Raw genomic sequence first — 115,343 nt, 5'->3', positions numbered from 1 at the left:
TTCTAAGAAAAACTCCACCTTACTATTACCTGCACCTTCATAGTATTCTACGTCAATCCAGTGGACATCCTTTTCAGAAACATTAGCGCTTGTCCTGTCAGATATATTAATTTTGACAGCATCCTCTTGGAATGCAGCTGCACTCCAACGATCCAGCACTAACTCTCCGTCCACATAAACACGAACTCCATCATCCGCTTTTGTGCGTAGGATGTACTCTCCGGCTGTAATTCGCTTTGCTGTTGTATAACGAGCCGAGAAGTTATCAGCAGGAATTCCTACAGCAGGAGCCCCTAAACCATAATCCTGGGAAAGCTTTTTCAAATTACCTTCCGAATTAATCATTTTAGCAGCAACCGGCAGACCTGATAGATTGCTATTTGGATAGAAATAGGCAAGCCATGAATCAAATGGCACAACATCGGAAAATGCTGTAGCTCCGCCTGTACTTTCGTAATAATGGGTTTTTACGGTATGATTCCCTTCTGTTACACCGAGCCATAGGGCACGATTACGGTCGCCACCAGAATCACTCCAGCGATCGATTAACCAGTTACCGTCTGCTTCAACCTTGATTCCATCATCAGCAAGTGTCTGAACAAAATAGTCGCCTTTAGGGAAAAACTTTGACTGGTCAAATTTAGCGATAAAGTAATCTGCTGGTATCTTGCTATTTGGACTTCCAGTTCCCCAATTATAATGAACACCGTTTTCGGCCTTTTCTTGTAATTCCGCATACTTTTTATAATTGAAGGATAGCTTAGCACCGCCAGCATTTTCATAATACTCCACTTTAATCACATGCTTACCCTGCTCTAGATTCACCTTCGCGGTTTTTCTTTCGCTGTTTGAACTATTCCAATTATTGATAATCAACTGATCATCTATCCAAATTCGGACTCCATCATCAGAGATTGTTTCGAATTGGTACACCCCATCTTCAAGGATGAGCTCTTTAGTGAATCTTGCAGAATAGGAATCTACTGGAATAGAAGGGTGCGGTGATCCTACTCCCCAATTAAAATCAATCATAGAAAGCTTGGCTGTTGCATTTTTTCCACCTACAACAACGGCTTTTCCTGATAAATTCATGTTAGGATAATACTCGGCTAACCAAGAGTCATCTAATGCTTGCTTGTAGGCTTCTAAGAAAAACTCTACCTTGCTGTTACCCGCGCCTTCATAATATTCCACATCAATCCAATGTACATTTTCCTCGCCTGCTTTAGCGCCGGATTGGTCAGAAATGTTAATCTTAACTGAGTCCTCTTGGTACGCAGCTGCACTCCAGCGATCCAATACCAATTCTCCGTCCACAAATACACGAACGCCATCATCCGCTTTTGTGCGTAGAATGTATTCGCCAGCCGTAATACGTTTTGCAGTTGTAAAACGAGCAGAAAAATTATCAGCAGGAACACCAGCGATTGGTGAATTAACTCCATAATCCTGAGAGAGTTTTTTCAACTCTCCTTGCGGCTGAATGAGCTTGGCTGCACTTGGAAGACCAGAGAGATTGCGATTAGGATAATAATAAGCTAGCCAGGTATCGAATGGTACCACATCGGAAAATACTGCAGCACCACCAGTGTTCTCGTAATAGTGGGTTTTAACTGTGTGATTTCCTTCTGCAACATTGAGCCAAAGCGCCCGATTTTGCTCCCCACCAGAATCACTCCAACGGTTAATTAACCAATTTCCATCTGCCTCAACCTTAACTCCATCATCAGCAAGAGTTTGAACAAAATAATCTCCACTTGCAAAGCTTTTTGACTGATCAAATAAACCTTTAAAATAGTCCACTGGAATTCCACTTGCAGGACTTCCATTTCCCCAATTAAAGTGGACAGGAGTTCCAGCTGGAGGTGAATAAATATTTTCTTCAGCAAACACGGTCGATCCGAAAGGAATTATCGCAGACAAAAGACCGATTCCTACTTTAGATATTAAATTGTTATGAAACAAATCGTATTCTAACCTCCTAATATATCTTACTGTTATAATACTAAAATAGTATCTATAGGACATAATATCATATTTTTACCATAAAACCCTTTATACTCAACGTTTTTTCAAAAAACTTTAAACTAATCATTTTTTAGTAATAAGAAAATAGACAGAAAAAAACACCCTAGAAATTTACAAAAAATAAATTCCTTAAGATGTTTTCTTATTTAAGAATAGCATATTTTATTTCTTTTTTTTCATCCATATAACAAATACATGAAATTACCACAATCGATATGCCTGAAATTGTTAAACTCAAGTATTTGGTTTTAATGTTCTATTTAGAAAATATTGATATACCCTTTTTGTTCCGTTCAAAAATAAGGATATATGACACAAAAAGAAGTAACACAACCAAAGAGTACGCAATTGAAATATAAATTTCTTTCGGGGTGTATTGAAGCACCAATTCATGGTAACCCTTCGTTATAGGTACTCCGATAAACTCTCCTAATTGAATAGTGTCCACTTGTTTACCATCAACTTTTACATGCCAATTATGATCGTAAGGAATCGATAAAAATAAAACCTCACCATCATGCACCGTGATTTTTCCATTAATTACATGATTATTATATTTTGTTACAATAAGAGGATTTTGGTTTAATTCTTCTATACGTTTACCCATTAATGAATAATTTAAGGTATATAACTCAGGCTGACTAATTTTTGCTGTGCCTGTAGTAAATTCAATTTTTACAATTACATCTTCATTTTCAAACGTACCCAAATCAAAGCTATTTAATAAACCTACCTTGGCATTAGATAATTTTTTGCCGTTTACCGAAATTGTAAATAACTGATCTGCATTTAAATATTCCTCATCACCTAGTTGCAGATACAATTGCCTTAAATTAGTTACTTTCACCTGGTATTCCAGATAGGCTGACACTTGCTGGTTCTCCATATGATAAACCTTAGCATCGGAATCAAATCGAAGATTGTTTATAGAAATATTATCTGAATCAACTTTTTCGTAATAATTGGATTTTCCGTCAATGCTACCCAAAAAACCATTTTGCTTTTCTATCCAGTTTGATGTGTCATTGACTAAAGGAACTTGATTGTTGTTTACCATAAACCCTATTGGCATACTATACTTATTTTTATATGCAAGAATATTTCCTTCTTTATAAACCTCTTCATATATCCGACTATCTTTTGGACTTGTTGTAATTTTATATTTAAAACCAAACAGACTATCAGAAACAAAAATTCCGTTTTTCATATTAACATTTCTGGTGCTGGATGCATAACCAAGTGATCCTAAATAATTATTAAGATTTCCATTCCCAGTTGAACTGTAAATCGACATACCTTTATATTGATATTTTAATGACTCATTTTCAGTTGACAACAAATCGTTATCAGGACTAATTCGATATAATCCAGAATCAGTCTTCCCGATTTGTTCAATAACATTTCTATATGTTGAATTATATATCTTATCCAATGGACTTGAGGCAGGAATATAATTCCTGAAAATATAGTATGTATTGAAAAATAAATCAAACATCACAACAACAAGTAAAGTGAAATTAATAAGACTTGGAACCTTTAATCGCTGTTTATTCATTTTAATTCCAAGGATGATAAATATTGCAGTTAGGATAAAAAGATTGAGGTACATTTTGCTTAAACCAAAGAAATCCTGACTCAGCAATTTATTCAACAAACTAATCAAAACGCAATTAAAGACATATATTTTTATAAGCAAAGGAAGCATTTGTTTATCAAGAGCAATTATGGACTTTACTGACAGTAAAATTAAATAAAAGGAAATTAAAAAGGCAAAACGATAAAATGCACCATTAGGCATTTCGAAAACATGCCAAATATAAATAAGCAGATTGCTAGCAATACTAATAAGTAAAAAGCTCAATAATAGCAGGTCAGCTATTCTTTCCCTAAGCGGATACTTTTTATTAAAAAAGTAAAGCGGTACAAGTAATAAAACTATAAGGCCTACATATAAGCTTAGATTTTGAAGTTCCGTTGTACCTATAAAAAGCTTTTGATAAATATCCAAAGGATTTATACCAAACCCCATTAATGCATGATCAGAATTGGAGTAACTATTGCTCTTTAACTGAAGATAAGTTGGCAAAATCATGACCATCGAAAAACTTGCAGCTAAAAACACACTAGTAAAGAATATTTTACATTTCTGAAATACTTCTTTTTTTGAAAAGTCCCCTAAATACATTTCCTTTACAAAGTACAAAAAGATAAAGATACCCGTAATATAAGAAATGTAAAAATTGGAGAAAAACAGGATTGTTAATGTAATCAGAAATAATTTGTATTTATTTTCTTTAAGAATGAAATGTACAGACAAAATCAATAATGGTAATAAGTATATAGCATCAATCCACATCGGAAGAAAATAATATGTGATTGAAAAAGACATCAATGAATAACTAATCGAAAAAACAATTGCCTTCATATCATTGATATCATAAAGTTTCCTCAACATTACACTCATAAAAAGGGAGGCAAGCCCCAATTTTATTAGGTAAATCATAATCACAGCCTGTGGAATTAAATCTCGCGGAAAGAACACAATTAAAAAAGATAATGGGCTGGATAAATAATAACAAAAAGTTGCCCAAAAATTTATCCCCATCCCATAATTCCATGTGAATAGAATACTCTCCTGCCCACGGAATACATCATAAAGGTGACTGTAAAACAAGATAATCTGAGCAGGTAAATCGATGTACCAGATTGAACTAGGACCAAAAGGAGTTATTTTAAAAATAAAAAAAACAGCTAGGACGATAAAAATTGGAATTAGAAATATCAAAATAGGCTTAACCTTTTTCATTGAAAATTTGTCTCCCCCTTTTATTAACATTAGTTTCATCCAGTAATGCTACCTATGTCTACATTACTGATATTTGGCTTTACGAAAAATAATATACTTACTAGCCACGTAATTAATAATAACCACGACAACATTTGCTAAGATTTTCGCAATCATATCATTCATTTGAACCCATTCCACTAATGCAATCATCATTCCTAAATCAATCAGGTAAGATAGAATTCTAAAAAACATAAAAGACATAAACTCTCTTACCATTGTATTTAAATCAAAACCTTTGCTATTAAAAACAAACATCTTATTAGTTATGAAAGCAAAGATTACAGAGAACAACCATGCAATAGATGTTGAAACCCGATAATCCACATAAAACAATTCTGTAAAAATCCAGTAGCTTACGATATTCACTACAGTTGTTAATACTCCATAGACAAGATAACTTATCATTTCTTTTTTCATGATTGTTCTCCTCAATTACTTTTCTGAAAAGTGAACCAACAATCCTCAATAAAATAGGCATCGAATTTTCGATACCTATTTTTGAAAGGATATAGTAAATATTATTAATTGGAAATGCAATCCTATTATTGCCTTTATCCTTTTTTCACAATCCCAATTTTCCTCTTTTTATCACTTTCTGGCATAACATTAGCCGAAGCTTCTTTAATAATAAAATTCGGTCTTCCCTTAACCTCGATAAAAATTCTTCCGATGTATTCACCGATAATACCTAGGAATATTAACTGAATCCCACCAAAAAACAAAATGATTGAAACAATTGATGCATAACCACTTACAGAGTTACCGAATAGGATTTTCGAGAAAATAACATAAAACATATAGAAAAATGCCGAACTTGCAGTAAAAAATCCAAAATAAGTCGCCCAACGTAATGGCGAAATAGTAAAAGATACAATACCATCAATAGCATAATGCACAAGCTTCCAAAAGCTCCAACTAGTACTTCCAACAGCTCTTTCCACATTCTCAAATTCAAGACATTTGGAATTATATCCAACCCACATAAACAAGCCCTTAGCGAAACGATTGCGTTCTCTTAATCGCAAAAAGCTGTCAACCGCTTTCCGATCCATTAAACGATAATCTCGAGCACCGTCGACAATTTGGACATCACTCATATTATTAATTAGCTTATAAAATTGTTTTGCAAACCAACTGCGAATAGGAGGTTCTCCACTTCTGGTCGATCTTCTTGTGTACACAACATCATATCCGCCATTTATCCAGTCATCAATCATTTGTGGCAATAGGCTTGGCGGGTCTTGCAGGTCCACATCCATTAGAACTACTGCATCTCCATAAGCCGCTTCGATGCCCGCTAACATGGCTGCCTCTTTACCAAAATTTCTACTGAAGCTAACAAATCGAACTTTCGGCTCTCTGTCACTTAGCTCTTTCATAACTTGTTCAGTGTTATCTTTGCTACCATCATTTACATAAATAACTTCATAATCTATAGTACTTATTTCTTTTAAAATGGGGTCTACCACCGAGAAAAACAAGTCGATCGACTGTTCTTCGTTATAACAAGGAACAACTATTGAAACTAATTTCAATATGATACACCTACTTTTACAATTATGTTTGCAATAATAAACTTTCTACCAATTGGACAATAAATGAGTGATATTTAATATCGGATAACAACTAAGGATAATAATGTTTAGTTTATTTTCCATATAACCTTTTTCAATTAATAAATGACTTATAACGATTGCAATTAACACTGATGCTACCACCTGCGTTCTTTCTATCGATGCATAAATGGTTGGTGAAAAAAACATAACCATTAATGTTGCAACAGCAGCTGCTAGGCATAGAAATACAAATACAGGGTGTTTACTCATATTGATGATCAGGATAAGTAAACAAACGCTAAACAGCGTCCAAAAAACATAGGGGAATATCGCAATTAAAAATCCTAAATCGCTCTTCCAAAATTGAAAAATACTATGACTAATTCGATATGAATTAATTAGACCAAAATTATAAAATGATTGAATATTCAACAAAACAGAGCTAATGGCAAAAAATAGTTGAGTAGAAAAAATAACATAAACGGTTTTGTATTTATTAATTTCTTTGAATTTATCTTTATAGTAAATAAATACGAATAAAGCTAATAACAGAACTAGATGTCTCATTACAACAAAAAACCGTTCATATAGCCATATAATTCCCAAATGAAACTTGCTTTTTAATGTTAATTCGTCATAACCCGGGAACCATCTTCCTACTTCCTCTTCCCATCTAACTGCATTACCTGGGGCAAGGAGCAATATACATGAACCAATCAAAATTAGGCCAGCTAAACTAATTAGTTTTTTATCAATCGTTTTATGTCTTAAATAATCAACAACCAAGGAAATGATAGAAAAGGTGGACATACATAAAGCTACTTGTTCATTAGAAATGGACGCGATTATTCCTGAAAATGCTGCAATAACAATTAATTTATTTGATATAACTGTTTGTTTACCAAGAATCTTTTCAGCAAAAGGGATCATTGCAATGATTCCAAGTGCAATTGGCCATAGATAATTCACAGTACCTGTTATCCAAAAGAGACCATGTCTAAGTATCGCTTCGGCGAAAAAACCTATTACCAGCAAAGATGTTAGAAATTCTGATCTTTTTACTTCTTTCTTTATTAAACGTACAATCCCATACGCTAGGAGCATTAAAAAGGCTGCATTTAGAATTCTCCACAACCATAAATACTCATCTAACAAAACATACACCATCGTATCCGGAAAAAGCCTACCGGACCACGTGAAATATCGAGTTGAGATCCAATCAAAAAATGGAGTATCAGATGCGTTAGTAAATACCGTATCATCACTGCCCTTAATGATCGTAATTTTAAAATGGAGTAAGTAAACGATGATATAAACACTTATAAAAAATAAATAATTTACCGACTTTTTCATTAAATAACCTCTATCAAATTTTTTTCAGACTTATTTTATTGTATCTTATATTCAAAACAGGATTATTGTATCAATCAAGTTGTCTATTTTCAATAGATGGTTAAAAAACAGATTATTATGGATATTCAATCATATAAAAACATAACACCATCTACTACAATATTTTAGATAGATGGTGTTGTTTTTTAATTATTTAACTAATTGTTAATCCTTGTGTAACTTTGAATATTTTCTAAAATGACTCCACGTTTTCTTTAAAAAATCTTTGTATTCGCTAAAAGATAGTTTATATGCATGCTTTAGTTTCTTCATTAGTGGAGTTATGGCACGGTCTAAGTAGATTAATAGTAGTAATAGATAATTTAATTGATAAACTCGGGCCAAAAAATATATTTCACTTTTAAACATTTCTGTATCGACAAATAGATTTTCTTTACCAGTTGTCTGGCCATGGTGATGAACGATTTTCGCATCTGGCAGAAAAAAGGACTTTAAGCCGGCTTTATACATTTTATGACTTAAAATATCTTCTTCATAATATAAAAAGGTATGTTCATCGAATAATTCTACTTTCATAAAATCCACACTTCGAGCCATAAAGCAGCAACCAGAGAATTTATAAATTGGGATTGGGTCATCTTTAATGGAGATAGCAGAGAGATAATATTCCTGATCAAATCTTTGTTTACTTTTTGCAGATGTAAATTTATTCAGTTTCGTATTATGAAACAAATAATCGCTTTTGCTTAAAGGTTTCAAAGTTGGTAAATCCCTAATTCGCCCTTCTGATGATAAAATATATGGAGCAGTCACGGCTACATTTGGATTTATTTTTAGGAATGAATGCATTTCCGAAATGCTGTTATCTAGAAAGATAACATCATTATTTGTAACCGTTACAAACTCGTGACCGTCCTCTATTGCCTTTTTGATACCGATATTATTCCCAATTGCATATCCGTAATTTTCCGATTTAATCACTTTAACATTAGGATTGTTTCGATATTGTTTTGTAAGTTCCTCATATGACTTATTGTTTGAACCATTATCGACAATATAGATAGTATAATCCAGTTTACACGTCTTAAATATTGAATCGACGCATTGGATTGTCATTTCCCAGGTATTGTAATTCAATATAATAAATGCGACCATTTCTTCATCTCCAAAATAGAGTAAACATTAATTAATTTATAATTCCTTCTTCACTTTATCCCAATAATATCGATAAAATTTTACCAATAATGGTGAAGAAATCATTCCTAGCGCAAGAAGCAATTTCTTCTTTTTGCTATACTCTTTATTAAAAATTAATTCCTTTATTATTTTCCGATCTTTTTCTAATAAGTATTTATATTGCTTCTTCTCATCATGATAATACTTATCAATATTTACATATAACATTAAACCGGTTAAAAACCATTCAGCATATACCTCATCAGCATGTTCTGGATAATTTTCACGATAAAACAGGTATAAATTTTTTCTAACCTCAAATTCATCCAAGCGTTTTTTGGAAAAGGCTTTTCGCATTGTGCTTTTATCATTATACCGATAATTGTACAATGCTTCCCCTGTATAAAAAACTTTCTTACTCTGATGGATAATTCGATAAGCAAAATCTATATCTTCGAGAATATACCCCTCTTTAAATCTAATATTTTCAAATAAACTTCGTTTATATATTTTGTTACAAGGACTAAAGGTAAGCCTATGATTTAAATAAAGTTCACCCATCGCTGAATTCCGGTCAAACAGACATTCCGTTGAATCATTACAAAAATAGTATTTTGTATCGTCCTTGTTATACTGGATAATATTACATGCAGCAATATCTGCTTTTGCTTCAAGAGCTTTATTAAATAAGATGTTATACATATCATTATGAATCCAATCATCGCTATCAATAAAACCAAGATATTGTCCTTTCGCTACGTCAATTCCTTTATTTCTTGCCGATGACTGACCACCATTTTCTTTATGATGAACCTGGATTCGTTGGTCCTTTTTCGCATACTCATCACAAATAACCCCGCTGCGATCAGTTGACCCATCATTCACCAAAATTAGTTCAAACTCTTTAAATGACTGGGACAAAATACTCTTAACGCAATCGCCAAGAAACTTTTCAACATTATACACTGGGACGATAATACTTAATTTAGGATTCATAATCGTTCTCTCCAATTAGCTCTTTATAAACAAAAGAAATCAAAATAACATAAATTAATATACCTAAACTTTGGTAGTTCAGCAACCTTATCATCATACTGTAAATAATAATTAACAAAACAAACGATATTTTTCGTTGAGAATCATGAAGTTAAATGCTACTCTTAAATGATGTAAATAGAAGGAATAATTGATTCAACAAAATTTCAAAAAGATTGGAAAGTATTAAATGAGTAAACTGATTACGAATTACTTATATACAGTCATTTACCAATTACTATTATTAATCACACCATTTATTACAACGCCGTATGTATCCAGGGTTTTAAAACCTGAAGGTGTCGGTACGGATGCGTATGTACTATCAATTGTTCAGCTCTTTATGATTTTTGCCGTTTTAAGTATCCCTATGTATGGTAGCCGCGAAGTAGCAAAACAACAAAATAGAGATGAACGTTCGAAGGAATTTTGGTCCATCTATTCAGTCCAACTTTTCTTTTCTGTCATTACTATTATCTGTTACCTAACATTTATTCTTGTTTCACATGAATATACACCACTTTTTCTGATTCATTTTTTCACATTATTTGCATATACAGTTGATATCTCCTGGTATTTTATCGGCAAAGAACAAATAAAAAGCGTCACAACCAGAAATATCATTGTAAGACTTGTGAGCATTGTATTAATCTTTTCATTTGTAAAAAACGTTAACGATTTACACCTTTATATTTTAATAAATGCATTGACACTGTTTGTTGGACAATTAATCATGTGGATTCCGCTATTAAAGGAAATAACTTTCAAAAAAATAGCTTTCAGCGATATAAAAATTCATATTATTCCAATCCTTAGCCTGTTTATTCCGCAAATAATGGTTCAAGTTTATATCCTAGTAAATAAAATTGTATTAGGTCGTGTGTCTGGGGAAGTTGAAGTAGGTTTTTATAATCAAGCGGATAAAATTGTAAGAATAGCGCTTGGTTTTATAACATCACTTGGTTCTGTCTTGCTACCGAGGATGGCAAAGGAATTTTCGCAGGGGAACGTTGAATCTATGAAGAAATACATTAAGTATGCCCTGCAGTTTGTATTAATGATTACTTTACCAATGACATTAGGGTTAATGGGAATTGCCCCGAATTTCATCGAATGGTTTTTAGGCGAAGGATATAGCCCAGTCATTAACCTGCTAATTATTATGAGTCCCGTCGTTTTCTTTGTTGGATTGGCCAATATTTTTGGTATTCAAATTTTAGTATCAACAAACCAGCAAAACAAATATGCAATCTCTATAACCATTGGAGCCATCCTAAGCTTAATTACAAATATCCTTTTTGTTTCTCAGTTTGCTAGTACAGCCACAACGATCGCATTATTAGTAGCTGAGGCAACTGGGGCAATGATTCAAATGTACTTTGCGAGAAACTATTTTATCGTTAGAGATTTCTCGGGAATGTTTATTAAATACTTATTATTAAGTACATTAGTATATATTTCTGCTTTTGGTATTGACAGAATACTCCAGATAAACCCAATCATTGTAACTTTTATCCAGCTTATACTTGCTGCAAGCATTTATCTTGTAGGATTAATCATAGTCAAAGATACCATCGTCAATACAGGATTAAACGCACTTAAAGCTAAACTTAAGAAAACAACAAACTGATTGATCAAATAAAAATGCTAGAGGAATATTTTTCCCCTAGCATTTTTTATACGGCAATTATTGATTTTCACTAAGCTTTTCAGCCATAAATCTCAATAAATCCTCGCGAAGTTCTTTCTTTTCTAGTGCAAATTCAATAGTGGTTTCAATAAAGCCTAACTTTTCGCCAACATCATAGCGTTTACCTTCAAATTCATAAGCAAACACTCTTTGAATTTGGTTCAAATTCTCGATAGCATCAGTAAGTTGAATTTCTCCACCTGCTCCAACCTCTTGTTTATCAAGGAACATGAAGATTTCAGGAGAGAAAACATATCTTCCGATAATTGCCAAATTTGAAGGTGCCTTACCTAAGGCTGGTTTTTCAACAAAGTTGCGAACTTGGAACGAACGACCAATCTGCTCAATTGGATCAATGATTCCATATCGGTTCGTTTCATCATCTGGAACCCTTTTTACACCTATAACTGAAGAATGAGTTCGATTATATTCGTTCATTAATTGTTTTAAGCAAGGAGTTTCAGCTTGCACTATGTCATCACCAAGAAGTACCGCAAATGGCTCATTACCAATAAAATTTCGTGCACACCATACTGCGTGTCCAAGCCCTCTAGGCTCTTTTTGCCGTATGTAATGGATATCGACCATTTTTGAGGTTTCTTGTACTGCTTCTAATAATTCTAATTTCCCTTTATCAAGTAAGTTTTGTTCCAGTTCAAAAGCATGGTCAAAATGGTCTTCGATTGACCGTTTCCCTTTTCCAGTTACGATGATAATATCTTCTATTCCTGATTCTATTGCTTCTTCAACTATATACTGAATGGTGGGTTTGTCTACAATAGGTAACATCTCTTTTGGCATTGCCTTTGTTGCAGGTAAAAAGCGCGTGCCTAGACCTGCTGCAGGGATAATCGCTTTTCTTACTTTTTTCACAGTTGATTCTCCTTTTCTTAAAATTATGTAGTTTAACTTTATTTTGAATGCGTTTTCTCATTATTTCATAACAAAAATTATTTCATAAGTTGGGAAAATATTCAACTACATTAAGCGAACAAGCTTGTGTGCAGAGTCATCAAAATTTATGTCATAGCTCTATAAATCCTTAACTCTATTATTTCAAAAAAAAGTAAAAGATGTAATTTTCATATATTAATTTTTTTAGAAGAAATGTATGATAGGAGATGTGTCAGACTAAATGCCTTTAGAAAGGATGGAGAAATGAAGCACAACAATAAACTTGTAGCATTATTATTTGTAGTAATTGCATTGTTATTGTCTTTTAAACTACCATTTACAACTTCTGCACAAACGATTTCCAGTCAGACTACCTTTGGTTATTTAGATAACCCAGGATCTGGAGCCACATTAAAGGGCACTCATAATATACACGGTTGGTTTTTAGATGGAAGCGGTGTAGCATCCATTGAAGTGTTAATAGATGGGGTTGTTGCAGGTCAGGCCATTTATGGTGATGCTAGACAAGATGTACAAGCAGCATATCCACAATATAACAATGGAAATGCAGGTTTCCATTTTGCTCTTGACACCACAAAGTTTGCTGATGGCAATCACACAATTACAATTAAAGAAACTGGACAAAATGGGCAAGTTACTACATTGCCTAATTGTAATATTACGATTAAAAACGATAACGTATTTGGCTATTTAGATGGTCCTGTAGCTGGCACAACACTTAATGGTACCTATAATGTTCATGGGTGGTTTTTAGATGGAAATGGTATCTCGACAATTGAGGTATTAGTAGATGGAAAAGTGGTTGGGCAAGCAACTTACGGTGATGCAAGACCAGATATCAAAACAGCTTTTCCTCAATTTAACAATAGTAATGCCGGTTTTCATTTTCCTCTTGATACAACTAAATTTTCTGATGGCTCACATACAATTTCCATTAGAGAAAACGGGCTAAACGGACGGATTACAAATTTACCTACATTCTCAATCAATATTAAAAATGACAATGCATTTGGGTATTTAGATAATCCTATATCCGGGTCAACTCTTAAAGGCACTCATAATGTTCATGGGTGGTTTTTAGATGGAACTGGTGTATCTACTATTGAAGTTTTGGTGGATGGGGCAGTGGTTGGGCAAGCCACCTATGGTGATGCAAGATCTGATATCAAAAATGCTTTCCCACAATATAATAATGATAACGCAGGTTTTCATTATGCTCTAGACACAACCAAACTTTCAGATGGAAAACACACTATTAGCATTAGAGAAATTGGGCAAAATGGGCGAACCATCACTCTCCCGACTATCTCAATTAATATTAAAAATGACAATGCTTTTGGATATTTAGATAATCCAGTCTCTGGTTCAACTCTAAAGGGTACACATAATGTACATGGGTGGTTCTTAGATGAAAATGGCGTTGCTAACATTGATGTATTAATCGACGGAAAAGTGGTCGGTCAAGCTATATATGGTGATGCTAGGTCAGATATTAAGTCAGCATTTCCGCAATATAATAACAGCTATGCTGGATTTCACTTTGCCCTTGATACAAACAAATTTTCCGACGGGCAACATACTCTAACAATCAAGGCAACCGGATTAAATGGACGTACAACAACTTTGCCTAGTAGTACGATTTCAATTCAAAACGCAAGTGCAAAAAAGATAGGCTATATCGATAATCCTGCGTCTGGCACAACTTTAAAAGGCAACCATAACATTCATGGATGGTTTTTAGACGAAAGCGATGTAGCTAGCATTGAAGTATTAGTGGATGGAGCAGTTGTTGGTCAAGCAATTTATGGAGACGAGAGAACGGATGTCTATAAAGCTTACTCACAATATAATAACAAGAATGCTGGCTTCCACTTTTCTCTCGATACAACCAAATTTTCCGATGGTCAACATACAGTTTCCATCAGAGAAACTGGAAAAAATGGTCGTGTTGTAACATTACCGAATAATACCATCACAATCAAAAACGCTAATGCTTTTGGATATTTAGATAATCCTGTGTCTGGTTCAAAACTTAGAGGCATCCATAATATTAGTGGATGGTTTCTAGACGAAAATGGTGTAGCAAATATCGAAGTATTAGTGGATGGGAAGGTTGTCGGTCAAGCAACCTATGGTGATAATCGACCTGATATCCAAAATGCCTTTCCTCAATTCAACAATGCAAATGCAGGTTTTCATTATGAACTAGACACTACCTTGTTTACCGAAGGGCAACATACAATAACGATCCGGGAAACTGGTACAGGAGGACTTGTAACAACATTAGATACTATTACTGTAACGTTCAAGCAGAAAATCTCAGTATTTTTAGACCCCGGCCATGGTGGATCAGATCCTGGTGCTGGTGCTGGCGGTGTTCGAGAAGCAGATTTGAATTTTTCTGTTGCCCAAAAAGTACAAGCCCTGTTAGTAGAACGTGGTTATACAGTCTATATGTCTCGTTACGCAAATACCACCGTTGGCTTATTAGACCGCTCACAAATGGCAAACGATTTAAAGGCTGATATATTTGTTAGTATTCATACAAATTCTACATCTGGTGGCGGAGAAACTTCTGCCAATGGGATTGAATCGTATTATTACCAATACTTCCCTGAATATCCTTCAAAAATAAATGGTGATATGCACAATGATCCAGAAAGAGTTTCAAATAGCATTTCTCTAACAAAAATAATTCAAGAAAATTTGATAGAATACACTGGTGCAAATAACCGCGGAACACATGGAGAAACTTTTTCAGTGGTTCGTGAATCAGCTATGCCTGCCACTTTAATAGAAATGGGCTTTATAAATAACTCGGCTGAACGCCAAAAATTAGTTGCAAATGACTATCAAAATGCAATTGCTCGTGCAATTGCTGATGGCATTGTAGAATACACTAATTCTTTATAATTTCACCTTTCTATCACTTTACTATTAAGTAAATATCAGCTTTCAAGAAGAACCTGCCTTTACTGGAGGTTCTTCTTTTGTTTGAAGAGTAGTTTTTGGTCACCTATTTTGAGTTTCTCCAACAAAAATTAACAAAATGTACACAAGTTCGAGTAATTTCCAAGTAAATACCATATAATTATTCCCGCTTTCATGTTATTCTATTAAACGATTGTTTTTTTAAAAGGAGGGCCATACGATGAAAGCAACTTCCAAATCTAAAAAAAGAAGATGGCTTCGCATTACAGGAATCTTCTTCTTACTATTACTTATTGGAGCCGGTGCATACGGTTATTCAGTTTATAAATCATTAACGAGCGCAGTAGAAACGATGCATGAGCCAGTAAAACGGGAAAAGTCGGAAAAACGGACGGAAGACGTAACTTTGGAGAAAAAGGATCCATTCTCTGTTCTTATGTTAGGTGTTGATGAACGCGAAGGCGACAAAGGTCGTTCGGACACGTTGATTGTATTAACGGTTAATCCAAATAATAATACAGTCAAGATGCTTAGCATTCCTAGGGATACCCGTACTGAAATTGTTGGAAAAGGCAAAGAGGACAAAATCAATCATGCCTATGCTTACGGCGGGGTTGAAATGGCCATGAACACAGTTGAAAACTTCTTAGATATTCCGATAGATTACTATATTCAGATTAATATGGAAGGCTTTGAAGATATCGTCGATGCAGTTGGTGGAGTTACCGTAAATAACGATCTTGAGTTTACCTTAGACGGTGCTTACTTTCCAGTTGGACAGCTCCAACTAAATGGAGAAAAAGCATTGAAATTCTCAAGAATGCGCTATGAAGATCCACGCGGAGACTATGGTCGTCAAATTAGACAACGAGAAATTATTCAAGCAGTGGTCGATAGCGGTGTGAGCATGACTTCACTTGCCAAATACAATGAAATTTTCACAGCGTTAGGTAATAATATTAAAACAAACTTAACTTTTGATGAGATGATAGATATACAACAAAATTATCAAACTGCAGCATCAACAATTGAGCAAATGGATCCTCTTACCGGACAAGGAACAAAGATTAACTCGGTTTATTACATCCTTGTCTCAGATGAGGAACAACAACGAGTTCAAAACGAATTGAAAACACAGTTGGAGATTCCAGTTGGTACGCATACTGCGCAAGCCAATTAATAAATCTCTCATTGTAAAAAACCCTCCTGACACAAATGCATCAGGAGGGTTTTCTCGCTCTTTATACTATCTTAGTATTTATTTTTCATCCCTTCGCCTAAACACTAAACGGGTACCACCAATGATGACTAACGCTATGCCTGCGAATAATAGGTTGAAGTTGTTTGTCGCAGTGTCTGGTAATTTCTGACTTAAGGTAATGGTAAGATTCATTTTAGTAACCACAACACTGACTGCTTCACTAATATTTCCTGCTGCATCTGTCGCAGTAATTACAAGGGTTGTACCACCCGCTTGCTTAGGAATGAGAACCGCAAATTTTCCATCCTCACCTGCAGTACTTGAAGCAATCAAGAATCCATTTACTTTAACTTCTATTTTAGCTTTACTCTCAGCTTGCCCAGACACACTGGTATCCTGATCTGTTACTTTATTAACTGTAGGCTGAGCTGGAGCAGTCTTATCAACAACGGTAAGTGTAGTTGGTTCACTAGTATTTCCAGCTTCATCACGCGCATATACTTCTAAAATCGTTCCAGCATTTTGCTTTGGAATAGTTAAGGTGAATTTTCCTGCTGCATCAGCTTTGGTATTTCCAATTTCCATATCTCCGACCTTTACAATGACTGTCGCACCTGGTTCAGTCGTACCGGTCAAAGCTTGGTCATTATCGTCTACCTCTAGAACCTCAGGTTTGATTGGAGCTTTTGTATCGATAGATGAGAAGCTACCGGCTTCAATAAATACGTTAGAATCTACACTATCATCACTTGCGTCAGCAATAGCAAGTTTAATGTGGTTAACTTCTCCAATTTTCACAGTTGTTGTAGCTGTCATTACCACTGTTAATCCATCCATCTGAGTATTCAATGGCTCTGCAAGCAACGCATTCATCGCTAATGTAGGTTCAGTATCAGGTTCATCTATTTCATTATTAATAAAATATTGTGAATTAGCATCTAAATTAATATTATGAATGGAAACTGGGAGATTTGTGTCTGGAATAAGTGCAATATTTTGGCCGTTTACAAAAAATCCAAATACGTCGTTATATCCTTCGTTAACATATTCATTGTATTCTTCAGAAGAAAAAACATATCTGAATCTAAGCGTATCATGGATTGGGATAAAATCGAATTCCAAGACTGCGGCATCATTTAATTCAAAATCTGGAACAAGCTGATGTAAATCCTCATCCCCTCCGGTACCATTTGCTGTGGATACTCCACTATCATCATTAGGACCAATAACATCAACGATATTTCCATTACTCAAAATGATACCATCAGTAAATCCAATGATGCCAGCTCCTCCGCTAAAGGTTCCAGCAGCATGATTCGCTCCATTAAAAGTTACATTTGATATTTCTATATCATCACCAACTAGTTTTTCAACTAATTGCTCTTTAGTAACTGTATTAAGATCAGCTGTTGAAAGCCCGCCCTCTGCTGCTAGTAAAGAGAAGTATGATTGATAGGCATTTTCCCCTCTTTTTAATGGAACTTTGTCAGTGTTTTCATCCAGTTGCAAATCTATTGTTTGCTCGTCTGCTTTACTATTTAATTCAATTTTTACGTCTTGATTCTCGGCTATTGGTGTATCTTCTTGTTGCACAACGGGGACTTGTTGTTCACCTTCATTTGAAGGCAGCACTTCATCCTTTGGTGCTTCGGGAGCTGGTGGTGAAATATTCCCTCCGTTAGGTTGTTCACCGGTTTGTTCCTCTTCAATTGGTACGGTCTCCTCATCTACAACAGGATTAGTATCAGGATTTGTCATCACTGTATCAGCAACGATTTCATTTTCTTGTGTTGATACAGTTCCTTCAACTTGTCCATTATCAGAAACATATACATTTGCAAAAACATTGGCAGGTAGCACAATCATTAGAGACAAAAAGCAAAGTAAAACTGCTTTTCTGCGCTTTTTCAATTTTCTTCGCATTAAAAAATTCCCTCCTTATCAGTGATAAATCATGGTGGGAATTGCGATGTTAAACGATAGATGTTACACGACTTCTGATTATGGGGTTTCAATACATAGATGCAGAAACTTTGATTCCCGCCATCTGATTCTTCCAAATTAAATCTGCTTCACCCGCATTCTCCTTTCAAGTAAGAGAATTGATGTTGAAATAGATGTCATTTACCCACTCTTATTATAAATTTTTTTGAATTGTTAAGCAAAATAATAAAGACTGTCACGGATAAAATGACAGTCTTTAATCAATTTATTATTCAATTATTTCACCTTATCAAAATTCAATTCCCTAACACCATCACCAATCGTGGCGGTATAGAAGGAAGCATCCCGTCCAATTTTTGAAACATAATATTGATTAACTTCCTCGATAAAATGGTCAACCTGGCCCGCTTCAACGATGGCAATAGCACAGCCACCAAGACCTGCGCCGGTCATTTTTGCCCCGAGCACCCCCGGCTGCGACGAAGCACATTCAACTAGGGTATCAAGCTCCGTTCCAGTTGCTTCATAATTATTTTGTAAGGATAAATGTGACTGCGTCATTAACTCCCCAAACGCTTTTAAATTTCCGCGTCTGAGCTGTTTTACAGCGGCAAATGCCCGTTCATTTTCTGTAACGACATGTCGGGCGCGCTTTTTTAACAGTTCAGTTGGAATTAGATGCTTAAAGCTTTCAAACTGTTCGATGTTTAAATCTCCGAGCGAAAGAATATTAATCGCTCCCTGGAGATGTCTGAGCGCATGCTCACACTCATCCCGGCGTTTATCATAAAATTCCACAAGCTCTTCGCTTTGCTTGTTTGAATTCATAATGACCAGCTTATAGTCCTGTAAATGAAATGGAATATAGTCATAGCTTAATGTATGACAATCGAGCAGAATCGCATGATTTACTTTCCCGTTCGCGACAATAAATGGATCGCCAATCCCGCTTTTCATTCCAATAAAATACTGATCCGTTTCCTTGCAAGCCTTTATTAGCTCAATTTTTGAAAGATGAAGCTGATAAAGCTTATTAACGGTTTCCCCAATTAGCATCAAAAGCGATGCTGACGAGGATAAACCTGCACCAACCGGGATATTTCCGGATACGAGCAAATCAAAGCCTTCGGAAAGAATATGGCCTTCTTTATGTAGGTGCGAAAGCATCCCTTTAGGATAATTTGCCCAGCTATCGGAAGGTTTGAAGTTTAGTTCATCTAATGTGAATTGAATCATGCCTTGCTCTGAAAAATTTTTCGAAAAAAGACGTACCAATCGATCTGTTCGTTTACTAACAGCACCGTATATACCTAGTGAAATGGCACAAGGCAGGACATTGGCGCCATTATATTCTGTGTGCTCTCCAATTAAATTTACTCGGCCTGGAGAAAAGAAATAACGCTCAGCTTCTCGTGAAAATATGGTCTGAAAGTCAGATGCAAGGGCGCGAAAATCCACATGAACCACTCCTCATAAATGAGATTGTTAGTGCAGTAAACCCTTTCCAACTATTAGCGTATTATTTGTTAGGACTTCCGTCAATCAAAATATGCTGGAAATTTCCTATTAATGCCTATTTTCTGTTAAAGAGGCTTTTCACGGGTAATATTCCGATAGACAACGTAACCGAACTTTTGAATTAGTACAAACTTTATTTATTATTAATGTGAAATAGTGTTGTGCAATTTAGATTTGTGTTTTATTATTTAGTTAAATAACTAAATACTTAACTAAGAGAGGAGACGGGTCTTTTGAATTCGACCTTTAAAGCGTTATCAGATCCGACCCGGCGACAAATTCTTGATTTATTAAAGGAACGCGATTTAACCGCTGGGGAAATATCTGACCGCTTCCAAATGTCCAAACCCAGTATTTCGCAGCATCTAAAAATTTTGAAGCACGCTGACTTAATTCAAGATGAGAAAAAGGGGCAATTTATCATTTATTCCCTTAATACTACGGTTTTTCAGGATATTTTAAATTGGGCCTTTAGCTTTACGCACCCCTCACATCAGGACAAAAAGGAGGAGTAGTTTTATGAAGAAACATATATTACCGATTACCATTATTCTCTTGACGGTTATCGCCTGGGCGATTGCCTTTCCAAAGCTTCCGGCAGAGCTGCCAACCCATTGGGGCTTTAATGGTGAAGTGAATGGATACTCAACCAAGCTGAATGCGATGCTTACGCAAATTGGCATTATGATTTTGCTTTATTTTTCGGTTGCCTTTTTGCCAAAAATAGACCCAAGAAGGCAAAACTATAAGTATTTCTCTGGCAGTTATCAAACGATTTATCTTTCGCTGCTTGTACTGTTCTTTGGCTTAAATATATTTGTCATTTTATTTGGTTTAGGTTACAACATCCCGATGTCATCGATGGGTTCGGTGGTAATTGGTATTATCTTTATCGTGCTCGGCAATGTAATGCAGAGAGTCCGCTCCAATTTCTTCATTGGCATCCGCACGCCATGGGCATTAAGCAATGAAGAGGTCTGGCGAAAGACGCATCGTTTTGGTGGAAGGTTGTTTTTTGGCGGCGGTGTTCTTCTCGTGTTATCAACCTTTGTTTCTGCGGCTATCAGGGGTTATGTGATCATCGGAGTGATAGCTGTGATTGTGATTGCACCCTACGTTTATTCATATATGGTATTTAAAAAACTATCTAAATGAAAAACGCAGGGCAGCCACGGTTAGGTGGTGCCCTGCGTTTCTTTTAACATATGAATATTTCTTCCAACTTTCTAGATTTGCTTCCCCTTCTTTTTCGCGTCGCTGTCGAGCATGGCTCCAATTCCGATTCCGAGAAGGAGGCCAAGAGAGATGGCGTAAAGATTGAAATACGAAAATGCCGCTCCGAAAATCAACCCTAATGCTAGCCACTGATTCATGTACTGGCCCGCCTCAACCAGGCCGTGTCCTTTTTTCAAATGCGTCAATAGCTCCTTATATAATGCCTGATATTGCTTAACATCAATCGGTTTTCCGCGCATGATTGCCTCAAGTGAAGATGTAAGTTGGTCAGCTTTTTGCTGATTTTCCTTGCATTGCTCACAGTTTTGTTGAGCGAATTCGTCAATTCTGCCAGCAATCTTTTGGAGCTTGTCTACTTTAAATTTTCTGACGGCATCATTATTCATTTTTTCAAGGAATTGCTCTAGTTTCCCATTTATTTGATTAAACCATTTTGAACGTTTCATCCCGTACCCCCCGTTCGCTGTTACAGTTTCTTGCATAAACTGCCATCAACATTGTTTGATTTTCCAAAAATAAAATTCGCATTATTTCGACATTTACATTTTAGCATAAACACCGTCCATAATGTATTCTAAGGCTTTTTCGATGTTTGAGTCTTGATGGACATGGGTTTTTCCTTTTTACTACTATGTTTAAAATTGTTTCCCTTTCTATTAATCTTCTGAATTTTTTGGTATTGTATGTGTAATAGATTGTTGAATAGTTGGAGGTTTTTTGTAATAATGTCAAAAATTAAAAGAAACAAACCAAAATGGCTTAAAATCGTCACGATTGTATCCTTAGTGCTTTTGTTCGGGATAGCGATTTATGGCTTCACGTTTTACCGATCGTTGTCCACTGCTTTAGAGGATATCCATGAACCACTTGACCGAAAATCCGAAAAACGAGCTCAAGAAGTTACCCTTCAAAAACAGGAGCCCTTCTCGATTTTAATGCTTGGTGTTGACGAGCGTGCAGGTGACAAAGGCCGTTCCGATACAATGATTTTGGTTACGGTGAATCCGAATCAAAATTCCACGAAGATGCTGAGTATTCCTCGTGACACCTATACAGAAATTATCGGCAAAGGAACTGAGGATAAGATCAACCACGCTTATGCCTTTGGTGGCCCGGAGATGTCGATGGATACGGTAGAAAACTTCTTAGATATTCCTGTCGATTACTATATGAAAATCAATATGGAAGGTTTTAAGGAAATTGTTGACGCAGTCGGCGGAATCACTGTTAACAATAATCTCGATTTCGAGTATGGCGGTAATCATTTCCCACTGGGCGAAATCACCTTAACTGGTGAAGATGCACTCAATTATTCGCGCATGCGTAAAGAGGATCCGAACGGGGATTTTGGCCGTCAGCAACGACAACGGATGATTATCCAAGGTGTAATTAAAAAGGGTGCTAACCTTAATTCGATCACCAATTTCAGCTCGATTTTTGAAGCTTTAGGAAATAATGTGAAGACAAATTTAACGTTCAGTGAAATGGTCGATCTTCAGCAAAATTATAAAAATGCCAGTCAAAACATTGAGCACATTACGATTTCTGGTACTGGTACGATGATGGGCGGCATCTACTACCTGGTCGTGCCTGATCAAGAAAAGAATCGTGTTCAGTCGATTTTGAAAAGCCACTTAGAGCTTGAGAAGGCCGTTAAGCAGTAAGAACAACAAAACAAGCCTTTGGTCCTCGTGTTGAGTGGGACAAAGGCTTTTGTTTTTATTGAGGGGGTTTGTGCGATTTTGATGCCTTCACCTTCTATTAGTCCTGTTTATAATCCCAGAGCAGCTTCCATTCTCCTTTTTCCTTAACGACATAACAAGGATGCTCAATCGTAAAATGGCCAAATTTGCTATGAAAGGTTTGCAGAACGATTACCTCATGGACATTTTTTAACGGCTTGCCCCCGTCTGTTGCTTGCCACTCGTGATGTTTTTTTGTATCGCCGAGTTCAAAGGTAAAACTGTGAGCATCCATATCCTGCATAAATACGTGCGCCCGGCTTTGGATGTATTGGTCCTTATTGAAGCGCTCCTTCATTTGCGAATGAAATAAATCCCATGAGCTGCCGAAATCACCTTCTTGTTCGAGCTTGTAAAATTGTTCAACGAGATGCTCCGGCTTATTTTTCGATGAAGCGACTAAACTGGCGACCGCAATCCCAATCACCGTAATCGCAATAGCTATCAGCAATAACGGGCTTTTCCGTCTCCTCACATGGCATCACCTTGTACTATGTATATTTGCGGGTTTAGGAATTATGTTTTGAAGCTTAGTTCTCGGGGTTTATCCGTGGATCCTACGTTTTATCCGTGGATCCTGCATTTTATCCGTGGATTTCAGAATTTTCTCCGTTAATCCAGCTGTTTATCCGTGAATTCCACTCTCTTATCCGTACATTAAAATCATTTTTATTTTTACAAAAAAAAGAGACCCAGCACTACTCACTGCCGGGTCACAAATACTTTATGCGTTTTGTAATTGCTTTGCTTTCGTTACAGAGTAAGTCTTCCAGCCGCCATCTACGTTTTTGACGTTAAAGCCGTTCGCTAGCAAGATTCTTGTCGCCAGATAGCCTCTTAAGCCAACTTGGCACGACACGTAAATCGTTTGATCAGTAGGAAGTTCTGCTAAGCGGTCGCGCAGAGAATCGAGCGGGATGCAAACTGAACCGCTAATATAGCCGTTTTCACGCTCTTTAGGTTCACGGACATCAATTAGCAGACCACCTCCGGCGATAATATCGTCCACTTCATGCCATTGCACCGTTTCAATGCCTTCATCAATTATATTAGAAGCAACATAGCCAGCATAGTTAACTGGATCCTTAGCTGATGCGAATGGCGGTGCATAGGCCAATTCTAGCTCGGTTAAGTCATGAACTGTTAAGCCACCTTTAATTGCCGTAGCGATGACGTCGATGCGTTTGTCGGTACCTTCTTTACCTACAGCCTGAGCACCGAAAATTTTGCCGGTAACACCGTCAAAGAGGAGCTTTAATGCAATTTGGCTCGCACCAGGATAGTAAGTGGCATGGCACGCTGGATGAATATGCACAACCTTATACGGAATGCCTAACCGTCCAAGCGTTCTCTCATTGTTTCCAGTTGAAGCAACCGTTAGGTCGAAAATTTTAGCAATAGCTGTTCCAAGTGTTCCCGGATATTTCTCAACATTGCCGCGAATGATATTGTTGGCAACGATTCGACCTTGCCGATTCGCTGGTCCTGCAAGCGGAATCATGGCTGGATTTTCATTGATAAAATCAACCACTTCAATCGCATCACCAATCGCATAAATGCTTTCATCAGCAGTTTGCAAATATTCGTCTACCTTAATGGTACCGCGCTCTCCAACAGCTAAGCCTGCCTCAACAGCTAACGTGCTTTCTGGGCGAACACCCACTGATAGAAGAATCATGTCGGTGTTAAGGCGTTTGCCGCTTGCAAGCACGGCTACCTTACCGCTATTTTCTAAGGATTGCAGACGATCTTCATAAATAAGCTCAACACCTTTTTCAATTAGATGCTGCTCAATAATTGCTGCCATTTCATAATCGACTGGCTTCATGACTTGATTTCCGGTATCAACAATCGTTACTTTTACGCCACGTTCTACAAGGTTCTCCGCCATTTCCAAACCGATAAAGCCTCCGCCCGCTACGACACAATGAGTTGGCTTTTGGTTATCAACGAAATCCTTGATCGCATCAGTGTCTGGAATACTCCGCAGCGTAAACACGTTGTTAGCTGCTTCTAAACCAGGCAGATTTGGAACTAACGGTTGAGCCCCTGGTGATAAAAGTAAAACATCATAGCTTTCTTCATATGTTTCACCTGTTACGACATGCTTCACTGATACGGTTTTTTGCTCACGGTTGATTTTGACAACCTCAGTTAAATTACGGATATCTAATTTAAATCTTTTGCTCATTCCTTCTACCGTTTGCACAAGTAATTTGCGACGATCCTGGATGACTTCACCTATATAATATGGAAGCCCGCAGTTTGCGAAGGAAATATATTCACCTCGTTCGAATAAAACGATTTCTGCTTCTTCATCAATTCTTCTTAACCGTGCCGCTGCAGTAGCACCACCTGCTACGCCCCCGACAATCACTATTTTTTTACCCATTATTTCATCACCCTCCATGTTAATCATATAACAATACCCCCACCCCTATCAAGAAAGAATCATAAAAGCTTGTTTTTTCTTATTTTCAGCGTAAATACCTTTATTAACGATAGATATAGAGACTATGTTTTTTTGCAATCCTCACGATATTTATGTAAAATTATTATCACAGATTTTTAAAATTCAACATGTTCGTGGTATAAGAATTTCGGTTGACAACATACCCTCGAGGGTATAATATTAACCTAGTTCAATTTTTGAAATGCACACCTTTGAAAGATAGGAGGGTTACTGATATGGATTACAATGATAAAATTAAAAACCGTGTGAAGCGAATTGAAGGTCAATTACGCGGAATTCTTAAAATGATGGAAGATGATAAGGACTGTAAGGAAGTCATCACGCAGCTTTCTGCAGCAAGAACAGCCATTGATCGAACAATTGGTGTTGTTGTTAGCTCGAATTTGATTAAGTGCGTTCGTGATGCCGAAGACACTGGCCAGGACTCGGAGCAATTAGTGAAAGACGCAGTCGATTTACTCGTGAAAAGTCGTTAATACTGAAGGAGTTTTTTGATTTTTACTGCAAGATTCCACTTAAAAAAGGAGTTACTCCTTTTTTATTTGAATATAGGTTATACCCATAGGGGTTAGGGTGTAAAACAATCTTTATTTTAATAAAAGAAATGTCTTTCAACTATAAGGAGGAAACCACCATGGATTATATCAGCTATGTTTTTTTCGCAGCTATCGTGCTTTTGTTGGTGCTACGTATGCTGCCAACTAAAGGTGTAAAACAAATTACGACCGAGCAATTAAAAAGTTATTTGGACAATAAACAAATTCAATTCATTGATGTGCGTACCCCAGCTGAATATAAAGGAAATCATATTCGTCAATTTAAGAATATTCCCTTGCACCAGCTTGCGCAAAAGTTGGATGGGCTATCTAAGGAAAAAGACGTTGTGGTCATTTGTCAAAGCGGAATGCGCTCCAACAAAGCAAGTAAGATTTTAAAACAATCCGGCTTTAAGAATGTGATCAATGTTAAGGGCGGCATGAGCGCCTGGAACTAACAGGAACTTAGCGGCGCAGTTAACGCACGTGCAAATATATTTATTGTTATTTTAGGAGGAAAAAGGATGAAACAAATTAGTGCAAATGAGTTAGAATCATTATTAAAGGGGAACAAAGACTTGAATATTATCGATGTTCGCGAACCGGCTGAGGTTGCCGGCGGGAAAATTCCTGGTGCGGTTAATATTCCGTTAGGTTTGCTTGAATACAGAATGAATGAGTTAGATAAGAGCAAGGAATATTACGTTGTTTGTCTTTCTGGCGGAAGAAGCAGCAATGCAACTAGATTTTTGGAATACCAAGGCTATGATGTTACCAATATGAGTGGCGGAATGATGGCTTGGATGGGTGATATTGAGTAAGCTTGGCTAGGTTAGGCAATTATTTAATATACTTTCAGGAGTGGATCACAGTTGGGAAAGAAAATCATCGCGGGGCTGATTGTTTTATTGTTTATCGGATTTATTGGCATGCAGTTTATGAACGAGAGCACAAGTATAAACAACATTACGACTGATGAGATGGCAGAAATGATGGACAATAATGATGGAAATACAGTGTTCATCGATGTCCGCGAACCGGATGAGTTCGCAGCAGGACATATACCTGGGATTACCAATCTTCCTCTGAGCCAATTAAGTGAAGAAACAGCGGATTTTCCGAAGGATGCTGAAATTGTGATGATTTGCCGTAGTGGTAATCGGAGCATGCAAGCTGCCGAAAAGTTACAAGGTTATGGTTTTACTAAGCTTGTTAATGTTCAAGGTGGCATGAACGCTTGGAATGGTGATATCGAGTAAGTATCGTAAATGACTTTCTTAGTTTAGATTTTTCTTGTTATCCGTGCAAAAAGTGACTGTTATTGTGACAGTCACTTTTTTATGTTCATAATAGTATGATGATTATTTGGATTTTTTTAACAAAATAGTCTAATATACTACAAATGTAATTGCTATTATTATCAGTTTTTGTCATAATTGAACAGAGATTTTTATATGTTTGGAGGTTGGTAGATTGAAATCAATATTGACTATTTTTTACGGACTGCTTTGTATTGCTTTTATCGGTGTTAGTCATTTTTTGTGGACCGAAAAAACAACAGTCTTACAAGCTGCGGAACAAAATGAAACACAAACAATCACAAAGACAGCTAGCGTTCAACAGGAATCCATGAATAGCCTCCTTCCATTGACAAAAAATTGGCCTGAAGCTGCGGTCGAAAAATTCAAACAGTCTTTTGCAAAAAATGAGAAATTTACGATTGTTATTGCTGGATCCTCCACTTTGGGTGGTGAAACTGGATGGGCTGAGGCAACGAAAGCAAAATTAATCAAGGCTTACAGTCAGGACCATCTAAATGTTGAGGTACGCCAGTATGATATGAATTCCAAAGAATTTATTGCTCAAAACCACCACCAAGAGATAGCAAATCTTAAGGCTGATATGCTGTTGTTTGAACCATTTATCCTTAAAAATAATGGAGAAGTCGATTTAGCAACAACACTTGCAAATTTGACTACATTCATTGAAACGGTAAAAGGTAGTAACCCTGACAGTGCCATCATCCTGCAACCAGCAAATCCGATTTATAAGGCGAAAGTTTATCCTTCGCAGGTCGCCGAGTTAAAAGACTACGCCGAAGAGCATCAGCTCACCTACCTAGATCACTGGGGAATTTGGCCTGATCCAAGCACGGAAGCAATGAAAGAGTTCATTACTCCTGATCAATCATTTCCAAATGAAAAAGGCCATCAGGTTTGGGCTGAGTTTGTTAGTGCATACTTAATTAATCAAGAATAAGTACATATTCAGGTTTAGGTGCTCCTATCAATGATGGGGGTGCCTTTTCTTTTTATTCTTTTATAAACTGTCAAAAACATAATAATCCTTATATCTTAGAAAACAATATAATAATATAATAAGTATATTAACATAATTACAAAAACAGCCCTCACCACATTAACGCTTTAATTGGGTGGGGGACTGTCCCCCATTGCGGTAATACTGTGATGGAGGAAAGTTTAGGGTGTTCCCTGAAAGAGGAGGGTTTGGCTGAGCATGCAACAAGATTCGTTTTTTCAGGATAGTAAATATTACCAACAGTTCTTAGATATGTTAGATATCGCTTTTTGGTCGATGGATTTAGTGACCGGGAAGGTGTATATGTCTAAAGGAGCTGAAACGCTTTTAGGCATTTCACAATCAAGTTATGAAAAGAATCCCCTTATTTTGCGAGAGTATATTTTTCCTGAGGACCAACATGCATACGATACGCTCATTGAGGAACTCAAAACCGGTGTGGGTAGCCAACGGGAATTTCGCATGATGAATCAAGCCGGAGATATCCGCTGGTTTCGAGGTCATTCCTCTACCATTGTTAAACCCGAAATTAATATGAAGATCGCATATGGAATTATTTTTGACATCACTGACTTTATTACGGAACAATCCGATTTAACCAACCGAAATGGTTTTATGCAGCAACTGATAAATGAAGTAAATATCGTTTTATGGTCATACGACTTCAACAAGGGAGAATCTTATTATTCTCCTAACGCCGAAAAGCTTTACGGGATTCCATATCAGGAATTAACCTCGAATCCATCTTTTTGGAAGGATGTCATCCATCCTGATGATCGGAAGGCAATTGAACAAGATGAAATCCTTCGCTCTGGGCGTAAGGTGACTTGCGAATATCGGATCATTCGCCCCTGTGATGGGGAAATTCGCTGGATTGAGGACCGCGCTTATCCGACATTGGATTCTCTTGGACAAGTAACTGCTTTTACTGGTGTGAAAATTGACGTAACAACCCGCAAGCTATCCGAGGAGAGAATTAACCAACTTACTTTCTACGATGTCTTAACAGGCATCCCTAACAATCATTATCTTGAAAAATATTTACAGGATATGAGCTTTCATGATAATTCGCTTCAAAGCTTTGCCTTTTTGCTGATTAATTTTGACCGGCTCAAGCTTATCAATGATTCATTGGGACATCAGTTCGGCGACTTGCTGCTGGTTAATGCAATCGAAAGGTTAAAGGAGCTAATTTCCGCGGACGATTTACTGTGTAGAATTGTCGGAGATGAATTTGCGATTATTTTAAAAAACGTGACGAGAGAAGAGGTTGAATCCACTTGTCAGCGCCTGCTGAATCTCTTTGATGAACCATTTTTTATTAAAAATAAAGAAATCTATACCTCCATTAGTATCGGAATCAGCGATTTCCCTGCCACCAGTCTTAACCGGAAGTATTTATTGAATCAGGCATACTATGCGATGCTGTTAGCTAAGGAAAACGGGAAGAATACGTTTTATTTTTATAATAAAAAAGATGAAGTCAATAAGTATAATATCGAGACCGAAAGTGAATTGAAAAAGGCTCTGAAACACGAGGATTTTGTCCTGCATTTTCAACCATTGTTCCATTTACATACAGGGAAGTTAATAAGCTATGAAGCACTGATTCGTTGGAATCATCCGCTCAAGGGCTACATTCCACCGTCTGAATTTATTCCTGTCGCAGAAAAGACAGATTTAATTGTGGCACTTGGTGAATGGGTGTTGCATGAAGCCTGCCGACAAAATCAGTTTTTCCAGGAGCGTGGCTTCCCGCCGGTGGTCGTAAGCGTGAATGTTTCGACGCGGCAATTGTACGATAAGGATTTTGTAAAAAAACTTAAGTATGTGTTGGAAAAAACGAAGTTGGCTCCGCAATATCTTGAGCTCGAAATCACTGAAAGTATCATGCAAAATATTAGTAAAACCAAACCAATTATTGAGGAGATAAAGGCACTTGGCGTAAAGATTTCAATTGATGATTTTGGTACCGGTTTTTCTTCTTTAAGTATTTTAAAACATTTACCGCTAGATAAGCTGAAAATCGATAAATCATTTATTGATGATATTGGTACAGCGAAAGAACCGTTGGTTAGGTCCATTATTGAGCTTGGTGCTAATTTAGATATGTCCGTTGTCGCTGAAGGTGTTGAGACGGTGAAGCAGGCCGAGTTCTTACGGGAAAATAAATGCGATATCGGGCAAGGCTACTTATTTAGTAAACCGCTTCCAAAAGAACAGTTAGAGGATGAATTGCTGAAGAACTTCGTCTATAAAAGTTAAGTTTTTGTTTGAAGAAGGCATCTGCGAGGAGTAAACTATGGGTGTAAGGAAATATGCATTGGAAAGAAGGAATCCAGTTTGTCGGTTCGTTCAATGCGGCGTCGGGATCGCGATTTTGGAGAGATGTGGGACTCATTCAATGATTTCTTCGGTGACAATTTCCTAGCATCAATTCACAGTGGTGATGGTGGTGACAATTTCAGTACTGACAGTAAGGATACTAGTGATAGATATCCGAATGAGGCTGAAATTGCAGGCTTAGATCATCGTGCTTTGGCACATTAAAGCGGTGGGGGACAGTCCCCCACCGCTTTAATGTGCTAAATTTGTAGTTTTTACAGAAAAATTTTTGCTGAGTATGACAAAGTTCACTTACATTCTTTATCAGATAATTTAAACTAATAAAAAAACAACAATTCAGAAATTCAGAATTCAGGTGAAAGAATTTAAGATATCCTTACTTGTTACTTTTCCTTTTATACGTCCTCTACTGATTATGTCACGGCAATAAATAATTACAAGAGGTGTAACAAATGGTTGAATTATTGGACATGATGGATAAAATATCAAACTGTGAATCATTCCCGCCAATCTTTATAAGTGAACATTTTAAAGGCAGCAGAGCACTAGAGCTATGCAATTTCCACGCATCCTCTTCACCGCACTACCGTGGCGGGGGACAGTCCCCCATCACGCTAAAGCGGGAACGTACTGGGGGACTGTCCCCCAATGCTTTAACGTGGTTCAGTGGGTCGTAGTTGGATAGCAGTGTGGAGGTGTTGGTCGACGATTTTATCTGTTTGATGAAGGTCGGCTATAGTACGGGCAAGTCTGATGATTTTGATTTGGGAGCGGTTACTCCAGTTATTCTTGGATGATAATTGCTGAATACAATTGAGTTGTGAAACAGATAGCGGTTTATCCTTTAACAGGGTCTCATATGGGACCCTGTTATTGCTTATTTCAGCTCCGTAGCGCTGGTACTGTCGTTCTCTCGCAGCAGTTACTCTTAAGCGTACCCGTTCTGAGTTTTCATAGTCATGCTGTTTGTAGTGATTGTGGCGGTCTTGTTCACAATAGAATTCCTCCCTTTTGTGCCTCGTTTAGTTCGTTTGCTTTGTTTGCTTTGTTTACATCGTCTTCTTCATCTCGTTCAACGAATTCTCGGTAACTTAGATAAGTAGGTTCAGGAAAATAGGATAGGGTTTTAGTCGTGTCAATGTGCGGATTTTTTGATTGATTTATGTACGCTGAGTAGCTGCTCCATTGATACTCTTCTGGCTTGGAGACGATGTGTGCTTCGAGTGGATTGCGGTGTATATAGCGGCTTAAGGTGAGGAAATAATCTGTCGGGATGATAATCTTTGACTGGAATCTACCTTGAAAGACGTGGCCATCGATTTCGAGTTTTTTATTTAAATAAATCGCATAGTGCATGTGGGCGTATTTCATGATATTGGGAATGATGTTTTCTCTTGTGATTTGCTTCGGTTGAAGTTGAAGATGAAGATGGTTGGACATTAAACAGTAGGCGTGAAGGATAAATGGGTATTTCTCGCGGGTAGCCTCGAGGATTTCAAGGTATTTTTGGAAATCCTTTGGTTCGTGGAAAATGGGGGCGCGCTTGTTTCCGCGGGCATAGATGTGAAATGCGGCTCCCGGATAATATTCCCGGGGTTTTCTTGACATTTAATCATTCCTCCTTTTGTATTATACCAATATCATAATTCACAAAGGCGAGAACGGTCAATTCATTACCTTTAGCTTTAGCGCTTTAGCGTAGTGGGGGACTGTCCCCCACTACAGTGCTGTGGTAAAGTGTTATTTGGCGACGTAGGTGGCCAGTGCTTTTTGGACGTCGAAGATGCTTTTGTCTTTTTTAAATTGTTTTAGGATTGGCTCTTCCCAGCCTGAAATCCAAATTTTCAACTCAGCATCGAGGTCGAATGTTCCTGCTGTTTCACAGCTGAAGTGTGTGATGCTCTTATATGGAATCGAGTGGTATTCAACCTTTTTACCGGTCATGCCCTGCTTATCGATTAATATCATTCTTAAGTTTGTAAAAACCAATAAATCCCGTACTAGCTTATACGCTTTTTCAACTTGCTCATTTTCTGTAACGATCATTTCTAATTCCTTTACTACGGCTTCTACCTCCACCTCTGATACGTTACCGATAAAACCATCAAGTAGACCCATGATCCAATCTCCTTCATTTATGTACTTACCTCTGTTATAACACTATTTTGACTAAAATTATAACAATTAGACTGGAAAATATCTGTTTTTTTAAATCCCAATGAATGTTTGTTGATGCATGTTTCTTAGTATTGATTTATTCCCTTCTCCTCATACTAAACGAGAGGTGAGGTTGATGAATTTCAATTGGCTTTTCGCCCTGATGGTATTAAGTCATGCGATTGAAGTGCCTGCAGATAATCTAGCGATAAACTCGAAAGGTGAAACAATCTCGGTGGTTAATCGGACTGATTTTATGTTACCGTTACCAATGTTTCCTTTTTTTAACCTTGAACGGCTAAGGCAGCTTGAAGATCAAGTGGCTGAACAAATTAAAAAAGAACCCATTAACGCCGGATTAGATCGGCATGGGAACATTATTGCTGAGAAGCCTGGGGCAAGTCTCGATCGAATGAACTTTGAAGTACAATTTTACGATTATTTTTATGGAAAAGGTCCAAAAATGTTAGAAGTCCCTGTCCGGGATATTTTCCCAAAGGTGGATAGCGAGTTGATTTCCGATATTCGGACAGAAATGATTGCTCACTATGTGACATATTATAATTCGCAAAACATTGAACGGTCACATAATATTTCCTTATCAACGGGGGCAATCAATAATTATGTGGTTTTTCCTGGCGAGACGTTTTCATTTAACAAAGTGGTTGGAAAAAGAACTCCTGAAAGAGGCTATTTATCGGCTCCTGTGATTGTAAAGGGTGAATTAACCGAAGGAATTGGCGGAGGGATTTGTCAGGTTTCCTCTACGCTTTACAATGCTGTGGACCAATCTGGGCTGCAAATTGTTGAGCGTTATTCGCATAGTAAACGTGTCCCTTACGTACCAGAGGGTAGAGATGCAACTGTTAGCTGGTATGGCCCAGATTTTGCGTTTCGCAATTTATATAATCAACCGATATTGATACGGGCCTATTCAGGAAATGGAAAAATGCTAGTCATGCTGTTTTCTTCTGATTCGCTTAACTACTATCCACGTAAAATCCCGCGAATGTCAGGGGATTTGCCACCAGAAATACCTGCCAATCTATAAGATAAGCAGGTATTTCTGGTGCTATTTTGCGGATGTGACGTGAGGATGGGGGTTGGGATTTGGGATTTTGGACAGTCCCCCGCCGCTTCATCGTAGCATTGCTTTACTGTGGCGGGGGACTGTCCCCCATCACTTTAGTGTGGTGAAGGAAAGCTGTTCGGCTTTTGCTGGTGCAGCGATGTAGTTCCCCTGGATGAGGTTGAAGCCATTATGCTGGAGAAATTCTAATTCCGGTTTTGTTTCCACGCCTTTAGCGACGACTTCAATTTTCAGGCCCCGAGCAAGCATGGCTATGGATTGTAAAACGGCCGCCTTTTCGTCGTCTTGATCCACATTTTCAATAAATTCTTTATCTATATTTAGTGCGTGAAGACGATGCCCCTTAATGAGTCGCAATGGTGAGTAACCAATGCCAAAATCATCGAGTGCGAGGTGAATGCCGATTTCCCGCAATTTACAAATTCCGCAATAGACAATTTCATTTTCATCCAAGAGTGACAAATTTGAGATTTCTAATTCTAAATCCTTTGCCGCAACTCCAGTGTCTTGGAGTATGGCCTGAACTTTATTCGGGAAATCCCGATGCTGCAGCTGTTTTTCTGAAATGTTCACAGCCATCCGCAACTTGCGATGCCCTTCCTTCTGCCAAGACTTCAATTGTTGGCACGCTTCTTTAAGTACCCATTCCCCCATTTGAATGATTTGACCAGTTGTTTCGGCAATTTTGATAAATTTTTCTGGTAAAATCGTTCCTTTTTCAGGATGTTTCCAACGAATTAACGCTTCAACCGAAATCGTATCCAAAGTTAGCGAGTCCACCCTTGGTTGATAAACCAAGAATAAATCTTGATTTTTCAAAGCTTCAAAAAAATCATTTTCAATATCAAATATCTGCTGACTCGAAACTGCATAGCTTGGATTATAAAGTTTATATTGGTTACCGCCTAAACGCTTTGCTTGAAACATCGCAGTGTCGGATGCTTCAAGGAGTTCACCATTTGTCTTTCCATGGTCGGGAAATATCGCAATCCCAATGCTTAGCTTTGAATGGATAGCATAACCGTCAATTTGAAATGGTTCATGAAAGCCTGCTAGCAATCCGTTCGTCTTGCTGAGCACTTCTTGTTCACTATTTTTTCCAAAAGAATAGAGGATTGCGAATTCATCACCACCTAGACGTGAGACAATCCCAAGCTCACCGACCATTTCCCGTAATCGTTTTGCAGTTTGTTGGAGTAGCTCATCGCCTGCAAAATGCCCTAAATTATCATTCACAACCTTTAATCGGTCAAGGTCCAAATACAATAAGGCTACTCTTTCCTGCTTTTTTTCTGCTTCCTCTAATATCTTCTGACTTTTTTCAATAAAATAATGCCTGTTTGACAGGCCAGTTAATGAATCAAAATAGGCCATTTCCTCCAATAATTTGTGATCAGCGTTAATTTTTTTGGTGATATCCCGATAAACAATCAAGTAAAAAAATGGTACTGTAATAAAGAATAAAATCATCATTTCAAGCAATCCTGTTATCCAAAAGGGGGCGTCAATGTTCGTAATCCAATCCCTTAATAAAAATGAATAGATGAGATAAACAATGATAAATGTAACGATAATCTGTATGATGAATTTCGGAACATCTAACCTTAATTGAGATTTATTCACTGTCATGCTCCTTTAAGACCCTCACAGCTTTATGATATTTTTGAGTGATTTCAATTTTTCAATTATCATTTTGATTATGATTATGATTCCCAGAAGCACACAAAAAAACAGACCTTTACAGTAAAAGTCTGTTTTATGTTTTAGTTTTGCTTATTCTTTATGCCTTGTTAACATTTGCTGCTTGTGGTCCACGCTGGCCTTGTTCAACATCAAAAGTGACTTCTTGGCCCTCTTCTAAGGTTTTGTAACCTTCACTTTGAATGGCAGAAAAATGAACAAATACGTCCTCGCCACCTTCTCTTTCAATGAAGCCAAAACCTTTTTCGCTGTTGAACCATTTTACTTTTCCACGTTCCATTTCATTGCCTCCTAGCATTCACATATACACAAAAATTCAAAATGAATCTTGCTCATTTTATTGTTGCCGCATTCAGGATATCTTATACATTTATGTTAATATTTTATTTTTCAAATGAAAGTTTTTTTGGAAAAATAGGCTGGTGGCCTGAATACTCTATATTAGGCACTTTAGACGAACTAGGAATGTTATAATAATACAGAGGTTTTTGAAACTTTACTTAGAAACGGATGACGATCACGGAGATTAAGAAACAGGCGCTAAAAGCATTGAAAGGTCAATGGGGATTAGCTGCTGGTTTAACATTTATCGTTTTTGTTATTAACGCCTTCCTGCCGATGATATTTGAGGTCATGCTCAGCGGCGGATGGTCAAATTGGTTTTTGGCAGATACCTTGCCACCACAGGCAGAATTCGCAAGTGCAATTATTTCCTTATTGTTAATGCCATTAACTGTAACGACTTTATGGTTCTTTTTAGCATTAGTACGCTTTGAGGGACCCCAGCTTTTTGACGTTTTTACTATTTTTTCAGATGCGAAGAGATATTTTAAATTAATTGGCACTTCATTATTAATGGGGGTTTTTATTTTCCTATGGTCATTATTGCTATTGATTCCAGGGATAATAAAATCATTATCATATTCACAAACCTATTTACTAATGAAAGACCATCCGGAGTATTCAATACTTGAAGCGATTACAGAAAGTAAAAAGCGGATGAAGGGATATAAAGGAAAATACTTCTTGCTAAATTTAAGCTTCATTGGTTGGGGAATTCTTTGCATTTTCACGTTAGGAATTGGCTTTTTATGGCTAACCCCCTATATCCAAGCATCCACAGCGACCTTTTACAACGAACTTATCGTAACTCAAGAACAAGTAGAAATTCAAGATTGGAACGAATGAGATAATCCTGATTCTTTAACACAATAAAGCGGTGGGGGACTGTCCCCCACCGCTTTATTGTGTTAAAGTAAGTATTTATTTGTCTTTGATTTCGAGGAGTTTGAGTCTTAGTTCGTTTTCCATTTGGGCTAGCTCATGTTCAGCAGCACGGCGTTTGCTTCGGCCTTCCTCTTGGATTCGTAATGTTTCCTCAAGGGTTGTAATTAAGCTTGCCTGCGTTTGCTTTAAAGTTTCGATATCAACTAAGCCGCGCTCGTTTTCTTTTGCCGTTTCAATTGTGTTTGTTTTCAGCATTTCCGCATTTTTCAAAAGTAGCTCGTTTGTTGTTTTGGAAACTTGCTTTTGAGCTTCTACGGCATGACGCTGGCGAAGCAAGGTGAGCGCAATCGCTACTTGGTTTTTCCATAACGGAATCGCTGTCACAATCGAGGATTGGATTTTTTCAACTAAGGCTTGGTTTGTATTTTGAATCAAGCGGATTTGCGGCGCACTTTGAATCGTAATTTCCCGACTGAGCTTGAGGTCATACAAGCGCTTTTCAAGCCTATCAGCAAATTGAATCATATCATTAACTTCCTGAAACTTCATTTGATCCTGGGAAGTTTCTGCAGCTCTTTTCAAGGCCGGAATCGTCTTTTCATTTAATTCCTCAAGCTTAATTTCCCCAGCCGCAATATAAACGTTTAACGCATGAAAATAATCCTTATTCGTCTCATATAGCTTTTCGAGCATGCCGATATCAGACAATAGGACATTTTTACTGCGGTCTAATTTTACGCTAATGCGATCAATTTGCGCACTTGTCTTTTGATATTTGGAAAGCACTTCTTGGATTGAACCTGAAATTTTGCCAAACATCCGCGAAAAGAAAGATGGTTTTTCCTTAAGCTCATCTGGACTAATATCGTTAAGGCGCTTCATCAAGTCGTTGATGATATCGCCAACTTCACCGACGTCCTTTTTTTGAACATGCTCTAGCATCGTATGAGAAAAAGTAAGCAACTTGCTTTGCGCCTGCGTTCCATATTGAATCATCGCCTGATGGTTCTTCGGGTCGATTTGCTGGGCAAGCTGAAAAGCTTTTTCACGATTTTCTGGAGGAATGACATCGATTAATTTAACCGGCTTATCCTGATTGATTTTCTGCGGTGCTGGCGCCAGCGGATCCTCAACTAAGAGGTCAGTGGAATCGCCAAACGGATTGGTAAGTATATCATCTAATACATTGTCGGTTTTTCTGAGTATATCTGGTTCTTTTTCACTCATTTTTTCAACCTGCTTTCTTCTAGTGATTTAATGTCCTTCATATTTTTAATTGAATGCTTGGCAACATCCACTTCAAAATTCAGATGGTCAATATCATCGGAAAGGATAATGTATAGGTCTTTTTCAATAGTTTGGGTAAGTTCATTTAGAGTTTGTCTAGTATCATTCAATGTATGTGTTAACTCTAAATTCTTCTTTGGCTGCGCTGACAGCAATGCATATTTTTCCGTAATTTCCACAAGTGAGTCTAGATGCGAAAAATAAAATTGCTCAGCTTTATAAAAACGTTTTGGCTCTTTTTTCGTTAACTTGTAGATTCTTCTTGTTACTCTCATGATATCAATTCTCTGCTTAAATGATGGAATTTCACGAATCGTGAATGCTGCCTTATTCAAACGGTTCATTTTTTGCTTAGCTTCTTCTAAATTCTGTTTAATATAGCGATATTCCTTTCGAGTCAGCTGGTTTTTCTTAAGAAAACGGGATTTCATCATCATTGTAGCCAATATAAAGGTGATGAAACCTCCAATGAATGAATAGCCTGACGATACCCAAAAGGCTTGATCTAGGGCAAAATAACTGATTAACCATATGCTTACAGCTAGTGGGAAGGCTACGACCGTTCCAACCAGAAATGAAATAAATGCGTTCATCATATATCGACTCCTGACTTTTCCTTTCTATCATTACGAATTACGTATTACGTATTACGAACTAAGAAGAACAAGGTTTCATATTTTCTCCCTATATGAAAAGAATACACTAAAGCCCAACATTTTCCCATAGACTACAACTGTAAAAAAAAATACGACCAGAGACCTATTTAACACACTAAAGCGGTGGGGGACTGTCCCCCATCGCTTTACTGCGTTAAATTGTTTTCTTTCCCGAAAGTTTCTAATTCCGAAATAAGATTGGTAGTGTTATGTATATTATCCTATCTATTGATAAAACTATATTTACATTTCCAAAGCTGAGGTGCTCACGCATGATTACTTGGTTAAAAAAGTCCGCCCGTCACCTGATTCATAAAGCACTAACTAGCGAAACTACTGCGCGTCCAGATTCCGCTCCACAACACATACAACAAAGCTATGAAAAGGTGCACTCATCAGTCAACGAAAATAGGAAATTTCTAGAAAAAGCACTTGGAAACAATGCTGGAATTATTGATAGAAACTTCCAAATTGGTGCTGAACCTTTTTCTTCTGCACTCATATTTGCCGTTTCTGGTATGGTCGAAACTACTGTCATCAATGAAAATATCCTTGGCCCATTAATGACAATGTCCAAGCCGCAAGCTAACTTAAACAAGTCACTGTTAGCCCATTTACGAGAATCGATACTTTCCGTCGCTGATATTTTCTATATGGACAATCTTCACCAAATCGTTAATGAAATTTTCACCGGAAAAATTGCTCTATTTATCGAGGGAGAGAATTCAGCGCTCATTATTAACGCGCAGGCCTGGGAAATGCGGGGAATAGAACAGCCGATTACTGAAACCGTAATCAGAGGTCCGCGCGACGCCTTTACAGAGGATATCTCTACCAATCTCACCCTACTACGCCGGAGAATTCGCAACCCCAATTTGCGTTGTGAACCGTTTCAGCTTGGGGAACAAACCAAAACAAAAATAGTTATTGCCTATATTGATGGAATTGTAAATAAAGAGGTTTTAAAAGAAGTATACACGAGATTAGCAAATATAAAGGTTGATGCCATTTTAGAATCGGGATACATAGAACAATATATCGAGGACGCTCCTTTTAGTATTTTTCCAACAGTGGGAAATCAGGAAAAGCCAGATATCGTAGCCGCCCAACTGCTAGAAGGGAGAGTTTCAATATTTGTTGATGGTACACCGATTGTATTAACGGTTCCATACCTTTTAATCAACCATTTTCAGGTTTCCGAGGATTATTACTCCAGACCGTATTATTCGAACTTTGTCCGAGTTTTACGAGTCGTAAGCTTTTTTATCGCTGTTTTGCTACCTGGAATGTTTGTTGCCATCCAATATTTTCATCCGATACTAATTCCCTTTTCTTTGCTCGTAAAATTTTTCATTACCCGCGCGAACGTTCCATTTCAGCTATATGTTGAAATGATCGCCATGCTGATCGTTTTTGAAATTATTCGTGAATCGGGTTTGAGAATGCCAAAGCCGGTTGGCCAAGCGGTCAGCCTTGTCGGCGCACTCATATTGGGAGAAGCTGCGGTCGAGGCAGGTCTAGTTGGTATACCCGTTGTCGTAACTGTGGCTTTAGTCGGAATCTCATCCTTTCCGGTTAATACCCTTTCAGAGCCCATAAGCATTTTACGAATTTTATTCGTTATCGCTGGTGCTTGGCTTGGCTTATTTGGCATCCTCATGCTAGGCATGATTATCGTCAGTCATCTTGCTTCATTGCGATCATTTGGTGTTCCGTTCGCCGCACCACTGTTTCCCATTAGAATTAGCGATTGGATGGACGGAATCATCCGCTTTCCACTTTGGCTTATGACAAAACGCCCCGCCTCGATTGGCTCAGCTAATAGAACAAAGCAACTGTTTGGAGGTCTATCTGGTGAAGGAAAACGGGGAAAAGAATAAATCTATACTCATCGTTCTTTTATTCACAATTATGACAATCCTTTTGTCCGGCTGTTTTCGTGGCGAATTAGATGAACGTCTCATCCTGTCTTCGCTTGGAATTGATCGAACGGAAGATAATAAAGTAAAAGTAACCGTTTCGTTAATTGATACTAGATCAGTGGATAAGCAGGAGGCTAAAGGAGTTAAAATATATTCCAGTGTTGGCGACACCATTTTCGATGCCGTTCGGTCTACGATTATTAAACTGGGGAAGCAACCAATTTGGCCCTATATTAAAATTGTTGTCCTAGGTCCGACCGTCACACAGGATAACATCCTCCCCTTTCTCGATTTTTTAAACCGTAATAATGAAGTGCAACCAAATCCATTCATTTTGATTTCCAAGGTAGATGCCGCGGAATTTATTAAGGCAAAGCCTGATTTTACGACAGTTCCTTCAACGGTTATTGAAAAACAGCTTTCCCAAAAGAATACTTCGTATATTCCAACCATCAGGCTTCACCAGTTTACCGAAATGATGCTTAGCTCAGACCAAATCGGTTATTTAGCCATTGTAGAAACAGTTAAAAAAGGAGCTAAAAATATTCCGAAGGCACAAAACACTGCTGTCATTAAAAAGGGAAAATGGATTGGCAAATTAAATAACACAGAGACACGCGGCCTACTATGGGTAAAAGAGGAAGTAACCGGGGGAATTTTAGTCATAAATGCCCTAAAGGGCTCTGGAAAAATCGGACTCGAGATTTTAGACAAAACAAAGGTTAACATCAAGCCGCAATTTGAAGGTTCCCGCTTAAAACATCTCACGATTGACGCAAAAGCTACCGTAAGTGTAGGTGAAATGCTGACTCAATACACCGCATTAACTGAGGGGAAAATTAACAAGATTGAGAAACTTGCAGCAAAAGAGATTGAAGCAGAAATCCTTGCTGCAATTGCCAAAGCAAAAGGCTATAAAGCCGATATATTTGGCTTTGGTGCAGTAATTCACCGAAAAAACCCGCAGTTTTGGAAAAAAAACAAACAGAATTGGAACGAACAATTTACTGAGCTACCCGTTTATATCGATGTGAAAGTCGATATCCGAAATCTAGGCCTATTTAATTATTAACATCCCTTAGGAGGAATCATGGAAAAAACAGCAATTGCATCGAGGCAGATTTTTTTCTTAATCACACCTCTAATCGTGATACCAGGGCACTTTTTTTTAATTAAAATATTTCTTGGATGGGCAGGTCGCGATACATGGCTAGGCATGATTTTGGGATTTATTCCAGGCATAGCTATATTTTTGGCGCTGGCCTATTTAAGCGAAAAATTATCGGGAAAGACGATCGTCGAATGGTCCATGGAAAAACTTGGGCCATTTTTTGGCCGAATCGCCACCTTACCATTAATCATTTTTTTTATTATTCATAGCTGTGTAACCCTATATGGATATGCAATTTTTATTACTGCAGTATTTTTACCACAGCATCAATTATGGTTGATTGCGGTTATCTTTGCGCTTTGTGTATGTTTCACTGTCCACTTAGGGATTGAAGTGATTGCGCGTGTTGCTGAATGGATTATTATCTTAAACATTCTCTCCGGAACCTTTGTGTCAGTTGCGTTAAGTCCGCAAAAGGATTACAAAAAGTTACTGCCGATTTTGGAAAACGGCATCGAGCCGATCATTCCGGTTGCGCTTGTGATTCTCGCCTTATTTGGTGAAATGATTGTGCTCTTAATGATCAATGTGGAAAGGTCTGTTCCAAATGCCGTTTCTTTTCGCAAAGTATACATTCTTTCTTTTATTGGAAATTTAATCATTTTTCCATCAACTGCAACTGGGGCGATTTCCATCTTTGGCGTTGACCAAGCCACTAAATTTATGTACCCGGTTGAAAGCATGGTACGGCTAATCGATGTTGGCTTTATTGAGCGTTTTGATATATACGGTTTGACCATTATGTCAGTATCCGCCTATTTACGGCTTGCTATCCTCCATTATGGTTCGAGCGTCGCGGTCGCAAATTGGTTTAAACTCAAACACTACCATTCTGTGAACTGGATTTTAGGCGCTTTAATTGTTTATCTTGCCCTTATCAAATTTGACACAGCGATTAGCTTTTATGATTTTATGGAAAAATACTACATTTACGGACTCGTATTTAGTGTCGTTATTCTTATCCTCGTTTTAATTGTTTTCATAGCCACAAAGGCCTCTAATAAACAGCGGGGGCAACCGGCTGGACCAAAACAGCTTGAAAATAACTAAGAAAAAAGACAACTATGACGTGAAAAATCATAGTTGTCTTTATTTTAGTAAAATATTAATCGCGGGTTGGATTCAAATCACATTGCTCCAAAGGGATAACCTTTGTCTTCTTCATAAATTTATAACCAAGCCACACCGCTAAGAAGATTGGAAGACCGATATAGGAAACTAACACACCGTACCAGTCAATAGAATCGCCAAGAAACGCTTGATAGTTTTGCCCTAAAACCACAAATGAACAAAGAACAAATGCGAAGATAGGACCGAACGGGAACCATTTTGCCCGGTATGGGAGTTCGTTCAAACTGCGGCCTTGCTTAGCAAATGCCTTGCGGAAACGATAATGGCTAATCGCAATTCCGAGCCAGACGATGAACCCTGACATCCCTGACGCATTTAATAACCAAATATAAACGGCACCATCCCCAAATAATGAAGCGAAAAAGGCAACAACTCCAACCGCTGCCGTAACGATTAAGGCATTGACTGGGACGCCACGAGAGTCCACTTTAGCAAGGAATTTTGGCGCCTTGCCTTCCTTCGCCAAGTTCCAGAGCATCCGCGTTGACGCATACATTCCGGAGTTACCAGCTGACAGTACCGATGTTAAAATAACGGCATTCATGGCCGATGCTGCAAACGCAAATCCAGCCCGTTCAAAAATCAACGTAAATGGACTGAGCGTGACATCACCACTCGATAATGATTCATTAGTAAAAGGAATCAGCATTCCGATAACGAAAATCGCTAAAACGTAGAATAATAGGATTCGCCAAAATACTTGACGCACCGCGCGCGGAACATTCCGAGCGGGGTCTTCACTTTCACCAGCAGCAACACCCAGTAATTCCGTGCCCTGGAATGAGAACCCAGCGACCATGAAAATACCAATCATCGCGAAAAAGCCGCCGTGGAAAGGTCCGTCTGCCAGCATAAAATTAGAAAAACCGACCGCTTCACCAGTAAATACACCAAAAATCATTAATACTCCGACCGCTAAAAAGATAATTATTGTGACGACTTTAATAAGTGCAAACCAAAATTCTGACTCACCAAAGCCTTTAACTGATAAATAGTTTAAGCCGAACATTATTGCGAGGAATAAGGCGCTCCACAATAGCGATGAACTATCCGGGAACCAAAACTTCACAATCAGAGCACCAGCTACTAATTCTGCTGCAACGGTAATGGCCCAGTTATACCAATAATTCCAACCAAGCGCAAATCCAAGCGCTGGGTCGACGAATTTTGTTGCGTACGTACTAAATGAACCGGCTTCCGGCATATAAGCAGCCAGTTCGCCGAGACTTGTCATTAAAAAATAAACCATGATACCAATGATCACATAGGCGAGGAGTGCCCCACCTGGTCCAGCCGTGTGTATGGCCGAGCCGCTTGCTAAAAACAGCCCTGTCCCAATCGCCCCGCCAATTGAAATCATTGAAAGGTGACGTGCCTGCAAACCACGTTTGAGATGTGGTTGTTGTTCAGGTTGCTGTTGTTGTTGTTGCCTAAGCTCGTCTCTGTCTAACACTCTTGCTGTGGCATTTCCTTGTTGACTCATAAAAAAAACTCCTTTATTTTGTTTGGGAAGGAGCGCAAATTTGACAATAAAAAAAGCCGACGACGGATTGCTTTTTACGTTCGTAGGCAGTTTCTGTTCAACCGCATCAAACCTTCTCCATGAAGATAGCTCAACACGCAGTGCCTTCTCGGTGTGTGATTGGCTTGCTGCGTGACAGTTCTGCTCCTTTCGGAAGCAGCCCCAGCCTGTTCGATTTTGAGACCTCGGACAAGCTTCGGCGATTTTTCCTTTTGGATAACTTCATTGATGTCTCTTGCATCTCCGTTACCTTACTAATAAAAATCGCGACCTCTACCTCATCGGTTAGGATGAGGGTGAAATTATTATATTAACATAACTATTTTCAACTATAAATGCCACCACCTGAAAAGTCAACAACCGAAAAATACCAAGAGCTTATAAGGCTTTCACGCAGTAAAGCGGCGGGGGACAGTCCCCCGCCGCTTTACCGCGTGAATGCATGTGGGGACTGTCCCCCACTGCATTAGAGTATTAAAGTGTGTGTTGTGCCTGTTAGACGCCAAATTTATTGCGGATTTTTTTCATAACACCAGACCCGACCATATTGTCTGCCATTGCAATGATCTTTTTAATGACTTCAAGAATATCCTGATCACCCGCCCAATGTCTCTTCACGATTTCAGGATTGGTGTTATTCACCATACTATTTAAGACAAACGCTGCCACAGCAATATCATCCACATATCCGAGCGGTCCTAGGATAACCTCTGGGATAAAGTCAACGGGTGATACAAAGTAAGCAATTGCTGCCCCAAGCTTTGCCTTATCAGAAATAGATACTTCATTATCGATTACCAGCTTACATAATAAGTGAAACAAATCTGGCCCAAACATTAAGACTTCAACGTATTTATTATTCTTACCTTCTTCACTTTTCGCCCACCATTGGATCTTCTTTCGAAAGCTTTGATAAAAATCCTCATGTTCCATTCCTTCATGTTCACCTCTTTCTTCTATATATTAAGTAACATTCGACAAAATCATCCAAAACCCCTTGCAGTCATATATGTCATTATTTTGTACAAAACAAAGGGCATCTAATCGTGTTTTAGCACATTAAAGTGGTGGGGGACTGTCCCCCACCGCTTTAATGTGTTAAAACGCCTTCAATTTTTGCATAGTTCCAACTTTGGAACAAAAGATAAAAAAAGGGTGGAATTTTGATGTGTCATCTAGTAATATTTATCCGACGATAATTTATTAAGGTGGAGACTATGAGGAACACAAATTGCAGATTTAGTATAAATGCAATCGGAAAAGGTGGGGAAACGTTCTTTACCCATTGTCAAACAAAGCAAGAAGTCCAAAACTGGATTCAAGCACATCAAGAAAAATTAGATCCTGAGCAAATTCGGATCGTGGATAGACGAAAAAAACCACTTTTAGATCTGCTCCTTCTCCGAGACTAATCTTAATTTCACCCATCAAGGTACCATTCATAAAAATTGAATGGTGCCTTTTTATTTTGCCTCATTTCTACATCCTAAAAACCGCTTACGAGCCGAAGGCTAGTTAGGTTTTTTCGAAAAAAATTCCTACTTTTTCAAGCCAACATCCCTCACACAGCTTATTTATTTACTGGTACAAAATAAATTGTTCAAAAAAGTGAATATAGTTTTAAAGGATTTAAAATTCCTTTTAGAGGTGATGTGATGAAAAAGAGGGCTCTATTTACCGTACCCATCAGTATTTTGCTGATAGCGGTAATCGTTACTTCTTTCTTTCTAATGAATATCAAGCCAGATACTTCACACATTTCTCGTGCTAAAAAACTCGCAGAGTATTCAAAGCCGGCAGTTGTGCGGGTCTATGACTACGCGATTGTTCAATGGGAGTTTTACGACTATTTCCCAGAGGTTGAGGCTATATTACAACAGATGAACTATCAAACCTTTGTTGGCGGTTATGGTTCAGGAGCCATCATAAGTCCTGATGGTTATATCGTGACAAATGCTCATGTCGTCAGCACCACCCAGATGACTGACGATGAAATTCTTCAGGAAGCACTAATCCGACTATCTGCGGTTGTTGCTGATGCCTTCCAAACTGATGTGGAAACGGCCTATTTATATTTGATTCAAGTGTTGGGGTATACAAACCTGACAAGGCAGACGGAGGTCGTCCTACCTGGTGGGGATGTTTTAGATGGAGAAATTAAAAGCTACGGCTCACCAATTGGCGAAAAAGATGGCGACTGGAAGGACGTGGCCGTTCTTAAAATTGAAGGCAAAAACCTACCGACATTAAAGCTCGGCAATTCCGACGATGTTGAGGACCAGGAAAATATTTGGGCAATTGGCTACCCGTCGCTTGCAGAATATAACGTATTATCGATAGATTCCTCACTAGAATCAACTATGAACTCTGGGGAAATCTCTGCGACTTCAAAGAAATTAGAAACAGGGACCTCTGTGATTCAATTAAACGCTGCCACCTCAACGGGAAATAGTGGTGGGCCTATCATTAATAGTAAAGGTGAAATTGTCGGCTTACTGACATTTGGCGCCGAAGTGACCGGGTTTGACTTTGCGATTCCAGTCAATACCGTTAAGGAATTTGTCAACCAAGCTGGAGCGAAGAACAAGAGTAGCGAAACCGATAAGCTCTTTAAAGAAGGATTAGAGCTTTATTGGGGCGGATATTATGAGGATGCCTTGGAAAAATTCGAATCAGTTCAACGGATTTACCCTAATCATTCGACCATCAAAAAATACATCCAAGATGCCGAGGAAAAAGCGGATGACAGCAAAATCCTCTGGTCAAATTATCAAACTCTCTTCTACATTATAGATGGTGTAGCCGCAGTGCTTGTCATTGTCTTAATGCTGTTTACGTTTGTATTTGTAAAAAAAGAGCCTAAAGTCATGGCCATTACCGCGACGGGTCCAGGACTCGATGGTGGTGCTAATGCTAATGCACCGAACACAGAAGCAATCCCGGAAGCAAGTCAGCCACCGACACCAGAAAACACTCCAGAAAAACCAGACGAATAAACATGGATAAGAGTGGGGACAGTCCCCCTGCAGCGCTTTAGCGCAGCGGGGGACTGTCCCCCACTACGTTAAAGCGGCAGAATCTACAGTCAACAGAGATTTTAGTAATCTAGCAATCACAAAGCTAAAGGATGGCAGTCTATTAGTTTCATCAGGTGTTTCCAGAAATCTGATCATTAATTTTATTTGATCAGTGTCAGAAAGATCAATAATATCGAGAATCGCATTAATGGCTTCCTCCCGTTGCTTCCGCGGTAAATAGGTGTTTAAGCCAAGTCGATGAATCGTTTCTTCAGCACCACGATGATGATTGGCAGCACGAATCGTTCCATCAAAGCCATACTCAAAATAACTCTCGCAATCCGGGTCAAGTGGTGACACCATTAAAACAGGATCAAACCAATCCTTCTTTGAATGTCCGCAAAAATCAGATAGCTCTGCTTCATGATGAATCAGTTTCCCCATACAGGATGCATGGAGATTTTGATAATCCAACTGCAGCGATTTAAACTTTGATTGCGGGCGAAAGTGCTCAATATGAACATTATTCCGCGTCAAACTCAGGCCACAATAGCAGCAAAGCCAAAACTGCTCATCTAACAAGCTTTGGCGAACGATTGCTTTAATCGATGGTGGAATCGTTGTATAGCTGGCTTGCGGTCCTGCCGAGCTCTTCCAATGCTCAAATGCGCTTGGTGAGGGCTTTTTATGAATATGCTTCATAAGTTCATACTCTCTTTTCGTCGCAAAATCATATCAGCTTTAATCAAACTCGGGTCATCACTGCCTAAAATGCTCATTAATTGATTAAGTAATTCTCGCGCCCGACCAAGCTTAGAGTCATCCATAATCAACTGGAATAATCGCTCCAATTGCAGCTTAATTTCTTCATTCTTTTCAGTAGCACCCATAAATTGCTCTAAAATCATATTGGAATCTTTGCCGAACAACGTCGGTACAGTACTTACATCAATATCTTCACCATCATCCTGTTGCGTTACAAAAAAGATTTGCGCCGCATTTATTTCCCCCAACACTTGTGGAGAATGGGTTGAAAGAATGAATTGGAGATTCGGGAACGTCGATTGCAAGCGATTGATAATATCGCGCTGCATCGCCGGATGAAGATGCAGTTCAATTTCATCAATTAACACGATTCCCTCCCCCTCTAAAGGATTGGCAAGGCTTGGGTTTGCTAGTACCAAGCGGCGTGCTAAATCCCCGACCATCGCCAACGTACACTTTTCGCCATTAGACAATTGGCTTATTTCTAAATGCTGAGTTCCTTTTGCCACCGTTATTCGGATTCTACGTCCACGGCTCACCTTTAAATCAGAAAATCCTGGTAAGAAACTATAAATGGCCGCACGAACGGCAGTTAGCTGCCGATGCTCTGCTCCCGAATCATTAGCTGCAGTATTTTCTCCAGATTTCATATCGTTTGTAGGTGCAGCGTGCGCACCCTTCCGCAATCCATCCATGTAATCCTCGTTTAAAAGCCATTCAAAGAACGACTGAAAATCCACTTCGCGTGAAAAACAATGATGGTAAGCAGAAAAAGGATCAAGTCCCTTTCTCGACTTCAGCTTCATCGGAATATCCTTCACGGTGCGATGAACTGGATAGTTAACAAAAATCGGGGCATTAAAGCTGGGATCATCAGCTAGCTGTTTATGTAAAAAGGCCACCAGATCCTGGGTTGTATCCTTAACGGTCAGTTTGGAACTACTGCTTTGCCCAGCCACCAACGTTTTAATTAACTCCAACTGGCGCTCCACACCATTGTATTCGAGTGTACATTTTATTTTTAAGCCTTGATTGCCGTTTTTAATGTCAGTCTCATTCAAGCTGATTTTTTTGGCAATCCCGAATGATAGTGACTCAACAAATCTAGATAACAAAATAATGGCAGCGTTAAGAATCGTCGATTTTCCAACTCCGTTTGTCCCCACTAGCACCACATTTTTTTCGCTAAACTTTAAATGTAGTTGCTTAAAGCCGCGGAAATTTTCCAATACAATTTCGGTAATTTTCAAATCAAACACCTCTCCCGCTTTTATCTCCGCTCTTGGCATTTCCCTTTGTACACCTAAGGGCGGCTATCCAATCCTCGTAATTCAATGATATCATATTCCGCTCCTAAACCAACCCATCATCATAAAGCGCACAGCAAAATGTATTGATTTTACAAAGCACACAAGCATGACAAAATATCCTCATAACATCTATAATGAAAATAATCAATATTCTCTTTAACTACCAAGCTTAAAAAAACATACCGTGGTCAACAGACTCAGCAAAGGGGAATCAATCATGCAGTCATCTGATGGCATCTTTCATTCTGTTTGCTCGCTTGATTGTCCTGATCAATGCGGCTTACTTATCCATAAAAAAGACGGCAAAATCGTCAAAATTGAGGGGGATCCAAACCATCCCGTCACCAAAGGTAATATTTGTAATAAAGTTCGCAACATGCCCAGTCGCCTTTACGACGAAAATCGCCTCAAATATCCGCTGAAGCGAGTTGGTGCAAAGGGTGAAAATCACTTCGAGCGCATCAGTTGGGACGAGGCGATTGAAACGATCACCTCTCATTGGAAAAAACTGCTCGATACAGATGGTTCACAAAGTATTATGCCCTACAGCTTTTACGGTAACATGGGCAATCTTACCGCCGAAGGGATGGATCGCCGCTTCTTCAATCGACTCGGTGCCACAAGGCTTGACCGTACAATTTGCTCGGAGGCGGGTGTTGAAGGCTACAAATACACAATGGGTGGACCTTACGGAATCGACCCCGAGGATACCGTCCATTCCAAGCTTATTATTTTTTGGGGCGTCAATGCCGTCAGCACGAACATGCACCAAATCGCCTTTGCCCAGCAAGCCCGCAAGCAAAATGGGGCTAAGATTGTGGTCATTGATGTTCATAAAAACCAAACCGGCAAGTTTGCCGACTGGTTTATTCCGATTTTACCAGGAACAGACAGCGCCCTCGCTTTAGGCTTGATGCATATATTGTTTGCCGAAAACCTTGTTGACGAGGCGTTTTTACGTGAGTACACGATTGGTCACGAAGAATTACGCGAGCACGTGCAACAATACGACCCGAAAACCGTTTCCGACATTACCGGAGTTCCGATTGATGATATTTACAAACTGGCGCGAATGTACGGAGAAACTGTGCCTTCTTATATTCGCATCGGCAACGGACCTCAGCATCACGATAACGGTGGCATGACGATCCGCACCATTGCCTGCCTACCTGCGTTAACGGGGCAATGGCTGGAGCGTGGCGGCGGGGCAACGAAGAGCAATTCCGGCTATTTAGCTTATAATTCAAGAGCTTTACAGCGACCTGATCTTTTGAAAAATAAAGCAACGCGGACGGTCAACATGAACTTACTCGGAGACGCATTGCTAAAGCTTGACCCACCGTTAATGTCGCTCTATGTTTACAGCTCAAATCCGGCGGTGGTTGCTCCCGAAGGCAATAAAGTCAGAGCCGGCCTTGCCCGCGAAGACTTATTTACCGTCGTTCATGATTTATTTTTAACAGAAACAGCCAAGTATGCCGATATCATCTTACCGGCAACGTCTTCCTATGAAAATACCGATTTTTACTGTTCGTATTGGCATCATTATGCGCAAATCCAACAGCCAGTCATCGAGCCATACGGTGAGTCCAAATCAAATGTTGAGGTCTTCCGTTTGCTCGCTGCTTCGCTGGGCTTTTCCGAACCGGAATTGTATGAGTCTGAGGTGGAAATGATTGCGCAAGGCTTGGATTTCCCGGACAATCCTTACTTAGACGGGATTACGCTAACGGCGCTGATGGAAAATCAATATGTGAAGGCGAACGTGAAGCCATTGCTACCTGGAAAATTAAAGACACCAAGCGGTAAAATTGAGCTTTATTCGGAAAAAATGAAGCAGGATGGCTATCCGCCCCTGCCGACTTATATTCCGTTACCGGATGATGGGGATGGTGAAAACGTCTACCCATACCAATTTATTCCGGCACCAAATCATAATTTTCTAAACTCAACTTTCGCTCATAATCAGAAGCACCAGCAGCTTGAGAAGGAACCATTGCTGCACATGAATGCCTCAGATGCCCTTCGCTGCGGCATTGAATCTGGGGACATGGTGCGAATTTGGAATCAGCGCGGGGAAATTGAGCTGAAGGCATCTGTTGGTGAAAATGTCCTGCCGGGCGTTGTCGCAACACAAGGCTTGTGGGCCGACCTCGATGGGACTAACCAGCTCGTTAATACGCTAACACCGGACCGCATTGCCGACATGGGCGGCGGGGCAACGTTCTTTTCGGGACGGGTGAATGTGGCGAAAAGTAGATAGGAATTACAACTGATTATAAAAAAAGCTGTCCCAATGGGTCGTTATTACCGACTTTTTTTGGTTCAGCTTTTTTCTTTGCCTATATTTATTTAACCTTCTTCTGTTTATCGTTCTCGAACTTCCTGGCCGTTGGAACGAAAATCAACGAACATGTTAAAAGACCGATACGCAAAAAGGGGGTGTCCAAGGTTTGGAACACCCCCTTATTAATGCTGTAATTACCACTTAATAAATAGCTAATCTATTATTCTTAATAAGGTGCAATGCCCAAATTTATGAACTGTCCACCATTATACAAATATCCCGCTGCATAAACCAGACCGTCCTCAGCTGTAAACATTGCACCAACAAAAATCACATCACCCATAGAATGATTGATGATAATTTCAGTAGCACCAGACCCATTCCACTCGTACCCTTGTTTCTCTAAACTATTCTTTACAACTTTAAACGCATCACTACTATTAAGCTCTGCAGCAATTTTATTTCTTTGCGCACCTGTTAAAAACTCAACATCGCATCCACAATGGCCATCTTCCGATTCTTGCGATGGCGTAGTTACCGGTTCTTCAGCCTGAGCACTATTCCCTGGCATCATAAGCATTACTGCAATAATCAAACTCCCAAACATCAAAGATAAATAGCCTTTCATTCTCTGATCCTCCCTATTTTATCTGTACACTTCTATTTTCTATCTTTTAAAGGCTAACACCTAGCCTCAAATTTGTCTTGTTTATGAAAGCTTTTCCACAAATTTATGTTAGTTGAAAAAACATTGATTAGACCTTTGCAAAAAGGATACTTTTCATTAAACTTAATACCCATCTTTGTAAAAATGTCCCTTACATTTGTTCTATGAAATATTTCCTTCCCTTTTTCACGTTGAACTGTTTCTTAGACTTGCTCTATGATACACTTCCTTCGCTTTTTCACGTCAAACTGTTTCTTAGACTTGCTCTATGATACACTTCCTGCACTTTTTCACATTGAACTGTTTCTTAGACCGGTTCTATGATACACTTCCTTCGCTTTTTCACGTCAAACTGTTTCTTAGACTTGCTCTATGATACACTTCCTGCACTTTTTCACGTTGAACTGTTTCTTAGACCGGTTCTATGATACACTTCCTGCACTTTTTCACGTAAAAAACCGGCTTACTGGAAAAAAACGGAGATTTGCTGTTTTGGGGCTGGGCGCTTACAATGAAAACGAGGTGAATATACATAATGGTTTGGAAAATTAAAAGCACTGACCGAAAACAGATTGATCGTTACGGGATTACGATAGATGAAGTGATTCTCCCGAATGGTGAGGAAAAGACCTTTGCCTATCTTGATTTTGCCAAAGGGGTTTGCATCCTTCCGATTACAAATGAGCACAAAGTTCTTTGCTTAAAGCAATATCGCCATGCGCTTAAAAGCTGGCAATGGGAATTACCCGCAGGGGGTATCGACCAAAATAGCCTGCCACTTGAAACTGCAAAGCGTGAATTAGAGGAAGAAACGGGTTATATTGCTGAAGATTGGCTTGAGTTGGGAAGTTTTTATCCATCACCTGGGTCAACAAGTGAAGAAATCCACTTATTCGCAGCGGCTGGTTTGACGAAAACACAGCAAAACTTGGAGAGCAGTGAGCAGATTGAAGTTCACGAGCTTACGATGGCGGAATTGAAGGATTTAGTGAAGAATGGTGAATTTTCACATGGGGCAGGACTCGCGGCCATTTTGCGCTATAAGTTTATCACCGATTAGACTTTGGGCGAGGCAAAAACCACTGAAACTTGAAACGGAAACCAGAAAAATCTTTATTTTAATAAAAGCAAAAAAGCGACGACTCCCAAAAAAGTCATCGCTTTTTTTCATTTAAACAGCTTTTACTTTACGCTTTGGGACGAGGCCTGCTTTCTTGAGCCAGTCCTTCCCTTCGACGATGCGCGTTACCAGCATCGCACAGACGGTGTTGCCGGTGGAATTTAGTAATGTCGCCGGGGCATCGATAATGGTGCTGATGACGGCAATAATTGGCAGCACCTCAGGCGGGAAGCCGTACACGCTGATGATGAGCATTTCGCCAATCATACCACCCCCAGGTATAGCACCCATAACGGCTCCAACTAAGAAGGAAACAGCAATAATGCTTAAAATGCTAGAAATACTTGTTAAGTCCTTGCCAAACAGCGCAAACAAGAAGACGATTTTCAGAACTCCGCCAAATACGGATCCATCTTTGTGGGTGTTAGCACCAAGAGGTATGATTGTTTCACCGATATCCTTTGGTACGCCCATTTTTTTAACAGCGGCAAGGTTGACCGGAATACAGGCTGCACTTGAGCAAGTTGCAATGGCCGTGATCGAAGGAGTGATCGCGTTTTTCCAGAAAATCTTGACGCCGTCCTTACCTCCAGCAAAGAATGCATACAAAGTGAAGAAGCCGAAATAATAAATCACAGTTAAAATCAGGTACAGTACAAATGAACGGGCATAGCCCTCTAATATCTGTGGTCCTAATTCACCGATGACTGCAGCAAAATAGCAGCCCAGTCCAATCGGCGCGTAATACATAATCAGGTTGACCATTTTCATCATCACTTGAGTGGCTGCGGATAAGAAGTCAGCCACTGGCTTCCCTTTTTCGCCAATCAGCGCGGTAGAAACGCCGAACAGTAAGGAGAAGACGATTAATTGGAGCATATTACTTCTGGATAATAGGTTGGAAAAATCAGAAACGGTAAAGGTGTTAACAAGCTGACTTAAAAAGGGTACGGCCTCCGTTTCGGGTTCTTCTGCTGCACTCATCACTGCTTTGATAGCAGAGATATCGGCATTTTTAATCGGCTCAATGATTGTAGTCCCAATAAAACCAAGAATTGCAGACACAGACGCCGTTATTAAAAATACGACTAAAATGCTGCCCATAATTTTGCCGAGTCGCTTCATCCCATTCATGTTGGCAATCGCCGAAGCAATACTGAAAAATACTAATGGCACAATCATCATAAACATTAAATTGAGGAACAAATCTCCAAATGGCTTGACGACAGCAGCATCCGGTCCATAAGCAAGACCAGCACCACCTCCGATGATAATGGAACACAGTAAAATTAGCGTGAAGCGATAATTTTTAAAAAATGATTTCAAAATCTCCACTGCCTTTCTACATGTTAATATGTAGTTTCATTTGGAAAAGCATACCGAAGATTGAAATGTACGTAAACGACATTTGACACAATTAGTATTTTTAAAAGGGGCAAAATAATGAATTTTCTAAAGAAGGAAATATATTGGAAGAAAATATAACAACCCGCTCATGACTAAGCGGGTTATCTGATATGATCTAATTAAGATGATGGATTCACTTATAATCCATTATTTTGAAACTGCAGATGAGAATTGGTATTCGTGATTTTGAATCGCTTGTTTTTGAATAAGCTTACCTTGGTAATGGAAAGTTGCATTAACAGTACTTTGCTTTTGTACTAATTTGGTCGGGCCCTCAGTTGCTGTAGTCTGCTCAGTAGTGCCGCTTGCCTGAGTTGTTTGAGTGTTTCCATTTAATTCGTCCGCAACATCAACTGTTCGAACTTGAGTTTGAGTAGCTGTCGCAGGACCATTTGATGTACCTGCTTGAGTTTGAGATCCTGAAATAAATGAAGATTGTCCTACAGCAGCACCAGTAGATACCTCTGTTTGGCTTTTATTGCTCTTTTGAAATTGTGTGAAACTAGACCAGCCACTTCTAGTTTGATTAACATCGATGGAAGAGTTATTCCAAGAACTTGCACTCGCTGCTGATACTCCTAGTCCAAGACCCGCACAAATTGCGGAAACTGCGATTAATGACTTAACTGTTTTCTTAATCATTCTTTGACTCCTCCTATTGGCTTATGAACACGTTAATTAACGAGCATGATTTTAGTAAAATAAATCCATAAAACAGCTCCATCCAGCATGACACCAGATGGAGCTGAAAGTGTTTAAACGATATTAGTTAGCTTGTTGACCTTGAACGACTGTGAAGCTAGAAGAAGAAGATTGGCTAATGCCCGCACCGAAAGCTGCCGCATTTTGAGAAACATTGCTAGTAGCGCTTTGGCTTTGGTTAGCATTTCCAGTAGCTTCTTGAGATTGAGTAACCTCAACTTCAGCTTCTTGTTCTACTTCATTACCAACTCCTACAACTGTTGCAGACTGAGCAACATCAGTTGAAGAGCTTTGAGCTTGATCGACTGGACCTAAACCAGCTTGTGTTTGGTCAGTATTTGTTTCTACTCCTTGCTCAACTTCATTTCCGATACCAACGACTACAGCACCTTGTTCAGCAGTGTTATCAGCATTTTGAGCTTGAGCTGCACCAACTGCACCAATTTGGTCTTGAGTTGTGCAATTTTCTACTTCTTGCTCAGCGTCATTGCCTAAGCCTACAACAACCGCTTCTTGTGAAGATTCGTTAGAAGCGTTTTGAGCTTGTTCTACAAGTACACCACCAGCTTGGTTTTGCTCAATTCCATTTTCTACTTCTTGCTCAGCGTCATTACCAATTCCAACTGCTTGAGCACCTTGTGAAGTAGTGTTTGAAGCAGATTGTCCTTGAAGGGCACCAAGACCGCCTACTTGAGTTTGTTCAGTATCAACTTCAACTTCTTGTTCAACACCATTGAATGCTCCTACAGCTTCGCCAGATTGAATAGCAGAATTTTCAGACGCTTGACCTTGAAGGGCACCAAGTACACCTACTTGTGTTTGGTCAGTGTCAGTTTCTACTTCTTGCTCAACATCATTTGCAAGACCTGCGGAGAATGCACCTTGGGAAGATTCGTTACCAGCTACTTGAACTTGACCAACAAGGGCACCTAAGCCAAGTTGAGATTGATTAGTGTCGTTGTCAACGTCTTGCTCGTTGTCGTTTGCAACACCAGCAGTTCCTGAAACCTGTTCTGAACCGTTAGTAGATACTTGTGCTTGACCAATTAATAAGCCTAATGCTAATTGGTTTTGCTCCGTATCATTTTCGATATCTTGATCGTCTTCATTGAAGAATCCTTCTGATGAAGAGCTTTGATTATTGTCGTTAGCAGCAATTTGCGCTTGACCAACTAATAGACCTAAGCCCACACTAGTTTGATCTGTGTAGTTATCAATATCTTGATCTTGGTCATTACCGATGCCAGCAGAATCTTGTGCTTGCACGTTATTATTATCAGCAATATCGATTTGACCGATTAACGCACCTACACCAACGTTAAGTTGATCTGTGTCGCTTACAGCAGATTGAGTTTGGTCATTCTTTTTGCCGATTGTTGATTGTTGTTGGTGACCATTGTTTACTGAAACATTTGCTTGGCCGATTAAAACGCCTAGACCAAGTGCTGCTTGTGAATCAGAAACGACATTTACTTGTGTTTGGTCATTCTTTTTACCTACAACCGATTGGTCTTGAGAACCATTAGCTGCTGCGATGTTTGCTTGACCAATCAACGCACCGACACCAACAGCAGTTTGGTTTCTATTGAAAACTGACAATTGGAATTGGTCAGATTTCTTAGCCCATAGCGCTGATTGAGTTTGAGATGCATGGTCATTAACAATAGTTGGTTGGCTAATCAATAAACCAGCAGCAAATTTATTTTGGTTTACGTTTTGAGTTGCATCTTTAAATTGATCAACACCCTTTGCTGCAAATGCAGATGTTGATGCTAATAGTGTTCCAACTAAAGCTCCTGTTGCGATGATCTTCTTCCAATTGAGTACGTTCTTTACCTGTTTGTAATTTTGACCCATACCTGATACCGACCTCCACGTTAACTTTTATTGGAATTTCCTGTTCCGAGCTTTAGTATACTACCGCATTGAATTTTTTGAAAAATCGGAAATTTGGTTATATTCAGTCATTTTGAGTGATTTTTTGTTCTTTATTAAGACCATCCTCTCGATTTCTTTCTTTCTTGTGCTTTTTAAAGAACGACCCCCATAAAAAAACAGCATAATGCTGCTAAACCCAGTCATTATGCTGTATATAACATTTTTGATTAAATTGTGAACTTTTTCGATTTACGAAAAATTAACACTGAACCCGACGCAACTATGACGATTCCCAATAATAAGAGATTATAATGGTTCGTTGCCGTATTAGGAAGTTCATTTGCTTTAGTGTCTGACGTCGTTACTGTTTTCACAGGTGCCGCACTTGCTGCAGCTTTCACCACTGATGGTGTTGATGAATCTGGGGTTGACGACACAGGTGTTGGATTTTCGCCTGGAGTTGGAACCGTTGGATTCTCCCCTGGCTGATCAATTGGCGGAATCGTTGGCTCGCCACCGTTATTATCGTCTGGAGGTGTTGTGGGCTCTTCACCATTATTATCATCAGGTGGTGTCGTTGGTTCTTCATCATCGCCGCCTGGTGGTGTCGTTGGTTTCGGCTCAGGAGAACCAAATAGCTCAGCACCAAAAACTAGCGAAATACTACTTTTTAAAAACGCTTTATAGTCTGATGTTTCATCATTTAAAAATAATACAGCAATGTTCTTAACAATCACTTTGCCCCAATCGAACTCTTTTTCATATGATTGAAAGGCGCCATGAACATCCTTTACCTCTAAGGCAGTTTCTCTCTCACTCTTGTCAATTAACTGATCATTCACGAATATTTTTTGAAAGAATTTGACAACTCCTCCAGTAGCATCCTTGACTATTTCCAAGTAGTTCTGTGTCGTTACGGTTACACCTACTTGAACGACTTCCTGAAGCGTATTGACAAAAAGTCCATCAACAATTGCTGCTTGAGCTTGATTCAAAATTGCTGAACCATTCGATTCTACCTCGAGCTTTTGGCCCGCTTCAATAACGGTTAATTGCTCTTGCTCGTCCGCCTTTTCCCCCTCGACATCAAGGTCTTGAAGCTGAGCTACCGTAATGTCGGTGTCCTGCTTGAACTCGATCTCAGCGCCATTTTCGGTAAGAACTGACTGTGATTGCTCTGTTGTTGCATTCGTCTCTTGATGTAAAACATCAATTTCATCGTCCGGTAAAAGTACACCTTGAGTCTGCTTCGAATCAATGCCAGCCTTCAAATTTTGGTTAACTTTTATCCCTTCAGCTGCTTTAATCTCTTGCTCTTGACCAACTGTTAAATTCGTCGTTTGTCCCTGACCAATTTGACCGTCAACATCACTATCAATCAATTCGTGGCAAGCTACAGAGGCTTGGACCGTTTGATCCTGACAAACTTTGTTGTCTGCTGTCTGATCCTGGTCAGCATCTTTGTAATTCCCTTCGATATTTTGAACTGGATGGGCGGTAGAATCCGTTGATTGGTCCTGGTCAACTACAGGGCTATTTAGACCTATTTCATCTTCATTAGAATAATTTTGTTCTTTATTTTCATCTAACTGTGATGGTTGTTGTTGATCATTTATTTGGGTTGATTCGGTCGCTTGAAGTGGAGTGATTTCCTCCGCTTGTATAACATGAAAACCCACTGTTGCTGAATTCAGTAAAAGACATATTAATAAAAGTTTTTTAAGCAACCTGTACCCTCCTTTCTTAGGAAAAAAGTTTTATTTGTTTTGTTCATTATATAGAACAAAAATATATTTTCAAAGATTCAAAATTCGCCATTTTCCCTTATAAAGAACAAAATATATTCTATTTGGTCCGTTTTTCTCTTTTTTTCTTAATATTTTATTTTTTTGAAAAATTCTGCAATAATAGAAGATGTGTGATTTTTACATTGGTTGAGGAAAGACTCTGCCATTTTTAAGGAGGATAACAAGCAAATGTTAACTATAAAACAATTAAACTCACTATCGATTACCGAATTCACTGATGTATTGGGAGAAATATTTGAAGAATCAGCGTGGATTGCTGCTGCATGTGCCCTGGAACGACCGTTCACATCGATCACCGACCTGCATCAGCATATGGTAGCCATTGTCCAAAGGTCTTCACACTCACTCCAGTTGAATTTATTGAATGCGCATCCAAATTTGGGAGTAAAAATCGCTATGAGTCATTCTTCAAGTCGTGAACAGCAAGCAGCCGGGTTAAAGAATCTCACCAGTGAGGAATATGAAGCATTTGTTTTATTAAACACGCGATATTATCAAAAGTTTGGCTTCCCATTCATCATTGCCGTCCGTGGAAAAGACAAGCACGTAATTTTAGCAGAAATGAAGCAACGGATTAACAACGACGAATCACTAGAATTTCTAGCAGCATTGTCCGAAGTATACAAAATTGCCTTATTCCGCTTGCATGACAAAATCAAACAAGATTAGAGTGATTTCTATATAATAGGAAGAAATCCGACTTTTCTTGAACATCCTGACTCGAAATATCAGATATTTTTGGGGATGTTGTTATTATACGGAGTAGTTCGTGAGGCGGGATATTATGCCAAACAATCAATTTTTCGCCATATTTTCAATGGTCATATGTTGCTGAAATATTTTAAGATAATATTAATGTTTTATTTAGATAGAGTTAATTTTTTAACTCTATTTTTTAAATTATTGCTAAATAGGAGGGAAAACATCATGAAACGACTATGGCTACTTTCGGTTTTAATCCTAATCATTATGGCTGGCTGCTCTGCCAACGCAGCTGACGCACCAAAGGATGGTCCTGGATTATTTGAGCAAAAATGCTCCGCTTGTCACGGTTCAAATTTAAAAGGGGCAACTGCCGGTCCTGCGGTTTTAAATATGAAGAGCAAGTACACCGAGGATGAACTTATAAAATTAATGACAGACGGAAAAGGCATGATGCCAGGAAAACTGTTGACTGAAACAGAAAACAAACTCGTCGCACAATGGCTATTAGAACAATAATACTTTAACAGAGTAAAGCGGTGGGGGACAGTCCCCCACCGCTTTACTCTGTTAAAGAGGTATTAACTTTTATGTTGAAAAACCAGCGATAGAACATCATGGAGAAATAAAATGTGATGTACAGCGAAATCCACGTCCAGTACCATTTCCATTCATTATACTTGATTAAATCAGTATATTTTTCGATTAATACCTCAACTATTGTCATCCAGGACGGGAAGAAGATAAACCAGCACATTCTCGGAAGTATCCCTTTGTGATATGGATAATGAAGATTAAAAATAACGCAAATGGCTGGGTAGATAAAGTACTCAAAAGAAAAGCTGGTGTGGCTCGCTTTTGCAAATTCCCGAACAGGATATTCAATCCACCCACATTGCACCACGATTAAGCCAAGAATCCATGTCATAAACTGTTTAAAATAAAATATTAGATAAGCTTCCCTGAGACGATCTTTCGGAATCCAAATCAAAAGACCGATGATAGTAAGCACCCATACGCTGATTAGAACGATAATCTCTTTACTCAAAGAACTCGCACTCCCCATTGTCACATCATTATATTATCGACATTAGATCATATTATTATGCTTTGAATATTCCTTATCCTTAGTCTTTGTCTGACACCACGGGTTATTTTCGTTATTTTCAAAAAATTATTATGGTTTTAATAAGCTTTTTACGTTAAAATGATAGCATATGATTTATACCGGGTGGGGCATATGAAACAATCTATCTTTTCATTATTTCCGTTTCTTGAAGACTTGACAGCGGAAGAACTGCGGCAGCTTATCTTTATTGAGGCGAAAGCAGGACAAATTATTATGAATGAAGGCGAGCCGTGTCACCAGGCTGCGTTTGTAGTTGAAGGTGAATTAATCATTCAAAAGACCAATAAAAATGGCCGGGAAATTAATCTATTTCGAGTTACCTCTGGACAGGCATGCATTTTATCGATTACAAGTACACTTTCAGAGCAGCCTTTTCCTGCCCAAACTGTGACAACTAAAAACAGCAAGCTATTCCTCGTTGACCAAAGGTTATTAACAAGCTGGATGAATAAATATGCTTCCTTTCAAAAGCTCATCAATTTAACAACAGCGAACCGATTTAATCATGTTATGGGATTATTCGATGATTTATGTTTCAGACGAATTGATGAAAGAATGGCCGAATATCTGCTGGAAAAACTCCCGATTGACCATACAATCCTTTATATTACTCACGAAGAGTTAGCAAGTGAGCTAGGAACGGCTCGAGAGGTGGTAAGCAGACTCATGAATCAACTCGAAAAAAACGATATCCTTCGATTATCTCGAGGTAAAGTGATGATGTATGATAGAAAGAAACTTAAGGGATTATTGACAAAAAGGTGAACATGTGACTTAGTTACGGAAAAAAGAATCGTTGCACCTTATGATTATTTCAAGTTATTTTGGAAAATGGGGGCTAGGTTATGAAAGCAAATGTTGGTGGAACAGATCGCGTTTTACGGTTAATTTTAGGAATTCTTCTATTAGGATTGTTTCTTCTTGAAGGGAATGTTAAATATTTCGGGATACTTGGAATCGTCTTTATCGCAACTGCCGCAATCCGCTTTTGCCCGTTTTATCCACTGTTGAAAATTAATACATGCAAGAAATAATATAGTGTCTTATTTTCACTTTAATACACTAAAGCGGTGGGGGACTGTCCCCCACCGCTTTAGTGCGTTTATCCGAAGAAGTTTTTGAATGATTGGATGGTTACTTGGCGATTGAGCGCCGCTAGAGATGTGGTGAGCTCAATGCCCTTTGGACAAACCTCAACACAGTTTTGTGAGTTACCGCAGGTAGTGATGCCACCCTCACCCATAATCGCTTCCAAACGCTCTTCCTTATGCATCGCACCAGTTGGATGTGTGTTAAACAAACGCACCTGTGACAATGGTGCCGGACCCATAAACGGCGAATGATCGTTAACATTCGGACAGGCCTCCAGACAGCAACCACATGTCATACACTTAGACAGCTCGTATGCCCATCGCCGCGTGTTTTCTGGCATCCTTGGTCCAGGACCCAAATCATGAGTTCCGTCAATTGGAATCCACGCTTTCACTTTTTTCAATGAGTCAAACATCCGCTGACGATCAACCGCCAAATCGCGGACTACCGGGAACGTGCTTAAAGGCTCAATCCGAATTGGTTGTTCAAGCTGATCAATTAATGAAGAGCATGCCTGACGCGGCTTGCCGTTAATGACCATCGAACAGGCACCGCACACTTCCTCCAAGCAAACCGATTCCCAAATGACCGGTGTTGATGGCTCCCCTTTTGCATTCACAGGATTCCGCTGAATTTCGATAAGTGCCGAAATAATATTCATATTGGGACGGTACGGAACCTGAAATTCCTCTTGATACGGCTGGGAATTAGCATTCTTTTGCCGCTTGATAATTAAGTTGATGGTTTTGCCGCTGCCGCTACCGCCGTTACTTCCACTTCCAGCCATGATTATTTCGCTCCTTTCTTCGCTTTCGTGTAATCCCGTTTCCGCGGTTTAATTAAGGATGTATCAACCTCTTGATAAGACAGCATTGGCTGACCAGTTTTTGGATTAAATTTTGCCATTGTTGTTTTTAACCACTCATCGTCATTACGATCAGGGAATTCCGGCTTATAATGAGCGCCACGGCTCTCATTACGATTCAAAGCACCGAGCGTAATCACCTGGGCAAGATTAATCATTCCTTCAAGCTGACGGACAAATGAAGTGCTAGAATTACTCCATTTCGCTGTATCTTCAATATTGATTCGCTTATATCTTTGGGCAAAATCCTGAAGCTTGTCATACGTCATCTGCAGCTTTTTATTTTCACGAACAACCGTCACATTATCAGTCATTAATTCGCCAAGCTCTTTATGAAGCAAATACGCATTTTCCGTACCATTCATCGTTAAAATTGATTGATAGCGCTTCTGGTCCTCATCAATTTGACAATCAAATACTGTTGACGAAATGTCCTCTGTGGACTTTGTTAAACCCTTTATATACTCTAGCGCAGCCGGGCCTGCCGCCATTCCGCCGTATACTGCTGACAACAGCGAGTTTGCACCAAGACGATTAGCACCATGCTGCGAATAATCACATTCACCAGCTGCAAATAACCCAGGAATACTTGTTTGTTGGTTAAAATCAACCCAAAGCCCACCCATAGAGTAGTGTACGCCTGGGAAAATCTTCATTGGGACTTTGCGCGGGTCCTCACCGACAAATTTTTCATAAATTTCCATAATCCCGCCAAGCTTGATATCAAGCTGATGAGCATCAATATGAGAAAGGTCAAGATAGACTTTGTTTTCGCCATCGATTCCAAGCTTTTGATTTACGCACACATCAAAGATTTCCCGTGTTGCAATATCACGCGGCACAAGGTTACCGTATGCCGGATACTTTTCTTCAAGGAAGTACCATGGCTTGCCATTCTTATACGTCCAAACCCGTCCACCTTCACCACGGGCAGACTCACTCATGAGGCGATTTTTATCATCACCAGGAATGGCGGTTGGATGAATCTGAATGAACTCGCCATTGGCGTAATAGGCGCCCTGCTCGTACAATCTTGCGGCAGCGTAACCAGTGTTAATCGTTGAGTTTGTGGACTTTCCAAAAATTACGCCAAGTCCACCTGTTGCCATAATAACCGCATCAGCAGGAAATGATTTAAGTTCCATTGTCCGCATGTTTTGAGCCGTAATTCCACGGCATACGCCTTCCGGATCAATCACTGATGAAACAAACTCCCAGTTCTCAAATTTTTGCACAAGCCCTGCCACTTCAAAACGGCGAACTTGCTCGTCAAGAGCGTATAAGAGTTGTTGGCCGGTGGTTGCACCAGCAAATGCCGTCCGATGATGCTGCGTCCCACCAAACCGACGAAAATCTAGTAAACCTTCAGGAGTCCGGTTAAACATAACTCCCATGCGATCGAACATATGAATAATTTTAGGAGCGGCCTCACACATTGCTTTTACAGGGGGCTGATTTGCGAGGAAGTCACCTCCGTACACGGAATCATCAAAGTGCTCCCAAGGAGAGTCATTCTCCCCCTTCGTATTAACGGCGCCATTGATACCGCCTTGTGCACAAACAGAGTGAGATCGTTTTACGGGCACAAGCGAAAATAAATCTACTTTTGTCCCTGCCTCAGCGATCTTAATTGCTGCCATTAAACCTGCTAAGCCACCGCCAACAATGACAATTTTGCCTTTAGTCATTTGAGCTTACCTCCAATTTATGTTGATTAACAAAATCCGTCCGCTTTGTTTCTTTATTTTTCAAATTGCCCTTAAGCAAATCCCAAAATGGCACGAATGCCGATGATGGATAGAACAACAAAGATTCCTAGCGTGATATATTGGAAAATCTTTTGCGATTTTGGTGTAACAGTGATTCCCCAAGTGATAAGGAAAGTCCAAATTCCATTAGCAAAATGGAAAACAGAGCCGACAATTCCGATAATGTATAAAGCGAGTGATACCGGATTATCCACGATTCCCGCCATTAGATCAAAGTTTGCTTCCGCACCGAAAAATTCAACCTGGACCTTTGTTTCCCAAATATGCCAAGTAACAAAAATAAACGTGATGATTCCCGATAAACGCTGTAAGTAAAATTTCCAGTTTCTAAAATAACCATAACGACCGACGTTGTTCTTTGCTTGAAATGCGATATAAATACCATAGATAGCATGGAAATATAATGGGATAAAAATAATAAATGCCTCTAAAAACAATTTAAATGGTAAGTTCACCATAACGTTTGCAGCGGTATTGTATGCATCATTTCCCCATGTCACTGTATAGTTCACAAATAAGTGAACGCATAAGAATATACCAACTGGAATGATTCCTGACAGAGAGTGAAGCTTACGATAGAGATGCTGGTTCTTTCCTCGCTCCATTGTTTACTGCCTCCTTTTAGTAAAGAGCTTTCTTGTGGTGTGGTTTCTGAGATTATTTTTTATAAAAATAAAGCTATTAAGCAAACTATCAATAACGTTTATAGCCAACGCTAGTATGTAAGCTAGCGCTGGCTTTATCCATCATCCTGTGTATGCTTTAAAATCACGAAGTTACTAATTCTTTCTCTTCGGCTGATTTCTTTTTCTGATCCATTAAGCTTTTTCCAGAAATCCCTGGATGAGTCATTTCGAACGGATTTAAAATATGATCCAGTTCTTCGTTTGTTAAAACTTCACGTTCGAGCACGATTTCTCTTACCGGTCTGCCACTGACAATTGCTTCGCGGGCAATCGATGCAGCTGTTTCGTATCCAACATGCGGGTTGATGGCTGTAATCACGCCAACGCTGTTGTTAACATATGCAGCCATTCTTTCTTCATTGGCAGTAATGCCACTTAAGCAGTGTGAACGGAACACAGTGAATACATTGGACATAATCTTAATCGATTGAAGCAAATTGAAGACAATGACTGGCTCCATTACGTTTAATTCAAATTGGCCAGCTTCAGATGCCATGCTGATCGTTAAATCGTTACCAACAACTTGGAAAGCCGTTTGGTTTAACACTTCAGCCATAACCGGGTTCACTTTTCCTGGCATGATTGATGAGCCTGGTTGACGTGCAGGCAGATTAATTTCGCCTAAGCCGCAACGTGGACCTGATGCCATCATGCGTAGGTCATTGGCAATTTTGGACATATTCAACATACAAACCTTTAACGCAGCGGATACTTCAATATAGCAATCTGTATTTTGTGTGCCATCAATTAGATTTTCAGCGCCTTTTAATGGATAACCAGTGAAAGTTGCAAGATATTGAACAACCTTTTTAATGTACTCAGGATCAGCATTTAAGCCAGTTCCAACAGCAGTTGCACCCATGTTGACTTCCATTAAATGCTCGCGGGTTGCTTCAATACGATTAATATCTCGTTCAAGCACGCGGGCATATGCGTCAAATTCCTGGCCAAGACGAACCGGTACAGCATCCTGGAGGTGCGTCCGACCCATTTTGATAATGCCATCGAATTCGCGAGCTTTATTTTTGAACTCAGCGTGTAATTCTCCCATCGCATCAAGTAACACGTCTAATCGTGCCAAGACGGAAAGATGGATGGCAGTCGGGAATGAGTCATTTGTAGATTGTGCCATGTTGACATGAGAGTTTGGGCTGATTACTTTGTAATTACCTTTCGTTTCACCGATTAACTCAAGGGCACGGTTGGCAATGACCTCGTTGGTGTTCATATTGATTGAGGTTCCAGCTCCACCTTGGATTGGGTCCACGATAAATTGATCATGCAGATAGCCTTGGACAACTTCTTGAGCTGCTGCTGAGATTGCATCAGCGATATTCTGGTCCAGTTGACCAATATCGGCATTGGCAAGAGCCGCAGCTTTCTTGACAACTGCCATCGCGATAATTAATGCTTCATCAATTTGATAACCAGTGATGGGAAAGTTTTCAATTGCACGCATCGTCTGAACACCATAATAAGCTTCAAGCGGTACCTGTTTTTCACCTAAAAAATCTTTTTCGATGCGGAATGTTTCTTTCATTACAATTCATCTCCTATTTATCATTAGCAACTTTAGTGAGCGAGCGGATGCTTTTGGGGGGCAACACCCGCTCACTGCAGTGCTTTACTGTGGTGGGGGACAGTCCCCCGGTACTGCAACGCTTTACTTCGCTGGGGGACTGTCCCCCACTGCTTTAAAGGACGACCATGCTGAGGAGGATACCGATGGCGACGGCTCCTACTGTAGCTACGAGTCCTGGAATCATGAAGCTGTGGTTAAGAATGTATTTACCAATACCTGTTGTTCCAGTGCGGTCAAAGTTGATCGCAGCAACAACGGTTGGATAGTTTGGAATAAAGAAATAACCGTTAACAGCCGGGAACATCGCAATCAATAATGCTGGATTAATTCCGAGCGTTATTCCAAGCGGCATTAACGTACGAACAGTTGCTGCCTGGCTGTATAACAAAATCGATAGGGCAAACAGAGCAATTGCGAATAACCAAGGTGCTGATGTCACTAAATCAGAAATCGAGCCAGAAATGAGCTCCATATTGCCTTGGAAGAAGGTATCACCCATCCAAGCAATCCCGAAAATTGCCACAACTGCTGTTGCTCCAGCTTTAAATACGCTACCGGAAACAATCTCTTCGACATTTGGTTTACAGAAAATAATCATCAAAGCCGAAATCGTTAACATCACAATTTCAATTGCTCCAGGCATTGTCATGCGTGTAAATACGCCTTCAATTTCCCAACCTGGACGTAACTCTTCAAATGAACCAAGTAAAACTACTAGTATTGCAGCAATCAAGAAGAAAATAACGGATAACTTTGCACCAGGATTTGGTGTAAATGCTTTTTTGTCCTTTTTAATAGGAGCAAGTCCTGCTTCAAGACGTTTTAAATACTCAGGATCAAAGTTAAGCTCTTTACCTTTTTTACTAGCAACAAAAGCAGCGATCATACAAGCGATGAATGTTGAAGGTACACAGATGAGCATGATTTGTAACAGATTAATATTGAAATCACCTAATAACGCCAATAACGCAACAGTTGCAGCAGAAATCGGACTAGCAGTGATCGCCTGTTGTGAGGCAATAACAGCGATTGACATCGGACGCTCAGGGCGAACACCTGACTCACGAGCTACCTCAGCGATTACTGGTAAAACAGAATAAGCAACGTGGCCTGTACCTGCACAGAATGTGAAAATATACGTTACCATTGGGGCAATAAAAGTAATCCACTTTGGATTTTTACGAAGAGCCTTCTCGGCCAGGAATACTAAATATTCCATTCCTCCGGCTGCTTGCAATGCCCCAGCAGCTGTTACGACAGCAAGAATCATTAACATTACATCAATTGGCGCTGAAGTTGGCTGAAGCCCAAACCCGAAAACTAATATCGCGAGTCCAACTCCACCCATTACGCCAAGCCCTACTCCACCAAGTCGTGCCCCGACAAAGATACAGGCAAGCACAATTAAAAATTGAATCCAGAACATGTTGTCTCCCTCCAAATGAGAAAACGATTAGTAAAATAATTAGTGCAATAAAATATTCAGCTTTGCTGTGACTAGTCTAGGATGTTCATCTTAGTTGTGAACCTCCAGCCACCTTCTTTCTTTTCATAAAATCAAGCAAGAAAGCAGAAATGCTTCAGTGTGAGAAAGGGGAAACTGCCTTCTTTGCTTATTTAGAGGATAAATCCCCCCCTACGAAAAACTACAAAAACTCACAAGCTCGCAAATGAACTTAATAAATTTGTCATAATTGTAGGCTGGATTTGACATCATATCCCTTAAAATGATTAATGAATCAGCCTGCAAACTCTTGAAAGGCTGCTTAAGAGACATAAATCAATGTCCATCTATATATCCCGTTACGCTTCACTACCAAGGAGATGGCAAAAATGAAGCAAAGAATGTTACTTTACATCGCAATGATGATCGCGGTCCCGCTTGCTGGAGAATTGAAGTTATATCCATTTGAAGGTAATGTACGAGTCAGCCTCGGAACCCCAGTCTTCTTTTTATTTTTACTGTGGTCGCGTCAGCTTCAACCAGTTCTTTCAGGAATGCTTGCTGGAGTTTCAGTTGTTCTGTTTCGCATCACCTTGCGAATCTTTTTCGACGACATGAGCTTCGCCGACGCACTTGAACGACATTTCCCAGTTTTCTTCTATTATTTTGTCTTTGCAACCATGTTCCATTTTTTAAAATTAAAACAGCTACACAATCGTCCCTTATTAATTGGTATATATGGCGTCCTGATGGAAATTGGGGCGACGCTAACCGAAATGGGAATTCGTTCCTTTACTTCACACCAACACATGACCCTTGATACGGCGTTTACGATTATGGTTATCGCCTTTATCCGCAGTTTTTTCGTATTAGGTTTTTTCAACCTCTTGGTGCTAAGGGAATCTCGGATTGCTGAGTCAGTACAACGCCTCCGCAACGAGGAAATGCTTGTGCAAATCTCCAATGTGTATGTTGAAATGATTCAGTTGAAGAAAACCATGCAAAATACCGAGCAGCTCACCAGTTCAGCTTATAGCTTTTACCGCGAACTGAAAGCCGCAGAACAGCACGATTTTGCCAAAACTGCCCTAAAGTTTGCTGGAGAAATTCATGAAATTAAAAAGGACAACCAACGGATTTATGCAGGTCTGTCCAAGTTAATGGCAAAGGAAAAACTGGCAAATTTTATGCCAATTAATAAAATATTCGATGTCATTATGACTGGGAATGAACGATATGCCGCCATGCTTGAAAAAAAAATTAGCATTAACGCTAATATTCTTGGCATTCACCCAAGCTATAACACGTTTACTATCTTGACGATGATCAACAATTTGGTGGCCAATGCCGTCGAGGCGATTGATTCGAAAGGAGAAATTATTATTGGGGCAAAAATCGACCTCGATATGCTCATGCTTCAGGTGATGGATGATGGTCCCGGGATCAGCGAGCGAAATCAAGAATTAATTTTCACACCTGGCTTTACAACAAAGTTCGATAATGCCGGTAAAGCCTCTACAGGAATTGGCCTTTCGTATGTAAAGGATACGATTGAAAAAATTGGCGGGACGATTATCTTGGATAGCAATGAACAAGATAACCACTTCAGAACCATATTCACGATTTTCCTTCCAATCGATAAATTAGTGGAGAGAGGATGAGACGGATGCGTTTTTTTATCGTAGATGATTCTGCACCGATTCGGGCGATGCTGGCCAATATTATTGAAGACGAAGATTTAGGACAAGTAAGCGGAGAAGCTGAGGATGGCTCTGAAGTATATGCCGATGTTCTTGCAGCCAAGGGAATTGATATTTTGCTGATTGATTTGCTCATGCCGAACCGTGATGGGATTGAAACGGTTCGCGAAATTGCTCCTTCTTTTCTAGGAAAAATCATTATGATTTCTCAGGTTGAATCAAAGGATTTGATTGGTGAAGCGTATGCACTAGGCGTTGAGTACTATATTACAAAGCCCATCAATCGACTTGAGGTTGTCAATATCATCAAGAAAGCTTCCGAACACCTGCTACTACAAAAATCAATCCAGCAAATTCAAAACTCACTAAGCGGACTCGGCCTGCAGCAAGGCGGTATTCCCTCTCCTTCGATGGGGATGAATCGCACTGGAATAGGTAAGACACATGCACCAGGTGTAGGAACGGGAGCCGGCGGAGGACTAGGCGGCTTAAGTCGCGGAACAATTAACAATCCTTCAAGTGAAATGTACACAATCATCAATTCAGGCAAAAACGCTTTGTTGGAACTTGGCGTTATCGGCGAGAGCGGCAATAAGGATTTACTAGATATTTTAAGCGTGATATATCAGCATGAAACAGAAGGTACCAGGGCTGTGCCTTCATTGAAGGATTTATACGTATCAATCGTAAAAAAGCGCCTTGGCGAGCACATAACAGAGACTGATATTAAAAAAGAAATAAAAGCTGGTGAACAACGGATTCGCCGCACAATTCACCAAGCCTTCGATCACATTGCTGCACTTGGTGTAACTGACTATACGAATCCTAAATTTGAGCATTATGCCTCGACCTTCTTTGATTACTCTCAAGTTCGGTTAAAAATGCTCGAGCTGCAAGGAAAAGGTGGCCATACTGGAACACCACCACGTATCAACATCAAAAAATTCATCCAAGCACTCTATATGGAAGCAAAAGAAATTGCTTCTACACACTAAAGCGGTGGGGGACAGTCCCCCACCGCTTTAGTGCATTAAAATCATAATTATATGCTTTCGTTTCGTTTTTGGTGATATTGTTGGATTCCGAATGTAATCATCCCAATGAACGCTAAGGCTAGTCCAATGACTAGGTAGTTGTAAACTGGTGTTGCAGTATCTGGTAGCTCACTTCCAGAAGTAAGCACCTTAGCCTGTGCCTTTACTGGAGTAGGCTTTGGCGTTTCTGCCTTAGGCTGTTCAGCAGCCGGTGGCTGTGGTGTTGGGTTTTCCTTTGGCCCATCAGTTGGTGGGTTTTCACCTGGTTGTTCGCCTGGATTTTCACCTGGCTCTTCAACTGGTGGCTCCTCTTCATCTGGTGGTGTCTGTGAGCAGCCTTCTGGCTCTTCAACTGGATCATTATTACAACCATGGCATGGGTTTTTATCTTCATCTGGCTCTTCAGTAGGCAAGCTAGCAATAACATTATCTGCTAATTTCGCTAAAGCTTTGTGGCCTGCCACAGTTGGATGGATATCCCCAGGAATAATAAATGCTGCTGGGTTTGCATTAATAGTCGCGTACGCATTCACGACTTCCGCTCCACTGATGCTTCCAACCTCATTAATTACATTATTAACTCTCGGAAGCTGCGACTCTACAAAACTATGTAACTCTGTCAGTTTACCACCAAGTGCTGCGTCTAAAGCAGGATCCACAACAATTGGATTGTATAAATTGTAAAGAATGATTGGTGCATCAGCCTGTGTATCAGTCGTAGTGACGATTGTTGACAAAGTCATTTTATACGTGCTCAATTGCTCTTCAGTTAGTGGAGTAAGTGGGTTTTCGGCAAAAATCTTCGCAAGATCGCCATTTGCAATTGCTGCTTGTAATGTTGCTTGATCTTTTGCGATTGGTTGCAATTTTTTTAATAACACACCCACACCCGTTGCACCCAAGAAATCATTGCTGCCGATATTAATAGTGACTACATCTGCTTGCTTAGCTTTATTACTGAAATTTATTATATCACCAACAATTGCTGAGCCTAAATCTGCAGTTGTCGCACCGACACCTCCAAATTTATCTACTTTACAAACGTTAGCAATATAGTCTGGAAAAGCTGTAGTTGATGGTGGTGGATAACCAAACGTAATTGAATCACCCAGTGCAACTACTTTTAATTTTTCATCTTTAGGTGGAACTGTTTCTTCTGCAAATGCGAATCCTGCAAAAATGGCGTTAAATAATACCATTAGTGCAAAGATTATCGACAATCTTCTAGACTTCAAAACTCTTCCTCCTTACGTAAAGCTTGTTTTATAGGTAATCGACCTCATTATATTTTGATAAATCTTAATATTCAATAAATTCTCTTCTACAAAATTCGCACCTATTCCTAATAGAATTCGTTTTTTATGCAAAAACACATGTGAAAATCTGCCATAAACTGCAGTCCGATGCTTATTCTCGACTATTACAACCTTCGACAAGCTTCCTGTAACCATTGTCTATTCCTGATAGAATTTTTTATTTTTTGCATGAGATGGCTTGATTTTACAAATAACTAATTTTACAAATTATGATGAATTGGGAGGCGAGTAGAATGAAACTGGTTTTTAAATTGGGAATCATCTCACTATTGTTTCTTGCAGGCTGCGGAAATGACCAGGCAGGTAACCCAACCGATCCGGAAAGCCTTTATAATAAAAGCTGTGTCGGCTGTCATGGTGCAGATTTAAAGGGTGCATCGGGCCCGGCGGTTACGAACTTGGCTGATAAATATACCGAGGACGAGCTTCAGACACTGATTATGGAAGGAAAAGGAATGATGCCAGGTAATCTTTTATCAGAGGCGGAAGCCCAGAAAGTTAGCGAGTGGCTGTTGACGAAATAAGATCGATGGATATATGGAATTTGCAGGCTTCAACAGCCTGTCTGGAGAGCATTTGCTGCTCTCTTTTTTTATAAAAATTAATCCTTTGTTTCGCAATTATGTTAAATCCCTTGAAAACAGCCACACGAATATTCCAAATACTGTTACAATATAATGGAATGCTTTGGCACTTATTGAAAAAATAAGGAGGGAATCTCGTTGTGAAAAAATGGGTTATGATTGTGTTGGCAGGAGTTTTGCTACTGTTCACTCTTAGTGGTTGTAATCTTGTTAATGAGGCGAAAAATACTATCACCTACGTCGATCAAGCGATTGGTTTTATTAATACAGCAACTGATTTTGCCAACGATGCACCGCCACTCGCCGAGCGGGCCGTTAATGATACCCAAGCTGCTAAAGACCTCGAGGCAATGCTGCTTGATATGAAGCAGGAAATTGAAGAGTTTAATAGTCTGCAACCGCCCGAAGTCGCCGCAGATTTACACCAACAAATCGTTGACAAAAACACGGTTGTGCTAAATGGTATCAATCTTTATTTAGATAGCATCAAGGACGGTAAGCTCGACCCTGCTATTCTAGAAAATACCGAACTGTTCCAAACGATCAACGACATGTCAGACCTCATCGACCAACTCCAGCAGCTGGGAAAATAGGGAGCTTGAAATAATCTTTGTGGAGTGAGTTGAGCAGAACGTGTATTTTCTATGAAAGTTAATTCCCCCTGAATCTTAGGTTGGGTTTTGACCTTATGAAAGGCTCATAAGACCATTTCTCTTGATTTTGGTTTGGGTTTTGACCTTATGAAAGGCTCATAAGACCATTTCTCTTGATTTTGGTTTGGGTTTTGACCTTATGAAAGGCTCATAAGACCATTTCTCCGGAACTTGGGATGAGTTTTGACCTTATGAAATCTCCATATGGTCATTTCTTCAAAAATAAAAAAACAAAAGCCAGCTTCACGCAATCGAACATTGCGAATGATAGCTGGCTTTGTTTTTTTATAAGGTTTAGTACTTTTCGCTACTTACTTCTTTGCTATTTTGGAGGTCTATTTGATAGGTGTCACCCTTAGGGACTATGGCAAATTCGATAACACCCTTGATATCCTGATTTTTATATGTAGATTTCATACCAACTCGTACCTTGTAATTCTTTTTGCCATCCTTCTTCACGGACATGATTTCATACGACTTAATCTTGTACTCCGTTGTAAAAATTTCTGCCTTCTTTGATTCAGCCCATTCACTCTTTGTGAACTTCGGCTCGTGAATCATTGAATACATTTTTTCCCATTTCTCACCCTTGGAATATTCCACATATTCCTTAACGACTTTCTCAACTTTTTCCTCTGGGCCCGCAGACTTATTAGCCTTCGAAACCGTTTCCTCAATTGCAGAACAGCCTACCAGAGAAAGCAACATAAGCACAGTCACAATTAATAATTTCTTCATCGCGGTCAGTATCCTTCCTCCAGATTTTTTAGTAGACTTACAAGCCTACACAGTATTCTGTTAAAATTTTACCACATGCCCACTATGAATTTACAATAAATTATGAATATTTAGATAAAATAAAAAATGCTAAATTTCGCCATAAAAAGGCTCGGTTTAAAAAAACTTCTGGTAACCCGAGCTGCATTTCATTCTTTAAAAATAAATATGTAACACATCATCGGAGTGAATCTTTCCCCACTCAATCTCCTTCATTAAGTAATTGCGACCGATCGGAATGTAATAGGAGCCGTCGTATTGAATTTGATCATCAGTAGATTTTTGATATTTTTGGAGCACATGTGGATGTGTACCATTTTTCGAAATAAATGAATGATAGATTTCGGCAAAAGGTAAAAGCTGAGGATTTTCTCGCAATTGTATATCAGATAAATCAATCAACGAATGAGCTGTATGTCTGGGTGTGTTCGGGTAAACATAGATGATAAAAGCTGATGCCCGTGGCAATGAGTCCAAAAATCCATCCGAAAACGCGTCCTGCTGAATTTTCAAATGACATGGCAGTTGGTTGTCTATAATGAATTTTTCTATCGGAGTAATTTGCAAATGCATGGCGGCCGCGTAGCACCGTAATGCCAAGCCTTGATCCTTTAATAAATGTGCAATCTTCCCCAACTTCATAAACGTAGCGCTATTTGACGGATCCATCTCCACCGCCTTAAAAAATAGGTTCTTTGCGCTGATGAAATCCCCTGCCTTCTTCAGCACTTCGCCCTGTTCCAATAATTGGTCAACAGCACTTCTTCTCATCACACTCTTCCCTGCCTTTTTATGAAGCATTATTCAAAACTTTCACAACTATTATTATAGCGCAATTATTTATAAGCTATTTTGGCGAGTTTTTACAAAAAAACTAAGACATTATTTGGCAGCGATGTTTTTTATGCATGAAAAAAAGCTCCAATTCCATGGAGCCTGCAAGTTTGCGAAAGTATGACGTAATTATATAAGGATTAATGTTTCTTGATTTTCACCATAAAGCCCTTTCCATTCGGCCTTAAATGTCTGTACATCCGTTTTTGTGGCAGGAAAGTCGATGAATTTCTCGATTAAATCAGGACCGACTGTTACCGTTTGCGTTCCAGCAAGACATACATCACGAACCTGCTGAACATTTTTAAAGCTGGCGGCAATGATTTCCGTCTCGAGCCCGTAAGCCTTAAAAATTGTCGCAATTTCGCTCACGACTTTGACCCCATCGATTGTTAAATTGTCCATGCGATTGACGTATGGAGCAACGTATTTTGCCCCAGCCATTGCCGCGATCAGTGCTTGAAATGAGGTATAAATCGTTGTGGCCAGCGTTGGGATATTTTCTTCAGTTAGCAGTTTAATGGCACGGATGCCTTCTTCGGTAACTGGAATTTTCATCACAACTTTACCAGATAATTGGCTCATAATGAACTTTGCTTCTTCAATCATTTCCTCAGCTGTATTTCCTAAAACTTGAACAAATATTTCTTTTTCCGAACCAATGATAGCTTGAATTTCCTGCAACACTGGTAAATAAGGGCGATTTTCTTTTACAAGAATCGAAGGATTGGTCGTTACGCCAGCAATAGGATAATACTTGTTTAAGTAGGCAATTTTGCTAGTGTCAGCACTATCAATATAGAGTCTCATATTTATTATCTCCTCCTTAGTCATCAATAGAACTAGGCTTAATCGTAGTTGATTAAGCCTTCCGGACTCATTTTACTTGATGATTTTAAGTTCTGTTCCAAGCCCAAGCTCAGGAATCTCTTTGTTTTCTAAATAAAGTGTGCCAGGTAATTCTGGAGATGTTGAACCATCAAAACGTAGCGTAATATGGCCAAGAGAAGAAAGATTTTTTTGAACAAGACCACCAACAGATGTGATCGCAAATTCTTGATCATCGATCAATAACTTTTGACCTGCTTCGATTTCACCGTCTACTCCAACTACTTCAATATTATAACAATAATCCTTCAGATCCTGAGGAGCATCATTGCCGAATAAAATGAACATTTTTTCTTCTAAAAAGCTATCTGCCATTGGCCCAATGCTTTTAATTTTGTTTTCATAAATTGTTTTCATAGCATTTTGTACACACCAACGCGTGCACTCCCAACCTCCATTCAAAGCTGCATTTAAAAATTATGATATTTGTTCGTTCAAACAATTTGTTTAAATTCCGCCTCGAGCACTAGGCTCGAAGCGGTGCAAGAATCAAATTATCCGTTGTATAAGCCAAAGCTAGCTAGCCAAGCAACGAAAACCCGCGGGACCCCGATTAAGAAACGGGAATACAAAACGGATGGAACCCCAACTTCAACTGTTTCAGCTTCAGCATCAGCAAGACCAAGACCTACTGGAATAAAGTCACAAGCATTTTGTGTGTTAATGGCGAAAAGTGCTGGTAATGCAAGGTTTGGCGGAACGTTACCCTTACCGATTTCGACCCCGATTAAGGTCCCGATAACTTGGGCGATAACTGCACCTGGTCCAAGTAGTGGCGATAAGAACGGTAGTGAACAAACAAAACCGATTAAGAGTAAGCCCCAAATATTACCCGCAAGTGGTGACATCGCTTTGGCGAATACATCACCGATCCCAGAGCCTTGGATAATTCCGATTAGCAGCGAAACGAAAGCCATAAACGGAATAATCGTATTGATCATTGTTTGCACAGCTTCACGGGCTGCTTGGTAGAACGTATTGATAACTTTACCTGCGCCTAAACCAAATTTTGTGATAATGCTTTTGTTTTGGCTTGCTGCTAATGTTTGTGAAATCTTCTTATCAGTGCTATATTTGTACTCTTTTTCAGGCTCGTGCTTTTGAATTGGTTCTGCCGCTGCAGCCACATACTCATCGGCAGTACCGACAGCCTCAGTTGCTTGAATTTGATCTACACCAACATCAGAAACGTAAATATCTTCCGTAATATATTTCGCCAATGGACCTGTTTTTCCAGTCGGCATGATGTTGACAGTTGGAATCCGTTTCTGTGGATAAATTCCACAGCGTAATGTACCACCGCAGTCGATGATTGCCAAAAAAATCGTTTCATCTGGAACGCTTGTTTTGAAACCATTTACGGCTTCAGCTCCAGTTAGCTTTACAATTTTATCAACGATATCAGGCTTTGCACCTCCACCCGTAATGTAAACGATTTTATTTTTCTGTGAGGTAGGAGTAATGACAAGCGGACCACCAAAGCCACCACTGCCCTTTACAATTTTAATCGAACGATATTGTGCCATCTGTTAAACCTCCTCTATATTTAGTGATGGAATGTCACTTCTGTTTTTAATTTAACACCTTGTTGCTTTTCAACAATTTTCGTTGTCCAGTCAGTAATCCAACCAGCAAAAAAGTTCATCACTAATCCGACTAGAAGGTAACGGACAGCAAGCTCAGCAGTACTAAAGCCAAGTTGTTCAATACCTGCAGCAATTCCTAAGAAAATAAATAACTCTCCTGGATTGATATGTGGAAATAAACCATTACTTGTATGACAGAAATATGCACCTGAAGCATAATAACTAGGCTTATATTTTTCTGGTAAAAAGCGACCTAATGAGAGCGCCATTGGGTTACCAAGCATAAATGAACCTACAAACGGCAGAACCATGTATCGTAACAGTGGGTTTTTTGCTGATGCCATTGCCAAGCGATTGATTCGCTTTTCCCCAATTAATTGAATCAGCGTATTCATCGCTACTAATAAAAGTAAGACAACCGGGACAATCCCCTTCATCCAAGAAATAAACACATCTGCACCGGTTTTAAATAAGTTCATAAAGCCTTCAGCAAAAACAATAATAAAATCCATTCCTCTCACCTCTTATTTTGCTTTTTTATTTTTTATTAGCCACATGTTCGGCCTTTACCATCATTCGTCTGAAGAGGCTGCTCTTTTCTGGAATGGTTCCGCCGCTCATGATGATCTTATAGTTACTTACTGCATCGAAGATCGCCAATCGTAACAACTTATTGCAATGGGCCATGTCTTCGGCTTTCAGATTGCGAATATTTTTATCCGCAAAACCGGTTAAATCCTTAAAGGTAGCCAAGACTGTAACCCCTTGCATTTTTTTGGCCTTCAAGATTTTCCCGCTATTGGATACAGCAAACATGACAATCGTTCCAGAGCGGATTCTTCCTGGTTTTTTTCCGATCGCCACCTTGCCTATCTTTCTTAGCTCCCCATAAGCCTTCGTAAAATGCTTCAATTGCAGAAAGCCCAAGCCCATTTGCACTAAGAAGGCAGCGGCGATAAAAATCATAATGATATAGATTTGCATAAGTTCACTTCCTTCCTATTTTTCCACCTATGTTTGGCTCGCATTCTCAAGGAGTTTTGAAAATTCCTGATAACTAATAGTGTTAGCTAATTGGGCAACCAGCTGTTTATCGGTAGCAATCTTAATGATTTCGTCGTAAATCTTCACCAACAAACTGGCATCATAATCAGTTGATTTTGGAATTCCTAACAAAAACACCAACTTGATTTCATTCTCATTAGCAATCACACTTTCTGGAAAAACACCTATTGCCAGCTCCACATGATCCGATGCAAGGTTGGAAGTATGCGGTAAAGCAATATATTGATCAAAAGCCATTGAGCCTTTTTCCTCACGCTTCTCTAACCGTTCTTTAAATCCAGAATCGTAATAACCGTTGTTGACCATTTCATCAACCATCTCACAGACATTTTCCTGATAGCTTGTCCGACTGTCTAAAATAAAGAATTTATCATGGCTCGTTAATAATCTAATAATCGAATTATGATTACCGTTTTCTTTAAGCCTAAATTTCTGTAAATACGTGACCTTTTCGATTTGCTGCGAAACGCTGCGTTCATCAAAAATCTCATTCACCGTTATGGTCGGCGTGATCGTATCGATTGCAAGCTTCACAGTTGTAAAGACCATGTCGTATTGATCCAACAGCTCTTTTGTTACTTCAATTTCGGAAAATACATCAATTTCTGTGTTATAACTTAATACCCGTTGCAATTGCATTGATACAAGCTTGGCTGTGCCTCTTCCCGTACCGCAGATGACGGCAACACGGCGTAACGTTTTAGCTTTCAATTCAGTTTGCGCGATAAACACGCCAAAATAAAACGCTAAATAACCAAGTTCATCAATGGAAGGAACCAGACCAAATTCTTTTTCAACCACTTTCCCGGCAATTTCAGCCATCTTTAAGGCAACTGGATATTTCTCCTTTACATCATCCAGAATCGGATTTTTGATGCGGACATTAAACATCAGTCGGTTAATCATGAACGTTAAGTGATATTGCAAATCCTTGAATAGCGTTTCGTTCTCGAGCATGATTTCTTTTTCAAAGCCAACCTGCTCTAATATCGTATCTAGAAGCTGAACAATTTCCTCTGTTATCGCAATATCGGCCATAGTTCGATTGTTTGTTGGTGTCCTTCTTCCGGCAATTGGTATCGTAATGAATACAACCTCAGCTTCTGGAATCGAGATAGGCAGTGTATTCTGGATTGCCGCCACAATTTCTAAGGCAATCTTATGTTCCTGAGTGCCTAATAGTTTGTTAAACTTTTCATTCATGGCCTCAATTGGGTGATTTTTCACGACCCGGTCGAGCATGACAATGACTGAATGCATCAGTCTCGTTAACGTCGTAGCTTCCAAATCATGTTTGCGGGCAACCCGAATGATTTCTGCCTTAATATCCTCGTCTAATGGATAAGCTCCGTATAAATAATCGTAAACATTTTCTAAAATAAAGAAGCGTAAATCGAGCTCATTGCCGCTCAAATACATCCCGCTATTTTGCTTGCCTTGAATGAACAAATTATAGGATTCCAAGGCCACTGACGCTTTTTTTAGTTCGTTTACGAGCGTGGTTCGACCTATGTTCATCAGAAAGGCTAATTCATCCAAGGTGTTGGGACCATCATGATTAATCAAACGCTCGATAATGAAAGCGATCCGTTTTTGCGGAGAATCCTGGACTATTTTTTCCGAAAGCAGCTTCTCCATCAAGTCTTCAAACTTTTGTAGATGGCTGACTTGCAAATGAAAGCCTTTGCCCTTTTCATTTTCTAAAAAAGCAATATCACTTAAGTCGCTATTGATTTGCTTAATATAGTTGCGAATGGTTCGCGTGCTAACTCCTACCTGCTCAGCAAGATAGTCAAGTGTACAGAAAGGCTTTTTTCTAGCTAGTTCAATAATCTTGATAACCTTCTCATCCATCAAAAAATCGGACATGATCCCACCACCTTTCCTAGCTGAATGTATTCGTTGATTAGCGTTCATGAATGAAGTTCATTATGCAAAGGTGACTGCCAGACTTAGCTTGTACTACAACCTAACCGCGTGATTTTCCGCCGGAAATGTTAACAGTCGTGCCTGTAATATAGCTAGAACGCTCAGATGCTAAATAGGCAACTAATTGACCAACTTCGGTTAATTTTCCTTCACGACACAGCGGAATCGACTTGCTGTAATCGGTATTAAGCCCGTCCACGGTCACACCGCGAGTGTAGGCCAGCGCTTCATTATAAGCATCTGTTCTTAATCCTGTTGTTTCCATAATTCCCGGCGCAATTGCCACCACTCGAATATTGTATTTACCTAATTCCTTTGCCCATGCTCTCGTGAATGAAATAACAGCACCTTTTGTTGCTGAATAACAGCTTTGTCCTGCTGATCCTTCTTGACCTGCTTCTGAAGCTACGTTAACGATCACACCGTAATTTTGTTTAACCATTTCTTTTGCTGCAGCTTGTGAACAGAGGAATGGTCCCTTTTGATTCACAGCTACCATAAAATCAAAATCCCTCTCGCTCAGTTCATATTCCGGTCTTTCACCCTTTACATCCACTAATAGCCGCGGTAAATTAACACCGGCGTTGTTGACAAGGATGTCAACGCTACCAAATAACTCAACCGTTTTTGCAACCATTTGATCGACACTTGCTTTATTGGTTACATCACATTTTAAAAAATAGGTCCCCTCTTCCCCGCTACCTTCTTCGACATTTAAATCTGAGATGACCACTTGTGCACCATTGTTCTTTAGCTCTTGGGCAATATGTAAACCAATCCCTGAAGCACCACCTGTAACAATAGCGACTTTACCTTCCAGTTCAAGCCAAGCACTACTCAATGCTTTTCCTCCTCATCCTGCACAAAAGCAATGTATTTATTTATGTTTTCAGTATATTGATTATGAAAACAATAATTAATACATTCTTTTTCACATCGACATGAAAAGGTTTGCACGAATGGTTTATTACAGTTAAATTCCCCAATTTTGGTAAATTACAATTGAGTACGTCTGTTAAATCGTTATGTTTTTTTGTTATTTTACAATAATATATTATTTGCTCAGTATTGAACATAAGAGACGACAAAAAACCAGTTCGTTTCTATATTAAAGAAAGAACTGGCTTTTTAAGATTGTTAATCATCACTGCCCCCGCCGGAATCACCGCTGTCAGATGAGTCACCTCCATCATTGTCGTTGTCATTATCATCATTATCGTCCCTGTCGTCATCATCATAGCCGTAATGGGTATGACTGCTACTGACAGCCCGGGAATGGTTCCTCGCTTTCGCCCCCGTGGCTTTAGTAGGATAAAGGATCAGCGCGACGATTACTGCAATCACTCCCCACCCTGTTTCCCCAATCACAAACAAATAAACACCAACTAACAGGACTAAAAGGCTAATAATACGAAATAATAGCTTCATTTGTGGTCCCCCTACTGTGCTTAGATTATTTAATTCTATTAAATGATATATATTCAGCTTGGCAAATTTTTATTCTAGCAAGCTCCTTTAATATTTGCGAAATGCTTTAAAGGGTCTTTGTCCACCACCTTTTATTACCTATTTATGTGTAATTTGGTCACCTTAGATTTCAGGACTTTTGTCGTGTTTTGTTATTTTTTATCGAAATGTAATCCAATTGTAATGATAATCCATGTATAATAGGACAATGTAAAAAAAATGATTTATATGGAGGATGAGCAAATATGATGGAGTGGACATTAGCCGTTTTATTCCTTGCCGCAATTACACTGTTCATTTTGTCGTTTAATAAAGCTAGACAGTCATCCAAAGACTTGCAACAGCAATTAGACCACACAACATTTTCGTTAACAGATGAGATAAATAAGCTGCAAGAGCGCATGCTCTACCTTGAACTCGATGCTGAAATTACTGAGTATGAGGCTGGCATAACCGAAGAACGTCGTCGCTTAAAGGAATCCATCGACATGAATCGTCGCGGGTACTCAAAGGAAAGCATTGCTGAGAAATTTGAGTTAACCGTTGATGAGGTCGAACGGATGCTTACACCTTACATCAAGCCAAGAACAGAAAGGGGCAAGGCTGACCATGACAGCTAAAACAATGCAAAGCTTTGCTGCTGGTATTTTGGCTGCGGCCAGTTTGATGACGGTTGTATACATGTTTGGCCCAGATGATTCAACTTCAACTTCGAATCCGAAAGTAAAGTTATCTACTAACGAAATGAAAACTGAGCTTACAGATGACGGTTATGTTATTAAGACAAAAAAAGAATGGGATGCGCAAGTTGCTGCACTTAAAGCTGCTGAAAGTAAAGCAAGCAAGGCAGAAAAAGCTGCAGATAAGGCTGAAAAGGCTGCAGACAAAGGAACTGACAAAGCAAAGGATGCTAAGAAAGACGAAGCTGATAAACAGGAGCAGCCTGCTGGTGAGCAAACCGAAAAGGTCGTGTACCGAACTGTCCTATTCGTAGCTTCTGGTATGACGAGTATCGATGTGGGTAATGCCCTTGTCCAATCGAAAATTATTCCAAATGCCCTAGAGTTTTCACAAGAAGTGGAGCGTCGTGGTTTAGCTAATAACCTCAAACCAGGGATGTACGAAATTCAAAGCGGCATGACAATGGACGAAATCATCGGAACAATATTTAAATAAAGCAGTATTAATTTTTAGCAAGTTGATTGAAGCGGAAGGCACGAAGACTCCTGCGGGAGCAGCGGGACAGGTGAGACCCCACAGGCGCTTAGGCGCCGAGGAGGCTCACCGCCCGCCCCTAAGGTGCGCGTAGTGCCTGCAGCGGAAATCAACACTTTTTTACATAGCGTTACTTAATAATCTATGAACTTTTGATGGGGAATTTTAGCAAATGTAATAAAAGTAATAGTGCAAGAATTTTAAAATGATAGAATAGAATTAAGATAAGTTGCAAGACGCATTTATCAATGAAATCAATAGAGAGGTGGGAAAGGCATGACTGATCTAGATTGCTTAGAAGAGGTGCAGACCTTTTTAGCAAATCAACCGGATCATATCACCTTGTTCCAAGCTTTAGAAAGAATGATTTCATCAATAGGACCTGCAACCGTGGAAGTTCATCATTCGCAAATATCATTTGGCACGAAAGCGCAATTTGCGTGGCTTTGGTATCCACCGTCTGAGGCAAAACGCCCGACAAATAGCATCGTTCTTAGCTTTAGTGTCGGTCGTCGATTAAAGAACAAGCGTTTTTTCGAAATCGATGAAGCCTATCCAGGACGGTTTACCCACCATGTAATCATTGAAAGTGAAGCCGATTTGAATAAAGAAGTGTTTACTTGGATTTGTGAAGCATATACGTTTTCTTTAATTCGAACACGAACAGCAACAGCAGTATCATTGTAAAATTGTTATCATTCTTAAAGACGAGAGAAATCAATTATGATTCCTCTCGTCTTTTTTTGCATGTTAGCTGATAAATACAATTTTCGTGGAATTATTTGTATGAATAGGAATATTAATGGTATTTCATCGGATAATAAAATAATCACAATCGCTGTATGTTAAGGGGTCTATTATGCTGGAAAACGGGAAAATTTCACCTATTCAATTCTCTGTATTAGTAACAATGTATTTAATAGGAAGTTCAATTCTACTATTGCCCTCAGCGTTAGCTGCAAAAGCCAGGCAAGATGCTTGGTTAGCAGCCATTATCGGAGTGGGGCTAGGTTTCCTGTTAGTGATGCTATACAATGCCTTAGCAGGCTATTATCCCAAAATGAACCTTTCTGAATACAGTGAAAAAATTCTCGGCAAATGGCTTGGAATCATTGTCTCCCTGTTTTTTTCTGGGTATTTTTTTCTCATTTCTTCGCTTGTCCTCAGGAATATTGGTGATTTTTTAGTCACCCATATGCTAGGTGAAACACCCATCCAGATTGTTGAAATCCTCATCTTATTGGTGGTGATTATTGGTCTTTATTATGGCTTGGAATCGTTTGGACGCACTTCTGAAATATTATTTCCAATTACAATTATCTTTTTTAGCTTGCTGGTTTTGCTGGTTCTTCCTCTAATAAAAATCGAACATCTGCAACCGATGCTCGAGAACGGGATTAAACCCATCATAAACGGAACGTTGCCATATATGGGCACACCCTGTATGGAACTGGTTGTATTTTTGATGATTTACCCATACGTAACAGAGGAAAAAAAAGCAAAAAAGGCCTTTTATATTGGCTACTTGATTGGCGGTATTGTTTTGATAATCATCTCACTCGTCACTGTTTTGGTGATGGGACCAGGTTTGACGGCAGCGGTTATTTATCCCACCTTTTTATTAGCCACAAAAATTAATGTTGGTGATTTTTTGCAGCGGATTGAGGCGGTGATGGCGATTCTCTGGTTTATCACGATATTCTTCAAATTGATTATTTGCTTTTATGCGACAACCGCTTGCTTTGCACATTCGATAAAATTGAAAAAGTCCCGGATTCTTTATTTCCCTTTTGGCATGATGATGATTGTTCTTTCATTAATTGCTTACCCGAATTCATCTTATTTTGTTTCGGTAATCGGTTCAATTTGGATGCCGTATGCCTCTGTATATGGTTTGTTGTTGCCGATCCTGCTACTAGTTGTGGGAAAGCTGCGTGGGGTGTCAGCGCAAGAGGGATAGTTGCGGGGCAGGTCGAAAGCCTCAATGGGCTTCACATCATCGGTGGTGTGCGTTGCTGTCGGAAAGTGGGCTTTGAGGCAAGGATAAGCCAGACATTGCGAGGAGCAACGTCTGGTTTATTTTTATAAAAATAAGAACGGAGCGGTGCTTAAAATTAAAATTCTTCGGTTTGATATTCGGAGGAGGACGATTCAAGTGTTAAGGTCTTTTTCCGTTTGCGTTTTATGATTAGGTAGATGATTAGCCCACAGGCTGCAAGTGCCAGGTAGATTCCGTTTTCCCAGGGGATGGAGAGTATGCCGAGCGAGATGGCTGACAGGAAGAAGAAATAGATGAGATTACCGATTACGGTTGCAAGGAAGAATTTCATGAAGCGGACTGAGCTGATGCCAGCAGCGATGTTGACGACGCTTGTTGGCATAAACGGCATGACTCTGCCAATGAACACGAACCAGAAGCCATTGTCATCGATTTTCTGCTCCAATCTGTCATCGACAAATTTTCCGAAGAAGTCTTGGAACCAAAAGCGTGTGAGGAAGAAGGACACAACGGCTCCGGCGATACTGACAATCCAGCTCCAAAGGTATCCGCCCGCAAAGCCGAATAATGATATATTGACGGAAATGAGCAGGATCAGTGGAATGATTGTAAACAGGTTTTGAATTGTCATTAAGAGCAGCGTGCACAGGAGGATTAGGAGCAGGCTGCTTTTTGATAGGGCGGAGACGGCATGACTGTCGCCCGAGAGCATGATGGTGATGATTTCACTTGTTTCGGTATTAAAGCCGAGCAAAAGCATTGGGATCACTAGTATAAATAGGATTATTTTCATTCTTTTGGTCACTCGCGACACCTCATCGTAAGAAAAAAATTGTTTTGTCATATCATACGAGTGCAGTTAGAAAATGAGCTAGTGAATTAACATGATTTATTGGAACGGACACCCATTTTTTGTTTATGTAGCTAGTTTGTTTTATTTTATTTGCTGATTGGCCATCCTATCTCAAAAATTTTTATTTTATGGAAAATTAATTAGACTTCGGGTCGGCTGCATATATTTTACTTTATCAATGTAGTGAAGGGGTGGAGGTTGATGTTTTTCAGCACTGGTCAAGGCGGCGGGAGCGGTGTGCCTCGGTCCTCTGCGGTTTCGATTTTAGGGCCAACATTGCTTTCCCCTAATTATCTCAATGAGTTTGCGAAGTCGTATAATCCTGAGGCGATTGAGTTAGGTGGTCTTTACGTTTTGTACGGCGAGGATTATGGAATTCGCGGTGATGTGGCGTTTGCCCAGGCGTTGCTCGAAACGGGTTATTTCAGCTTTGGCGGTGATGTTCGTTGTGATCAGTACAATTTTGCAGGTATTGGCGCGACGGGTGGGGCGTCGATTCGCGGTGCTAAGTTTGCGTCGCCCGAGGAGGGCGTGCTCGCGCACCTTCAGCATTTGTTTGCGTATGCAAGCACTGCTGCGTTGCCGAGTAGCTACCCTCAGGTGGATCCGCGCTTCACCTTCGTTTCGCGCGGTTCGGCGGTGGTTTGGACGGATTTGAATGGGAAGTGGGCGGTTCCAGGTGCGAATTACGGTCAGTCTATTTTGTCCTTGTATGGGCGCATGCTCGACTTTGCGATTAGTGATTTGCAGGTGGTGAGGCGGAGGGTTTGAGGAGCTGAGCTGAAAGGTCTACTGATATGGAATATTTCTTGTAATCATTTTTTCTATAAGACACCTTTTGTAGAAATCAAACCAGAAATGGCTCATTAAAAATATCGTCGAACTTCTTTTTGAAAAATTATCCAAATTCCGACTATATCTCCTTTTGATTTTTGATATAAAAATACTAATTGAGTTGGTGATGTTAGGGGGATTTGATTCGGATGTATTTTGAGCTATTACTAGATGCGTTATTCGGACCACGAGAAGCAATTCATGAAGTGGAATGCTCGGTTTGTGGCTTTAATGAGGTGTATTACCGTGATAGGACGACGAAAGTTACCCTTGGGCGGGCTTGTCAAAGATGTAATTTTGTGCAGAAGTTTGATTCCACCTCGACACAGCATCGAAATCGCCTAACCTGACAGGTCGTTCTCGAGTAGACATAGGGCGCTGAACATTTGAATCGCTTGCCCAGCTAAGGTTAATTTTCCACGTAAAAAGGAGGGCCAAATCGCCCTCCTTACTGATTATTCGTAACCATTCAGGTTATTCGATTGCCATCTCCAGGAATCTGCACACATTTCTTCGATTCCTTTTTCTGCACTCCATCCTAGCTCCGCTTTCGCCTTCTCCGGATCCGCATAGCACTCAGCAATATCACCAGGACGTCGGTCCACAATTGCATATGGAATTGTTTTGCCCGATGACTTTTCGAACGCCTTCACGACTTCAAGCACGCTGTAGCCGCAACCAGTTCCTAAATTGTAGGCTTCTGCACCTTTAGTGTTGACGATTTTTTCTAGCGCTTTAAGGTGGCCTTTTGCAAGGTCAACAACGTGAATATAATCTCTTACACCTGTGCCGTCGACAGTTGAATAATCGTCACCAAATACTTTAAGCTCCTGCAATTTACCGACAGCAACTTGAGTAATGAACGGCATTAAGTTATTGGGAATTCCGTTTGGATCTTCACCAATTCGGCCGCTTTCATGAGCACCAATCGGATTGAAATAACGTAACAGCGCAATGCTCCATTCGTTATCGGAAACATATAAATCACGTAAAATTTCCTCAATCATCAGCTTTGTGCGACCATATGGATTTGTTGCTCCTAACGGGAAATCCTCTGAAATCGGAACCGTCTCAGGCATTCCGTAAACAGTTGCTGAAGAGCTGAAAACTAGATTCTTTACGTTATATTTATTCATGACTTCACAGAGAACTAAAGTCCCCGTAATATTATTATGATAATATTTGAGCGGAAGCGCCACTGACTCACCAACCGCCTTTAAACCAGCAAAGTGGATGACTGCTTCGATTTGATTTTCGGCAAACACACGCTCTAAGCCGTTGCGGTCAAGCAGGTCTGTTTCGTAGAACTTGAATTCCTTGCCAGTAAGCTCCTTCACCCGCTTCATTGCTTCTGGTTTACTATTATCTAAATTATCCACTACAATTATTTCATAATCAGCGTTAAGCAGCTCCACACAAGTGTGGCTTCCAATATAACCCGCCCCGCCTGTTACTAAAATCGCCAAAACACTACCTCCCAGATTAAAAATCTCACATATGATTATATCATTAATTGGTAAACCATGGGAAGAAATGGGGAGTTGTGGACTATTTATTAGTCACACAATTCACACATTTACTAAACGGCAAACTATCTTTATTTTTATAAAATAATAATAGAACTGTGAAAGGAAGTGAGTTTGCCGGTGGATCTCCGCCTTGAATCAAAAGAATTGACACTTTTGAAATTATTACATTTACGAATGGACATCCCAGACGATGCCAAGCAGCGCTTGTGTGTTCTGCAAAAAGGCTATGAAGGCGAAGTGAAGTTTGATGAATTTTGCTTAGAGGCTGGATTAGCTGAAAAATTTCTAATCCTGCGAGATCTGTTTCTCGACCACGGTGGCAACAAGTTTCAAATTGACACTTTGATTATTACCCAAAAATGTCTGATTATTTGTGAGGTAAAGTATTATCAAGCTAATTACTACTTTGAAGATGGAGAGTTTCGCAATTCAACCTCCAAGCAAAAAATCAAGAATCCCCTCCACCAATTGAGCAGATGCATAACCCTACTCACCCAATTACTCCAAAAATATGGTTTACTATTGAAAATTGACGGATATGTCATCTTTAACCACCCAGAATTCTTTTTATACAATGCATCTCAAAACCAACCCATTGTTTATCTACCACAATTGAAAAAGTTTTTGGACAAATTAAGTGCACTGCCTGCGGACTTGAATGATGCCCACCGCCGCATCGCGCAAGTTCTTCTAGAGCGGCACATCGCTCCCCCAATCAATTTGTCATTTTCATATTCTTATGAAGGGCTGCGGAAGGGTCCATTTTGTTGGCGTTGCTCCTCCACTTTGGTGTCATCAAGCGGCAGGAAAATGGTTTGTAATGGTTGTGGGTATGAGGAAGAGTTTGAGACAGCAGTGTTGCGGGGTGTTGGGGAGCTTCGGTTGCTTTTTCCAGAAATGAAGATTGCTACGAATTTGGTGTTTGAGTGGTGTGGGGTTGAGGGGCATAGGAGTAGAATACAAAGAGTTCTAATGAAAAACTTTAGAAAAATAGGTTATGGAAAGCATGTGTACTACGAATAACCATTAATTAGGAATTATTTCAGAGTTCTTCGGGTAGCCTTTTAAAATTAATAATTGTGAGAGCTTTATGAGACATTTTAATGGATTTTCTTTGGGTTTTGTTTCATAGAAGGGCTCTATGATACATTTAATTGGTTTTTCTCTTGGGTTTTGTTTCATTGAAGAGCTCTATGATACATTATATTGGTTTTTCTCTTAGGTTTTGTTTCATAGAAGGGCTCTATGACACATTTTATTGGTTTTTCTCTTGGGTTTTGTTTCATAGAAGGGCTCTATGACACATTTTAATGTTTTTTTGCTTGGGTTTTGTTTCATAGAAGGGCTCTATGATACATTTTATTGGTTTTTCTCTTGGGTTTTGTTTCATAGAAGGGCTCTATGACACATTTTGATGTTTTTTTGCTTGTGTTTTGTTTCATAGAAGGGGTTTAAGAAACAAATTGGACTTTTAATCTTGAGTTTTGGATTATACACACTTCGAAGGAATGCAACCACCCGCTTTTCCCAAAAATATTCAAACTTCCCCTCTTCCATGAATGAACTGATCAATTTTTGCACATTCTAAATTGGAAATAAATACTACTGGAGAGTGTGAATGTGCGAAGAATAAAATGGATCATCTTTACTATTCTTATTTTTACAACAATGGTACCAATGAATATACAAGCTCAATTTGAGGCGGCGACAGTGGAGCCTGTTAGGGGCATTTATGTTCAAGCAGCTAACACCAAGGGTCCAAAATTTACGCAATTGCTCGATCTCGTTAAAAACACAGAATTGAATACAATGGTGATTGATATTAAGGATGATTATGGTCATATTACCTTCACTCCATCGCAAGTGTCCGTATATCATCCGAATAGTCACCCGTATATTACCGATCCTGAAAAGCTCATGAAAACGCTCAAAGAGCACAATATTTACCCGATTGCGCGGATTGTTGTGTTTAAGGATACGGTGTTGGCTAAGAAAGAACCGAGCTACTCCTTTAAAAAGGGCGAGGAGCTTTGGAAGAATAGTCGTGGCGACTCGTTCACAAACCCTTTCCTAAAAGAAGTTTGGGATTACAATGTCGGGATTGCAATTGAAGCAGCGAAAATGGGCTTTAAGGAGATTCAGTTTGACTATGTGCGCTTTCCGGAAAAATTCGAGCAATTTGAGAGTGAGTTGACCTACTATAAACCACATTCGAATAGTGGACAGGGGCAATATCGAATCGATGCCGTAACGGATTTTGTTAGTTTTGCGAAAAAGAAATTGGAGCCGTATGACGTTAAAATGTCCGTTGATACGTTTGGAAATACGACCGTGATTGAAAAGGCGCCAGGGATTGGTCAAGATTTTTCCAAAATTGCCAAAAATATTGATGTTATTTCATCAATGATCTATCCAAGTCACTGGTCCGGCATTTTTGGGCTAGAAAAGCCGGATTTAGAGCCATACAAGCTCGTTTCCGAGTATGCGCGGGTTGAAAAAGAGAAATTAAGCAAGTTGAAGCACCCGCCACAATCGCGACCGTGGTTACAGGACTTCACAGCACCGTGGCTGGGTAAAGGAAACTATCGAATTTATGGAAAGACGGAAGTCGAGGATCAAATCCGCGCCCTCTATGATCAGGGAATCCACGAATATTTGCTTTGGAATAGCAAAAACGTCTACACCCAGGGCGTTGATTACACGCCATATTAATTAACACAATTAAAGCCAGGCACCATCCTATAATAAGGGCGGCAGCTGGCTTTTCTTTTGGTACAGTGAACGGAGGGCACAAAGACTCTCTGCAGGAGGATCGCTAGAAGGGCATTATTCAATATATGCCACTTCAGCTCGTATTTCGACTAATTTCCCGGGAAACCACATTTAATCAAACGTTTGATTAAAACACTGCAAACTCAGAACAATTCAAGCTTTTTTCAAAATTGGAAACCTATTCCTGTCGATATGAATCGTATAATAAAAATATAAACTAAGCGGTAAAATACGGTTATTCGATCAAATTATTGGTGGTGCATGCAAATGAATCATAATCGAAAACTCGTTATTGGACTTTGTTTATTATTTGTATTGTTCATGGGTGGGGTTGCCGTTTTTTACTTTATGCAGGGTGAATCCTTTAAGGCAGTTGTTGCAGCTAGCGGCATTGGCTGTGGTTTGATTCCGCTACTGTTAGCTTTATTTACGAAGCTGAAGTTCAATTTGCCTCTCATTGTTTCCTACTTGATTTTCTTATTTGGCTCGCAGTACATGGGTTCGATTTTAGGGTGGTACGGAAATGGTTGGTGGGACACGTTCATGCATTTAATAAGTGGTGCGATTCTTGGTTTTGCTGGTGTTGCTCTGTACGAGCGCCTTGTCCATCGCGAAGCTGCCGAACATATTTCCCCGTGGTTTGTGTTTATTTTCATTGTGTCCTTTGCCGTATTGGGAGGCGTAGTTTGGGAAATATACGAGTTCAGCTCTGACGAATTGTTCAATCAAACACTGCAGGGTGGCGGAAATCGCGACACGATGACAGATTTAATTGCTGACAGTGGTGGTGGTCTTCTCGTTGCGATGTGGTCAGGCATCCGGACAAAGGTGAAGTTGAAAAAGCCAGTGTCTGCCTATTAAAAGGAGTTAAGAAAAATGAAAAACGGAGTAATAAGTCTTGGTGAAGCCTTAATTGACTTCATTCCAATGGATGCTAGTAATTCACTCTATCAAAAATGCCCAGGCGGAGCACCGGCAAATGTTGCAGTCGGACTGGCGCGGCTTAACGTTGAATCGCTGTTTCTCGGCAAGGTTGGAAACGACGTTCTCGGCCGCTTCCTGATTGAAACGCTTGGAAATTATGGTGTTGACACTACGGCCGTTTCTACAACTGACGAGGTGCGGACTGGCGCTGTTTTCGTTACGCTTGCGGCAAATGGCGAGCGCAGCTTTGACTTCTACATCAATCCAAGCGCAGATCAATTTTTGCAAGAAGAAGAAATTAAAGAATCTTATTTTAAAAATAAAAAAATACTCCACATCGGATCAATTTCATTGATAAATGAACCGGTGCGGAGCGCTACCCATAAGGCTGTCGCGCTTGCAAAACAGTACGGCATGCTGATTTCCTACGACCCGAATTTGAGACTTGGGTTGTGGTCGGATGCCAAAATAGCGAAGTCAATGATTTTGAGCATGCTCCCTGAAGTTGATGTTTTGAAGGTTTCTGAGGAAGAACTCGAATTCCTGACAGGGGCAGCAGACATTAAGGCTGGCGTTAATGTCCTTCAAAGTACTTGGAAAATTCCATTTATCATTGTGACGTGTGGTGCCAATGGAAGTATTTTGGTTACTGAACGGGAATATGTAGCTGTGCCAGCTTTGAAGGTTAACGCCATTGATACAACCGGTGCTGGTGATGCGTATGTGTCCGGTATTCTATATCGGCTCAATCAGCTGTCTGATTGTGGGGCTGTAGACTTTTCTTATGAACAGCTGCTGGAAGTGGGCAAATTCGCCAGTGTTGCAGGTGGTTTGGCGGCAGCAACCAAGGGAGCGATGACTGGACTACCAACACTTGAACAGATTATCGAGTGTTTGAAGGAAGAATAGCTTGTTGTGTGTTCAGATATGATAAAGGCAGCCCGCTCCCCTGAGCCGGCTGCCGTTTTTATAAACTACAAATTGTTATTCTTCTGTTTCAAGGCGTTTCATGAATTCATCAGCAGCACTGTAGCCCTGTTGTTTTAGATAGAAGCTATTGGCGGCTGCCTCAATCAGCCCAACGACGTCTCGTCCAGCTTGGAGCTGGATTTCAATCCGCGGGACTTGTACACCCATGTATTCCGAGAATTTTGCTTCTAATTCAAGATCATTATTAAGACTATTTTCCTCCCAAGTAGTAAGCTCGATATCAAGGGCAATTCGTGTTTCTTCTTGATAGGCCTTGCGCCCATACATCCTAGCGACGTTTAATAAGCCGATGCTGCGTAACGCCAAGAACTCACGATTTGTGCCATTATGAGTGCCAAGCAACGTTTGCGGGCTTAATTTTTTCAATACAACAATGTCATCTGCGACAAGGCGATGACCGCGGCCAATTAGCGTGTGAGCGGTTTCACTTTTGCCAATACCGGATTTGCCACGCAATAATATCCCCATCCCAAACACATTCAAGCAAACTCCATGAATCGCAATTTCCGGTGCAAGCGCTTTAATTAAAAAGGCATCAAGTTTGGAGGCAAATTCATAAGTTGAATCGTTTGTGTACAGTAATGGGATTCCCTCTGCCTCACAAAATTCAGTCATATAAATAAGGCGATCTTCCTGATTGTCTGTCACGATAAAGCATGGAGGGTGATATTTAACAATATTGCTAATGCGCATGCGGCGCTCGTCCTTCGAGAGTGTGTATAAATAAGTTATTTCATTTTTCCCCAATATTTGCACTTGTTCCATTGGAAAAAAATCAAAGAAACCAATAAACTCTAAGCCAGGTCGATGCGATTGAGTTTTGGTGACCGTCCGCTGTAAATGATTTTTCCCCGCCAACACCTTCAATGAAAACCGTTGCACTAAATCCTCTATTGTAATAGTTTTCAATGTGTTCACTCCCCATGGTTACTACTTTTACTATTTTATCACGTAGAAGATGTAATTTTCTTAAAATATTGACAAAAAATTTCGCCTTTTTCCACCCAAAATAAAACTTTTTTATTTTTTTAAAAAAATTTTCAAAAAATTGTGGTGGATTTCGCAAACGTGTTATATAATAAAAAACAATTAATAAACTGTTATAGAACATTATCATTTTTGGTGAATAACGTATTAAGTCTTTGGTGAAGCGTTTTGTACGAACATAGGGATGGAAAAAAGCAAATTCAAACAAAGGGGAATAGAAATATGAATAAAACAGATTCAATCGCTAGAAGAATTCTTGGTTGGAAGTTAAACAGATGGGATCGCTGGTATGACTACGAAAATAACAAATTCATTCATGAATCTGAATTTCAACCGGAAGAAAACCATGACCACGCTATGCTAATTGTAAAAAAGCTTGAAGAGTACGGATTTCAATATAAAACGAACGGAATTTCAGAAGCATGGTTTAACGAAATTCGCGCAACTGGTGACTCTTTGCCACAAGCTATTACGAACGCAGCTTACAACATTATTGAACAAAGCTCGATGACGCAAAGCACAAAACTTTGGCAAAGATTATGCTAGTATCCTAACCTAACAGTATCATTTTCTAAAAAAACAACTAATGACTTAAAGAACCAAAAAATCAAACATATATTTTAAGTATTACCATTATAACTGTTATTAAATTAATTCAACTTTTTAGGAATTACCCAATACCTAAATGTCTTAATTTGCATTTTTATATTTAAGTATAAAAACAATACCCAAACCCAATCCCCATCTTTACCCAGAGATGGGGATTATTTTATCATAAAAATTCGAACACCCCTCCCTTCACGCTCCTGGCACTTTTCTGTTCTAGGACAGGCAAGTAATGCTAAAATAATGTTAGGGGTGATCATTTTGGGATGGTTTGGCGGTAGTTCTCTGCATTTCCAATTTGAAATGTATTCTACAAGTCATGTTTTTGTCATGGTCAGCTTTATTTTAGTATCGTTTCTCACCTTTATTTTCCGAGACAGGCTGAAAGAACTTTTCCCAACGGCCGGCGAGCTCGCTATTGCCTTTAGCTTGGTCCTAATTGAAGTGACCTACCACGTCTGGATGATGGTGAATGGAAATTGGGATGTGAGCCATTCCGTTCAGCTTGAACTTTGCAGCATTAGCCTTGTGCTAACCGTCATTTTATTAGTACGTAAATCGAAGGTCATTTACGAATTGGTCTTTTTCACTGCTGTTCTAGGCTGTACCCAATCTATCTTTTTTCCCTCTCTCCACTATGATTTCCCACATTTCCGGTTTTTCCACTTTTTCTATACGCACTTGATGATTGTCTGGGTCGCATTTTATTTTACTTGGGTGAAGGGCTATCGTCCCACATTCAAGTCGACCGTTAAACTATTTGTCTTTTTAAACGTACTGTTGCCGTTCATTATCCTTGTTAATCGCCTGACTGGTGGAAATTACTGGTACTTAAGTCACAAACCCACACACTTTAGCCTCTTGGATTTTCTTGGTCCCTACCCTTGGTACATACTGTCAATGGAAGCATTAGTGATCGTTTTGAGCTTAATAGCTTGGTTGATTTTTCGGAAAAAGAAGCCTCAACCAAGGCATGAATCAGTTGAGGAGAACTCAAGTGGTTTGTTTTTAGGAAAATAAGGTAATTGGGAGAATCCGGCGCAGGCTCCTTATGTTACATCGAGCCCCAGCGTATATTTTCTGAAAAATCAGGCTAGAAAAGTAGTAATATTCAAATCGAGGGAGAAATGGGCATTTATGAACAACATTAATACAGAAAACCAATACTTTTCGTTGCAAAACTTTTTAGGTAATTGGACAGAATACAGTATATTGCTTTCTTTTCGGCAAATTGAAATCATCATAGGAGAGGCTTTGCCAGAAGCTGCTTACAAATACCAGGTTTGGTGGGTTAATAGCGAGATTAGTGGGTCGCATGCCTCCTGGTGGTTGGATGTCGGATATGAAGTAACCGAGGTAGAATTGGGCGAATTTGTAAACTTTAGGAAAATATAACGTTGGACGTACAAAAATTTCTCGTTTTTTGAAAGCAAAAAAATAAGCCGACCCTTTTGGCCAGCTTTGTAATAGAGAGGTTTTTAGGTTTTACATACAGCATCGGGTGTTACTTGGCTTAGCGCAATCGTTTGTGCTAAGTTGTGAAAATCGAGGGTCCTATTATTATCGATTTTCCAATGTCCAGGGTTTTCCGACCCTGATATATTAAGCATATTGTTAATTAAGTTATGGAAGAACCTTGTTTGTTCTTCTTGAGTTAATAATACAAAGATCGTGTGGAGATCTTATGAGGAACTTATGTGGAAGTTGTGAAGATTTTATTTTAGGAAACATTTCTGGCGTTTGTCGCCTCAATCCTTGATTTGCTGCGTTCAGTTTTAGCCAACGGCTGTTCTGAAGTATTGAATAATGGAAATAGGTTTAAAAAATTTTGAATGCTACATTTTATTTTTGTGGTTATGGCATTCTGCCGCAACACATCTTGTATATCCTCAGACAGCAGTATGGTGACGTGCTTCGTGTTTCCGATACGGCTGATCCGTTCACACCAATACCCCATTTTTTTTAGGAGCGTATGGTCTTCACGCGATAGCTCATGGTGAATAACCCAAACTTCCGGTTCAATCTCTATGAAAATGATTTTCACATAGATTTTATTTTGATATAGAAATTCCGCTGCTAAAATACTGGCAAATTTATTTTCTATCCTTGTTTCTTCTATTAAATAACCAATCTCTTTTGTAAAAATCGAGACTAACAATTCGTAATATCTCACTTAGCGCGTTCTCCCTAATCAATTTTTATGAATATAAATATGTGTAATAATTTTACAATTTTCAGAATTAATTGTAAACAATTACACCTCACAAATTTATGAGAATTATTAGATTTATTTTACTAAAATAATTTTTAATTTAAATTATTCATAATTTTTAGTAAATGTTATTGCGATATTAGTTTTTTAGCTGTAAACTAATTTTGGATTAAATGTGGATAAAAATTGATATTGGTGAAGGATCGGACATGACAAAGTGGATTTTTTTGAAGTATGCAGGGGTCAGGGTCCAAAGGGGGAAGCTTACTTGAAGCTCGGCGCAATCATTTGCTTTTTTCAAAAAAAGCATAAAATCGATTATTACACTGGCAAATGTGTAAGATGTGGTAAAACAAGAAGAGTAATTAAAGACGCTGCAAATGTTAGTAAAAGTGGAACAGCTAACTAACAAGCTTAATATGTATTTTACATACGAACAAAAGCTGACCTATTGGCCAGCTTTTTTTAATGTTTAGAAGCATTGTGCGCGACGTGTGCCAGCACTGTAAAAATGAAACTTATAAATTCTGACATAATTAAAAAACTGAGTTCTCGAGTTCTTGTTCTTCTGTTGTGATTCGATATTGCTTCACTTTTGCTTTGAGCTCATCAGATGATTGCTTTTTTCCCAAAAATTTAACGATTATATCCTCAACAAAATAACAAATACTCCGGTAGATTCCCATCACAACCACCTCTAACTGATCATTTTTCTAGCCACATAAAAGCGACGGCACAGCCATGCAAAAAACAACAGACCTGCACCCACATTAGCGATTTTTACATGGTTTTTCTGATTTTTTTCGTATTCCTTATAACCTTTTTCGTAATATGATTTAAAAACTTGTTCTGATTCTGAGTAATCTGGTGGAAGTTTGTATGTTTTACCACTTTTACCTAATTCATAAGCAACCTCAACAAGTTCATTTATAGCTTTGTTTGATTTTTCCGTTTCATCGGTTTGAAGATTTCCATTGGCTGAAGGTGTGTTGGGGCTCGCGCTGATTGATATATTAAATGGAAATAATATCATAATGGACAATATCACTAATCTACTAAATCTTTTTTTCATAATCTCAGCTCCTTTGTTCTCATTACAAAGGCTGAATCCGCCCTTTAGCTGCGCATTTGGAGTTTGGTTTGGTTTCGTCCCAAAATTTCTCGTGGATTGTTCGAATAATCACAAACATTTTTTCAATTTTACTAAGTTCGGTATTGATTATACAACATAATCCTATCGTTCTCAATAAAGAACATCCGATTTTTGATGCTTATTTCTGGAACTTCTTTGTTATGTGATGATTTTTTGAGAAGTAAATTTGCAATGTTTATTTTCCAAAAAAAATAAGCCAACCCATGGTCAGCTTAGAAAAGAGAGATAATTTTATTAGAAAGGTTAATTCAAAAGGCTTCTTAGTGATAAACGTTTAGCACTAAGTTGGAAAATCGAGGGTCCAATAATATCGATTTTCCTGGCAAGGGTTTTCCGACCCTGCTATCGAAAATTGTTATTAATTAAGTTTTGAAGTGCTAGTGTTGTTGTTATTGAATCTCAACACCTCACATCTTCCTTGACTTAATAATACTAAGTGCGTGTGAAGAACTTATGAGGAACTTATGTGGAAGTTGTGAAGAATTCGCTATTCGTCAATTCAACTCACACCAACAAAATTCGATTAATTCCGACAAAATTCGGGCGGTGACAGGTACTTTTTTGTAAAAAGTGAGACTTTTGCCACTGCATGTTTGGTTTCAATACATTACCCTGTTGTTAACATTCGAAATATAAACAATCGAGGTGTTTATCCTGACGAGCAAATACAAACCTACCACCCAGACACTAAGGCTTCTACGTTACCTTTTGTTTATATTATTAATTGCCGTACCACTCATAACATATTGGAATCCTGATTTTTATTCACTCTATGTATTAACGTTTCTGGCATTAGGGATAAGTCTTTGGAACTACCCAAGCTGGTACGTTTTCCTTGCTAGTTGTATCGGCCTAGTCATTCAAATATTTATTTTAGGAAAATATCAAAGTACTACTGCTCTATTAGTCAGCTTATTAATGTATTTATCGGTTACCTTCTTTTCATATATGATTACGAAACAATTTTTTCACATCAAGAAATTAAAACAAGAATTAGTCACGGCCTTGTCTAATTCGCTGGGATCAAGGGACACATATACTGGCCATCATTCAGAAAATGTTGCCAAATATGCGTTAATGATAGCAAAAAGGATCAAATTGTCAAAAGAACAGTGCGATGCTATTTATATCGGTGGTTTACTGCATGATATTGGAAAAATTGGTGTCTCAGAGTCCATCTTGAAAAAACCAACAAGATTAACTAGGGAAGAGTTTGAACAAATCAAACGACATCCCGATCTCGGCTTCAACATGCTTAAGCATATCTCATCGGTTGAAGAACTTGGGGTGTTAGATATGGTTCGCTATCATCATGAACGCTATGATGGAACGGGCTACCCAGCAGGGCTCAAGGGGGAGGAAATTCCCATGGTAGCCAGAATTATTTGTGTTGCAGATTCGTTTGATGCGATGACCAGCACACGAACCTATCGAAACGCATTAGACTTGAGTTACGCCAAGTCGGAAATTTTCAATAACCGTGGTATCCAATTCGACCCCTTCATAGCAGACATATTTTTAGAAATCCTTGAAAATGAGGGGCGCACTGTTTTGCGACGGGTTCCTAGTGCTAAATTCTTGCGTTCATTTGAGAAATTGGGTTAGCCGTTGCTGAAGCTGCGGTAAAAGCGCTTTTCTATTTAGGAAAGCGCTTTTACCATTCGACAAAATTCGGGTGGTGACAGGCACCTTGAAGGTACCATGAAAGGTACCATGATAAAAAAAAACTAACCATCGCGGTTAGCTTTAACAAAGAGAGTTTTAAGTTTAGGTAGGTGATGCGAATTAAACAAGTTACTGAATCGTTTTGAAAATCGAGGGTCCTATTATTATCGATTTTCTTGACTAGGGCTTTCCGACCCTAATATTTTAAAACTGATGGTTAATTTGATAATGAAGAGAGTATGTATTGCTCTTCTTGATATAAATATTACTATGTCGGTGTGTAAAACTTATGAAGAACTTATGTGGAAGTGATGAAGATTTCATTTCAATCATTCGACAAAAATCGGGTGGTGCCTGGCACCACCCTTATAAAAAGAAGAATAATGAAAATAAACCGATGATGAGGAATACGACAATGATATATCCAAGCCCAAATATTATGGTAATGACCCAACCCCAAACGGTCCTTCCTGTTTTGATTAAGTAAATACCTAAGGCGATTGCGCTAAAGAAAAAGCCAAGTACACCCCATAAGATTGGGCTTTTGCCATACTTTGGTGCATCAATGACTAAAAAAATAACGATGGCAATATTAATCGCAAATGTGATAAATTCCAAGATAATCCCTCCCTTTTCAATTTTTAGAATTATCTCACGCTTCTTCAAGTATAACAAAGAAACTTTTCACAGTATTATTACTTTTAGCACAAGACGTGAATATTATGTGATGTGCAATAGATTTACTTTCAGTGCCCTCTAGTACTGATTTTCTTATGGTGAAGTGTTATAATATTTCAAAATAGCATTAGGCGGGTGGCAATGTGCTTAGTCGGCGGGAATTTGATCGTTTAAAAATTACAAATGGGATTCAGGCGCAGATTAACCTGGAGACTCATTCTTATCATTCCGATTTCCTCGTCCACAATGAGACTGCCATTCTAGTCGTGGATATTAGTGCTGGTGGCTTGAAGTTTATGAGTAAGCTTGATTTCCCAGTTAATTATATTGCAATTTATAAAACCAGTATTAATATCGACGGTAAAGCACTCATTTTGTACGGAAAGATCATCAGAAAACGGAAATTAATGAATGAAGCCTATGAATATGGTTTCAAGTTCGACTTCAATTATGTAAGCAATCGAGCACTATACGGGAGCAAAATTAAATAATCCCCCCTGGAAACGCCGAACACCTAAAAAATCAATAGGTGTTCGGCGTTTTTTTATCCTTTCTTTCCGTGGAACACCACCCGTGAAACAAGATTTATCGGGCGGTGCCTGGCACCTTAATAGCACTTTCGGCTTTCTTTTAATATCAAGAATATATCCCCGGTTCCACGATATACATAATATATATTTCCTATATTGCTCGTTTCACTGAAAAATCTCAGCAAAACCTTGAGGCACCTGCTACTATTAGTCAAAATGGGGTGTTAGCTTTGAATATTGGGATAAAAACGCTCTCGCTATTTGTGGGCTATTCATTTTGCCTATTCTTATCAACCTATAGTGAATTTTTCCTAAAGTTATATATACCCGTCATGATTGCAGTCGTGGTATTTCCCTTCCTACTCAAATTTCCAGACCATATTCTGTTGCATTTTATCATCTCGATTGCCACGGCCATTCCCATTAGTACCTTATTAATTAAGCTAGTCCCGGAGAATATTCTCATTGATATCAATCTTGGCGCTTTCCATTTAACAAGATTAGAAACTGCGCTAATCCTCGTGGGCATGCTCCTAGTGAAGCTCCCTTATTTCGGTTTCAATTGGCTTAGTGGCGTCGCAAAAAATGCTCTATTCGCCGCTTCATTTTTAATTTTGCTAACACAGCTCAGTCTAGATTTAATCCCTGACGGCTTCGACTTTATCTTATACATTGCCACTCCGTTGCTGTTGCCCGTCATCTACCACACAGTAGCGGGCAAAATCAAAGCTTTCCGAACCCTTGCCATCGCCATTCTTAGCTACACCTCACTCGTTGGCTTAGACTATTATTTCATCGTCAATATAAAGGGAAGTAGCGAATTCCTCGAGGCCAGCTACCCTGGCTTTCAAATAATCGACTACCTTATTCCAGTCACATTTCTCGTCACCCTGTTGATCGGTTACAACCCCTTGAAATCCATTCGATCGACAAAAAACGAGCAAAACCAACAAAATTCGGGTGGTGACAGGCACCTAGAGGCACCTAGATGAACACCTAGATCGACCCCTAGATGTAAACTAATAGGTGCCCAGATGGCAGCTATCCTAATATTAGGTCGTTGTTGCTTTGGTTTGGTGGGACGATTGGATAGACGTTTTCTTCTTCCATGACGTTGAATTCCATCACCACCGGACCGTCCATTTCAAACGCCTTCGTGATGATCTCGCGTGCCTCGGCCTCGTTACTGGCGTAAAATCCGACCGCTCCATATGCTTCAGCTAGTGTAACGAAGTCAGGTGAAGTAATTTTCACCGAGGAATAACGGCGGTCATAGAACATTTCCTGCCATTGCCGCACCATACCCAAATAACCATTGTTCATAATGGCAATTTTAATCGGCAGCCGATAAGCCACAGCCGTAATCAGTTCCTGCAAATTCATTTGAAAACTTCCGTCGCCAGAAACACAAATCACATTTGCGTGCGGATTCCCTACCATTGCTCCAATCGCAGCTGGTAGCCCAAACCCCATCGTGCCTAAACCTCCAGAAGTCACAAGTGTTCTTGGCTTTGTAAATTGATAGTGATTGGCAGTCCAAATCTGATGCTGTCCAACATCAGTCACCACAACCGTATCCTCTCCCGAGCATTCATTAAGAAGTTTAATAATCGTTTGCGGATTTAAGACACTTGACGATTTGTCATACCTCGGCACGGTTCGCTTCATTTCCGATGTCTCTCGAGACCAATCCCCAATCCGATCACGGACTACCCCAAAATCCAGGTTTTCTTTGATAAAATCAAGAAATTCTGTCGCATCACTCACAATTGGCAAATTAACAGGAATTATTTTATTAATCTCAGCCGGATCAACATCTACATGGATTTTCAACGACTTGGGTGAAAACCCGCTAATCTTCCCAGTTACACGATCGCTGAACCGCACTCCCACTGCCACCAACAGGTCACAACGGTGAACAGCCTTGTTTGAAGCAAACGTACCATGCATACCAAGCATTCCCAGATGACACGGATCTGAACTCTTCATCACACCCAGTCCCATTAACGAGCTCACGACCGGAATCCCCGACTGCGCCACGATTTCCCGAAGCACATCAGCCCCTCCAGAAATATTCACACCTCCCCCAATAAAAAACACAGGTCTCTTTGCAGACTCAATCATCTCAAGTGCCTTCGCAAATGTTTTATCATTGAGCGACTTTACTATTTTTTCTGGTGCTGGCGTTGGATTTGGCGTTGGCTTGTGTACTTCCGCGAACAGGAAACCACTTGAGCTTACCGATTCCGTTAATGTTTCCTCCGTCACCTCCACTACGACTGGACCTGGGCGCCCCTCTGATGCAATCTGAAATGCTTGTTGAATCACCTGCTTCAACTGATCATGAACTGAAACCTTGTATATATGTTTTGTAATCGGCACATTCACTCCGGAAAAATTAAGATCGGTATCATAACCATCTCTTGTTTTATTTTTATAAAAATCATATTGACCAGTAATCACAACGAGCGGGACCGAATCACTATAAGCAGTTGCGATACCAGTCACCCCACTTGCTACACCCGCTGCCGAACTTAATAAGACTACTCCAGGTTTCCCCGTCGAACGGGCATAACCATCAGCCGCATGAACAGCGGCCTGCTCATGTTTCAATTGTATATATTCGATATCGGAATAGTTGGTTATTTTTTGATAAAATGGCGCCATTCCATCGCTTTGACAGCCGAACACATGTCTAACACCCGAAGCTTGTAACGACTCTACCAGTAAATCCACACCTGTCTTTTCCATTACTTTGTCGCTGATGTTGATCAATCGATTCACCCTATCTCTAGTTTTTTAATAGTTTAAATTATCAGATAAGGTTTGTAAGTGAGTTAAGTCATTAAAATGACTATATCTTTAGAAAAATAGAAAAAATTTACGAGAACTGTGACATCCTTCACCCGTGAAACATCACCCGTGAAACAAGAAAATTCGGGCGGTGACAGGCACCAAATGGATTACTGGATGGAGTAGGAGATGGAGCACCAGGTGGAACACAAAATAGGACCAGATCGACGGCACCAAATTGTCAAATTTTTGGTCTTCGTTGTGGGTGTTGATATATTATGATAGTAATGAGATACTATTTGATTTGGGTGATTATTTTGATTATTAAAGAGCTCCTTGCAAATTTAGGCATTTTGACATCGCTGCTTTTTATTTACACTCAAATAACGAGTGTATCTCCACTAAGTAAGAACTCTAAACTGAAAGTGAAGCTGTCCTTAGGGTTTTTAGGTGGTTTATTAAGCAATGTTCTTATGCTTTATAGCATGCATTTAGGCGATACAATTATCGACCTACGGCACATTCCCATACTCCTTCTCTCATTTTATGGTGGTGCAATCCCAGCATTTGTCTCCATGGTATTAGTGATCATCGGCCGTTTTTTCATCGGATTTAATATTTCTTCCTATATCGCTGTCCTCTTAATTGTTTCGATCATCTTGGGTGTCACGATCATTTCTAATACAAAGGCTTCTAAAAACACAAAAATTTTCTTAATGCTAACTTTTTCTAATTTTGTTTATTCGCTTGTGTTTATTTTTTTAATTAAAGACCTTTTTACGTTAATAATCTTAATTCCTAGTTATTGGACCATATCGTTCATCGCCGGCTATATAGCTTTTTACATTATAGAATACATACGGAACAGCCAAGAATTGTTTCATCGCTATAAAGCCGAATCGACCATTGATGGATTGACAGGTCTAAATAATTTTAGAAGATTTGATGAGATTTTTAACAGCCTAATACATTCGCTTGAGTCCAAAAATGAACAACTAACCCTACTCTATATCGATATTGATTTTTTCAAAAAGATTAATGATACCTATGGTCATAAAGAAGGCGACGTTGTGTTAAGAGACTTAGGCGCAATTTTGAAAAAAACCGCTCGCTCATTCGACATTGTCAGTCGAAACGGCGGCGAAGAATTTTCTGCTATTCTATTAGATTGCCCTCTAAATCGTGCTGTGGAAATCAGCGAAAATATTCGCCGAACAGTTGAAAACCACCCCTTTACGTTAAACTCAGGGGAAACAATTCATATCACGATTTCGATTGGCGTAGCTTGCTTTGACGAAACAACAGACAATCTCGCGGCGCTAATAGAAGATGCTGATAAAGCGTTGTATCAGGCGAAACGAACTGGCCGAAACAAGGTTTGTGTTTATAATTCAATCATCACAGAGGAATTTACTAGTGCGTAGCCATCTATTGGCTGCGCTTTTTTATTTTATACAGCCCCTGCTGCCTATAATGATGATGACGGGCTACCATAGCAAACAAATCATCCTAACGTTTGCTTAATGTTTAATCCTACATTAAATCTGAAATTTTTGGAAAAACTAACATCCACCAGTCTCTATGGAGTTACTTCTGCCAGTATACGGAGGATGATATGAATAATAATAAGCGAAAGTGGATGATGGTTGGGGTTAGTTTGTTAGGTTTAGTGCTGTTGGTTATCGCTGGAATTGTGTATGAGTTCAATCAGCTCAAGCCGGAGAATCACTTTACAACGGTCCCAGTCATTGAGGCCGAAAGTGGCGTTAAAACGCTAAATGTTTCAAAAAAGAATATTCCTGATGAGAAAAGACTTGATGAAGTCGCCAAGGAGGTCAGGCAGAGCACCCCAGTTTTCAATCTCTTGCTCATTGGTTCTGATCAAAGGAAGGGCGAAAAGGTTGGGCATTCTGATTCAATGATTCTCGTCCATGCCAATTTGGACCAAAACAAGTTCAATGCTGTTAGCATTCCTCGAGACACACGTGTAAAACTAGACGGTTACGGTTACACAAAACTTACTAGTGTTCAATACATTATGCAGACAAAGCATGGAGCTGAGCAAGGAATTGAAGCAGCTGTTGCCGCTGTGAGTACTCTTATGGGTATACCGATCAATTATTATGTGGAGACGAATTACACTGGATTTCAGGCGATGGTTGACTCCGTTGGGGAAATTGAAATGAACCTTCCATTTGATGTGAAGCTTACACATCCTTGGAATTCTGAAAATAAGGACAAGGTAATTCCCGCTGGTATGCAAAAGTTGGATGGGAATATGGTAACAGAGGTTGTGACGCAACGCTATTCGCTTAAAAATGGTGAATATGGGCGGCAGCAGCTGCAGGTTGAGGCTTTAAAAGGGATTGCCAAAAAAGCGCTCAGTCCCGGGCAAGTTACCAAGCTACCAGCCTTAATCAAAACCACGTCTGAATACATGATAGCAACCAATATGACAACAGCTGATATGATTAGCTTAGGGCTCGCTGTGAAGGATATTGATTTAGACAAGCAATTATTCTATCAACAAATTACAGGTACAGTCGAAACCATGTACGATGATGTCCTAAAAGCCAAAAACTCACAAATCGTCGTCACCCCACAAAAAATCAAAGAAGTCACAAGCACCTTCCAATAAAGATTTTTCGGGGGGTGCCTGGCACCACCGAGAGATCATTCGACAAATTTCGGGCGGTGACAGGCACCAGTAAAGGCACCGAAAATGGCACCGAGATTTCATCCCACAAAAAAAACGTCCTATTGCTAGGGCGTTTTTAGTTCGTAGCTGCTGTTTTTGTTTCTGTTTTTGAAAGAAATTTAGTATAAACAATATATCGATTTGGAGCGTCCCCAATAAAATCGAAAGGATAACAAGTTGTCAGGGTTAATGTTTCGTATTCTTTTGGAACAATAATAGTTTTATCATCCGCTCCGACTATTTTAAAATCTGTGGCTTCATAAATGAAATCACCATATTGGGTTGTGAAGACGATTTGGTCCCCAACCTTAAGATGCTCCAGCTTTCTGAAGACCGTATCACGATGACCACTTAATAAGACTTGTCCACCTTGACCTGGTAGCATACTGCCAGCATAATGACCGATTCCCATCTTCAGTTCATTATCGTGAGTACCTTGAACAACAGGATAGGCCAATTCCAATGAAGGAATTTTTAGCTCCCCAAGATTATCGCCTGGCGAAGGTAAAGTTGACCAAGTTTCATGTTCAAACTCACGTGCTGTTGAATCAGGTTCATAAGGCGCCACAACATTTTTCGTTAACAAAACAGTTTGTTTCGTTAAATCCCAATAGAATGTGACCATAATCAAAATCCCAACCGCAATAAGTGATACCGGGATTAACAGGACCAGCCATCTCTTTTTAAATTTCCTAATTTTCCTTCGTTTTCTTTTTCTCATAATGTCAAGTTGGGCCTTAGCCTAGTTTGCTTTTCTAGCAATCTTTAAAGCTGGTTTAAGGGATACGATACCCATAGCAACTAATAGTCCACCTAGAGCAATATTTAATGGAAGATCAGAAGCCGTATTTGGTAATTCTCCTTCTGGCATTGGAGTGAATTTACCAGTTTTGTCTAACTCAACTTTTGCATCTACTGCGGTTTTAATAGCGGAAACCTTGCTAGCAATAACATCAGCGTTTAAATCGCTCTTATCTGGATCGATAGTAGCTAAAAGCTTACCGTTTAGGTCCATGATTTGCAATTTAATTCCTTTACTAAAATTATAATCAGTTAGGGAAATAGCTTTTCCATCCCCATCGACAAATGCAGTTTTGATGTGAGCTTTGGCTGCACTATCAAGGAATAAATTAATAATTTCTGTTCTGCTTCCGGCTGCTAAATTGGCTGGATTACTAACACCCTTAAGAATCGCAGCCACTTTTTCAGCATTGGCAACAATGCTATTGTACTCGCTGTCTGTTAATTTCACAGTCTGCATGTACGCATAAAGATAATCAACATGGTCTACTTCCAAAACCTTTAAAGCATCCACTAATTTTTGTGCATTTGGATCAACTGTAGTTGATTCTGCCCCTGCTAGACCAGGTGAAAAAGCAGTAAGACCTACACCGCAAACCGTAACAATTGCCAACTTTTTGATCAGTTTATTTAGCTCCATGATTTCGCTCCTTATGAATAGTTTCTCTATTCTACAATAACATTTGTCAGATAATTTTTCAATATAACATTAGGAAAATATTTGTAAAATAGTAAACATATATTCCTACATGTTCAAGGATTTTTCATTAACCTAAATCCCTATTGAATCAAGACTAAAATCCTACCTTCCATATTGCGCATCACTCATAAACTACGCTCGAATTATTGAACAAATTGTTACAAATTATAATAATTACTATTATAATAAAATAACAAAGAAAATTCGGGGCGTGCCAGGCACCCCGTTCGACAAATTTCGGGCGGTGCCTGGCACCGTGTGTTTTCACCGTATGTAAGGAGATTTTGGTACGAACTTAAGCAAGCAAACAAGCCCAACCAAGATGAGGAATTCATTTTCGTAGAATGCAATTTTGTGAACGGGGATACAAAGGAGCACATCTTAAGAAAACTATTCCGGAGTCTTGTATCCAAAAATATATCGCGAGAAGATGAGCGACCGTTGAAGGATTATTTGGAACAGGGATGATTGGGGTTAGAAGGTGCAGGTAATGGGGCTAGTATGCGGAAGTGAAGGATACACATGGCACTGGCACGGGGAACTCACCAAAACAGGAAGCCGACATGCCTTCTATCAGCGTACCGGCCCCTCCTCTAATTCGACAAATTTCGAGCGGTGACAGGCACCTTACGAGATTCGTGTTGGTCGATCCTCCATTTTAGGATTTCTATTTCTAAGTGTAATTTCTCATATTGTTTTTCGTTATGGTAAAGGTTGGCGCATTCTTTGAGATTTTCGGCGAGATGGCTTTCAATATAGTATGTAAATTTATTTAATGTCCTTGTATTGCAGAAAATCCTCGGTAGTTTAGCATTTTCAAGAGATTCTTCTAAAAATTTATCAGCTTCTTCTTTGAGCCGTTCTGATTGTTTCAAAGAATGTTGTCTTCTAAAAAATGCTAAAAACCTATACATAAGATAGGCTGGGATACCAATTAAGAGATTTACATATAGAGCTCGCACTACAAATTCTCCAGAAAAGGAATATTCCGCTGTACCCCAGAGGTACCAGGTGCAAATCAAAAATAATAGCGATCTCTTTAAATAGGTTGGACGATATCTGTAACGGACGTCTCGAGCTTGGTGCATTAATTCGTCGTATTTCGTTGTAATAATCAATATTTCTTTAATGATTTGTTGTAGTTCTTCTTTTTTCATTTACTTCCCCTAAACTATTTTATCAACTGGTCATTTGTTGATTACGTTCATTTTGTTGATTTTTTGAAAATTTATAATTTTTTAAAATCCTAAGTATTATAGTATGAAAAAAAAACAATTAACGCAACACCAGAACCCAATCCAATTCGACAAATTTCGGGTGGTGCCTGTCACCTTAAATGTCACCTTATATTTGCACCTTATATTTCATTCCAGTATTCGGCACTTTTGATCATCGGTGTACAATCTATGTAGTTGGAGCCCCTAAGGTCGACTTCAAATATGAAATCGATATCTCCTACATACGGCTTCACCATTGCCCAATCAATCTTTCCTTCACCCAACGGCAGTCCATCATGACTTACCCCCATCGAATCAACGATATGAAAATAGCGAGCGTAAGGCGCAAATAGATCCAGATGCTGTTTCAATCGGTCATTATTCCCCCTTAATGCGATGAACGAATGGCTGATGTCGATATTGAGTGGCAAATGTAATGGTTCGACGATTTCAGAAAATAAATAAGGATTCTCAGCTGAAAAAATCCCTCTAATTGTATCCTCCCATAGAAAAGAACGATCACAAATGTTCAAGATTTTTTCCACACGGTTCCGTAAGGCCTTTCGCTCAGCCCGACCAGTGAACAGACTGCTCTCCGACTGGGAATAGTGGCAGTGAATAATGCATTTTACCTCCTCCTGGCTACAAATCCTCGCAATTTCTTTACTTGACCAATCATAAAACCCGATCATTTCTTTGCTCGAGCTTATGATATCCATGTAGCGTCCTTGAAACCGAGTCGGGTGATGAAGGTACACCTGAATCCCTTTCGACTTAAATTCCCTAATATAAGCAACAACTAACTCTGGATGAAAAAGATCCGTCTCATTCAGCTGTATTTCCAAAATCTCCGGATTGTATTGTAACCGATCAGCAATCTGTTCAGGCTGCATGGCTGCTTTTAATCTTATATTCCTCATTATTTTACGCCCCTCAAAAATCATATCATCTTTGATACATACACAAAAAACATGGTAGATATACCAAAAATACCTTTCGTAGGGTCAAAGAAAACACAATTAACCCTCAATCCAGAACTCCCCCTCATTCATTCGACAAAATTCGGGTGGTGACAGGCACCTCATTGAGGTACTTATTCAGTTTTTCTTCTGTTGTTCCGGTGTAAAGGTCCAATATACTGTGAATGTTCATGTAGGGGGGTTTAGGCAAATCAGGATTGACATAGAACTTGTAGCTGCTATAGAGGTAATGATGTGGGTGACCAACAATACATGCTTCAACAGGATTCATGTGGATATAACGACTAACCGCCAACATCCCCTCTTCATCTCTAATCAAACCACCATAATAACGCTTTTCAAAAACATGACCTTTTAATTCATATTTATTATTAAAATAATTCGCATACCTCTTATTAATAAAGAACATCATTTTTGAAATTGGTACCTCAGCACAGCGCATTTGCAAGTGGTAATGATTGGTCATAAGACAATAAGAAGCTAGCTCAAACGGAATATTTTCATGAAGATGATCGAGGATATTAAAGAAGGTATCAAAATCGTCCGGACTGTGAAAGAGCGGCTCACGATTGTTACCGCGACTAGATATGTTATAAAAACTATCTGGGATCCAAATCATTTTCTTTCGCGACATCTATCATTCCCTCCCCATCATAAAATAAGCAAAGAGAAGACTAGATACTAAAATAAACACAAATATCCCACCTATTCGATTAAATATACTTTTTCATATTGGATTGGGCTGGGTTGGGCTGGGCTGGGCAAAAATTGAAATTGTGCACGAGAAGTAATAATTGGAAAGAAAAATTGAAAACAAAGAGGGAACAGATTAGTATAGCTTCAGGAGAATCAAGCATTCAAGCAGTCAGGAATTCAGGAATTTTAAAGCCAGAAAATTCTCGAGGATGTATCTGTTATTCTGCCATAACAATATCTTTCGCTAAAACCATAAAAAATCCTGCTACAAACAAAAAATAAAGAGGAGAAATTATCTCTCTCCTCTCCCTAAAAAAATCGACAAATTTCGGGTGGTGCCTGTCACCTATTGATCATGAGCTCGGTCATTGCTTGTTCGACGACGCCGATGAGTTTTTCCATTTCGAGCATGGAGCCTGTTTGTTTTTCAATGATGGTAGTATTGGCTTTGACTTGATTCTGGATGGTTTGGAAAATTTCCTGGATTTCTTTCAGAATCCCAGAAACATGGACAATTGAAGTCTCACTTTCTGTTGCGAGTTTGCCGATTTCTTTAGCAACAACCGCAAAGCCCTGTCCAGCTTGGCCAACCCTCACCGCTTCAATTCCAGCGTTTAAACCGAGAATTTTACTTTGCAGACCAACTTGCTTAAGAATTTTAATAACTTCCTCCATGCTTTTTACTTTTTCAATTGATGCTTCCGTTGTATTTTGCGTTTCGAATGACAGTTTTTCAACCTCTTTTGCATCCACCATCACTTCTTCGGTTTTTGATAACATTTCCTGTAATTTACTGTTTATGCCCTCGATTGTCCCAGTCAGTGAATCTAACATTTCTTTATTTTCAAGATATAAAGAAATGGTTCTCCGAGTTAAGCCAAGGATTGGTCGAATCGCATCTGGATCCCCACCAACACCTACATTTGCTAACCGTTGGCCTTTGTAAACAACCGGCAAATTTATTCCTGCACGGGGGGCCTTATCTCCGAGTTTTTCCTTAAGCATTAAAGCCTCTTCTGTAGATACTACTCCTTCATCAACGAGTCCATCCATCACTTTTTTCCCAATTGGATGATAATCGCCAATTCTCTCTTGATCGTACGCAGCGAATATGGTTCCCTCTTTATCTACAAAGATTAAACGATATCCAGTTTCCTCACTAACAATCTGGCATATATGTTGTGCAAACTCTGCTGTCAATAGACCTTCCATTATTTTAACACTCACCCCATAAATAGCATGTTTTATTTCATTTGAAAGCAGTTACATAATACTTTATTCTACTAAAGTTCAGTTCAATTCATTATGATAAACATCACATCGAGTTCGACAAATTTCGGGGCGTACCTGGCACCAGAGGGGTACGAGTTCGACAAATTTCGGGGCGTGCCTGGCACCGCTGGGTGTGTGATTTTTGTCGTTTTCACAAAATTGTAACAATGTTAAAATTAGTAAAAAATCCGTTAGATAATTATATTAGCATACGTACAAGAAGAGGTGTTACTATGGGTTCAAATTTGCTGCCATCACTTAGAACGATCGCTTTTTTCCGTATTGCTTTATTAATATTATTAGTATGCGTACCATTTATTACGCATTGGAGTAATAATTTTCAAGTTCTATATGCGGTTACTTATATATTTTTAGGGATTAGTTTTTGGAATTTACCTAAACGATATTTAATAGGAAGCTGTTCATTTGGCTTTTTCATTCAATTTATGAACACAAGTACACAGCAAAGTGCTGCCTCCATTCTAGTGAATATATTCATTTATTTAGTCATTGCCTTTTTAGCACACACCGTGACAAATCAATATCACAACATTAAGAAGCTCAAAAAGGAATTAATCCTCGCACTATCGAGTTCACTAGACTCAAGAGATAAGTATACAAATCACCACTCCGAGAATGTTGCAAGGTATGCAGTACTCATTGCGAAACGGCTTAATTTTTCAAAAGAAGCCTGTGAGGCTGTTTACATCGGCGGCCTACTCCATGATATCGGCAAAATCGGAATTGCAGAGAGAATTCTGAGCAAGCCCACGAGCTTGACGGAAAAAGAATTCGAACACATTAAGCAACATCCAATTATTGGGCATAACACCTTAAAAAAAGTTGCCAGTATTGCCGAAATGGGCGTATTAGATATGGTCCTTTACCACCATGAGCATTTTGATGGAAGTGGATACCCCCACGGTTTAAAAGGAGATGACATCCCATTAGTTGCAAGAATTATGTGTATTGCCGATTCTTTTGACGCCATGACAACTAATCGTTCCTACAAAAATGCAATGAGTCTCAATCAAGCTTTAAATGAAATAAAGATAAATAGCGGAACGCAATTTGACCCACTAATCGCGGACACTTTTATCCATATTTTGCTGGAGCAAAAACAAGAAATCCAAGCGATAAATCCACATTTAGCCACAACACCGAGACGTTTGAAATATGTATTGGCAAAAGAGGGGAAGAAATGCACTCCTCATATTAATGAAAATTCATAGCCAAGTACTGTTTTTATTTTAAAAAGAAATCCTGAACCGCTATAACATTTATTAGTGTAAATAAATTCCTGTTAGGGGTTGGTCCTAGTGAATACTGACAAAGTAATCTCATCGGTCAAAAAACTTCTTGGAAACACTAGTACTGAAAACTCAAATGAGGTTGAACCATATACCAAATCACAATATAGCGAAAAAACAATTAACTGGGAAAATCACAAAGACGCCCTCATTTTAGTAACAAACATTAACGGCGAAATCATTTTCATCAATGAAGCCTGCAGCGCAACACTCGGCTATAAACCTCACGAATTAACCGGCAAGCACACGAGAATATTCAAGACCGATATACACCCAATGAGCTTTTATCGTAATCTTTGGACAACCATTCTTGACGGAAAGGCTTGGAGTGGCGAGATATCTTGTGAAAGCAAAAGCGGGGAGGTTGTTTGGTTTTTCATGGTCATCACCCCGTTGCTGGGCGAGAACAACCAACCATATCAATTTTTAACCACAAGATTTAACATAACAGAACAGAAAAAAAACAGAAATGTGAAGCCTATCAAGGAAAAGCCTTTTCGTTACCTTAAGTCTTCGCAAACTGAAATAGCAGTATGTCGCGAGGACAATCGAACCATCGATCCCCTTACAAGGTTGCCAGATAAAGAATGCTTCTATGAAGATCTTGAAAGAGAAATAGAACGGGCGAGCAATCGTAACATGATTGTGGCCATCGCAAAGCTTGGTATAGACGATTTTAAATATATAAATAGTGTATTAGGCTTTGACATTGGCGACCTTCTATTGAAGGAATTAGCAACCAGAATCCACAACTGGCTGCCCTATAATATTTCTTTTTATCATAAATACGGAGATAAGTTTTATTTTTTAATAAAAGAAAAATTTGATGTCGATAAATTAAATGATTGGTTAAGCGAATTAATCACCATCATAAATCAGGACCCTTTCAACATTGAAGGAAATAACCTGTTTATTACTGGGAGTGTAGGGGCAAGCATCTATCCTTACTCCGGCAGAACAAAGGCCGAACTCCTAAAAAACGCTGAAATTGCTATGTTTCGTGCAAAAGGGCAAGGTAAAAATCAATACCAAATCTTCGCACCAACAATGAGCATCAATAGCTATAAACAATTCACCTTGCGAAATGATTCGAAGCAGGCGTTAATAAAAAACGAATTCCATGTCTACTACCAGCCACGCGTTAATCCCTACACA

Annotated in this window: 111 protein-coding genes, 1 pseudogene and 1 riboswitch (2 of these 113 cut by a window edge); of the genes and pseudogenes, 52 read left to right on the top strand and 60 right to left on the bottom strand. The window is 39.3% G+C overall.

Features of this window, described 5'->3' with window-relative positions:
* From HHO41_RS00800 to HHO41_RS00770, 7 genes are all read right to left on the bottom strand, one after another.
* Positions 1–1,965 carry the beginning of a PA14 domain-containing protein gene (locus HHO41_RS00800; RefSeq protein WP_169094917.1) on the bottom strand. It extends 3,705 nt beyond the left edge of the window, so only the first 1,965 of its 5,670 coding nucleotides appear in the window; its start codon is at positions 1,963–1,965; its stop codon lies off the left edge, out of view.
* A 319-nt stretch (positions 1,966–2,284) separates the two neighbouring features.
* The gene (locus tag HHO41_RS00795; protein WP_169094916.1) at positions 2,285–4,834 is read right to left on the bottom strand and encodes a YfhO family protein; all 2,550 of its coding nucleotides are present in this window, start codon (positions 4,832–4,834) and stop codon (positions 2,285–2,287) included.
* A gap of 63 nt (positions 4,835–4,897) precedes the next feature.
* Complete coding sequence (locus HHO41_RS00790) at positions 4,898–5,293, bottom strand: GtrA family protein (RefSeq protein WP_169094915.1); 396 nt, start codon at positions 5,291–5,293, stop codon at positions 4,898–4,900.
* A 134-nt stretch (positions 5,294–5,427) separates the two neighbouring features.
* Positions 5,428–6,411, bottom strand: coding sequence for a glycosyltransferase family 2 protein (locus HHO41_RS00785; RefSeq protein ID WP_211170990.1), 984 nt, complete (start codon positions 6,409–6,411; stop codon positions 5,428–5,430).
* 45 nt (positions 6,412–6,456) lie between these two features.
* On the bottom strand, positions 6,457–7,785 hold the full coding sequence (locus HHO41_RS00780; protein WP_169094914.1) for a DUF6056 family protein: 1,329 nt from the start codon (positions 7,783–7,785) through the stop codon (positions 6,457–6,459).
* A gap of 204 nt (positions 7,786–7,989) precedes the next feature.
* Positions 7,990–8,940 (bottom strand): glycosyltransferase family 2 protein, encoded by a 951-nt coding sequence (locus HHO41_RS00775; protein WP_169094913.1) that lies wholly within the window; start codon positions 8,938–8,940, stop codon positions 7,990–7,992.
* Between the two features lie 36 nt (positions 8,941–8,976).
* Positions 8,977–9,957: a glycosyltransferase gene (locus HHO41_RS00770; RefSeq protein WP_169094912.1), complete on the bottom strand. Its 981-nt coding sequence runs from the start codon at positions 9,955–9,957 to the stop codon at positions 8,977–8,979.
* 229 nt (positions 9,958–10,186) lie between these two features.
* Between HHO41_RS00770 and HHO41_RS00765 the strand changes: the two genes are divergently transcribed.
* Entirely contained in the window at positions 10,187–11,626 is a 1,440-nt protein-coding gene (locus HHO41_RS00765) for a flippase (RefSeq protein ID WP_169094911.1), read from the top strand.
* 57 nt (positions 11,627–11,683) lie between these two features.
* Here HHO41_RS00765 and galU read toward each other — a convergent pair whose 3' ends face one another.
* Positions 11,684–12,559, bottom strand: coding sequence for a UTP--glucose-1-phosphate uridylyltransferase GalU (galU, locus tag HHO41_RS00760; RefSeq protein WP_169094910.1), 876 nt, complete (start codon positions 12,557–12,559; stop codon positions 11,684–11,686).
* Positions 12,560–12,844: 285 nt separating this feature from the next.
* Here galU and HHO41_RS00755 point away from each other — a divergent pair, with 285 nt between their 5' ends.
* Positions 12,845–15,514 (top strand): N-acetylmuramoyl-L-alanine amidase, encoded by a 2,670-nt coding sequence (locus HHO41_RS00755; protein WP_169094909.1) that lies wholly within the window; start codon positions 12,845–12,847, stop codon positions 15,512–15,514.
* 238 nt (positions 15,515–15,752) lie between these two features.
* Positions 15,753–16,712, top strand: a complete 960-nt coding sequence (gene tagU / locus HHO41_RS00750; protein WP_169094908.1) for a polyisoprenyl-teichoic acid--peptidoglycan teichoic acid transferase TagU — start codon at positions 15,753–15,755, stop codon at positions 16,710–16,712.
* 78 nt (positions 16,713–16,790) lie between these two features.
* Here tagU (HHO41_RS00750) and HHO41_RS00745 read toward each other — a convergent pair whose 3' ends face one another.
* Positions 16,791–18,656, bottom strand: coding sequence for a choice-of-anchor L domain-containing protein (locus HHO41_RS00745; RefSeq protein WP_169094907.1), 1,866 nt, complete (start codon positions 18,654–18,656; stop codon positions 16,791–16,793).
* A 297-nt stretch (positions 18,657–18,953) separates the two neighbouring features.
* A complete protein-coding gene (locus HHO41_RS00740; RefSeq protein ID WP_169094906.1) occupies positions 18,954–20,135 on the bottom strand; it encodes a galactokinase in 1,182 nt (393 codons plus the stop codon).
* 293 nt (positions 20,136–20,428) lie between these two features.
* On the opposite strand from HHO41_RS00740, the gene HHO41_RS00735 reads away from it, so the two are divergent.
* Complete coding sequence (locus HHO41_RS00735) at positions 20,429–20,710, top strand: autorepressor SdpR family transcription factor (protein WP_169094905.1); 282 nt, start codon at positions 20,429–20,431, stop codon at positions 20,708–20,710.
* Positions 20,711–20,714: 4 nt separating this feature from the next.
* Positions 20,715–21,350, top strand: coding sequence for an SdpI family protein (locus HHO41_RS00730; protein ID WP_169094904.1), 636 nt, complete (start codon positions 20,715–20,717; stop codon positions 21,348–21,350).
* Positions 21,351–21,421: 71 nt separating this feature from the next.
* Here the strand turns inward: HHO41_RS00730 and HHO41_RS22220 are convergent, their stop codons facing one another.
* Complete coding sequence (locus tag HHO41_RS22220; RefSeq protein ID WP_211170989.1) at positions 21,422–21,877, bottom strand: hypothetical protein; 456 nt, start codon at positions 21,875–21,877, stop codon at positions 21,422–21,424.
* A 279-nt stretch (positions 21,878–22,156) separates the two neighbouring features.
* Here HHO41_RS22220 and tagU (HHO41_RS00720) point away from each other — a divergent pair, with 279 nt between their 5' ends.
* The gene (gene tagU / locus HHO41_RS00720) at positions 22,157–23,095 is read left to right on the top strand and encodes a polyisoprenyl-teichoic acid--peptidoglycan teichoic acid transferase TagU (protein ID WP_169094903.1); all 939 of its coding nucleotides are present in this window, start codon (positions 22,157–22,159) and stop codon (positions 23,093–23,095) included.
* Positions 23,096–23,192: 97 nt separating this feature from the next.
* Here tagU (HHO41_RS00720) and HHO41_RS00715 read toward each other — a convergent pair whose 3' ends face one another.
* Both HHO41_RS00715 and HHO41_RS00710 read right to left on the bottom strand, forming a co-directional pair.
* The gene (locus tag HHO41_RS00715) at positions 23,193–23,648 is read right to left on the bottom strand and encodes a hypothetical protein (RefSeq protein WP_169094902.1); all 456 of its coding nucleotides are present in this window, start codon (positions 23,646–23,648) and stop codon (positions 23,193–23,195) included.
* A gap of 249 nt (positions 23,649–23,897) precedes the next feature.
* Positions 23,898–25,565 (bottom strand): CoA-disulfide reductase, encoded by a 1,668-nt coding sequence (locus tag HHO41_RS00710; protein ID WP_211171001.1) that lies wholly within the window; start codon positions 25,563–25,565, stop codon positions 23,898–23,900.
* A gap of 296 nt (positions 25,566–25,861) precedes the next feature.
* Here HHO41_RS00710 and HHO41_RS00705 point away from each other — a divergent pair, with 296 nt between their 5' ends.
* The 8 genes from HHO41_RS00705 to HHO41_RS00670 all read left to right on the top strand — a co-directional run bounded on the left by HHO41_RS00705 (position 25,862) and on the right by HHO41_RS00670 (position 31,524).
* Complete coding sequence (locus HHO41_RS00705) at positions 25,862–26,122, top strand: metal-sensitive transcriptional regulator (RefSeq protein WP_169094901.1); 261 nt, start codon at positions 25,862–25,864, stop codon at positions 26,120–26,122.
* A gap of 158 nt (positions 26,123–26,280) precedes the next feature.
* Positions 26,281–26,640 (top strand): rhodanese-like domain-containing protein, encoded by a 360-nt coding sequence (locus HHO41_RS00700; protein ID WP_169094900.1) that lies wholly within the window; start codon positions 26,281–26,283, stop codon positions 26,638–26,640.
* Positions 26,641–26,706: 66 nt separating this feature from the next.
* On the top strand, positions 26,707–27,003 hold the full coding sequence (locus HHO41_RS00695; protein WP_169094899.1) for a rhodanese-like domain-containing protein: 297 nt from the start codon (positions 26,707–26,709) through the stop codon (positions 27,001–27,003).
* A 51-nt stretch (positions 27,004–27,054) separates the two neighbouring features.
* Entirely contained in the window at positions 27,055–27,441 is a 387-nt protein-coding gene (locus HHO41_RS00690; RefSeq protein ID WP_248278313.1) for a rhodanese-like domain-containing protein, read from the top strand.
* 214 nt (positions 27,442–27,655) lie between these two features.
* Positions 27,656–28,441 (top strand): SGNH/GDSL hydrolase family protein, encoded by a 786-nt coding sequence (locus HHO41_RS00685; RefSeq protein WP_169094898.1) that lies wholly within the window; start codon positions 27,656–27,658, stop codon positions 28,439–28,441.
* 258 nt (positions 28,442–28,699) lie between these two features.
* Complete coding sequence (locus HHO41_RS00680; RefSeq protein WP_169094897.1) at positions 28,700–30,766, top strand: sensor domain-containing protein; 2,067 nt, start codon at positions 28,700–28,702, stop codon at positions 30,764–30,766.
* A 78-nt stretch (positions 30,767–30,844) separates the two neighbouring features.
* A complete protein-coding gene (locus HHO41_RS00675) occupies positions 30,845–31,051 on the top strand; it encodes a hypothetical protein (protein WP_169094896.1) in 207 nt (68 codons plus the stop codon).
* Between the two features lie 248 nt (positions 31,052–31,299).
* Positions 31,300–31,524: a hypothetical protein gene (locus tag HHO41_RS00670; RefSeq protein ID WP_169094895.1), complete on the top strand. Its 225-nt coding sequence runs from the start codon at positions 31,300–31,302 to the stop codon at positions 31,522–31,524.
* Here the strand turns inward: HHO41_RS00670 and HHO41_RS00665 are convergent.
* From HHO41_RS00665 to HHO41_RS00655, 3 genes and pseudogenes are all read right to left on the bottom strand, one after another.
* A pseudogene (locus tag HHO41_RS00665) lies at positions 31,501–31,740 on the bottom strand (magnesium chelatase subunit ChlI family protein); the annotation flags it as partial. The gene HHO41_RS00670 and the pseudogene HHO41_RS00665 overlap by 24 nt on opposite strands.
* A 97-nt stretch (positions 31,741–31,837) precedes the next feature.
* Positions 31,838–32,455, bottom strand: coding sequence for a transposase (locus tag HHO41_RS00660; RefSeq protein ID WP_248278312.1), 618 nt, complete (start codon positions 32,453–32,455; stop codon positions 31,838–31,840).
* Positions 32,456–32,587: 132 nt separating this feature from the next.
* Positions 32,588–32,965 carry a PH domain-containing protein gene (locus tag HHO41_RS00655; RefSeq protein ID WP_169094894.1) on the bottom strand — a complete coding sequence of 126 codons (378 nt, stop codon included), beginning with the start codon at positions 32,963–32,965 and terminating at the stop codon, positions 32,588–32,590.
* Positions 32,966–33,140: 175 nt separating this feature from the next.
* On the opposite strand from HHO41_RS00655, the gene HHO41_RS00650 reads away from it, so the two are divergent.
* A complete protein-coding gene (locus tag HHO41_RS00650; protein WP_169094893.1) occupies positions 33,141–34,055 on the top strand; it encodes a VanW family protein in 915 nt (304 codons plus the stop codon).
* 129 nt (positions 34,056–34,184) lie between these two features.
* On the opposite strand, the gene HHO41_RS00645 is transcribed toward HHO41_RS00650, so the two are convergent.
* Together HHO41_RS00645 and HHO41_RS00640 are read right to left on the bottom strand one after the other, a co-directional pair.
* The gene (locus tag HHO41_RS00645) at positions 34,185–35,717 is read right to left on the bottom strand and encodes an EAL domain-containing protein (protein WP_169094892.1); all 1,533 of its coding nucleotides are present in this window, start codon (positions 35,715–35,717) and stop codon (positions 34,185–34,187) included.
* Positions 35,718–35,874: 157 nt separating this feature from the next.
* On the bottom strand, positions 35,875–36,075 hold the full coding sequence (locus HHO41_RS00640) for a cold-shock protein (RefSeq protein ID WP_169094891.1): 201 nt from the start codon (positions 36,073–36,075) through the stop codon (positions 35,875–35,877).
* Positions 36,076–36,305: 230 nt separating this feature from the next.
* Here HHO41_RS00640 and HHO41_RS00635 point away from each other — a divergent pair, with 230 nt between their 5' ends.
* Positions 36,306–36,983, top strand: a complete 678-nt coding sequence (locus HHO41_RS00635) for a DUF975 family protein (protein ID WP_169094890.1) — start codon at positions 36,306–36,308, stop codon at positions 36,981–36,983.
* 75 nt (positions 36,984–37,058) lie between these two features.
* On the opposite strand, the gene HHO41_RS00630 is transcribed toward HHO41_RS00635, so the two are convergent.
* Positions 37,059–38,276, bottom strand: coding sequence for a toxic anion resistance protein (locus tag HHO41_RS00630; RefSeq protein WP_481747078.1), 1,218 nt, complete (start codon positions 38,274–38,276; stop codon positions 37,059–37,061).
* On the bottom strand, positions 38,246–38,905 hold the full coding sequence (locus tag HHO41_RS00625) for a 5-bromo-4-chloroindolyl phosphate hydrolysis family protein (protein ID WP_348981200.1): 660 nt from the start codon (positions 38,903–38,905) through the stop codon (positions 38,246–38,248). Before HHO41_RS00625 ends, HHO41_RS00630 begins: the two co-directional genes overlap by 31 nt.
* Positions 38,906–39,237: 332 nt before the next feature.
* Between HHO41_RS00625 and HHO41_RS00620 the strand changes: the two genes are divergently transcribed.
* The 3 genes from HHO41_RS00620 to HHO41_RS00610 are packed head-to-tail and all read left to right on the top strand — an operon-like array spanning position 39,238 to position 43,108.
* On the top strand, positions 39,238–40,845 hold the full coding sequence (locus HHO41_RS00620) for a spore germination protein (RefSeq protein WP_169094888.1): 1,608 nt from the start codon (positions 39,238–39,240) through the stop codon (positions 40,843–40,845).
* On the top strand, positions 40,820–41,959 hold the full coding sequence (locus HHO41_RS00615; protein WP_169094887.1) for a Ger(x)C family spore germination protein: 1,140 nt from the start codon (positions 40,820–40,822) through the stop codon (positions 41,957–41,959). Before HHO41_RS00620 ends, HHO41_RS00615 begins: the two co-directional genes overlap by 26 nt.
* A gap of 18 nt (positions 41,960–41,977) precedes the next feature.
* Positions 41,978–43,108 carry a GerAB/ArcD/ProY family transporter gene (locus HHO41_RS00610; RefSeq protein WP_169094886.1) on the top strand — a complete coding sequence of 377 codons (1,131 nt, stop codon included), beginning with the start codon at positions 41,978–41,980 and terminating at the stop codon, positions 43,106–43,108.
* Between the two features lie 55 nt (positions 43,109–43,163).
* On the opposite strand, the gene HHO41_RS00605 is transcribed toward HHO41_RS00610, so the two are convergent.
* Positions 43,164–44,672, bottom strand: a complete 1,509-nt coding sequence (locus tag HHO41_RS00605) for an amino acid permease (RefSeq protein WP_169094885.1) — start codon at positions 44,670–44,672, stop codon at positions 43,164–43,166.
* 118 nt (positions 44,673–44,790) lie between these two features.
* Positions 44,791–44,995, bottom strand: a riboswitch (Lysine riboswitch).
* 211 nt (positions 44,996–45,206) lie between these two features.
* Positions 45,207–45,644 (bottom strand): YkvA family protein, encoded by a 438-nt coding sequence (locus HHO41_RS00600; protein ID WP_169094884.1) that lies wholly within the window; start codon positions 45,642–45,644, stop codon positions 45,207–45,209.
* Positions 45,645–45,928: 284 nt separating this feature from the next.
* On the opposite strand from HHO41_RS00600, the gene HHO41_RS00595 reads away from it, so the two are divergent.
* Together HHO41_RS00595 and HHO41_RS00590 are read left to right on the top strand one after the other, a co-directional pair.
* On the top strand, positions 45,929–46,123 hold the full coding sequence (locus HHO41_RS00595) for a hypothetical protein (protein WP_169094883.1): 195 nt from the start codon (positions 45,929–45,931) through the stop codon (positions 46,121–46,123).
* Between the two features lie 243 nt (positions 46,124–46,366).
* Positions 46,367–47,707 (top strand): S1C family serine protease, encoded by a 1,341-nt coding sequence (locus HHO41_RS00590; RefSeq protein ID WP_169094882.1) that lies wholly within the window; start codon positions 46,367–46,369, stop codon positions 47,705–47,707.
* A 63-nt stretch (positions 47,708–47,770) separates the two neighbouring features.
* On the opposite strand, the gene HHO41_RS00585 is transcribed toward HHO41_RS00590, so the two are convergent.
* Both HHO41_RS00585 and HHO41_RS00580 read right to left on the bottom strand, forming a co-directional pair.
* The gene (locus HHO41_RS00585; protein WP_169094881.1) at positions 47,771–48,430 is read right to left on the bottom strand and encodes a retron system putative HNH endonuclease; all 660 of its coding nucleotides are present in this window, start codon (positions 48,428–48,430) and stop codon (positions 47,771–47,773) included.
* Positions 48,427–49,782: an AAA family ATPase gene (locus tag HHO41_RS00580; RefSeq protein WP_169094880.1), complete on the bottom strand. Its 1,356-nt coding sequence runs from the start codon at positions 49,780–49,782 to the stop codon at positions 48,427–48,429. Before HHO41_RS00580 ends, HHO41_RS00585 begins: the two co-directional genes overlap by 4 nt.
* A 238-nt stretch (positions 49,783–50,020) precedes the next feature.
* On the opposite strand from HHO41_RS00580, the gene HHO41_RS00575 reads away from it, so the two are divergent.
* Positions 50,021–52,066, top strand: a complete 2,046-nt coding sequence (locus HHO41_RS00575; RefSeq protein ID WP_169094879.1) for a molybdopterin oxidoreductase family protein — start codon at positions 50,021–50,023, stop codon at positions 52,064–52,066.
* Positions 52,067–52,316: 250 nt separating this feature from the next.
* Here HHO41_RS00575 and HHO41_RS00570 read toward each other — a convergent pair whose 3' ends face one another.
* Entirely contained in the window at positions 52,317–52,718 is a 402-nt protein-coding gene (locus tag HHO41_RS00570; RefSeq protein ID WP_169094878.1) for a hypothetical protein, read from the bottom strand.
* Between the two features lie 574 nt (positions 52,719–53,292).
* On the opposite strand from HHO41_RS00570, the gene HHO41_RS00565 reads away from it, so the two are divergent.
* Positions 53,293–53,817, top strand: a complete 525-nt coding sequence (locus HHO41_RS00565) for an NUDIX hydrolase (RefSeq protein ID WP_169094877.1) — start codon at positions 53,293–53,295, stop codon at positions 53,815–53,817.
* A gap of 111 nt (positions 53,818–53,928) precedes the next feature.
* Here the strand turns inward: HHO41_RS00565 and HHO41_RS00560 are convergent, their stop codons facing one another.
* From HHO41_RS00560 to HHO41_RS00545, 4 genes are all read right to left on the bottom strand, one after another.
* Positions 53,929–55,206 carry a dicarboxylate/amino acid:cation symporter gene (locus HHO41_RS00560; protein WP_481747077.1) on the bottom strand — a complete coding sequence of 426 codons (1,278 nt, stop codon included), beginning with the start codon at positions 55,204–55,206 and terminating at the stop codon, positions 53,929–53,931.
* 225 nt (positions 55,207–55,431) lie between these two features.
* Entirely contained in the window at positions 55,432–55,926 is a 495-nt protein-coding gene (locus tag HHO41_RS00555; RefSeq protein WP_169094876.1) for a hypothetical protein, read from the bottom strand.
* 123 nt (positions 55,927–56,049) lie between these two features.
* On the bottom strand, positions 56,050–57,843 hold the full coding sequence (locus HHO41_RS00550; protein ID WP_169094875.1) for a midas domain-containing protein: 1,794 nt from the start codon (positions 57,841–57,843) through the stop codon (positions 56,050–56,052).
* Between the two features lie 248 nt (positions 57,844–58,091).
* The gene (locus HHO41_RS00545; RefSeq protein WP_169094874.1) at positions 58,092–59,591 is read right to left on the bottom strand and encodes an LPXTG cell wall anchor domain-containing protein; all 1,500 of its coding nucleotides are present in this window, start codon (positions 59,589–59,591) and stop codon (positions 58,092–58,094) included.
* Positions 59,592–59,840: 249 nt separating this feature from the next.
* Here HHO41_RS00545 and uraD point away from each other — a divergent pair, with 249 nt between their 5' ends.
* Both uraD and HHO41_RS00535 read left to right on the top strand, forming a co-directional pair.
* Entirely contained in the window at positions 59,841–60,341 is a 501-nt protein-coding gene (gene uraD / locus HHO41_RS00540) for a 2-oxo-4-hydroxy-4-carboxy-5-ureidoimidazoline decarboxylase (RefSeq protein ID WP_169094873.1), read from the top strand.
* Positions 60,342–60,599: 258 nt separating this feature from the next.
* On the top strand, positions 60,600–60,893 hold the full coding sequence (locus tag HHO41_RS00535; protein ID WP_169094872.1) for a c-type cytochrome: 294 nt from the start codon (positions 60,600–60,602) through the stop codon (positions 60,891–60,893).
* 43 nt (positions 60,894–60,936) lie between these two features.
* On the opposite strand, the gene HHO41_RS00530 is transcribed toward HHO41_RS00535, so the two are convergent.
* Positions 60,937–61,422: a CBO0543 family protein gene (locus tag HHO41_RS00530; protein ID WP_169094871.1), complete on the bottom strand. Its 486-nt coding sequence runs from the start codon at positions 61,420–61,422 to the stop codon at positions 60,937–60,939.
* Positions 61,423–61,614: 192 nt separating this feature from the next.
* Between HHO41_RS00530 and HHO41_RS00525 the strand changes: the two genes are divergently transcribed.
* Complete coding sequence (locus HHO41_RS00525; protein WP_169094870.1) at positions 61,615–62,268, top strand: Crp/Fnr family transcriptional regulator; 654 nt, start codon at positions 61,615–61,617, stop codon at positions 62,266–62,268.
* An 80-nt stretch (positions 62,269–62,348) separates the two neighbouring features.
* Entirely contained in the window at positions 62,349–62,537 is a 189-nt protein-coding gene (locus tag HHO41_RS00520; protein ID WP_169094869.1) for a YgaP family membrane protein, read from the top strand.
* Between the two features lie 68 nt (positions 62,538–62,605).
* On the opposite strand, the gene sdhB is transcribed toward HHO41_RS00520, so the two are convergent.
* The 5 genes from sdhB to HHO41_RS00495 all read right to left on the bottom strand — a co-directional run bounded on the left by sdhB (position 62,606) and on the right by HHO41_RS00495 (position 68,923).
* Positions 62,606–63,382, bottom strand: a complete 777-nt coding sequence (gene sdhB / locus HHO41_RS00515) for a succinate dehydrogenase iron-sulfur subunit (RefSeq protein WP_169094868.1) — start codon at positions 63,380–63,382, stop codon at positions 62,606–62,608.
* 2 nt (positions 63,383–63,384) lie between these two features.
* A complete protein-coding gene (sdhA, locus tag HHO41_RS00510; protein ID WP_169094867.1) occupies positions 63,385–65,148 on the bottom strand; it encodes a succinate dehydrogenase flavoprotein subunit in 1,764 nt (587 codons plus the stop codon).
* 71 nt (positions 65,149–65,219) lie between these two features.
* A complete protein-coding gene (locus HHO41_RS00505; RefSeq protein ID WP_169094866.1) occupies positions 65,220–65,834 on the bottom strand; it encodes a succinate dehydrogenase cytochrome b558 subunit in 615 nt (204 codons plus the stop codon).
* A gap of 163 nt (positions 65,835–65,997) precedes the next feature.
* Complete coding sequence (gene aspA / locus HHO41_RS00500) at positions 65,998–67,455, bottom strand: aspartate ammonia-lyase (RefSeq protein WP_169094865.1); 1,458 nt, start codon at positions 67,453–67,455, stop codon at positions 65,998–66,000.
* 154 nt (positions 67,456–67,609) lie between these two features.
* Positions 67,610–68,923, bottom strand: coding sequence for an anaerobic C4-dicarboxylate transporter family protein (locus HHO41_RS00495; protein ID WP_169094864.1), 1,314 nt, complete (start codon positions 68,921–68,923; stop codon positions 67,610–67,612).
* Positions 68,924–69,330: 407 nt separating this feature from the next.
* Here HHO41_RS00495 and HHO41_RS00490 point away from each other — a divergent pair, with 407 nt between their 5' ends.
* Together HHO41_RS00490 and HHO41_RS00485 are read left to right on the top strand one after the other, a co-directional pair.
* Positions 69,331–70,602 (top strand): ATP-binding protein, encoded by a 1,272-nt coding sequence (locus HHO41_RS00490; protein ID WP_169094863.1) that lies wholly within the window; start codon positions 69,331–69,333, stop codon positions 70,600–70,602.
* A 5-nt stretch (positions 70,603–70,607) separates the two neighbouring features.
* Entirely contained in the window at positions 70,608–71,636 is a 1,029-nt protein-coding gene (locus HHO41_RS00485; protein WP_248278326.1) for a response regulator, read from the top strand.
* 47 nt (positions 71,637–71,683) lie between these two features.
* Here the strand turns inward: HHO41_RS00485 and HHO41_RS00480 are convergent, their stop codons facing one another.
* Positions 71,684–72,910, bottom strand: a complete 1,227-nt coding sequence (locus tag HHO41_RS00480; protein WP_169094861.1) for an SGNH/GDSL hydrolase family protein — start codon at positions 72,908–72,910, stop codon at positions 71,684–71,686.
* A gap of 314 nt (positions 72,911–73,224) precedes the next feature.
* Here HHO41_RS00480 and HHO41_RS00475 point away from each other — a divergent pair, with 314 nt between their 5' ends.
* Positions 73,225–73,515, top strand: a complete 291-nt coding sequence (locus HHO41_RS00475; protein WP_169094860.1) for a c-type cytochrome — start codon at positions 73,225–73,227, stop codon at positions 73,513–73,515.
* A gap of 200 nt (positions 73,516–73,715) precedes the next feature.
* Entirely contained in the window at positions 73,716–74,168 is a 453-nt protein-coding gene (locus HHO41_RS00470) for a DUF6376 family protein (protein WP_169094859.1), read from the top strand.
* A 354-nt stretch (positions 74,169–74,522) separates the two neighbouring features.
* Here HHO41_RS00470 and HHO41_RS00465 read toward each other — a convergent pair whose 3' ends face one another.
* The 10 genes from HHO41_RS00465 to HHO41_RS00420 all read right to left on the bottom strand — a co-directional run bounded on the left by HHO41_RS00465 (position 74,523) and on the right by HHO41_RS00420 (position 82,735).
* On the bottom strand, positions 74,523–74,966 hold the full coding sequence (locus HHO41_RS00465; RefSeq protein WP_169094858.1) for a hypothetical protein: 444 nt from the start codon (positions 74,964–74,966) through the stop codon (positions 74,523–74,525).
* Positions 74,967–75,161: 195 nt separating this feature from the next.
* Positions 75,162–75,779, bottom strand: coding sequence for a tetratricopeptide repeat protein (locus tag HHO41_RS00460; RefSeq protein WP_169094857.1), 618 nt, complete (start codon positions 75,777–75,779; stop codon positions 75,162–75,164).
* A gap of 189 nt (positions 75,780–75,968) precedes the next feature.
* Positions 75,969–76,649, bottom strand: a complete 681-nt coding sequence (locus HHO41_RS00455; protein WP_169094856.1) for a transaldolase family protein — start codon at positions 76,647–76,649, stop codon at positions 75,969–75,971.
* 72 nt (positions 76,650–76,721) lie between these two features.
* Complete coding sequence (locus tag HHO41_RS00450; RefSeq protein ID WP_169094855.1) at positions 76,722–77,084, bottom strand: PTS glucitol/sorbitol transporter subunit IIA; 363 nt, start codon at positions 77,082–77,084, stop codon at positions 76,722–76,724.
* A gap of 137 nt (positions 77,085–77,221) precedes the next feature.
* Complete coding sequence (gene srlE, locus HHO41_RS00445; RefSeq protein ID WP_169094854.1) at positions 77,222–78,253, bottom strand: PTS glucitol/sorbitol transporter subunit IIB; 1,032 nt, start codon at positions 78,251–78,253, stop codon at positions 77,222–77,224.
* A 20-nt stretch (positions 78,254–78,273) separates the two neighbouring features.
* Complete coding sequence (srlA, locus tag HHO41_RS00440) at positions 78,274–78,825, bottom strand: PTS glucitol/sorbitol transporter subunit IIC (RefSeq protein ID WP_169094853.1); 552 nt, start codon at positions 78,823–78,825, stop codon at positions 78,274–78,276.
* 25 nt (positions 78,826–78,850) lie between these two features.
* Positions 78,851–79,297, bottom strand: a complete 447-nt coding sequence (locus HHO41_RS00435; RefSeq protein WP_211170988.1) for a transcriptional regulator GutM — start codon at positions 79,295–79,297, stop codon at positions 78,851–78,853.
* 27 nt (positions 79,298–79,324) lie between these two features.
* Entirely contained in the window at positions 79,325–81,247 is a 1,923-nt protein-coding gene (locus HHO41_RS00430) for a BglG family transcription antiterminator (protein ID WP_169094852.1), read from the bottom strand.
* Positions 81,248–81,347: 100 nt separating this feature from the next.
* A complete protein-coding gene (locus tag HHO41_RS00425; protein WP_169094851.1) occupies positions 81,348–82,148 on the bottom strand; it encodes an SDR family oxidoreductase in 801 nt (266 codons plus the stop codon).
* Positions 82,149–82,444: 296 nt separating this feature from the next.
* On the bottom strand, positions 82,445–82,735 hold the full coding sequence (locus HHO41_RS00420) for a hypothetical protein (RefSeq protein ID WP_169094850.1): 291 nt from the start codon (positions 82,733–82,735) through the stop codon (positions 82,445–82,447).
* 284 nt (positions 82,736–83,019) lie between these two features.
* Between HHO41_RS00420 and HHO41_RS00415 the strand changes: the two genes are divergently transcribed.
* From HHO41_RS00415 to HHO41_RS00400, 4 genes are all read left to right on the top strand, one after another.
* Entirely contained in the window at positions 83,020–83,394 is a 375-nt protein-coding gene (locus HHO41_RS00415) for a tumor necrosis factor receptor family protein (protein ID WP_248278311.1), read from the top strand.
* Positions 83,384–83,950 carry an MltG/YceG/YrrL family protein gene (locus HHO41_RS00410; protein WP_169094849.1) on the top strand — a complete coding sequence of 189 codons (567 nt, stop codon included), beginning with the start codon at positions 83,384–83,386 and terminating at the stop codon, positions 83,948–83,950. The genes HHO41_RS00415 and HHO41_RS00410 overlap by 11 nt, the downstream gene beginning before the upstream one ends.
* Before the next feature lie 315 nt (positions 83,951–84,265).
* Complete coding sequence (locus HHO41_RS00405; RefSeq protein WP_169094848.1) at positions 84,266–84,676, top strand: DUF5655 domain-containing protein; 411 nt, start codon at positions 84,266–84,268, stop codon at positions 84,674–84,676.
* A gap of 172 nt (positions 84,677–84,848) precedes the next feature.
* A complete protein-coding gene (locus tag HHO41_RS00400; RefSeq protein WP_169094847.1) occupies positions 84,849–85,949 on the top strand; it encodes a GerAB/ArcD/ProY family transporter in 1,101 nt (366 codons plus the stop codon).
* 154 nt (positions 85,950–86,103) lie between these two features.
* Here HHO41_RS00400 and HHO41_RS00395 read toward each other — a convergent pair whose 3' ends face one another.
* Positions 86,104–86,793, bottom strand: a complete 690-nt coding sequence (locus tag HHO41_RS00395) for a VTT domain-containing protein (RefSeq protein WP_169094846.1) — start codon at positions 86,791–86,793, stop codon at positions 86,104–86,106.
* Positions 86,794–87,042: 249 nt separating this feature from the next.
* On the opposite strand from HHO41_RS00395, the gene HHO41_RS00390 reads away from it, so the two are divergent.
* Both HHO41_RS00390 and HHO41_RS00385 read left to right on the top strand, forming a co-directional pair.
* Positions 87,043–87,612: a glucosaminidase domain-containing protein gene (locus tag HHO41_RS00390; RefSeq protein ID WP_169094845.1), complete on the top strand. Its 570-nt coding sequence runs from the start codon at positions 87,043–87,045 to the stop codon at positions 87,610–87,612.
* Positions 87,613–87,824: 212 nt separating this feature from the next.
* The gene (locus HHO41_RS00385; protein WP_169094844.1) at positions 87,825–88,025 is read left to right on the top strand and encodes an acyltransferase; all 201 of its coding nucleotides are present in this window, start codon (positions 87,825–87,827) and stop codon (positions 88,023–88,025) included.
* A gap of 105 nt (positions 88,026–88,130) precedes the next feature.
* Here HHO41_RS00385 and galE read toward each other — a convergent pair whose 3' ends face one another.
* Positions 88,131–89,141 (bottom strand): UDP-glucose 4-epimerase GalE, encoded by a 1,011-nt coding sequence (galE, locus tag HHO41_RS00380; protein WP_169094843.1) that lies wholly within the window; start codon positions 89,139–89,141, stop codon positions 88,131–88,133.
* A 216-nt stretch (positions 89,142–89,357) separates the two neighbouring features.
* Between galE and HHO41_RS00375 the strand changes: the two genes are divergently transcribed.
* The 4 genes from HHO41_RS00375 (at position 89,358) to HHO41_RS00360 (ending at position 93,809) form a co-directional block, all read left to right on the top strand.
* A complete protein-coding gene (locus HHO41_RS00375; RefSeq protein ID WP_169094842.1) occupies positions 89,358–90,227 on the top strand; it encodes a nuclease-related domain-containing protein in 870 nt (289 codons plus the stop codon).
* A 645-nt stretch (positions 90,228–90,872) separates the two neighbouring features.
* A complete protein-coding gene (locus HHO41_RS00370) occupies positions 90,873–91,916 on the top strand; it encodes a putative glycoside hydrolase (protein WP_169095227.1) in 1,044 nt (347 codons plus the stop codon).
* A gap of 327 nt (positions 91,917–92,243) precedes the next feature.
* The gene (locus tag HHO41_RS00365; RefSeq protein ID WP_169094841.1) at positions 92,244–92,837 is read left to right on the top strand and encodes a DUF2238 domain-containing protein; all 594 of its coding nucleotides are present in this window, start codon (positions 92,244–92,246) and stop codon (positions 92,835–92,837) included.
* Positions 92,838–92,852: 15 nt separating this feature from the next.
* Positions 92,853–93,809: an aminoimidazole riboside kinase gene (locus HHO41_RS00360; RefSeq protein ID WP_169094840.1), complete on the top strand. Its 957-nt coding sequence runs from the start codon at positions 92,853–92,855 to the stop codon at positions 93,807–93,809.
* Positions 93,810–93,884: 75 nt separating this feature from the next.
* Here HHO41_RS00360 and hprK read toward each other — a convergent pair whose 3' ends face one another.
* Positions 93,885–94,799, bottom strand: coding sequence for an HPr(Ser) kinase/phosphatase (gene hprK, locus HHO41_RS00355; RefSeq protein ID WP_169094839.1), 915 nt, complete (start codon positions 94,797–94,799; stop codon positions 93,885–93,887).
* A 300-nt stretch (positions 94,800–95,099) separates the two neighbouring features.
* Here hprK and HHO41_RS00350 point away from each other — a divergent pair, with 300 nt between their 5' ends.
* The 3 genes from HHO41_RS00350 (at position 95,100) to HHO41_RS00340 (ending at position 96,878) form a co-directional block, all read left to right on the top strand.
* The gene (locus tag HHO41_RS00350; RefSeq protein ID WP_169094838.1) at positions 95,100–95,423 is read left to right on the top strand and encodes a BC1872 family protein; all 324 of its coding nucleotides are present in this window, start codon (positions 95,100–95,102) and stop codon (positions 95,421–95,423) included.
* 312 nt (positions 95,424–95,735) lie between these two features.
* Positions 95,736–96,503 carry a YwaF family protein gene (locus HHO41_RS00345; protein ID WP_348981209.1) on the top strand — a complete coding sequence of 256 codons (768 nt, stop codon included), beginning with the start codon at positions 95,736–95,738 and terminating at the stop codon, positions 96,501–96,503.
* A 117-nt stretch (positions 96,504–96,620) separates the two neighbouring features.
* The gene (locus tag HHO41_RS00340) at positions 96,621–96,878 is read left to right on the top strand and encodes a DUF7662 domain-containing protein (protein WP_169094836.1); all 258 of its coding nucleotides are present in this window, start codon (positions 96,621–96,623) and stop codon (positions 96,876–96,878) included.
* Positions 96,879–97,203: 325 nt separating this feature from the next.
* On the opposite strand, the gene HHO41_RS00335 is transcribed toward HHO41_RS00340, so the two are convergent.
* Positions 97,204–97,656: a hypothetical protein gene (locus tag HHO41_RS00335; protein WP_169094835.1), complete on the bottom strand. Its 453-nt coding sequence runs from the start codon at positions 97,654–97,656 to the stop codon at positions 97,204–97,206.
* 307 nt (positions 97,657–97,963) lie between these two features.
* Between HHO41_RS00335 and HHO41_RS00330 the strand changes: the two genes are divergently transcribed.
* On the top strand, positions 97,964–98,104 hold the full coding sequence (locus HHO41_RS00330) for a hypothetical protein (protein ID WP_169094834.1): 141 nt from the start codon (positions 97,964–97,966) through the stop codon (positions 98,102–98,104).
* 127 nt (positions 98,105–98,231) lie between these two features.
* Here HHO41_RS00330 and HHO41_RS00325 read toward each other — a convergent pair whose 3' ends face one another.
* Positions 98,232–98,381 (bottom strand): hypothetical protein, encoded by a 150-nt coding sequence (locus tag HHO41_RS00325; protein ID WP_169094833.1) that lies wholly within the window; start codon positions 98,379–98,381, stop codon positions 98,232–98,234.
* 11 nt (positions 98,382–98,392) lie between these two features.
* The gene (locus tag HHO41_RS00320) at positions 98,393–98,767 is read right to left on the bottom strand and encodes a hypothetical protein (RefSeq protein ID WP_169094832.1); all 375 of its coding nucleotides are present in this window, start codon (positions 98,765–98,767) and stop codon (positions 98,393–98,395) included.
* Positions 98,768–99,556: 789 nt separating this feature from the next.
* Between HHO41_RS00320 and HHO41_RS00315 the strand changes: the two genes are divergently transcribed.
* Positions 99,557–100,453 (top strand): HD-GYP domain-containing protein, encoded by an 897-nt coding sequence (locus HHO41_RS00315; RefSeq protein ID WP_248278310.1) that lies wholly within the window; start codon positions 99,557–99,559, stop codon positions 100,451–100,453.
* Positions 100,454–100,879: 426 nt separating this feature from the next.
* Here the strand turns inward: HHO41_RS00315 and HHO41_RS00310 are convergent, their stop codons facing one another.
* Complete coding sequence (locus HHO41_RS00310) at positions 100,880–101,131, bottom strand: hypothetical protein (protein WP_169094831.1); 252 nt, start codon at positions 101,129–101,131, stop codon at positions 100,880–100,882.
* 203 nt (positions 101,132–101,334) lie between these two features.
* Here HHO41_RS00310 and HHO41_RS00305 point away from each other — a divergent pair, with 203 nt between their 5' ends.
* Both HHO41_RS00305 and HHO41_RS00300 read left to right on the top strand, forming a co-directional pair.
* A complete protein-coding gene (locus HHO41_RS00305; RefSeq protein ID WP_169094830.1) occupies positions 101,335–101,682 on the top strand; it encodes a PilZ domain-containing protein in 348 nt (115 codons plus the stop codon).
* Between the two features lie 269 nt (positions 101,683–101,951).
* On the top strand, positions 101,952–102,713 hold the full coding sequence (locus HHO41_RS00300; protein ID WP_169094829.1) for a hypothetical protein: 762 nt from the start codon (positions 101,952–101,954) through the stop codon (positions 102,711–102,713).
* A gap of 49 nt (positions 102,714–102,762) precedes the next feature.
* Here HHO41_RS00300 and ilvB read toward each other — a convergent pair whose 3' ends face one another.
* Positions 102,763–104,505 (bottom strand): biosynthetic-type acetolactate synthase large subunit, encoded by a 1,743-nt coding sequence (gene ilvB / locus HHO41_RS00295; protein ID WP_348981199.1) that lies wholly within the window; start codon positions 104,503–104,505, stop codon positions 102,763–102,765.
* A 287-nt stretch (positions 104,506–104,792) separates the two neighbouring features.
* Here ilvB and HHO41_RS00290 point away from each other — a divergent pair, with 287 nt between their 5' ends.
* On the top strand, positions 104,793–105,938 hold the full coding sequence (locus HHO41_RS00290) for a GGDEF domain-containing protein (RefSeq protein ID WP_248278309.1): 1,146 nt from the start codon (positions 104,793–104,795) through the stop codon (positions 105,936–105,938).
* Between the two features lie 191 nt (positions 105,939–106,129).
* Positions 106,130–107,152 carry an LCP family protein gene (locus HHO41_RS00285; RefSeq protein ID WP_169094827.1) on the top strand — a complete coding sequence of 341 codons (1,023 nt, stop codon included), beginning with the start codon at positions 106,130–106,132 and terminating at the stop codon, positions 107,150–107,152.
* A 136-nt stretch (positions 107,153–107,288) separates the two neighbouring features.
* Here the strand turns inward: HHO41_RS00285 and HHO41_RS00280 are convergent, their stop codons facing one another.
* The 6 genes from HHO41_RS00280 to HHO41_RS00255 form a co-directional block, all read right to left on the bottom strand.
* On the bottom strand, positions 107,289–107,933 hold the full coding sequence (locus HHO41_RS00280) for a class D sortase (protein WP_169094826.1): 645 nt from the start codon (positions 107,931–107,933) through the stop codon (positions 107,289–107,291).
* A 21-nt stretch (positions 107,934–107,954) separates the two neighbouring features.
* Positions 107,955–108,653, bottom strand: a complete 699-nt coding sequence (locus HHO41_RS00275; protein ID WP_169094825.1) for a cell wall anchor protein — start codon at positions 108,651–108,653, stop codon at positions 107,955–107,957.
* Positions 108,654–109,306: 653 nt separating this feature from the next.
* Positions 109,307–109,870 (bottom strand): hypothetical protein, encoded by a 564-nt coding sequence (locus HHO41_RS00270; protein WP_169094824.1) that lies wholly within the window; start codon positions 109,868–109,870, stop codon positions 109,307–109,309.
* Between the two features lie 200 nt (positions 109,871–110,070).
* A complete protein-coding gene (locus HHO41_RS00265; protein ID WP_169094823.1) occupies positions 110,071–110,850 on the bottom strand; it encodes an apurinic/apyrimidinic endonuclease family protein in 780 nt (259 codons plus the stop codon).
* A 124-nt stretch (positions 110,851–110,974) separates the two neighbouring features.
* The gene (locus tag HHO41_RS00260) at positions 110,975–111,544 is read right to left on the bottom strand and encodes a transposase (protein ID WP_169094822.1); all 570 of its coding nucleotides are present in this window, start codon (positions 111,542–111,544) and stop codon (positions 110,975–110,977) included.
* 404 nt (positions 111,545–111,948) lie between these two features.
* On the bottom strand, positions 111,949–112,818 hold the full coding sequence (locus HHO41_RS00255; RefSeq protein ID WP_169094821.1) for a sugar diacid recognition domain-containing protein: 870 nt from the start codon (positions 112,816–112,818) through the stop codon (positions 111,949–111,951).
* A gap of 293 nt (positions 112,819–113,111) precedes the next feature.
* On the opposite strand from HHO41_RS00255, the gene HHO41_RS00250 reads away from it, so the two are divergent.
* Together HHO41_RS00250 and HHO41_RS00245 are read left to right on the top strand one after the other, a co-directional pair.
* Entirely contained in the window at positions 113,112–114,110 is a 999-nt protein-coding gene (locus HHO41_RS00250; protein ID WP_169094820.1) for an HD-GYP domain-containing protein, read from the top strand.
* Positions 114,111–114,197: 87 nt separating this feature from the next.
* On the top strand, positions 114,198–115,343 hold the 5' portion of the coding sequence (locus HHO41_RS00245) for an EAL domain-containing protein (RefSeq protein ID WP_169094819.1). The gene runs 1,116 nt beyond the window's last position; the window shows 1,146 of its 2,262 coding nt (coding positions 1–1,146); its start codon is at positions 114,198–114,200; the stop codon falls past the right edge of the window.

It is taken from the genome of Bacillus sp. DNRA2, from assembly GCF_012843265.1.
Classification (GTDB): domain Bacteria; phylum Bacillota; class Bacilli; order Bacillales; family Cytobacillaceae; genus Bacillus_BU.
This window is presented reverse-complemented; position numbering and strand designations above follow the sequence as displayed.

Bases quoted from the DNA above. Each gene is read 5' to 3' on its own strand.
- HHO41_RS00745 (WP_169094907.1), bottom strand. From the start codon at position 18,656: ATGCGAAGAAAATTGAAAAAGCGCAGAAAAGCAGTTTTACTTTGCTTT.
- HHO41_RS00610 (WP_169094886.1), top strand. From the start codon at position 41,978: ATGGAAAAAACAGCAATTGCATCGAGGCAGATTTTTTTCTTAATCACA.
- HHO41_RS00590 (WP_169094882.1), top strand. From the start codon at position 46,367: ATGAAAAAGAGGGCTCTATTTACCGTACCCATCAGTATTTTGCTGATA.
- HHO41_RS00795 (WP_169094916.1), bottom strand. From the start codon at position 4,834: ATGAAAAAGGTTAAGCCTATTTTGATATTTCTAATTCCAATTTTTATC.
- HHO41_RS00255 (WP_169094821.1), bottom strand. From the start codon at position 112,818: ATGGAAGGTCTATTGACAGCAGAGTTTGCACAACATATATGCCAGATT.
- HHO41_RS00410 (WP_169094849.1), top strand. From the start codon at position 83,384: ATGACAGCTAAAACAATGCAAAGCTTTGCTGCTGGTATTTTGGCTGCG.
- HHO41_RS00525 (WP_169094870.1), top strand. From the start codon at position 61,615: ATGAAACAATCTATCTTTTCATTATTTCCGTTTCTTGAAGACTTGACA.
- HHO41_RS00660 (WP_248278312.1), bottom strand. From the start codon at position 32,455: ATGTCAAGAAAACCCCGGGAATATTATCCGGGAGCCGCATTTCACATC.
- HHO41_RS00565 (WP_169094877.1), top strand. From the start codon at position 53,293: ATGGTTTGGAAAATTAAAAGCACTGACCGAAAACAGATTGATCGTTAC.
- HHO41_RS00490 (WP_169094863.1), top strand. From the start codon at position 69,331: ATGAAGCAAAGAATGTTACTTTACATCGCAATGATGATCGCGGTCCCG.
- HHO41_RS00790 (WP_169094915.1), bottom strand. From the start codon at position 5,293: ATGAAAAAAGAAATGATAAGTTATCTTGTCTATGGAGTATTAACAACT.
- HHO41_RS00535 (WP_169094872.1), top strand. From the start codon at position 60,600: ATGAAACGACTATGGCTACTTTCGGTTTTAATCCTAATCATTATGGCT.
- HHO41_RS00705 (WP_169094901.1), top strand. From the start codon at position 25,862: ATGGATTACAATGATAAAATTAAAAACCGTGTGAAGCGAATTGAAGGT.
- HHO41_RS00290 (WP_248278309.1), top strand. From the start codon at position 104,793: ATGATAGTAATGAGATACTATTTGATTTGGGTGATTATTTTGATTATT.
- HHO41_RS00700 (WP_169094900.1), top strand. From the start codon at position 26,281: ATGGATTATATCAGCTATGTTTTTTTCGCAGCTATCGTGCTTTTGTTG.
- HHO41_RS00595 (WP_169094883.1), top strand. From the start codon at position 45,929: ATGAGGAACACAAATTGCAGATTTAGTATAAATGCAATCGGAAAAGGT.
- HHO41_RS00260 (WP_169094822.1), bottom strand. From the start codon at position 111,544: ATGTCGCGAAAGAAAATGATTTGGATCCCAGATAGTTTTTATAACATA.
- aspA (WP_169094865.1), bottom strand. From the start codon at position 67,455: ATGAAAGAAACATTCCGCATCGAAAAAGATTTTTTAGGTGAAAAACAG.
- HHO41_RS00250 (WP_169094820.1), top strand. From the start codon at position 113,112: ATGGGTTCAAATTTGCTGCCATCACTTAGAACGATCGCTTTTTTCCGT.
- HHO41_RS00495 (WP_169094864.1), bottom strand. From the start codon at position 68,923: ATGTTCTGGATTCAATTTTTAATTGTGCTTGCCTGTATCTTTGTCGGG.
- HHO41_RS00270 (WP_169094824.1), bottom strand. From the start codon at position 109,870: ATGAAAAAAGAAGAACTACAACAAATCATTAAAGAAATATTGATTATT.
- HHO41_RS00485 (WP_248278326.1), top strand. From the start codon at position 70,608: ATGCGTTTTTTTATCGTAGATGATTCTGCACCGATTCGGGCGATGCTG.
- HHO41_RS00280 (WP_169094826.1), bottom strand. From the start codon at position 107,933: ATGAGAAAAAGAAAACGAAGGAAAATTAGGAAATTTAAAAAGAGATGG.
- HHO41_RS00415 (WP_248278311.1), top strand. From the start codon at position 83,020: ATGATGGAGTGGACATTAGCCGTTTTATTCCTTGCCGCAATTACACTG.
- HHO41_RS00390 (WP_169094845.1), top strand. From the start codon at position 87,043: ATGTTTTTCAGCACTGGTCAAGGCGGCGGGAGCGGTGTGCCTCGGTCC.
- HHO41_RS00780 (WP_169094914.1), bottom strand. From the start codon at position 7,785: ATGAAAAAGTCGGTAAATTATTTATTTTTTATAAGTGTTTATATCATC.
- HHO41_RS00655 (WP_169094894.1), bottom strand. From the start codon at position 32,965: ATGGGTCTACTTGATGGTTTTATCGGTAACGTATCAGAGGTGGAGGTA.
- HHO41_RS00680 (WP_169094897.1), top strand. From the start codon at position 28,700: ATGCAACAAGATTCGTTTTTTCAGGATAGTAAATATTACCAACAGTTC.
- sdhB (WP_169094868.1), bottom strand. From the start codon at position 63,382: ATGGCTGGAAGTGGAAGTAACGGCGGTAGCGGCAGCGGCAAAACCATC.
- HHO41_RS00730 (WP_169094904.1), top strand. From the start codon at position 20,715: ATGAAGAAACATATATTACCGATTACCATTATTCTCTTGACGGTTATC.
- HHO41_RS00450 (WP_169094855.1), bottom strand. From the start codon at position 77,084: ATGAAAACAATTTATGAAAACAAAATTAAAAGCATTGGGCCAATGGCA.
- HHO41_RS00285 (WP_169094827.1), top strand. From the start codon at position 106,130: ATGAATAATAATAAGCGAAAGTGGATGATGGTTGGGGTTAGTTTGTTA.
- HHO41_RS00635 (WP_169094890.1), top strand. From the start codon at position 36,306: ATGACGATCACGGAGATTAAGAAACAGGCGCTAAAAGCATTGAAAGGT.
- HHO41_RS00640 (WP_169094891.1), bottom strand. From the start codon at position 36,075: ATGGAACGTGGAAAAGTAAAATGGTTCAACAGCGAAAAAGGTTTTGGC.
- HHO41_RS00585 (WP_169094881.1), bottom strand. From the start codon at position 48,430: ATGAAGCATATTCATAAAAAGCCCTCACCAAGCGCATTTGAGCATTGG.
- HHO41_RS00325 (WP_169094833.1), bottom strand. From the start codon at position 98,381: ATGGGAATCTACCGGAGTATTTGTTATTTTGTTGAGGATATAATCGTT.
- HHO41_RS22220 (WP_211170989.1), bottom strand. From the start codon at position 21,877: ATGAAACGTTCAAAATGGTTTAATCAAATAAATGGGAAACTAGAGCAA.
- HHO41_RS00405 (WP_169094848.1), top strand. From the start codon at position 84,266: ATGACTGATCTAGATTGCTTAGAAGAGGTGCAGACCTTTTTAGCAAAT.
- HHO41_RS00400 (WP_169094847.1), top strand. From the start codon at position 84,849: ATGCTGGAAAACGGGAAAATTTCACCTATTCAATTCTCTGTATTAGTA.
- HHO41_RS00360 (WP_169094840.1), top strand. From the start codon at position 92,853: ATGAAAAACGGAGTAATAAGTCTTGGTGAAGCCTTAATTGACTTCATT.
- HHO41_RS00370 (WP_169095227.1), top strand. From the start codon at position 90,873: ATGGTACCAATGAATATACAAGCTCAATTTGAGGCGGCGACAGTGGAG.
- tagU (WP_169094903.1), top strand. From the start codon at position 22,157: ATGTCAAAAATTAAAAGAAACAAACCAAAATGGCTTAAAATCGTCACG.
- srlE (WP_169094854.1), bottom strand. From the start codon at position 78,253: ATGGCACAATATCGTTCGATTAAAATTGTAAAGGGCAGTGGTGGCTTT.
- HHO41_RS00695 (WP_169094899.1), top strand. From the start codon at position 26,707: ATGAAACAAATTAGTGCAAATGAGTTAGAATCATTATTAAAGGGGAAC.
- HHO41_RS00770 (WP_169094912.1), bottom strand. From the start codon at position 9,957: ATGAATCCTAAATTAAGTATTATCGTCCCAGTGTATAATGTTGAAAAG.
- HHO41_RS00430 (WP_169094852.1), bottom strand. From the start codon at position 81,247: ATGTCCGATTTTTTGATGGATGAGAAGGTTATCAAGATTATTGAACTA.
- HHO41_RS00575 (WP_169094879.1), top strand. From the start codon at position 50,021: ATGCAGTCATCTGATGGCATCTTTCATTCTGTTTGCTCGCTTGATTGT.
- HHO41_RS00455 (WP_169094856.1), bottom strand. From the start codon at position 76,649: ATGAGACTCTATATTGATAGTGCTGACACTAGCAAAATTGCCTACTTA.
- HHO41_RS00605 (WP_169094885.1), bottom strand. From the start codon at position 44,672: ATGAGTCAACAAGGAAATGCCACAGCAAGAGTGTTAGACAGAGACGAG.
- HHO41_RS00755 (WP_169094909.1), top strand. From the start codon at position 12,845: ATGAAGCACAACAATAAACTTGTAGCATTATTATTTGTAGTAATTGCA.
- HHO41_RS00520 (WP_169094869.1), top strand. From the start codon at position 62,349: ATGAAAGCAAATGTTGGTGGAACAGATCGCGTTTTACGGTTAATTTTA.
- HHO41_RS00620 (WP_169094888.1), top strand. From the start codon at position 39,238: ATGATTACTTGGTTAAAAAAGTCCGCCCGTCACCTGATTCATAAAGCA.
- HHO41_RS00650 (WP_169094893.1), top strand. From the start codon at position 33,141: ATGAATTTCAATTGGCTTTTCGCCCTGATGGTATTAAGTCATGCGATT.
- HHO41_RS00475 (WP_169094860.1), top strand. From the start codon at position 73,225: ATGAAACTGGTTTTTAAATTGGGAATCATCTCACTATTGTTTCTTGCA.
- HHO41_RS00420 (WP_169094850.1), bottom strand. From the start codon at position 82,735: ATGAAGCTATTATTTCGTATTATTAGCCTTTTAGTCCTGTTAGTTGGT.
- sdhA (WP_169094867.1), bottom strand. From the start codon at position 65,148: ATGACTAAAGGCAAAATTGTCATTGTTGGCGGTGGCTTAGCAGGTTTA.
- HHO41_RS00580 (WP_169094880.1), bottom strand. From the start codon at position 49,782: ATGCCAAGAGCGGAGATAAAAGCGGGAGAGGTGTTTGATTTGAAAATT.
- HHO41_RS00570 (WP_169094878.1), bottom strand. From the start codon at position 52,718: ATGAAAGGCTATTTATCTTTGATGTTTGGGAGTTTGATTATTGCAGTA.
- HHO41_RS00350 (WP_169094838.1), top strand. From the start codon at position 95,100: ATGAATAAAACAGATTCAATCGCTAGAAGAATTCTTGGTTGGAAGTTA.
- HHO41_RS00265 (WP_169094823.1), bottom strand. From the start codon at position 110,850: ATGAGGAATATAAGATTAAAAGCAGCCATGCAGCCTGAACAGATTGCT.
- HHO41_RS00435 (WP_211170988.1), bottom strand. From the start codon at position 79,297: ATGCAAATCTATATCATTATGATTTTTATCGCCGCTGCCTTCTTAGTG.
- HHO41_RS00340 (WP_169094836.1), top strand. From the start codon at position 96,621: ATGAACAACATTAATACAGAAAACCAATACTTTTCGTTGCAAAACTTT.
- HHO41_RS00600 (WP_169094884.1), bottom strand. From the start codon at position 45,644: ATGGAACATGAGGATTTTTATCAAAGCTTTCGAAAGAAGATCCAATGG.
- HHO41_RS00275 (WP_169094825.1), bottom strand. From the start codon at position 108,653: ATGGAGCTAAATAAACTGATCAAAAAGTTGGCAATTGTTACGGTTTGC.
- HHO41_RS00670 (WP_169094895.1), top strand. From the start codon at position 31,300: ATGGTTGAATTATTGGACATGATGGATAAAATATCAAACTGTGAATCA.
- HHO41_RS00555 (WP_169094876.1), bottom strand. From the start codon at position 55,926: ATGATTAAGAAAACAGTTAAGTCATTAATCGCAGTTTCCGCAATTTGT.
- HHO41_RS00550 (WP_169094875.1), bottom strand. From the start codon at position 57,843: ATGGGTCAAAATTACAAACAGGTAAAGAACGTACTCAATTGGAAGAAG.
- tagU (WP_169094908.1), top strand. From the start codon at position 15,753: ATGAAAGCAACTTCCAAATCTAAAAAAAGAAGATGGCTTCGCATTACA.
- HHO41_RS00505 (WP_169094866.1), bottom strand. From the start codon at position 65,834: ATGGAGCGAGGAAAGAACCAGCATCTCTATCGTAAGCTTCACTCTCTG.
- srlA (WP_169094853.1), bottom strand. From the start codon at position 78,825: ATGGATTTTATTATTGTTTTTGCTGAAGGCTTTATGAACTTATTTAAA.
- uraD (WP_169094873.1), top strand. From the start codon at position 59,841: ATGTTAACTATAAAACAATTAAACTCACTATCGATTACCGAATTCACT.
- HHO41_RS00625 (WP_348981200.1), bottom strand. From the start codon at position 38,905: ATGATGAACGCATTTATTTCATTTCTGGTTGGAACGGTCGTAGCCTTC.
- HHO41_RS00765 (WP_169094911.1), top strand. From the start codon at position 10,187: ATGAGTAAACTGATTACGAATTACTTATATACAGTCATTTACCAATTA.
- HHO41_RS00710 (WP_211171001.1), bottom strand. From the start codon at position 25,565: ATGGGTAAAAAAATAGTGATTGTCGGGGGCGTAGCAGGTGGTGCTACT.
- HHO41_RS00775 (WP_169094913.1), bottom strand. From the start codon at position 8,940: ATGGTCGCATTTATTATATTGAATTACAATACCTGGGAAATGACAATC.
- HHO41_RS00365 (WP_169094841.1), top strand. From the start codon at position 92,244: ATGAATCATAATCGAAAACTCGTTATTGGACTTTGTTTATTATTTGTA.
- HHO41_RS00385 (WP_169094844.1), top strand. From the start codon at position 87,825: ATGTATTTTGAGCTATTACTAGATGCGTTATTCGGACCACGAGAAGCA.
- HHO41_RS00465 (WP_169094858.1), bottom strand. From the start codon at position 74,966: ATGAAGAAATTATTAATTGTGACTGTGCTTATGTTGCTTTCTCTGGTA.
- HHO41_RS00320 (WP_169094832.1), bottom strand. From the start codon at position 98,767: ATGAAAAAAAGATTTAGTAGATTAGTGATATTGTCCATTATGATATTA.